Below are 115,343 nucleotides of genomic sequence, written 5' to 3'. Positions count from 1 at the left end.
GGCTGTAAAAACCACATTTCTTCCTTATGAAATAAGCAGTTGATGAGTTCTTGTGAGAGGAGGGTGCTTTTTTGTATGGAAAATAACCTAATCTGCACATAAGTTGAGCAATCTAACTCATTTATTTTCTTGGATAAAAAAAGGGTTGACGCTGAAATTAGAGCTGTATATTATTCGCACCTCCTTAAGACGAGGTACTTAAAAACAGCTAACAAATACTGTTTTGAAAGTGCTAAATTATTAAGGACTGACGATGAGTCGGGCGCCTATAGCTCAACTGGATAGAGCAACGCCCTTCTAAGGCGTAGGTTCCAGGTTCGAGTCCTGGTGGGCGTACCATTGTCAGTATAGAGAATATTATGGTGGGCATAGCTCAGTTGGTAGAGCTCCGGATTGTGATTCCGGCGGTCGTGGGTTCGAGCCCCATTGTCCACCCCATTCTCTAAAAGGTAAGCGGACGTGGTGGAATTGGTAGACACGCCAGATTTAGGTTCTGGTGCCGCAAGGTGTGAGAGTTCGAGTCTCTCCGTCCGCACCATTTGTAAGATGTTCTCTGTGGTGGGCATAGCTCAGTTGGTAGAGCTCCGGATTGTGATTCCGGCGGTCGTGGGTTCGAGCCCCATTGTCCACCCCATTACAGTAAAGAATTATTAAGTAGCGTATATGCGGACGTGGTGGAATTGGTAGACACGCCAGATTTAGGTTCTGGTGCAGCAATGTGTGAGAGTTCGAGTCTCTCCGTCCGCACCATTTACGATACTTTAATAAGCAGTTAGTTTTAGAAAAAATATCACTGTATAATCAGTGAACACAGTGCGCGGACGTGGTGGAATTGGTAGACACGCCAGATTTAGGTTCTGGTGCCGCAAGGTGTGAGAGTTCGAGTCTCTCCGTCCGCACCATTTTTTCTTAACCTCTCAATACTCCTTTCTTCTCTATATACCAGCGCTCTAAACAATAAAATCATCTTCTGTTTTGAGTCTAGTTAAATTGTTTTTTACTTTCTTTAAATTATTTTGCTCTCAAACTTGACTAATTCGCCTAGTTGCCGGAAAATTTCGCGCTTTGATTTCTCTCGGCCTTGCCGAGTACTGTGCAGATTAAGCGACGTTATGAATGATTCGTCGGTCTGTTGAAGATTATTGATACAAGCATTTTTTATTTGTGAGGCATTACATGCAAGTTTCCGTTGAAACGACTTCTGGCCTAGAGCGTCTGATGACGATTTCCGTCCCAGCAGAGCGCATCGATCAGGATGTTACTAAACGCATCCAACAGACAGCACGTACAGTAAAAATCGATGGTTTCCGCCCAGGCAAAGTACCTGTCAAAGTTGTTAAGCAGCGTTATGGTAAAGGTATTCGTGAAGAGGTTTTAGGTCAGGTAGTTCAGGAAAGCTTCTACCAGGCACTTCAACAGGAAGAGATTAACCCAGCTGGCACTCCATCAATTGATTTTACAAAAGATGTTGAAGGTGAAAACCTAGAGTACACAGCTAAATTTGAAGTTTACCCATCTATTGAACTAGCGGATTTCTCTTCAGTTGAAATTGAAAAGAAAAGCGCTGACGTAAAAGATGCTGATCTAGATCAGATGATCGAAACTTTACGCAAGCAGCAAGCTGATTGGGCTGAAGTTGAGCGTGAAGCAGCGATGGATGATCGTCTGCGTATCGACTTTGAAGGTTTCATTGATGGTGAAGCGTTTGATGGTGGTAAAGGCGAAGGCATGGACCTAGTACTAGGTTCTAACACAATGATTCCTGGTTTCGAAGCAGGTTTGGTTGGTGCTAAAGCGGGCGACGAAGTTGAAGTTAAGGTCACTTTCCCTGAGTCTTACCAAGCAGAAAATCTGCAAGGTAAAGATGCAGTCTTTAAAGTTAAAGTTGCAAGCGTATCCGAACAGGTACTTGCTGAACTTAACGAAGAGTTTTTTGCTAAATTTGGTTTAGAAGATAAAACTGAAGAAGCGTTCCGTGCTGAAGTTGGTAAAAACATGGCGCGTGAACTTAAGCAAGCGCTTAAGATGAAGCTGAAAGATCAAGTTTTCAGCAAATTACTAGAGATCAACGCAATCGACGTACCGTCTGCGTTAGTTGATGGCGAAATTGACAATCTGCGTCGTCAGGCTGTTATGCAGTTTGCAGGCCCAGATTCAGATATGGATCCAAATGCTCTGCCTAAAGAGATGTTCACAGATCAAGCGGATCGCCGCGTTAAAATTGGTTTGTTGATGCAGGAAGTCATTAAAGTTAATGAACTTGAAGCTGATGAAGCGCGTGTTCGTGAAACACTTGAAGAGATGGCTGAAACATATCAGGATCCTCAGCAAGTTATTGACTGGTACATGGGTAATGAAGAGATGCTAGGCCAGATTAAAGGGCTAGTTCTTGAAGAGCAGGTTGTTGATAAACTGCTTGCAACAGCTAAAGTGTCTGAAGTATCTGTAAGCTATGAAGATGCTATCAAACCGGAACAGCCTGCTGCTCCAGAAGCTGAAGAGACTGAATAATCTCTATTTAAGCTAGATTGATTTTAAAACGACAGTTCGTTTGTGCGGCTGTCGTTTTTTTATTTACGCTGAACTAATTCCTCTAAGTGCTTTGATTTTTCGGTTTTATTTATTCGTTTGGTTTGTTATCTGTTACCGCATATAGGTAAAAGTAATTAATTTCATTTATATGATCGGTTTCTTAGGCCGAATTAACGTAGTATTATCGAGTGCTTGGTTTTAAAAATGTTTCCGTTTAAGGAGTGATAGATGACGGATTTTGGAAAGGGTGGTGCTGATATCCTAAGCAGTCTTGTTCCTATGGTTGTTGAACAATCTGCGCGTGGTGAACGAGCCTATGATATCTATTCCCGTCTCTTAAAAGAGCGTGTGATCTTTTTGGTCGGTCCTGTAGAAGATCATATGGCAAATCTAGTAGTAGCTCAGTTGCTATTTCTAGAAGCGGAAAACCCAGATAAAGATATCCATCTGTATATTAATTCACCGGGCGGTTCCGTTACTGCAGGCATGTCTATTTACGACACTATGCAGTTCATCAAACCGGATGTAAGTACGATGTGTATGGGGCAGGCAGCAAGTATGGGAGCCTTCCTATTGACCGGTGGTGCTAAAGGCAAGCGTTTTGCTTTGCCAAACTCGCGTGTGATGATTCATCAGCCTTTAGGTGGTTATCAAGGGCAAGCGACAGATATTGAGATTCATACAAAAGAGATTCTGAGTATTCGTAATAAGTTAAATACTTTATTAGCTGAACATTCAGGGCAGGATCTTGAAACCATTGCTCGAGATACTGACCGAGATAACTTTATGGATCCATACGCTGCTAAAGAATATGGTTTGATTGATGACGTGTTAGATCGTCGAAATACGGACTGATAAATAGGTATTAAGATTTTTATTATATTCTAGTCAGTAGCGAGATGCTTTTAAGGTCAAAATTGAAAGTGTCTGCTTCTTGACTATAGTGAATATAAGTCCGAACTAGAATAAACGAGGAAGTCGAATGACCGACGAAATCAAAGGTAAAGACGGTGATGATGACGGCAAGTTATTGTACTGTTCATTTTGTGGTAAAAGCCAAGATGAAGTACGTAAGCTGATTGCTGGGCCTTCTGTTTTTATCTGTGACGAATGTGTAGATTTATGTAATGACATTATTCGTGAAGAAATTCAGGATGCGGAGCCGCAAGAGGAAAGTGATCATCTTCCTACGCCTGCTGAGCTGAGCGCGGCGTTGGATGAGTATGTTATTGGCCAAGATCGCGCTAAAAAAGTATTAGCGGTAGCGGTTTATAATCACTATAAACGCCTGCGTTTCCAAAAGAGCAGCAAATCAGACGTTGAGCTGAGTAAAAGTAATATACTTCTTATTGGTCCTACTGGGAGTGGTAAAACACTGCTGGCTCAAACATTAGCACGTCTTTTGAATGTGCCTTTCACTATGGCTGATGCAACAACCTTGACTGAAGCTGGCTATGTAGGTGAGGATGTTGAGAATATTATCCAAAAACTACTGCAGAAATGTGAATATGATGTTGAGAAAGCTCAGTTAGGCATCGTATATATTGATGAGATTGATAAGATTTCACGTAAATCTGATAACCCATCAATTACACGTGATGTATCAGGTGAAGGTGTTCAGCAAGCCTTATTGAAACTGATTGAAGGGACTGTTGCTTCTGTTCCTCCTCAAGGTGGACGTAAACACCCACAGCAAGAATTTTTGCAGGTTGATACCTCAAATATTCTATTTATCTGTGGTGGTGCATTCGCGGGCCTTGAAAACATTATCCGTGATCGTTCCGAGAAAGGTTCTATTGGCTTTAATGCTATTGTTAAAGGCAAGGATGAAGAGAAAACGGTTTCTGATAGCTTGCTTGAACTTGAAGCTGAAGACTTAGTTAAATACGGTTTGATCCCTGAGTTTGTTGGTCGTCTACCGATGATCGCTACCTTGGCTGAGCTTGATGAGTCAGCGCTGATTCAAATTTTGACTGAGCCGAAAAACAGTCTGACTAAGCAGTATGCTGCCTTGTTTGATATGGAAGGTGCGGAAGTTGATTTCCGTGAATCTGCACTTGATGCGATTGCTAAGAAAGCTTTAGAGCGTAAAACCGGTGCACGAGGCTTGCGATCTATTATGGAAGCAACCTTGCTTGATATTATGTATCAGCTGCCTTCTATGGAAAATGTAAGCAAAGTTGTAATCGATGAGGGTGTTATTGAAGGCGATAACGATCCTATCTTGATTTATGAAAATACAGATCAAGCTAAGGCGATGCCTGACGATTAATTTTGTTTTTATATTTCTTTTAAAAGGATAGCTTTGCTATCCTTTTTTTATGCCTTCTTTTCACAACTTGCTTGGTATCTAATCATTGTGACTAATATCGCTGAGTTCAACCGTCTTGATTTAGAACTTAAGAGAGAGTTCTACACTAGTTTCAAAGAGGCTATGGAGGAGCTGGAGCGCTGCTTTAGTCGTTTAGATACTAAATATGATCAAGAGACCATTAATGAGATGTTTCGTGCTGTTCATTCGGTTAAAGGAAACTCACATATGGTTTTTTTGGATTCTGTTGCAGAGGTTTGTCATAAATTAGAAGATATAGCCGATCAAATTAGGCAGGGTGATTATTTATATACACCGGCACAAGGTGAATTTATGACCTTTGTGTTTGCGCGTCTCGAGCAGTTAATTGCTGAGGCGATCTCGCTAGGTTCTATTCCTGATATTCATGTGGAAATTCTCCTGAAAGGGGGGTCCCATGTTTATGATGCTTCTCTCTCTACACGTGATTCTGTTATTCAGACAACCTTGGAAAGCTTCTCTGGGATTTTAACGAACAGTGAAGACGAAAGTGAGCAGGTACTCAAACGTTTAGCACAGCAAGGGCGCGGCGCTGTGCAGGCGTCGGTTCCTGAGGTTAACCAAAGCTTTGATGGTATAGAGTTTATGGCATCGGTTGCTCAACGGGTGAGTAGTCAATCTATACAACAGCCGGGGGATCAAGAGAAGTTATTAAGTTTGTGCCTTTGGCTGAATGATAGATTGGGCTCAGTGGTTGATGAGGATCAGTTAAGAGCAGCCTTTTATTTTCAAACATTAGGTGCGCGTTTTGTCTCTTCTCCAGTATTTGATATAGCTTTACGGTCTGCCAGTTGGGAAAAGAATAAGGCATTGGAACAGTTGGAATTATCAGCTGGTTTTTTAAAGTTATCGAACCAGTGGGCTGAGGCTGCAGAGATCATTTTACAGAGTTACGAACGTTATGATGGGCTAGGTCCTTTAGGGTTGAAAGAGGATGAAATTAATCAAGGCAGCATGATCATAGCGTTGATACGTTACTATCAGCAGTGTTATTTCAAGCTGAAAAAAGATCACAAAGTAAAAATTGCTGTGTCTAAATCCTTAAGCCGGATTAACAGTGAAGAGAGTTACCGATTCTCACCTGAGATTGTTCTATTATTTAATCAAATGGTGCATAGCGATGTGTTGGGCGTAAGTCTATAGAATCAGCCTCAGATTTGGGGGGGGGGGCTAACAGCAAGACATAAAAAATGCGCATCAGTAAACTGTATGCGCATTTTTTTGCAGTGTGCCGCTTATCGGTTAGGTAAAACCTTAGTTAGCTTTTCATGCATACCTAATAAGCATTTTTCTGTGCTATCCCAATCAATACAGCCATCAGTAACAGATACGCCGTAAACAAGATCGTCTAGGTTTTCGGGAATCGCCTGATTGCCCCAGCCGATATTACTTTCAATCATCAAGCCAACAATAGATTTGTTACCTTCAAGAATCTGGTTTGCAGCGTTTTCAGCGACAAGAGGCTGAAGAGCTGGATCTTTGCTGGAGTTTTCGTGGCTACAGTCGATCATAATATTGTTAGCAAGACCTGCTTTCTCAAGTGCTTGTTCACAAATAGAAACATTGACTGAATCATAGTTAGGTTTGCCACCGCCACCACGCAGTACAACATGACCATACTGATTGCCTTTAGTATGGACAATTGATACTTGGCCTTCAGAGTTAATACCTAAGAAGCGGTGAGGAGCGCTCACTGATTTAAGAGCATTAGTTGCTACGCTTAAGCCACCGTCTGTGCCATTTTTGAAGCCTACCGCACAAGATAGGCCAGACGACATCTCACGGTGTGTCTGAGACTCTGTTGTACGAGCACCAATAGCAGACCAGGCGATAAGGTCTTGTATGTATTGTGGTGAAATAGGATCTAGGGCCTCAGTGGCTAAAGGCAGCCCCATTTCAGAAAGGTCGATAAGCAACTTGCGCGCAATATGTAGACCTTCTTCGATCTCGAAAGAATCGTTTAGGTGAGGGTCATTAATTAGGCCTTTCCACCCTACGGTTGTACGAGGTTTCTCAAAATAAACGCGCATAACCAAATACAGAGAGTCTTTAACCTGTTCTTGAAGAGCAACTAATTTTTTGCCGTATTCAAGTGCCGCTTCGGTGTCATGTATTGAGCAAGGGCCCACTACGATAAATAGGCGAGGATCTTTACGATCAAGTATGTCACGAATTACAGAGCGGCCCGTTAAAACAGCAGAAGCCGCTTTCTCTGAAATAGGCATCTCTGCTTTTAAAACGTCCGGAGAGATTAGGACGGTATTTGATTGGATATTTAAATCGTCAACGCGTATATCAGTCATTATCACTTTTCCTGCTATAGAGAGCCTAATATCCATAATAAAGTGTCGGAATTGTTGGCTATCTAAACTCTTTGTAAATGTGTCGCCTTTTTTACCATAAACACACTACGGTTATAAGTGTGCATAAGGTCAATTATGCATCTAAATGCATAACAATTGACTATTTAGGGGGAAACAGATGAATGTGTCGTTGCGATTAGCCGTGATACACTGCGCTTCTAATTTTTTACGCTATTTATTTATTCTTTAATGTCGTATTTTTAGAACTGAATTAAATAAAAGCGGTCAACATAGCTATAGAATTTTATCGGAATTGTAGGCATTAGATGGTTACCTCAGTATTTCACTTATTCAAACGCAGCATTTTCAGTCCTCTCCTCTTTGTCTTGTTGCTTTTTTGCACTCAGCAAGCGAACGCTGGATTATTTGATAATAACCCTTTTGCAGAGAAGGGGCCTTTAGAGGTTGAAAAAGCGTTTGTCTTTGGACAGATTCAAGAGGGGAATCAGCTTAGTCTTTATTGGGATATACCTAATGACTATTACCTCTATCGTGATCGAATAGAATTAAAAAGCGGTGCAAATACTAAAATACTTAATCGTTTGAACAGTCCCGCAGAGCAAAAAGATGACCCGCTTTTTGGTCAAGTCTGGGTTTATCACAACAGGGCTGAGGTCACTATTGATTTAGCAAGTGCTAATGATCAAATAGTTGATGATAAACTTATAGTCACTTATCAAGGCTGTTGGGAGGGAGGAATCTGTTACCCTCCAGTGACAAAAGAGATCTCCGTTATAAGTGTTGAGCCTGTTTCTGATAAAACAGAAATGGCAACTGTAGGCGATGCAGAAAACATAGAAACGGATAATACAGCCACGGCTACAGCAACGTCGGAAACGACTGTAGTGCTAAGTGAGCAAGATCAATTTGCCCAGATGCTTAATCAGGGAAATCTATTTGTTACTTTAGGTGCCTTTTTTATCGCCGGTTTAGCCTTGTCATTTACCCCTTGTGTGTTTCCTATGATCCCAATTCTATCCAGCATTATTGCCGGTCAGGGGAAGCAAATTACAGCAGCTAAAGGCTTAACACTGTCTATTGTGTATGTATTGGCTGTATCGGTGACATATACTTTGGCGGGTATTTTTGCCGGTTTATTTGGTGAAAACCTTCAAGCCTTATTTCAAAACCCATGGATTATAAGTGTCTTCAGTTTTATTTTTGTTCTGTTGTCTTTATCTATGTTTGGTTTTTATGAATTACAGCTACCTAATGGCATACAGAGTAAGTTGAGCCAAGCAAGTAATAGCCAAGAGGGTGGGACGATTGCAGGTGTCGCTATTATGGGCTTGTTGTCAGCGCTGATTGTTGGTCCTTGTATAGCAGCGCCTTTGGCGGGTGCTTTGATCTATATTGGACAGACGGGTGATCCCGTATTAGGTGGGAGCGCACTGTTTAGTATGAGTCTTGGGATGGGGGTACCTTTGATTCTCGTGGGTACTTCGGCGGGTAAGTTATTGCCCCATGCCGGACTTTGGATGGATAAGGTCAAGGCTGTATTCGGTGTTTTACTCTTATTGCTCGCTATTTGGATGCTGGATCGTATTGTGCCAACCGTTGTGACTATGTGGTTAACGGCTTTGGTTTTAATTGTATCCGCGGTTTATATGGGCGTGTTGTCTCATGCTAAAAAGGAGACCGCTAGGCTGCAACTGGCTAAAGGTTTAGGCATTGTTATTTTGCTTTACGCTATAGCGTTGATGGCTGGCGCATTAGCCGGTGGCAATAGCTTGATCTATCCTCTTAAGGCTTTTGCCGAATCGAATGCACAAACAACTAACAAACTAGCATTTATTAAAGTTTACACCCCTGAGCAGTTAGTTCTTGAGCTAGAGGATGCTAAAAAGAAACAGCAGCCCGTTATGTTAGATTTTTATGCTGATTGGTGTGTCGCTTGTGTTGAATTGGACGTGGTTACTTTTTCAGATCTATCTGTTCAGCAGGCTTTAACATCATTTAAGGTGATTAAGGTTGATGTCACTAAGAATGACCAGCCCGCAAAAGCATTAAACAAAGCCTACAATATTATAGGCCCTCCTGCTTTAGTGTTTTATGATCGATCAGGAGAGATTGTCCAGAATAAGACTTTAATAGGGGTTGTCGAACCTAAGGAGTTTATAGATCATATCAGGGGGATCTAATTTAGTTCTCTCTTTCCTCTATGGACGGCGCTTTTGCTAAAGGGGGAGGGTATAGTTTACTCAAAACAATAATTACAAATGTGTAAAGGAGGTTTATATGTCGAACGAGTCGAAAAGAATACTCCCTACCTTGATTGCAACTGTCGTTCTAGCTCTCTCTCCTAGTCTAGTGAGCGCTGGTGATGCCGCTAATGGTGAAGTGCTTTACCATGAGGTCGAAATCGAGAAAACAATCCATGGTGAGGCTCATACCGATGCTAATTGTGAAACCTGCCATGATTCGTCGCTCTATATGAGTGAGCAACGTAAAGTGACAACATTTGCAAAATTAGAAGCATTTGTTGAAGGCTGCAATACAAACTTAGATGTCGGCTGGTTTCCTGAAGATGTTGCGGACGTCGCGAGCTATCTAAATAAAGAATATTATAAGTTTGAAGAATAATTTCTTTATAGAAAACTTATAGATCTTTTTACCAAGCCGCTTTTAGCGGCTTTGTGTTTTTTATTCCTTCTGTTCTTATCCCCACTTTAAATAACCTTAGTAAAGATCATTGATACCTAGCGCCTTTAAAAACGGCCCACTTTTTGCTGTATCTCATATTACTTATTTTTAATGATTCTCGTACCTGCTTTTTGAAATAAACAAAATGAACAGCCTTAGTGCGCTTTAACGTGTTTCTTTCCGGTTGGGCTATTGTTTTACAAAGCGAGCGTTTGCGAGGGCTGTAGCCGTATGAGGTGTGCCTATTGTTGTGTTTTTACTGATCGTTTAGGTTGTTGACCTAATAATCACTTATGGAAATTTGCGCTTAGTTATTGGGCTAAGGGCTGTCATTTTTTGCCGTAAGCCGCTCGGCGGTTCTATCTGCATTAGGCAATTATTTTCCGCTAAGTCAGTATCAAAAAATTGAATTTTTGCTGATGCAAGAATAGGTTTTTTGCGCCTCAAATAAAGGTATTTAGTCACTATCAATGATTAGTGTCTGAGGTTTTTTACGTCAAATAAAGGAGGAATGAACTATAGACAGGTTTTACTGGTTTTCTATTCAACCTTGTGGAGAGAATAATGATTATTCAGACGAGTACAGTGCACATGAGTGCAGAGCATGAGAAGACAGAATCTATTGAGTTAACAAAAACAATGGATTTCGATGCGCTATCTGCGGGCTTTTTCAGAGAATTTGAAAGCGCTCAATCGTTGCTTGGTGAGGAGAGTGAAGCACAAAATAACTCAATACTTGTATTGACTGAACAAGGTATGCAGTTCAGAACAGCGAGTGATAAGAATGAAGTAGAACAGCGGCATGAACTCATACGCTCTAAGTTATTTGATAGCCTGATAAAAGCGATTAATCCAAAATATGGGGATGCAGATATAAGCAATAATATAGAGCTGCCTGCGACATCGTCTTATAGCGAAGATATGGGGAGTACTGGTACCGCTATTCCTCAGCAGATGCAGCCTGTACGTTTGCAGATGTCCTTTAAGGTTTCAGAAACTATAGAGGAGTACGAATGCTCCAGTTTCTCCAGTTGTGGGAAAGTAACAACGGCTGATGGGAAAGAGATAGAATTTGATTTAAGCCTAGAGATGGAGCGAAGCTACTCTGTTAGCCGAGAATTTGAGGTGACAAAAAGCGTCGAATTTACTGACCCGCTTATTGTTAATTTTGAGGGCAACTATGCGGACTTATCGGACGAAAAGTTTGAGTTTGATTTAGACGCAGATGGGGATATGGAGTTAATCAGTTATCTATCAGGTAGTGGTGGTATGTTAGCCATCGATAATAATGAAGACGGTATTATTAATGATGGTACTGAGTTATTTGGTGCGTTAAGTGGTAATGGCTTTGCTGATTTAGCGCAATATGATGAAGACGGGAACAACTATATAGATGAAGCCGACTCTATTTATGATGATTTAATGCTTTGGACAAAAACTGAGGAGGTTGATTCTTTAGTATCCATTGCCGATCATGGTATTGGTGCGATTTATCTAGGTTCAAGTGAAACGCCGTTTGATATCAAAGGAAAGGATAATCAACAAAATGGGCGAGTGACCTCCAGTGGTTTTTATATTAATGAAACAGGCGAGGTCGGCACCATTCAACAGATCGACATGGCTGTCTAGGTAGATAATATAGATCAATCATAAGGGGGATGAGTCCCTTATGATTGATTAAGGTATAATGCCGTTTTGTTTAGGCTCTGTGATCACTTTTATGCAACTCACTTCGCAGCGTGAAGTAAACCTATTACGCTTCTTGCTCTTGTTAACAGTCGTACTTCTATTAACGGGGCTTTTTTCCCCTATGCTGACGATGAGTCAGTTTTATTTCTTTGAAAGCTCTTTTTCTGTCGTTGGCGGCTTGGTGAGTTTATTTGAAGAGGGGCAGTATTTTATTGCTATCGTTATTTTAATTTTTAGTGTGCTAGCACCTATAGCAAAAGTACTATTTCTTTTTCATATACTTAAGGCGGGCGTAGAGTGTTCGGTTAAGCAGAAACACTATCTTTCATTGATACATGATTATGGACGTTGGGCGATGCTTGATGTTTTTGTCGTGGCTGTTTTGATTATGACGGTCAAGCTCGGAGCTATTGTATCGATTGAAATTCATTGGGGGTTGTACGTATTTGCCAGCGCGGTCATTTTGATTATGTATCTAACCCATAAAGTGGTTAAATTATTTCATGTCGATCTCTGAAGCTTTCTATCTGAATTTAGCGAAAAGAAAGAATACCCTCAAAGTTTATAACCCTTATCGTGATTGTTATAAACTCGAAAATCTAAAACACTATTTTGAAGCGATGTTTGCATTGCCAGGGCCGCGGGTCATGCTAGTGGGAGAAGCACCGGGCTATAAAGGCTGTCGCTTAACTGGGATCCCTTTTTCGAGCGGTAAGCTCTTCAAGGAAGTAGAGCATCCCTTTTTACAAAATTTAAGTTCACAGTTAACTTTAGATCAGGATTGTCTCGTTGCTGAAAATACAGCATCAGTGGTATGGCGCTATCTAATTGATAAGCCGATAGTGCCTCTTTTTTGGAACTCATTCCCATTTCATCCGCATCCTCCACGTATTCAGAAAAAGAATAGGGCACCTTCAGTCGCAGAGATTGAAGAGGGCGCTTTCTACTTGAATGAGCTGGTTGAGGCTTTTCAGCCTGATATAGTGGCTGGATTAGGGAGGGCGGGAACCTCTTGTGCTCAGAGCGTCTTACCGGAAAGGGATATCTGTTATATCCGCCATCCATCTTACGGTGGGAAACGAGATTTTGTGACAGGGATGAATCAGATTTTGAATATATAATCAGATCTAAGTGTTCAGTTTAGGTTTATATTTAACTTATTAAAATATAATGAAGTTTTAGCAGGATGCAGTAAAGGCTAGCAAGCTTTATTCCGGCATTGGATGCCAAATGATTTGGAAATCTGATGTCTCAATATTCACAATGTTATTTCTTAAGGCTGGCCCGTTATTGTTTCATTTGTCTTTGTATTATTCCCACAGTCGCTATGGCTGGGCATCCCAGTTCATTTTCGAAATCAAAAACCATTTTAAAACAGATATATAGCGACCATAAATTAACCTTTTATTGTGGATGTACTTACCATTCTCAGGGGAAAAAACTTGTCCCTGATCATGATAGTTGTGGTTATAGCCCACGTAAAAGTGCCTCAAGGGCTCAACGTATAGAGTGGGAACATATTATGCCCGCATGGGCGTTTGGGCATCAGCTTGAGTGCTGGCAGGATAGTGGCAGAAAAGGCTGTAAACAAAATAAACAGTTTAAGAGGATGGAATCTGATCTACATAACCTTGTACCCGCAATTGGGGAGGTGAATGGAGACCGTTCAAATTTCAGCTTTGCTCCTTTAAAAGGGGAGCCTAGGTTATATGGGCGTTGTGATATGGAAGTGGATTTTAAAGCTCGTAAAGTTGAACCCTCAGATTCCATACGGGGTGATATAGCTAGAACCTATTTCTACATGCGTGATCAATACCAAATAAAACTAAGCAGAAAGCAGGTTCAGCTTTTCACCGCATGGGATAAGCTGGATCCCGTTGATGAATGGGAGCTGGCACGTAATAACTTAATTAAAAAGATCCAAGGTAATGGCAACCCTTATGTTGAAGGTGCCACGCCTTCGCAGACAACCATGTTGGCCTTAGATACAAAGAGTAAAACACTATTTAGTATTGTGAAAAGTTTATTAAATTTAAATTAACAGGAAGGTTATGAAGGGCGGAAGCCTATTCTTTTAACTGAACAGGTCTATTAAGAGGAATGCACTATGAATATTCTCAATCTAATTCTAGCTATATTGTTACCGCCTTTAGGGGCTTTTCTACAAGTCGGTGCGACTAAGCATCTCGTTATTAATATTGTGCTGTGTTTATGTGGTTGGCTTCCTGGTGTTATTCATGGGGTCTGGCTGGTGGCTACCAATCAGAAAGGCTAAGTGTTATCTAGCTGAGTAAGATGGAAAAGGCTTCGTTTATCGCGAAGCCTTATTTTTTTGTGCAGATCTATTCGAAGAGCGTTTTTGATAAGGTTTTTTCTCTGCTCGTTTGTATCGGGTGTTGGATTTACTGGTACTACTCTCAATATTTAGCTGAGTTTCTGCTTCTATAAATTCCCCTGGCTGTAACTGTGCCAAGGTATGCTGGCCAATGGCGTAACGGATTAAGCGTAACGTGGGGAAGCCTACCGCGGCGGTCATTCTTCTAACTTGGCGGTTTTTACCCTCCGTTATTTTTAGCTCTACCCAGCTTGTAGGAATATTTTTTCGTTCCCTAATCGGGGGTACTCGATCCCATAGGTTATTAGGTTCTGAAATCTTTTTCGCGGTGGCGGGACGAGTAATACCATCTTTTAGCTCGACTCCGTTGCTGAGTTGTTTCAGAGCTTCTTCAGTAATATCGCCTTCAACTTGAGCCCAATAGGTTTTTTCTAATTTAAATTTAGGGTTAGCAAGCTGATGTTGTAGTGCACCATTATCGGTAAGAATTAATAGCCCTTCAGAGTCATAATCTAACCGTCCTGCAGCATAAAAACCGGGTTTATCTATATAAGCTGCTAGGGTTTCTTTACCCTCACCATTAGTGAACTGGGTAAGTACTTGAAATGGTTTGTTAAATAATAAGATTTTAGGCATTACATCATTCTATAAATTGGGTCGTTAAGTGTCTTTATACTAAAAGAGCCTTTAGGTAGGGGGTATTCTACAGAACTGGAAAGGTGGGAGGGAGTTTATTCTGAGTTGTATATCTAAAGTTTACAGGCAGAGAAGGGTGTCGTTGTTTACCGCTTGTGGCTGGGGGGTATATTGATTGGAAAGTAAGAAAGACAAAAAAACCAGCACTAGGCTGGTTTTTTTATTCAACAAAAGGTAGAAAATTTTTGCTATCTATTGAGTTTCAAGCGGTTTAATTTGAACGGCATGCGTTCCTTTAGGACCTGGTTGTGTATCAAACTCTACTTTCTGTCCGGCTTTGAGGCTTTTATATCCATCTACTTCAATAGCAGAATAATGGGCAAAGAGATCCTCATTGTGTTCGTCGGATAAAATAAATCCGTACCCCTTCGAATTATTGAACCACTTTACTTTCCCTGTCTGCATAACTAACTCCCGTATCCAATGCTACATTTGGATTGTTAACCTGAACGTACGACTTTATAACTGCTAAAATAACTATCAAGGCTATAATAGTAGCTAAAGAGTGTTTCCTAATGCTTGCAGGTACAACGAGGATATGACCTAATCCTGCTATAGTGAAGTATAGCACCCCCCAGAGAATGTGTGACAGGTGTACGATCACTGTTCAGTAGTTAATTATAGTGGAAAATTAGAAGATATATAAATGTGTATAAAAAATAAACAAAACATGCCACGAATGTCTAATGAAGAACATGGCCCAGATCACGAGCATAGGGATGATTCAGGCCTAGCAACGCAAGAAGCTAAGCCGGAAGTTAAAAAACCATCGATGTATCGAGTCGTGTTAATGAATGATGACTATACGCCGATGGATTTTGTCGTAGCTGTTTTAATAATGTTTTTTAATATGGACCAAGAAAAAGCTACACAAGTGATGTTATCGGTGCATACTCAAGGTAAAGGTGTATGTGGCATCTTTACAAAAGACATAGCAGACACAAAAGCAGCTATAGTTAATCAGTATGCAAGAGACAATAGTCATCCACTACTTTGTGAAGTCGAGAAAGTCTGAAGAGGAACCGTTATGTTAAACCGAGAACTCGAAGACACGCTCAGTGCAGCTTTCCAGGCGGCAAAAGAGAAACGACATGAATTTATTACGGTCGAGCATCTTTTACTAGCGTTGTTGGAAAATTATGAAGCCCATCAAGTACTAGCGGCTTGTGGTGCTAATTTTGATGGTATTCGTAAAAATCTTGCTGATTTTATCGAAGAAACAACTCCATTATTATCAGATACATTACCGGATCTGGATACTCAGCCGACATTAGGCTTTCAGCGAGTACTTCAGCGTGCTGTATTTCATGTGCAGTCTTCGGGTAAAAATGAAGTCACTGGTGCGAATGTTCTGGTTGCTATCTTTAGCGAACAGGAGAGCCAAGCGGTATATATCCTGCAGCAGCATGGGATTGAACGCATTGATACCGTCAATTACATTGCTCACGGTATTTCAAAAATGTCTGAACATGAGCATGATAATTCTGCAACACCGCTCGAAGGCGACTCTACTGACAATAAAGAGGACAGCCCATTAAGAAAGTATTCCGTCAATCTCAATGTAGAGGCGGAAAAAGGCTTAATAGATCCGTTAGTGGGTCGAGACTCTGAAGTTGAGCGTGTAGTCCAAATATTGTCACGCCGTCGTAAAAATAACCCTTTGCTTGTGGGTGAGGCCGGAGTAGGTAAAACGGCAATAGCAGAAGGTTTAGCTAAACTCATTGTTGAAAGTAAAGTCCCTGATGTTATCAAAGAGTCCGTTGTTTATTCTTTAGATTTAGGCGCTTTGCTGGCGGGAACAAAATACCGTGGCGATTTTGAAAAACGCTTAAAAGGTCTTTTAAATGAGATAAAAGAGCTGCCTAAAGCTATTTTATTTATCGATGAGATCCATACGATTATTGGTGCTGGGGCTGCTTCAGGCGGTTCTATGGATGCATCTAACCTTTTGAAACCACTGCTGAGTTCCGGCCAGATACGTTGTATTGGCTCTACAACTTTCCAAGAGTTTCGAGGGATTTTTGAAAAAGACCGTGCACTCGCTCGACGTTTTCAGAAAGTGGATGTGCTTGAACCAAGCATTGATGATACCTACGCTATATTACGTGGCTTAAAGCAGCGTTTTGAAGAACACCATGAGCTTACCTACAGTGATGAGGCTCTTAAGGCCGCCGCAGAGCTTGCTGGACGCTATATCAATGATAAGCATATGCCAGACAAAGCGATTGATGTTATTGATGAGGCGGGTGCTTATCAGCGCCTTCTACCTGAAGAACTTCGTAAGAAAGTTATTGAAGTGGAAGATGTTGAAGCTATTGTCGCCAAAATAGCGCGTATTCCACCTAAAAGCGTTTCAGCTTCAGATAAAAGCCAGTTGGCTAAGCTTGATACCAATCTTAAAATGGTGGTGCTGGGGCAGGATGAAGCGATTGATACACTGTCTTCTGCAATTAAACTATCCCGTGCTGGATTAAAAGAGCCGAATAAACCTGTAGGTTGTTTCCTTTTTGCTGGTCCAACAGGGGTTGGTAAAACAGAAGTGACTCAGCAACTTGCACGAGTTATGGGGATTGAGTTAGTCCGTTTCGATATGTCTGAGTATATGGAGCGCCATACCGTATCACGCTTGATCGGCGCACCTCCTGGGTACGTGGGTTATGATCAAGGCGGGCTGCTTACTGAGGCGGTTACTAAGTCTCCTCATTGCGTACTGTTACTTGATGAAATAGAGAAAGCACATCCAGAAGTGTTTAACTTATTGCTTCAAGTGATGGATAACGGGACATTAACTGATAATAATGGCCGTAAAGCAGATTTCCGTAATGTGATTCTTGTTATGACAACCAATGCAGGAGCTCAAGATATGAGTCGTGCATCTATTGGTTTCACTAAGCAGAATCATGCAACGGATGGTATTGAAGCGATTAAGAAAATGTTTACTCCTGAATTCCGTAACCGTTTGGATGGAATTATTCAGTTTAAACCTCTGGATCCTAGCATTATCAAAGGTGTAGTAGACAAATTCTTCGCTGAGCTTCAAGTGCAATTAGATGATAAACATGTAGTTCTTCATCTAACGGATGCCGCCCGTACATGGTTTGCCGAAAAAGGCTACGATGAGCAGATGGGTGCGCGGCCTATGAAACGCTTGATTCAGGAAAAACTGAAAAAGCCATTGGCTGAAATGATTCTATTTGGCGAATTAGCTGAAGAGGGTGGAGAGGTTGAGATTGGTGTAGACGCTGAAGGTGAAATTAGCGTTGAAGTTACTAGTTGTGTTTAACCACTGATCCTTATGGAAATAAAAATGGCAGCCAATTGGCTGCCATTTTTTTATTCTTACCTAAGCTAACTTAAACACTTAATGCATAAATTAGCTGGGAAGACGCAATGATATTAACGTGCGCGATAGACAATACGGCCTTTACTTAGGTCGTAAGGTGTCAATTCAACTTTAACTTTATCGCCTGTCAGGATGCGGATGTAGTTTTTGCGCATCTTACCTGAGATGTGTGCCGTTACAACGTGACCGTTTTCCAGCTCAACACGGAACATAGTGTTCGGTAGCGTGTCGACCACGGTGCCTTCCATTTCAATGCTATCTTCTTTAGCCATCAATTCTTTACCTTGTTGAGAGAGGCTCCAGATATCTGGACCTAATAATTGCGCGATATTGTGCCTGAAAATCACTTTTATATCAAAGGGAAATCCGCATATATGTGATTTAAACTAGACTTTGGCCGTGTTAATCGGGTTGAACTAATACCCATTGATCCTCTAAAAGGAGCTCAAAGGGTCTAAATGCGATTTTATAGCTCATTTTTCGGCAGTTTTTTACCCAATAGCCTAGATAGAGGTAATTAAGGTTATTTTGTTGGCAAAACTGTAATTGCCATAAAATACAAAAGGTTCCTAAGCTACGTTTAGGTAAGGAGGGGTCAAAAAAAGTGTAGATCGCTGAGAGCCCCTTTTCGAGTGTATCAACAACACTAACGGCAACTAGCGTATCTGTGGCGTCTCTGAACTCAATAAACTGAGTATGTTCCGCACCCTCAACAAGGAAGGAGGTAAACTGCTCTGAACTTGGCGGAAACATATCACCATCTTGATGGCGCTTATTAATATAGCGAGAATATAGGGAGTAATACTCCTCAGTAAAGGAGGGGGCGTGGGTTGTTGCGTATATATCTTTGTTTTTGGCAAGAATACGCTTCTGGCTTTTACTAAAGCTATAGACCGCAAGGGGGATTCTAACGGATATACAAGCCCTGCAATCATCACAGTGGGGGCGATAAACATGTTTACCACTTCGTCTAAAGCCTAGATCTGAAAGTTGGCTGTAGGTTGACTGATCAAGTTCTACTTGTGGATCGACAAACAGGGTTTTAGCTATCTTATTCTCTAAATAGCTACAATCATGCTCAGGGGTCGCGTAAAAATGTAATGTCCTGAGGTTGCTCAAGGTTTACTCCATTTGATCTGCTGGCAGGTCAAACTGCCAATGCGTTTGTCCAATCTCATCAAGATATTGATCAAGGTATAACTGAAATTCACGCCGGTTTATCTCAGTTGCACCTAATGAAAATAGATGATCATTGCTCACTTGGCAATCGACTAAAGCATAGCCCCACTTTTCTAGTTGTCCGACCATAGTTATAAAGGCGATCTTCGATGCATCCTTTACTTTGCTAAACATGGATTCGCCAAAAAAGAGTTTACCTATAGCCAAGCCGTAAAGCCCGCCGACGAGTTCATCATCAATATAAACTTCAACCGAGTGGGCTAAACCCTTTTTGTGGAGGTTACAGTAAGCGTCTTTCATTTCGTTAGTGATCCATGTGCCATCTTCTCCCCGTCGAGGAGCTGAACAGGCATCGATAACCTTAGCGAAATTACGATTAAATACGACCGTATAATCCTTTTTCTTCAAACGCTTACGCATGCTTTTTGATATATGGATTTGGCTAGGAATTAATACGCAACGAGGATCAGGGCTCCACCAAAGGATGGGTTCGCCCGGGCTGTACCAAGGAAAAATACCGGCACGATACGCGCTGACTAGGCGTTCTTGGCTCAAATCCCCGCCTGCGGCTAATAAACCATTAGGTTCATCAAGCGCCTGCTCTATGGGAGGGAAACTATCTGAAGGATTTTGTAGCCATGGGATCATAGTATTCGTTACAAAAGGGCGGAGTTTGCACTCCGCCGTAGTCTACTTACTTGATTAGATCATCAAGATAACGTTCAGCATCTAATGCGGCCATACAACCAAAACCTGCTGAGGTAATCGCTTGGCGATAGATATGGTCACAGACATCGCCGGCTGCAAATACACCTTCGACGCTGGTTTGTGTTGCTTTGCCTTCAAGGCCTGATTGTATTTTTAAGTAGCCGTCTTTCATCTCAAGCTGGCCGTCAAAAATATCAGTATTAGGCTTGTGGCCAATCGCTATAAATACGCCAGCAACATCTAACTCTGTAGCTTCGTCGTTCTCGGTACTTTTAATACGTAGGCCGGTTACACCAGAATCATCACCGAGGACTTCCTCTAAGGTATGATTCCAGATGATGTTGATATTGCCATTTTCGGCCCGTTCAAGAAGTTTATCTTGTAAAATCTTCTCTGAGCGTAAGCTATCGCGGCGGTGAATTAATGTAACTTCATCGGCGATATTGGATAGATAAAGTGCTTCTTCAACCGCAGTATTACCACCGCCAATAACCGCTACTTTTTGGCCTTTATAGAAGAAACCGTCACAGGTTGCGCACGCTGATACACCGCGTCCGGCAAAGGCTTCTTCTGAAGGAAGACCCAAATATTGAGCCGAAGCGCCTGTGCAGATAATCAATGCATCGCAAGTATACTCACCCATATCGCCTTTTAAGCGGAAGGGGCGATTTTGCAGATCAGTTTCATTGATATGATCGAAAAGAATCTCTGTATCAAAACGCTCTGCATGCTGCTGCATACGTTGCATCAATTCAGGTCCCTGAACGCCATCGACATCGCCAGGCCAGTTATCTACATCGGTTGTAGTAGTAAGTTGACCGCCAGCCTGCATACCTGTGATGACAATAGGTTTTAGGTTAGCGCGCGCGGCATATACAGCGGCAGTGTAGCCCGCTGGGCCACTACCGAGAATGATTAGGTTATGGTGTTGTACTTCGCTCATGGTAATAAGAAACAGATCCGTTAGTGAAATAGATTATAAAACAATGGGGGGATTGACTAAAAAATTCAACCCGCACCTTTCATTTTGCTTCGGCCCAGTAAAAACGTTGCTAGAAATAGTAACATGAAATTTTTATTTCATGGCCTCTCATATAAGCTTTAAATTGTTCCTTTTAAATTGGAATCATTCTAGCTATAGATCGATAACTAAAGAATGCTTAATGATATGCCTGTCCTGCGCTAGCGACAATATTTGTTAATGACCTATTTGAAAACCTCTTTATTTGAGTTTGTTTAGTGGTCTACATAGAGTTTGTTCTAAGCCATCGCAGCTCGACACCTTCAAAGTTGTTGTCTACCTTAAAAAAATACCGGCTCTCGGCTTTTATGGCACAAACTTCAGCTTATCAAGCGTTAGTCATGCATTAATTTATGTTATTGTTAGCCCTCGATTTTCTACAGATATTATGGAGCTTTACCCTTGAGCGCGACCGATAACGGACAACGTTTAAGTTTTACTGCATTGTTAGCAAGAATTAGCCGTGAATCCAGTCTGATCATTATTATTGCGATCAGCATATTTTTACTTATTTCTTTATTGGGGTTTGATCCAAGAGATTCTGGTTGGTCCCATTTAGGCTATCAACCCGAAGTAAGAAACTTTACCGGCCCTGCGGGGGCTTGGTTAGCGGATCTATTCTTGTCTGGTTTTGGTTTGAGTGCGTTTATCATTCCTGTATTGATGATCTATCCCTCCATACGGTTTATTCTGCGCAAAGATCAGAGCGTTATGGATACTGTTCCCTTCTTTATCTTGAGGGCAACGGGCGCTATTTTGCTGATCGCTTCATTTAGTGCTTTATGTGCCACTCATCTGTCTAATGAAGGACTCGAATATCCATTCAGCTCGGGTGGTGTTTTGGGAGAAGCCTTATCTGATTGGTCAGTATCTTGGTTGAGTGTTATTGGCAGCTCAGTCGTGCTTTTTACCTTGTTTCTATTTGGCATAACGCTTCTATTAGAGATGGGATGGGGCACTATGCTTGAAACTATAGGTAAAAAGCTGGTCGATCGTGGTCAACAAGTGTTACCTGAAAAAATATCCCAAGGGCTGGATCTAACAAGAACACAGCAATCAGAGGACGAATCAGCCTTTAGTAATAGGTTTCGTCGTGATACATCTGAACAAACAGATCTCCCTCCTATAGTTACAGAAAGAGTTGAGCCAACATACGCCGATCCACATAGCACTACTTTAGGTCGCCGAGAGGAATCTATTGATGAGGCTATAGATGACATTCCTATTGTACGACCAATCAATACACCCGCAGCAAGCGAGGTTACAGATAACCCTGTCAGTGAAACGGTTAACGCGCCATTTACGCCACAAGTTCAGGCAGAACCGCTATCTGCAGAACGGGAGAATAAGCCGGTCGGTACAACGTCTTCAGCGGTTGTTGAGTCGCCAAAACACCAAGTTAAAGTTGTACCTCTATCTGAAACCCATAAACCCATGCAGGATGACGAATTAGGTTTAGAGCATGCAGTCGAACCTAAACGTAAAGCCAAGCGGAAAATACCGCCCCTAGAGCTACTTGATCCTCCAGAATTAAACACGGATACAGGTTATTCATTAGACGAGATAGAGCAGATGTCTCGTCTGCTTGAGAGTAAGTTAAAAGATTTTGGTGTTATTGCCGAGGTAGTGGAAGTTAATCCTGGGCCGGTTATCACGCGCTTTGAGATCCAGCCTGCGCCGGGTGTGAAAGCCAGTAAAATTACCAACCTTGCTAAAGACCTTGCACGATCAATGGCGGTGAGTAGTGTGCGTGTTGTTGAGGTTATTCCTGGGAAATCGGTCGTGGGGATTGAGATTCCCAATGAATCTCGCTTAACCGTTCATCTAAGTGAAGTCTTAAGTTCTAAACCTTATTTATCAGCCTCATCTAAAGTGACCATTGGTCTAGGTAATGATATTGCAGGCAACCCTGTGGTAGCTAACCTTGCCAAAATGCCTCATCTGTTAGTGGCAGGTACTACCGGTTCTGGTAAATCGGTGGGTGTGAACGCCATGATCCTCTCCTTACTTTTTAAGGCGACCCCTGAAGAGGTGAGGTTGATTCTGGTTGACCCTAAAATGTTGGAGCTTTCTATTTATGAAGGCATCCCGCATCTGTTAACACCGGTTATTACGGATATGAAAGATGCTGCATCTGGCCTGCGCTGGTGCGTAGGTGAGATGGAACGCCGTTATCGTGTCATGGCAAAAATGGGCGTACGTAATTTAGCGGGATTCAACGATAAAATTGAAGAAGCTCGAAAACAGGGTAAGCCGCTATTAGATCCTTTATGGAATGCTGAAGAAAATGGCGAACCATTCGGTACACCCGCGCCAGAGCTTGAGACACTTCCCTATATTGTTGTGGTGATTGACGAGTTTGCCGACATGATGATGATTGTTGGTAAAAAGGTGGAGGAGTTGATTGCCCGTATCGCGCAAAAAGCACGTGCGGCAGGTATCCACTTGATTCTGGCAACTCAGCGACCATCGGTCGATGTTATTACTGGTTTGATTAAAGCGAATATTCCAACCCGTATCGCCTTCCAAGTATCGTCCCGTATAGATTCGCGAACGATTCTCGATCAGTCTGGTGCTGAACACCTATTAGGCTGGGGTGATATGCTTTATCTACCCGCTGGTACTAGCTTACCTAACCGTGTGCATGGTGCTTTTGTGAGTGATGATGAAGTTCACCGCGTTGTGGAAGCATGGAAAAAACTGGGTCAGCCGGAGTACATTACAGAGATAACCCAAGGTGATAGCGTTTCAGACGGCGGAGGTTCAGGTTCATTATTCGATGATGAACAAGATCCGCTTTATGATGAAGCGGTCGCATTTGTATTGGAAACCCGTAAAGCCTCTATCTCTAGTGTGCAGCGTCGATTGAAAATTGGCTATAACCGCGCCGCACGTATGGTCGAAGCAATGGAAGCAGCAGGTGTTGTGAGTACAGCGGGTAGCAATGGTCAGCGAGAAGTGCTGGCACCATCACCTAATGGTGAGATGTAAGATCACCATTATTACTTATTAAGGTTGGTTATGGGTTTTAAAGCATTCACAAAAAGTATTTTAGTGACAACAGTATTAAGTACCGGTCTATTATGTTCATCTATTGCGGCAGCGATGTCAGGGCCTGAAAAATTAACTGAGTTACTGGCAGGCTATGAGAGCTTTTCCGCTCAGTTTCAGCAAGTTACTATCTCAGACAATGGCCGCGAAGCACAAAAAACAGAGGGTAGTGTTCTACTGTCTAAGCCTAACCGTTTTCGTTGGGAAACGCTTCAGCCGTTTCCGCAAGAGATTGTCTCAGATGGACAATATATCTGGATCTATGATCCTGATTTAGAACAGGTAACTCAACGCTCCGCAGATACACAGCAAGAAAGTGCCCCAGCCTTGATCCTTAATGGGCAAATTGGGCAGCTACAAAAAACTTATAAGATCCGTATGATGGAAGATACCGGTGCTGAGCAATTATTTGATCTAACGCCTGTTTCTGAGCAATATAGTTTTAGCCGAATTCGCTTAGCCTTTTCTGATAATTTGATTTCAGAAATCATGTTAGAAGATTCCTTAGGTCAGCGCACATCGGTTGTTTTCTCTAAACAGCAGATTAATCCTGAATTTGAAGCTGAAAGCTTCTTCTTTCGTATACCTAAAGACACTGATGTTATCGTAGATATAGAGGAATAGAGTGGATCTTTTTTCCCAAACACCTGCTTATGAACCGCTTGCCGCAAAAATTCGGCCAAAAACCTTAGCTGAATATTATGGCCAGAAACACTTGTTGGGGCAGGGTAAGCCTTTACGAACGGCGTTAGAGCAAGGGTCGGCCCATTCAATGATATTTTGGGGGCCTCCGGGTGTAGGGAAAACAACCTTAGCTAAACTAATTGCCCATCATGTTGATGCTCATTTTATCACCCTCTCAGCCGTGCTATCCGGTGTTAAAGATATACGAGTTGCTGTTGAGCAAGCTAAACAGCATTCAGCGCAAACGGGGCGGAAAACAATCCTGTTTGTGGATGAGGTACACCGTTTTAATAAATCCCAACAAGATGCGTTTCTTCCTTATATAGAAGATGGGACGATCATCTTTGTTGGCGCTACGACAGAAAATCCCTCGTTTGAACTAAATAATGCACTACTATCTCGCGCGCGTGTTTATCTTCTGCGCTCCCTTGAAGAGAGTGACATTCTTGAAGTGATTCAGCGCGGAATAACTGATAAAGAGCACGGTTTGGGTGATCGTAATTTAGTGATCTCTGAAGATATGATCAATCGACTTGCTCAGGCCGCAGATGGTGATGCTCGACGTTCGCTCAATCTACTGGAAATTGCCGCCGATCTTGCGGTAAAACAAGACGACGGCACAGAATTAATTGATGAGCAGGTGTTAGAGGAGGTGCTTCGCTCTTCGGGTCGCCGCTATGATAAACAAGGCGATCTGTTTTACGACATGATCTCCGCTTTCCATAAATCGGTACGCGGCTCCTCCCCCGATGGTGCGCTTTATTGGTATTGTCGTATGTTGGATGGTGGCTGTGACCCGCTGTATATCGCCCGTCGCTTAGTTGCCATTGCCTCAGAAGATATAGGCAATGCAGACCCAAGAGCGATGCAAGTTGCTTTATCGGCCTGGGACGCTTTTGAACGGGTAGGGCCATCAGAAGGCGAGCGAGCCATTGCTCAAGCCGCTGTGTATTGCGCCTCGGCACCGAAAAGTAATGCGATCTACCAAGCCTTTAATCAATGCTTGATGGATGTAAAATCACAACCTAGTTATGAAGTACCGGTTCATCTGCGTAATGCACCCACCAGTTTAATGAAAGATATGGGCTATGGGGCTGAATATCGTTATGCTCATAACGAGCCGGATGCTTATGCGGCGGGTGAAAACTATCTACCGCCAGAAATTGCCGGTCAACAATGGTACTATCCGGAAGCACGTGGTTTAGAAGTGAAAATTGGTGAAAAACTACGTCATCTGAAAAACCTAGATCAACAGAGCCCTCAGCAGCGATACGCTGAGGAGAGTAAGTAGGAGCGTTTCATATGCAGCATCTCTTCGCAATTGCGATAGGTGGGGCGGTGGGTGCCTTAGGGCGTTATTGGGTGAGTGGTCTTCTTAATAATGCCGAGCATCGAATTCCCTATGGGACACTTACCTGTAATGTTGTGGGTTCATTTTTAATGGGTATCTTATTTGTACTCATATTGGAAAAAGCCAAACTTAGTGCCGAGCTTCGACCTCTGTTAATGGTCGGATTTATGGGTGCGTTTACGACTTTTTCTACTTTTTCACTGGAAACAGTCGCAATGCTGCAGGAAGGGCATGTTATCTCTGCGGTGATTTATATATTATTAAGCGTTCTATTGTGTCTGGTTGCTTTATATGGCGGCCTGTCCTTAACTCGCTTGTTTTAATCGTTCTTAAAAGGTGTTTTAGAAGCTCATGCTTGACGCAAAATATGTCCGTGCAAACCCCGAAGAAGTTGCACAGTTATTAAAGAAAAAGGGTTACGAATTCCCAGTCGATCAGTTTGTTGAACTGGAGAACCAGCGTAAGCAATTGCAGGTGGATACAGAAAACCTGCAAAACGAGCGAAATACCCGATCCAAAGGGATTGGTAAAGCCAAAGCCGCGGGCGAAGATATTCAGCCGCTATTAGCTGAAGTAGCCGATCTAGGGCAAAAGCTTGATGCCGCTAAAGCGGAGCTAAACGAGGTTCAAGCGAAGTTAGATGATCTACTGTACGGCGTACCTAATATTCCTTGCGATAAAGTGCCAGAAGGTGCTGATGAAGATGATAACGTCGAGATTCGTCGTTGGGGCACACCGCGAGAGTTTGATTTTGAACCCCAAGATCATGTTGCTTTAGGTGAAAAAAGCGGCGAACTAGATTTTGAAGTTGCCGCTAAACTAACTGGCTCACGCTTTTCGGTTATGACTGGCAAGCTCGCACGTCTACACCGTGCACTGATCCAGTTTATGCTGGATACACAAACTGAAGATCACGGTTATACCGAAGCGTACGTTCCCTATATGGTTAATGCGGACAGCCTTCGCGGCACAGGCCAGCTACCAAAATTTGGTGAAGACCTATTTAAAGTACCCTTCGGCGAGCGTGAATATTACCTTATTCCTACCGCTGAAGTACCTGTGACTAACCTTGTGCGTGATGAGATTGTTGAAGCGGATCAGCTTCCCCTTCGCTTTACCGCACATACACCATGCTTCCGTTCAGAAGCGGGCGCATCAGGTAAAGATACGCGCGGTTTGATCCGTCAGCATCAGTTTGAAAAAGTCGAAATGGTGCAAATTGTAGAGCCGTCTAAATCATGGGAAACCCTTGATCAGATGACCGGTCATGCGGAAGCGATTCTACAAAAGCTTAACCTGCCATACCGTGTTGTAACCCTTTGTGGTGGTGATCTAGGCTTTAGCGCTGCGCAAACCAACGATATTGAAGTCTGGTTGCCAGGGCAAGGTAAATATCGTGAGATCTCATCCATCTCTAATATGACAGACTTCCAATCACGCCGACTACAGGCGCGCTGGAGAAACCCAGAAACAGGTAAACCAGAACTGGTTCATACCTTAAATGGTTCCGGTTTAGCGGTAGGGCGTACACTTTTAGCTGTGATGGAAAACTACCAAACAGCAGACGGCAAGATCGCTATACCAGAGGCCCTACAGTCCTATATGGGCGGTAAAACAGAGATCTAATACTCTATCAGGATAAATAAAAAACACGCCCAAGGGCGTGTTTTTTTGTTTAAGAGCTTTACGCTATAACCTATAGGCGCTTAGCCCGTGCGCGAAAGAGGGCTTATTTAAAGAGGTTTTATTTCAATACGGGTGTATTGAGGGTGCGCGCGTAGGAGGCCGGTATAACGGGGAAAGCGATAGCATGCTCTTATGCTATTTATATATAGAGCATTCCATCCTTTAGAATGTTATGCAAGGATAGTAAGACAACTCTGTAATTTTCTCCATGGATGAGAAATCTTCGAGCAAGGAAAGCTGATGAAATTCAATACGTCACAATACTTTTTAATATCCTTTCTTGGAGATATATGACAACTTCTCGTGTTTAATCGAGATAATCGGTTATGTTTTAGCTATTAGAAATAAGGATTATCGATGAATGGTGATTGGGGACCTGTAATCGTTATTAAGGGCGATCATAAAGGTAAAATTGGGTATTACGATGACAATGACTCTCTGTTTTCCGATGAAGAAAATATTGACCCCGACTTCTGGGATAGTGACTCATGGAGAGACGTAGAGGGTGTCGAGGAAGAAAACTTAAAAGCATTAGATGTAGCTATCGTTTACTTCGGCGACTTTTTCATAGCTAAAGGGTACTACTTGCTGCCACATGATTATATTAGAGCGGTTACAACAGACGATCTAATGAAAAGGCGTGAAGAGCTTCACGATTTGTGTGGTCGGTTTGCAAGAATACGAGATCCAGATTTAGACGTTGAACCTGAAGAGGAGGATTCATTCTTAAGAGAATTACACTACGTGGATTCAACATTAGTTGATCGCATGATTGAGGCAAGGTATTCAAACGTGGAAAACGGGGCAAGCATTTTCATTTCACATTCATCTGAAGATAAGCCATTTGCAAGATGGGTTGCTACTGATCTTAAAGCTTCCGGGCACAAGCCTTGGCTTGATGAGTGGGAGATCAACGTAGGTGAATCAATTCCGGCGAAAATATCTCTGGGTGTCAAAGAAGCTGATTTCGTCATTGTGATTCTGTCAGAAAATTCGATTAACTCAAACTGGGTCGAAAGAGAGTGGCAAAATAAATACTGGGACGAAGTAAGTAGTGGAAATATACATGTTCTTCCAGTTCTATATAGAGATTGTGAAATACCAGAATTATTGAAAACAAAAAAATACGCTGACTTTCGTAATAGTTACAATGATGGTTTGGAAGATGTGTTATCAGCTATCAATCATCTTGTTCCGAGCGTTGAATAATTCTAACAGCGCATGTTGCCGGACTGGTTTTCCGCTCAAAACCAGCCGCAAATGCGAGCGTTACATTCCTTTAGAGCGTGTCTTACATATAATGTAATTCTATACTTATTTTTAGAAGTGATACTGTTTCCTGACAGAAGACCCACTCAATATCAATTAGTTCTCGCGGCCGATGTCATATAACTAGGTAAGACTATGATATTTTTATGGCATATAATTCACTTGAATGATATTGCTTTAAATCCTTGTATTTGTTGCCTTTGAAGAATTTTCATGTCATTTTTAATATTCTACTAATGTCACTTAATGGGAGTTATTTGTGAGTCTTGATATCAATTCCTTTAGTCTTTGGCCAATTTCTTACGATAGTCCAGTTGTTGATCTAGGCTTCGAGCTTGAGGAACTTAGGGCTTACAGGCCTCACGGGACTACACCAGACTGGCTTTTTTTCCAGCTCAAAGACATTCTCCATTCTGCAGAAAGTTTGATGTCCCTTCGGCTTGAGGGCAATACAACAGAGATAGTTGAGTACGCTCAAGCTAGGCAATGTGGTGATTTTGTAAAGGAGCCGATTAAAGAGATTTCCAATTACGAGAAGGCCTTAACGCATACTATGAGACATCTCGAGAACGAGGGTGACATAGACGGAGATCTTATATGTACACTTCACGAAATTGTTGTGGATGGACTGACACCTGTACAAGCTGGAGGTGATGGTGATATGCATCCAGGTCAATATTCATTTATCAAGGAGGAAGGGGTCAGACGTGTAGGGAGTGAAACAACAGGAAAATATCACTATCCGCCTATTTTTCCAGACAATGCAAAATACATGCAACGTTTATTTGAATTTATCGAAACAGATCATGGAAAGAAATATGATGCAATAAAGATAGGACAGGCACATCAACATTTTGCTTGGATTCATCCGTTCAACAATGGAAATGGTAGAGTTGGGCGATTACTTACTCATGCTATGTTGATCAAAGCTAATTTTAGTGTCGCAGGGTTACTTACCCCATCGTCTATCTTTTGTGGAGATAGATCCGAATACAACGCTCGCTTGTCTGCTTGTGATGACCTATCAAATAATATTTCCAAGGAGGAGTGGCTTATATATGTACTGGGTGGAATAGTTAAGGAGTTCAAAAAAGTTACTAATCTTATGGACTTTGACTTTGTTAAAAAGAAGATCCTACTCTCGGCAATCGATGGAGCCTATGAACACGGGAAAATTGAGCAGAATGATCATAAGATTTTGAAATGTGTATATCATTTGGAAAGTTTCAAGACTGGTGACACCGCAGACCTTGAGCTCGCCTCGGCATATAGATCAAGATTACTTGGCGGTATGCTCGAAAAAGGGCTGATTAAGAAAAAAGCAGAAAAAGGTCGTATCTATCAGGTTAATTATCTTCATCCGCAGCTTATGTATGGGGTGCTCAAAGCACTTGAGTATCAAAGGATGTTGCCTCCGCCTGACAAAATGCTTGCTAGAGCAATTAGTAAGGAGCGAACTAAATTCGAATGAAAGTGTTTTTTTGTTTAAGGGCTTAAAATAAGCTTTTAACTTATTGGCGCTTAGCCCTAAGCGAAAGAGGGCTTATTTGGAGAACCTTTCATTTCTCTACAGGTGTTCTGCGTTTAATAGCGAGCGGGTCAGGAATCTCATATTGACTGTATAATGAGGGAAGCGATAGCATGCTCTTATGCTATTTTTATATAGGATATTCCATCCGTTTGGCCTTTATGCAAGGATAGTAGGACAACTCTGTAATTTTCTCCATGGATGAGAAATCTTCGAGCAAGGAAAGCTAATGAAATTCAATACGTCACAATACTTTTTAATACCCTTTCTTGGAGATATATGACAACTTGTCGTGTTTAATCGCGACCATCTGTCATATATTTAGTTATTACACGTCAACATTCAACATAGGAATTAAACGATAATGAAAATAGGTGCTGCGGGTTTGATGAAACTTGCAGAGATGGTTTGTGGTGATAGCCCTTTCGATTGCTTTCCCTACAGAAGCTCTTCATATTTAACAAGATTCTTTACTGGACTTGATCTTGATTATGTCCATGATGGTTCTACCCGCAGAGTTTGGGTTAATGATGTACTTAAAGAGCTGAATGAACGTCAAACTCCTGTGGCTACTATGCCTTCAGTAGAAATGGTCAAAGTTATTGAATACTTGCTTCACCCGGATCATTTCTTATTTGATGAGAAAGTAGATCGCGAAAAATCTATTGAAGCTGTAGCTACATGCTTAAAAATATATGACCTAACAATAGCGACTCAACCTAATGGTTTGGCTAAACTTTGCCCTATGCATGGTGAATTCGTTTCTACAGCATTTACTGAAGTGCCAACTGAAAAAATTATCACATTCAAACCAAGCGTTTTTCAAGTACCCAGTAAACCTCAAAATGAAAAGCTCATATCAGTTATGATGCCGTTCAGCGGTACATTTTCAGGAACATACGATGCAGTGAAACGTGTTGCTGATCACATGAGTCTTGAGTGCCTGAGAGCAGATGATATTTGGGATAACTCTACATTCATACAAGATATCTTTGATCTGATCTTCTGTGCAAAAGTGGTAGTCGTTGACTTCACTGGCAGGAATCCGAATGTTATGTATGAAACTGGCATAGCGCATACTCTTGGCAAAACAGTTATACCAATTACTCAGTCAATAAACGATATTCCATCTGATTTAGGTCATCACAGAGCTCTAAAATACTTGCCAAATGAAGAAGGCTATAGAGATCTGAGCAACGAGCTTTATAAAAGGCTGAAAGTAATTTATCAAAGTTGACGTGTAATAAGCCCATCCAAGCGACCGCCTTCGGCGGCGCATGATGGGGGCGTTAGTATTTCTAAGGTCTTACAGAAAACATATCTTTTGTATAAGTGCAGGCCAATTAATCGTAAAAAAACAGAAAGGAAGAGGTCAGGTCTTGCAGCATGCATGTTGATTGCTGGAATTAAAGGAGTCAGCTAATATTCCTAAAAACCGCACTGGATGCATCGATAATGAAATTAAAAACAGTATCATGTGTACTTGGTCTGCTAGCTCTCAGCAGCGGGTCAGCGGTCGCAGAAGATTATGCCGATCTATGCGGAAGCAATATTGAAGGCGTGAATCTAGCGATGCCGAAGGATGAGGTTCAGTTAACTTTAGCAAGCGGTGGTTACGAAAAAGCCGCTGATAGTGACGATAGTAGGAAGAAAAAACAGAATCGGCCCGAATCCGTACAATCGTTGCTCTTTCAAACTGAAGACCGGCAACCCAATGCAGATTTCATCCGTTCTGTAAGTTGGAAGCGTACTCTTTCTACCGGACGTAATACAATCTATGCTACCTATGTTGCGCCAACCGATCCGGCTCGATTGGAAGCCTATGAAGCGTTCTGGCGTTCTAAGATAACCGATTATTGCATGCATGAGATCGACACATTACGTGCGACATCCTCAGCCCAGAGTGTTTCGAAAGTGTCGAGAATGAACCCGAATCCCATATCACCTATGCATGAGTTTTGCGAGAACGCCTTGCAGGGAGCGTTTCGTACTAACGGTATAGGCCATGCTCAGACACCTCCAGATGCATTGCATATCACCGATGCACAGGGCTGCAGAGTTTTTACAGAAATGTTAACCTTCGGGGTTTTACTTCTGCTTTCATAATAGGTCTTGAGCACACTCAATAGTGGCTTGTGAAGGCAACCTTAAGCGCGAAGATAAGACCAACCAGCGGCTTGTTGATGAGCAAGGTACTGCACAGCGGCGTCCACCAGCTTAACGTCTGCCTGTGAGGTCAGGGATTGTGCTTGTAAGCTATTACGACACATCACCAATCGACTTAAAATATCCTCATCTGTCAAGGTGACCGCCATGGCCATAGCGGGGCCATTGACGACGATTTCCACTTGGGCATCCGCTTCTAATTTAAGCAAATTGCGTGCGTTATTTTGCGCTCGCTTTAATGCATCTACTGTTGGTGCGTGAATCAATAATTGTGTAACAGCCATGAGGGTATCCTTTTAAAAATTAAAGAGCATTAGCGATCTCTTGAGCCATTTTTTGCAAGCTATCTGTGCCACGATCTCTTGGACGGGGCAGGTCAATGGGTTTATCTAACACCACGTTCGCAGGTGAGCCCGACAAGACAATCACTCGGTCCGCTAAATATATTGCTTCTTCAATATCGTGGGTGATAAACATCACGGCTTTACGCGTCTTTTCCCAGATCGCCAGTAACTGATCTTGTAAATGTTGACGAGTGATTGCATCCACCGCGCTAAAAGGCTCATCCATCAACAACAAATGAGGCTTTACTGCTAATGCTCTGGCAATGCCGCCACGTTGTACTTGGCCACCCGATAGCTGGTGTGGCCAACGCTCGGCTAGCTCATCAAGGCGAGCGAGTTTTAATACTTCGTCTACTCGGTTGCGTTTTTCTTCAGCCGTGAGTTTGAGTCCTGTCAGCCCATAAGCCACATTGCTGCGCAATCGACGCCAAGGCATGAGGCGACCATCTTGAAACACCACGCTGCGAGAGCGTCGGGTTTCGTCTTCTTCCACGTTGAGTGAAATAGTGCCATGACTCGCTGAGGTAAGGCCAGCGACACAACGTAACAGGGTTGATTTACCAACGCCTGAACCACCAACGACCGCTATAAACTCGCCGTCTTCTATTTGAAGGTTTAAATTGGCAAACACGGGGTCAGGATTGTTACCGTAGTGATAACTTAGGTCTTCGATCTTTAGGATGGGCGCCATGTTAACACTCGCTTTTCAATGAAACCAAACAGGGTATCGCTCAAGGTGTAAACCAGAGAAATAATCAGCATGTAAACCACAACCACTTCGTAAGCGCCTACGCCCGCGGCTGAATTCATCTCTTGTCCCATGCCGGGGACGCCCAACAATTCAGCGGCGATCAAGGTCATCCAAGCTTGTCCGATACCAGTGCGAATGCCCGAAAAAATACCCGTGGCAGCACCCGGTAAGGTTACTTGAAAGGTTTGACGTAAATGGCCATTTTGACCAAAAGCACGGGCCAGTTCATAAAAACGAGAATCCACATTGCGTACCGCAGAATAGGTTGCAAAGTAGTTTACCCAGAATACACCTATGGCAATCACGAAGGCGGCTCCCGCATGGCTTACTTTAAACCAAGCAATGGCAAAGACCACCCAGGCCAATGGCGGAATGGGACGTAGAATCCGCGCGAGCAAAGCATGTAATGCGTCTAGCAGCGATGAAGACGCCGCTAATGTACCCACTAAGAAACCAAGAAATGTACCAATCGCCAAGCCCCATGCGTAATGAACTAAACTTGAGAGGACTGCTGGCATCAAGCGTTCGGATGTCCACTCATCAGCCAGTGCTTGTGGCAGTTTAAATGGGTCAGGAATGGTGCCAGCTGCCGCCCAGCCTGCCGCTTGTGCGTATTTCCACAGCAGCACAAATGCGGCTAGACCTAATATTCCCAGTAAAACACGCCCCCATCGAGAGCGTGTTAAAGGGTGAGTGTGTGATTCCATGATGTGGAATTACTCCCTAATGAGTTCGTTATAAAAACGAACATCAAATAGTGCGTTTAGGTCCACGCTTGCTTTAAGTGTGCCTTGGCTGGCTTGAAAATCATGCATGGTACGGGTGCCATCAATGATGGCGTTCGGATCTGCTTGGAACTGATCGTGTGAGTTCTTTAATGCATTTAGGATAATTTGTTTCGGTAAACGACCACCACCGACGTATTTACCAACCGCTTTAGCTGCTTGTTCTGGGGCGTTACGCAGTTCATCGGTGGCGGCGATGTGTGCTTTCACTAATGCTTTCACCAATTCAGGGTGCTCATTGATCAATGATTCACGTACGGCTAGTACAGCGCCAGGCTGATGAGGGAACATACCCGAGCCAGAAGCGACGACTTTTGCAGCGGATTTTTTATCACGAATAATGCTGACGACTGGCTCTAAAATAGCTGCGCCATCAACCGCTTCGGTCATCAGTGCTTGTTGTACCTGTGCTGCGCCTTGGTAAATAATATCGATGTTTTGCTTAATCTCATCACGGCTCATACCCAACTGGTTTTGCAACCAATACTGTAAGACGGTTTCGGGTACTGAACCCCTAGGGAAGGTGGAGATAACGGCTTTATGGCCTTTATCCGCTTTAAAGCGAGCAAAGGCTGTTTTTGGATCACCATTATCAAAGTAAGGAGACAGTTCGCCTAATGCGATCATGCTGATTTGTTCAACAATGTTAGAGGCAACCACTTTAATGTCTGCCCCTTTGGCACGAGCAACCATGGCTGGCCCAATACCAAGATAGGCAACATCTAATTGACCGGCTAAAAGCGCTTGCACAATAGCGGGGCCATTTTGAAATTGGAACAACTTAGGATCGCTAACGCCGGCGTTTTCCAAAGTGTCGCCTTCCAAAACAATAAACGCTTGGGAAATCGGAATAATGGGCATATAGCCAATTTCAAGGTTTTTGTCGGCCGCAGTCACTAAACTACTCCAGCCACACAAGAACAAGGTCATCAGGGCCACGAATCGGGACATTAGAGCACTCCAGAGAATTAAAATTTGAGTATGGATTATATATAATTCAAAAGAATATTAAAGTTTATTTAAATATCGTTTTGGAATAAAGAAATAAGCTATTTATGGGAGGGAATAGGTAGGGAGAGGATTAGACGGACATTTTACATAAATGCATAAACGGGGTCAGGTTTTAATTTTTCAACAAGCTAACGCGGTCGCTCTTTGCCGTTCTTTATAGTGCCAAGGGGCTTTGCTCGACGGGTTCCAGCTAAAGGTTGGCCTCCTGCAGGGGATGGCTTGGGGTAGGAGCCCACCCTGTAAGCGAAATAGAATAACCTAGGACAGATCCTATTGGGAAAGGGTTTAAAATACCTGTCTCTATGATGTGCCCTTTATAACTCGACCGATTAAGTGTCTAGCAGACTATAAAACAGACGGTGAAAAATTTTAAAGCCTCTGTTCCTGTGCTATCTTCCCGAATGAATTGTAGTTCGCTGTTGTTGATGCCAGCAGTGATATTTCGGATTAAGTTGAATGAAAAAACAAAAAAGCCAAATCTCAGTACCACAGTACGCCATAGCGTTTGATATAAGCGCATGATGATCAATAAAACGCATAAGCGGTTATTCATACTACTATCTATAATGCTTTTTGTAGCAGATACGTTGTTCGTCACTATTAACTACATTAGTGATAAGCGCATCATGCAGCAGAGCTTGAAGCAGGATGGTCAACAGCTTAAAAGATCATTTGAAGTCGCATTAACCATGACGCTCAATAACATGTCTCAACTTTCGACGTTTATTGCTAGCTCAACGGAGGTGCAGCACTTATTTGCCCAAGGCGTACAAGCGGTTAAGGAAGAGGGAGGAGGTGCGGGAGGTCCTGAATCAGCACGTTTACGAGATCTGTTATACGACAGCGTGTCGCCAGGGTGGACCAAAATGATGGAAAAGTATCAGGTGCGTCAGCTGCATTTTCATCTAGGTCCCGGTTCGACCAGCTTTCTCCGTATTCATAAGCCTCAGAAGTTTGGTGACAATATGGATAACCTTCGCCATATGGTGGTCGATGTTAATCGTGACGGTCATCCTCGACAGGGCTTTGAACTGGGGCGTGTATATTCAGGGCTTCGAGGTATAGTGCCGGTTTTTTCCGATAGTGATTCCACACGTCAAATTGGCGCTTTAGAGGTGGGGACATCGTTTAAAACCTTGATTGATTTGTTGGGTTCTTCCATTGGTGGCGATGTTGCGGTGTTGCTTAACGAGGCCAATGTTGAAAATGCTACTTGGTCTCGTCCAAACGAACCTGAGAGCAGAACGCCTTGCGGCTGCTTTATTGAAGCGACATCATCACCAGCGCTGAGTGCTTTGTTAGCTGAGCGAGCGAGTACTAAGTGGTCTAAGCCGCCTAAAAGCGTGCGTACGATTTTAGTTAATACGGCAAGTGGCCCTGTTGCTTTGACGGAATTTTCACTGTCAGACTATGTTGGGGAGCGAGACGGCAGTGAGACGCCTGTGGGCCGTATTATGATCTGGAAATCGGCCTCTGATGTTATACAGGAGTTAAATCATAATACTTGGATTAACATTATCTATGGGATTATAGGCTTTCTAATAATTGAACTGGCTCTTTTTTTGGGTATTCGATTGGCGTTAGGTCAACTTAAGCAGACCGTGGATGAGCGGACGCAGGAAATACAGGTCTTGAATAGGCAATTAGAGGAAATTGCACATCAAGACATGCTTACAGGTGTTTCTAGTCGTCGCTACTTTATGATGCGGTTCCAGCAAGAGCTTAATCGTAACCAGCGCTCGAAACAGCCCATGACATTATTGATGGTGGATGTAGATCACTTTAAAAGGGTGAATGATACTTGGGGCCATCAGGTTGGTGATCAAGTGTTGTCCGATCTAGGTCACTTGATGATAGAAAACAGTCGCAACTATGATGTGGTTGGTCGCTATGGGGGAGAGGAGTTTTGTCTTTTGTTACCGGGTGTTGATGCAGTAACCGGGTTACAAATGGCTGAAAAACTACGCGAGCGGGTTGAACGTCAAATCATAATACCGGGTAGTGATGGTATACATGTGACTATTAGCATCGGTGTTGCACTTTATGCCGAGGGTCAAAGTGCTGAAGAGTGGATTAACGCGGCTGACCAAGCATTATATAAAGCTAAAGATAGTGGCAGAAATCGATGCCTGCTGGCTGAAACGGCTGACTAGAACCGCGATCAACAATGTAAAAGTAATAATGGGGCTAGGTTGTTTCTTAATATATGCTAGGTGATTAATAATATGATTTAATCGTTAAGCGAGCCTAAACTCTACTTGGTTTCGACCCTGTTTTTTAACGTTGTAAAGGGCATCATCAGCACGTTTTATTAAGCTATTTATGCAATCACCCTCTTGATAACGGGCTACACCGAAACTTGCTGTAATCGTATGGACTGTAGTGAAATCATACTCTGCTATTTTTATACGCAGGTTTTCAGCCATTGATGATCGGTTTTTATGGTCTTTTATTGGAGCAATAATTAAGAACTCTTCGCCGCCCCAGCGGCCTAACGTATCTGAAAGTCTGATCGATTGTTTCATGAGTAATGCTAATTCGTTAAGTACAACATCACCCACATTGTGACCATAAGTGTCATTAACCTGTTTAAAATTATCTATATCCAAGATAATGACTTCAAATGTTCCTTGCATGCGTTTAGCGCGATGGTACTCTTTTTCTAATGTTTTACTGAGCATATGGCGGTTATACAGCCCTGTTAACTGGTCTGTATTAGATATTTCTTCTAGCTCTGATTTCTGTTCAAGGATGTCTTGGTAGTGGCGTAGGATAAACCAGCCCATGAGCCATAATAGGGCAGTGAGAAAAATAGAAATAGCGACTTGTTTATACCAACTTGCTAACCAGTCTGTATTAGCTAATCCGACGATCACGGTGAAGGGTAGATTATCTACTTTGCGTACATTATATAATCTGTCTGTACCATCTAGCGGCGAAGTATGGGAGAAGGATTGATTTTTCAGCTGTGACATCATGAACTGTTCTAAAATAGGGGCGCCAGCTTTTTTACCTAATGCTTGTGGAGACTCAGGTTGTCGTGCAAGTAAAGTGAAATTTCTATCTAATATTGCAACAACACCGCCCCGTCCAATATGCACTTTTTTTACCCATTGGGAAAAAAAGCTGAGATTAAGACCTAAACCTGCAAGTCCTTTGTTATCAGGAAATTTACGGGTTTGAATAACCATCATTTCACCAATGTTACTCATAAACATATTTGAAACATAAGTGTCTAATTTAGGGTTTTTCATCGGCACATTGCACCATTCACGTTGGCTAGCATCAAATCCTACTGTTGACGGGGTGTGAGTCATAATGCATTTATTATCGTTTAGACCGACACCATTTGAGTAAGGCAAGGTTTGACGTTTTTTATCTATAAACTGTGAGATACGAGCATGTTCAATGGGATCGTTTGTGGGGTAAGTTAATGCGGTTGTTGGAACCTTATCGATAATATCTCGTAAGATATAATCTGACGCATTAAAAGCGCCTTTTATCCACTCACTTATTAGAAGGCTTGTTAGGGTAATATTTTCTTTAGCAAGTTTTTTTTCTTGAGAATAGGAATGGTATAGAAAAATACAAAAAAAAGAGGCTGTACTAATAGTAAAAATCAAGTAATAAATAAATAATTTCTTTTTCATTATTTGCCTGTATTTAATTACTACCTAGTCTCAGTGATTTAGCAAGGATAAGTCCTTGTTTTAAATAGGGGGTAAGAGTGAAATGTTCTCTATGCTCGTGTGCTATTTAACGGGCTATTAGGTATTAATTTTAGGCGGCTTATAGTTATAAGTCCATAAAAACCCGCATAGGGTCAATAACCCGGTGGATAGGTTTTTCTTTTTCTGTAAGTGACCTGAGGTTAAATCAGCGGGGGCGATGCGCTTTAAACTCAGCAGCCCGCACAGCAAAAAGCTCCTGTAGGAGCTCAGCCCGTGAGCGAAGGTAAGCTAGCGTAAATGCTTTGCGATATATAGGATAAAAAGAGTTTCACTTTTAGTGAGGAGTTAAATACCTAATTGGGGAATGAAAAATAGCTATGACTGAAATTAAAAGACCGATCAATTCGCACAAAGCTTATCATGCTCATATTTATTTCGATGATGCGTCAAAGGTAATTGCTCAGACGTTATGCGAAGAGTTAGGTGTCAAATTTAATTTAAAAGTGGGCCGTTTCCACGAGAGTCCTATAGGCCCTCATCCATGTGGGAGCTGCCAAATTACGTTTGGCGCAAGGACGTTTGAAACCTTTATAACTTGGCTCGATGAAAATAGGAAAGGCTTAACCGTGCTTGTCCATGGCGTCACCGGCGATGATTTTAAAGATCATACAGAGTTTGCATATTGGTTAGGTCAGCCAGTCGAATTGAGTTTAGGTTTTTTCGAAAACACCTAAAGGCTCTAGCGATCTAAAATCAAAACAGGTTTAGCTACCTAATTGATCGGACAGAACATAGGTTTGCGTAAAAGTTGACAGAACGCAATAGAATTGCAGTAGTGCCCCTCACATCTCATCCAGCCAGTTATAATGAATCCTGATCTATTTCCTAGATTGACTTTCTATATATACGGAGATGAGCCATGAAGAACTTTCCTGAACACTTTAAAGAACTTAGTAGCTGGATGGAAAAGCTTGGTCTGGAGATTCCTGGCGCAATGCAGGGGTTTTCAGCATTACATGAGTCCAGTCTAAAACCCGGTGCATTAGAGACAAAAACAAAAGAGCTGATTGCTTTAGGTATTGCTGTCACTGTTAGATGTGATGGGTGCATATCCTTCCACGTACATGATGCTTTGAAGGCGGGTGCCAGTAAAGAAGAGGTCGCCGAAACAGTATCCGTTGCTATCCTTATGGGCGGTGGACCATCAGTTGTTTATGGGATTGAGGCGATGCAAGCGCTAAGTCAATTCCAAGAGCAAGGCCTATAAATTTAGCCTTTCGCAATAAGTAATCAAAAGGGACGTTGGAAGGTACAGCGCCCCCTTTGAATGCGAAGTCCCATCAAGCATAGATTTTATGCTTAGTAGGAACTCACCCCGTGAGCTAAAAAAGGTAGATGTCAGTTTCTTGCTTGGGACAATAAACGAAACCGTTCTATTTTGAGATCTGTCCTAAGCTCCTCTTAAAACTCCCTCCTTAATATCTCCGAAGTTGAAGCATATCACTTAGAAATTGGGTATTTATTCTATGATGCTGTACCGTTGTTATATGAGAAAAACATCAACGGAGGATAGATAGATGAAGAACACCTTAAACTGCCTGACTGACAATTTAGTATTTCATAACCCTCCTGAGAGCACAAAATATAAAGCAGTAACTTATAAAGGAGGGAATTCATGATTGAAATCAGCTTCCTGTGTTCATTATTTTTATTTTTAATCATTGGGTTGTCCTCCATGCTTAAGAGTAAAAAAACAACTGAAGATTATCTGGTCGCAGGTAAGTCTATACCCGCTTGGCTTGCTGGGCTTTCTGCAGTGGCGACAAACAACAGTGGTTTTATGTTTATCGGCATGATTGGGTTGACCTATGCGACAGGGCTATCTTCTATTTGGTTAATGCTGGGCTGGATCGCCGGTGACTTGATGGCCTCTCTGTTTACGTTGAAGCCTCTGCATGCTGCTTCACGCAAAAATAAAATACACTCTTATGGGGAGTTGTTAGCGCATTGGCATGGGGGTGAAAATCATGGATTACGTCGCTTAGTGGGTTTGCTGACGCTCTTTTTTCTTACGCTTTATGCGGCCGCTCAGTTTAAAGCGGGAAGTAAAGCAACATCAGTGCTGCTGGAGTGGGATCCGACCTGGGGTATCTTAATTAGTGCGGGTATCGTCCTTTTATACAGTGCCGCTGGTGGATTGCGGGCTTCTATTTGGACTGATGCCGCTCAGTCATTTGTAATGTTGATCGGCATGGCAATGTTGATTACTGGAGGCATTGAGTTGGCGGGAGGATGGACATTAGCATTAGATAAGATGGACAGTGTTGATGTCAACTTTCTTGGCTGGTTCCCTGATAAAGACTGGATTGGCATCATGCTCTTTATTGCCGGTTGGGTATTTGGTGGATTCGCGGTGATTGGTCAGCCCCATGTTGTCGTGCGTTTTATAAGTTTAAAGGACGAGTCGCAAATTAACCGTATGCGTTGTTACTATTATGGCTGGTTTACGCTTTTTTATGGGGCAACCATAATGGTGGGTTTGTTGAGCCGTATAGCTTTCCCAGAGAGTGCTAGCTTTGATTCTGAGCTGGCGCTGCCTACTATGGCGCAATTGGTATTGCCTGATATATTAGCCGGTATGGTGCTTGCGGCATTGTTTGCGGCAACGCTGTCTACGGCGGATTCACTGGTTCTATCATGCTCTGCCGCGGTTACCCGTGATTTTGTTCGGCTACCGGGGAAGATGCATTCACTCTGGGCCGCAAAACTCACCACGGCAAGTGTTATCACTGTTGCCGTCATTATTGCGTTAACGGGCGCTGAGTCGGTATTTTCTTTAGTGCTTGATGCTTGGGGCTTGCTCGGTTCAGCTTTTGCGCCTTTGATCGTTTTACAGGCCTTAGGGAAACGTATTCCGCAGCCGGTATCCATTAGCATGGTTATTGCTGGTGTTGGGGTCTTTCTTTTATGGCAGCAAGTGGGTTGGGGTGGGGCTATTTATAGTGTCGCGCCGGGCATCCTAACAGGCTTTTTTGTTTATATCTTATTTAAGCTGGTTGGGTCGGAAAGAAATACTGAATCAGTCGCTAATGAAAACTAAAATAGAAAAGTAAGGATAGTTTTTAAAAGCGGTTAGTTTTAGGCACCACGGTGGAGTTCCCACTGTGGTGTGCCTTTTTTGTAAAGGCTGAAGGGCTTTATATCACGTTATAGGGCTGGGTTAGTGCCTAATTCTTCTTTATTGCTGAATACTACACAATCACGCCCTTGTGCTTTAGCTTGATAGAGGGCTTCGTCAGCGCGTTGGAGCCATGTATCTATAGTTGTCTTTGGCTGCCAAGCGGCAACGCCAAATGACACGGTTATAGCGCTCCCATCTGGTGTTTTGAGTTCTTTTTTTATGGCCTTTTTCAGGTTTTCAATAAAGGACTTATGTTGATCATCATTAATTCCCGAGATTAACAAGACAAACTCTTCTCCGCCAAACCGATAGAGACGATCATATTTGCGTATATGAGATGTGGTGATTTTAACAAAATCCTTTAGTACTTGATCACCCACTGCATGACCATATTTATCGTTTACCATTTTAAAATGATCTAAATCTAAAATGGCTAAAAGCTGTTGAGTGTCGTTGCGCTCAGCGTTGGCTAGAGCCGCTTGCATATCTGTGTTTAGAGCGCGGCGATTAAAGGCATCAGTCAACGGATCAACGGTATTGAGCGTTTCTAGTAAGCGAAATTGCATTGCGCTGTGGCTGGCATAAACAAAGGTGCTTAGTGAAAGCATGATGATTGTGACTGCGTAGGAAACAAGTGATATAACGTCAAACGCGTTAGAGAAGACTGTTAGGGATATGCCTGCCACAACATTAATCAATAAAGCCTCAAGGGGTTTTACTAAAATAAAGGTGCTGGCAAAAACGGGATATACCCAGAGAAAGCTATCTATTCCATTTTCGATAATAACAACAACGACCCCAATATTAATGAAGGCGGCGATTATTGCACTGACAATACGGATTTTTTTGGAGTAGGAGGCATAAACGACGAGTGCGATAAGGCCAAGTATGATCATTATATCCATAATGGCAGCAGTAACATTCCCAGCCATATAACGGATGACTACAAATGGAAAAACGCCCAACACTGCTACGAAGCTAAGTAGCATTAATAAGGAGAGTTGATATTTTTCCTGTAGCTGATTGATCATAATCGTGCTCGAGTAAAATGGATTTCATGCCTAAACGTTAGTACGTACACAAGGTAATGCTTTTTACTTATAGTCAAAATTTACAGTTAACTTGTGTTTCATCTTAAACGGGGTTGTTATTAGTTGGAAGTCGTTGCGGATAACTGACCTATTCAATGGTAAATAACTATACCCGTCTCTGTCATGTTGCTTTCGCCGTAGAGCGTACTCTATAGGTTATTATGGAATATAATGCGTAGTTGCTGTAAAGATGATTATACCTTAAGTATGCTGATCTTATATGGGATCAGATCTGCTTTATATGTAGCGCTTATTGGCTTTGCAACATATTAACCTAAATGGATGTGTGTATTGTTACGAGGGCTAAATATAAAAGAATATATAAATCAAATAGCTGGGTGTCTGATATGATGCCAGTACTAGAGGCATTAAAAATCGTAAGTTGTTCTGATACGTGGGATGAGAAGGGATTCATTATTCTTTCATTGTTGTGCTGGAAGTCTTGGATGGTGCCTAGTTAGTGGAAATTAGTATAAATTGAAATTTAAGAGGGAAGCGGAATGAGTAATGACCTTATGCCAGATTTTAAGGAAATCACACAAGATTCGAAAAATATGGCGTTACTGTCATGGATTGGAACGTTCTTTTTAGGCTTTATTCCAGGGTTGATTCTGTATGTGATCAAAACGGACGATGCTTATGTTCAGGACCAATCGAAAGAATCATTAAATTGGTCGATAACGGTAATGATTGCCTATGTAGCAGCTTTTTTGTTGAGCTTTATCGCTATTGGTGTCGTTCTTTTCCCTATTATCGGTATTTGCCATTTGGTTTTTTGTATTATGGGAGCGGTTTCAACGTCAAAAGGTAATCAGTTTCGTGTGCCTTTCGCGATTCGGTTAATAAAATAACTTAATCACTTTGCTAAAAGCGTGATGATGAAAACGTCGTATTTAGGCTGATATATACGTTTACATTGCTAGAGATAAGGCCAAGTCTGATGGTTCTTTCCGTTACGGCTTAGCCTTTGTTTTTATGCCATATAGCTTGTTTTATCTAATCAAATTGTTTGTAAATGACTTAGCGTTTGAGGTGTAAGCCTTGATGAAATTTTATGTTTTTCTCCCCCTGCTTTTTTTATCCATCTCTTGTTCGGAAATAGGGAAGGCTCCTAAACGGGTGTTTACGTTTAGTGGTTCAACTATTGATCTGTCTACTGAAATAGAAGGTGACTGGGACAAGGTCTGCTTATTAACACCTTATTCTAGTAATCAAGAAGCGGAAAGGCTTATCGGCTTTGAGTTTGATATAGAGTCAAAGAGTAATATTTATGAATTGGATAGCATCACCTTATTTCTAGTTGTCAAAAGGCGACAGGTGATTGATTACTTTGAAGTGCCGCGTAACAGTATAGATTTTTCAGCTAGAGAGGCTGATTGTTATCCGCGAGAAAAGGCGTGGTTTAACATTGTGACCGATAGTGCTGGTGGTTATAAGATATAAACCTATATAACGATCTAACTAGGTTAAGAAGGCTATGAGAAAAGTTTTAATATTCGGCAATTCAGGATCAGGAAAATCGACCCTTGCGAAAGCAATCAGTCGGTCTGAAAGCCTTTCTCATTTAGATCTTGATACATTGGCCTGGAAAGAGGAGATGCCGCCAGAAAGGCGATCCCTAAGCGAATCATCATTAGAGATAAGCGGCTTTATGAATACCTATAATGGCTGGGTAATAGAAGGTTGCTATGCTGATTTACTGGAAGTTGCGTTGCCATTTTCGAACGAAATTATCTTTATGGATCTACCTATAGCTCTCTGCATAGAGAACGCGCGTAATCGTCCTTGGGAACCTCATAAGTATAGTTCTAAGGCGGCACAAGATAAGAATTTAAATATGTTAATTGATTGGATCTCACAATACTCAGATAGGAACGATACTTTTTCTAAGTTGGCCCATGAGCATCTATTTAACAGTTTTTCTGGGGTCAAAAAAAGGGTGGTAGAAAATCAGTCGATTAACGAACTTTATAATTCAAGAAATATAAAGAAATAAGGTTGAGAGGGAGCCATGCTTGTACAAATAGTCGACCCAATCTTCAAGTGTGCAGTAGATGAGGAGGTGTTTATTTCACGCTTACATGGCATGAGCACTTATCAATCTGTTATCAGGCGGAATGATACTTACCATCTTCGTTTAGCGGGACCTTTAGATAAGACTGAAAATGACGAGCTGCAAGAGATCTGTGATATTTGGGGTGCTGATTTTAATTTGGTCGAGGAGGGGGTGTGAAGCGTTATAAACATAGAAATAACCTGCTTAGATCTATTTTGAAAGGAAGCATATGTCATACCCTATAGATAAAAAACTGGTTGTTGCCGTATCCTCCAGTGCGTTATTTGATCTATCTGAATCGAACTCTGTCTTTGTTGAGGAGGGGCCGCAGGCCTATAAAGACTTCCAGAAGAAGAACTTAAATAAAGTACTCGATAAAGGCGTCGCTTTTCCTTTTATTAAACGCTTTTTACAGATTAATAAGCGCTTTCCAGATAAAGAGCCGGTGGAAGTTGTTTTGCTTTCACGAAACTCAGCTGCGACGGGGAAGCGTGTTTTCCGTTCGATACAGCACTACGGGCTTGATATATCTCGTGCTGCTTTTATGGAAGGGAAATCTCCATACGAATATATTCCTGCTTTTAATGCATCTCTATTTTTATCCGCAAATGAAGAAGATATTCAGAATGCTATAGATTCGGGATATCCCGGCGGGGTTGTGTTGCCGAGTAAAAGTATAAATGACGACGATAGTGAGATACTTAGAATAGCCTTCGATTTTGATGGCGTTATTGCTGATGATGAATCTGAAGCCGTATTTAAAGGCGGAGATCTTCCCGGTTTTTATGATTATGAGGTTGAGAAATCAGAGATACCTCATAAGCCGGGCCCTTTAGCCGATCTATTTAAAAAACTATCCTTTTTACAAGAGCTTGAAGATAAAGAGGTTGAACGTGATCGGGATTATCAACGTATCTTGACGACCGCGATTGTGACGGCTCGCAGCGCTCCGGCTCATGAAAGGGTCATCACAACGCTGGAAGACTGGGGGGTTAGTGCAAACGAGATCTTTTTTCTTGGTGGGATGTCAAAAGATCGAATTCTTTCAAGACTGAAACCGCATATGTTCTTCGATGATCAGCGTAGCCATCTGGAATCGGAAGCGGGGGATATCCCAATGGTTCATATTCCGTTTGGTATAGCTAATAAAAACCAGTAAATAGCGGCTCCCTGTCAGCTGATATCCTCTGTTTGTAAACATCGAGTAAGCATGAAAAAGGCCGCATAATGCGGCCTTTTATATTTATTAAGTAAGATTATTTAATAAATAGCATTTCAGCATACTTAGGCAAAGGCCAAGCGTTATCCGCAACGATAGTTTCAAGCAGATCCGCATGGGCTCTAATGCTGTCCATTAGAGTACGAATTTCATTCGCGCAGAATTTCATATGATCTTCTACGGTAGGGAAGTCATGCTTGGTAATGGCAATAGATAGGGCATCTACATCAGCCATCATAGCGTCCGCAGCACTTGCTACTTTTTGCGCAATGCTATTATCAAGTGTCACACCCACATTTGATGCTGTGGCAATGGTTGACGTTAGTTCTGATAGGTAAGTGGCAGCAGCAGGATAGATAGAAGTTGTTGCCATATCGATCACTAACTTAGCTTCTACTTCAATCGATAAAATGTACTGCTCAGAATACACTTCATAGCGGCTTGCTAGCTCAACAGGTGATAGTACCCCTGTGTTTTTAAACAAGGAGATAATTTCTTCTTCTTGGAAAACAGGTAGGGCATCTGCTGTTGTTGGGATGTTTTTCAGGCCACGTTCTTCTACAGCGATTTTGTGCCACTCTTCTGAATAGCCGTCGCCGCCGAATATAACATTACCATGCTCATCCATAAGATCTTTTAGTACAGAAAGTACTGCAGAAGCTTGATCTAAACCTGATTCTAACGCTGTTTCAAGTTTGCCTGCAATCCAATCGAGGGAATCGGCAAGCATTGTATTCATTGCTACCAACGGCCCAGATACAGACTGTGATGAACCAACGGCTCTGAACTCAAAGCGGTTACCTGTGAAGGCAAACGGAGAGGTACGGTTTCGGTCGCCTGGATCACGAGTAAAGGTAAGAATCTGGGATAAGCCTAGATCCATCTCGCCACCGCAAACTGTTGGTTGTAAGTCGCCTGCTTGAATCTCTTTAAATACTTTTTCTAATTGGTCGCCCAAATAAACCGATAAGATTGCCGGTGGTGCTTCATTGGCACCTAAGCGGTGGTCATTGGATGCCGTCGCAATGACTGCGCGTAATAGTGGGCCATATAAATGTACGCCACGGATAACCGCACCACAGAAGATAAGGAAGTTTAAGTTTTCTTCAGGTGTGTGGCCTGGATCAAGCAAGTTACCTTGGGTTGAGTTACCTACAGACCAGTTTACGTGTTTACCAGAACCGTTAATGCCCGCAAAAGGCTTCTCGTGTAGTAAAGCAAGGAAACCGTGTTTTTTAGCGGTATTTTTGATGATAGTCATCAATAACTGCTGATGATCGGCGGCTACGTTAGCTGCTTCAAAATATGGTGCGATCTCAAATTGGCCCGGTGCTACTTCGTTATGATGTGTTTTTGCAGGGATACCTAGTTTAAACAGCTGGTCTTCAAAGTCCTGCATAAAGACTTGTACGCGCTCAGGAATTGCGCCGAAGTAATGGTCGTCAAACTGCTGACCTTTTGCAGGTGATGCTCCAAATAGCGTACGACCGGCAAGTAGTAAATCTGGACGGCTATTAGCAAAATTTTCGTCAACTAAAAAGTACTCTTGTTCAGCGCCACAGCTAGAGTTCAGCGTAGCAACATCTTTTTCACCCATAAGTGAAAGTACTTTTTTAGCTGCTTTATCCATCGCCGCATTTGAGCGTAACAGTGGAATCTTCTTATCTAATGCTTCGCCGGTCCATGACATAAAGACACTAGGTATCATTAATGTCGCGCCGTTTGGCGTATTCATAATGTAAGCAGGGCTGGTTGGATCCCAAGCAGTATAACCACGTGCGGCATTGGTTATACGTAAGCTACCGTTAGGGAAAGAGGAACCATCAGGTTCGCCTTTGATAAGTAAGCTACCTGTAAATTCGGTGATAGCAGCGCCGTCAGCATTGGTAATAATAAAACCGTCATGCTTCTCAGCTGTAGCATTGGTCATGGGGTAAAAAATATGGGAGAAGAATTTGGCACCTTTGGACATAGCCCAATCTTTCATGGCAGCAGCAACAACATCAGCCGTAGCAGGGTCTAAAGGCGATCCTGTTTGCACGGTTTTCTTCATTGCTTTAAAAGCGTTTTTCGATAGCGCTTCTTCCATTTTGGCTAGATTAAATACATCGCTAGCCCAAATTTTACTTAATGGTTTTGGCATCTCCACATCTATAGGTTTGCCGCTAGTGATTGCACTGATTGATGTTAATCTTGATGTGTTACCACTCATTATGTTACCCCGAAAAAGTTATTCAATTCGTTAAACGCAGCAATCAACATATCCATAAACAGCGACTATATTGATTTGATGCTCAATATGCTTTTTATAAAGCAAGTACTAGACCAAGTAAGGGATTGCCTGTTAATTCCTTAATAACATGTTGTTTTTTAAGTAAAAAGTTTAATTTTTCGATAGAAGGGAAAGTGTTTAAAAACACTGTGCGCACTAATTAAGTGCATTAAGTGTTCTTTATTGGTGCATTGTGACCGATATTGTGCATTATGGGTGTTTGTGAAGGAAATTACGCCCCTTTGTAGTGCAGCAAGGGCTGTGGGGCATACTCTATTATGTTTTTTAGTTTCTATCCTGTTGATTATGTTAAAAAATTAAAGCTGGCCGCGATAGTGGCTGCTGTAAAGTGATGATGATAAAAGTCCTATTTGAATAACGACTCTTGTGGACCTAATAGATCCTTAAGCCGCTATTAAATAGGACTCCTGTCCTTTGTGTTTGTTACTGCGAAGGTATGCACCTTTGCCTTTTTTCGCTTTAACAACCTGAGTTTTGAAAACCCGTGAGGTGACTAAAGCCGCTAAATGATTGCTACGAATAGTACCTCTGCCGGTTTCTAGGGAGCTTGTATGCTTGACTCCCTCTTGGGTATTTTGGGTGTTATGTTTTTTCATGTTGAGTCCTAATGATTGTTTAATTAATAAGTTGCGTGGAACAGTCGGATATTACGCCTCTGTTTACGGAATAAATAGAGTGTAGCTCGCTTTTTTAGCTAAGTGATTATGTGATTTTCTTAAGCATTTTAGCGGGCACACCGGCGACCAGTGTTTGTTTAGCTACATTTTTTGTTACAACTGATCCTGCTGCGATGACAGCGCCTTCATCTATAGTCACGCCGGGTAATATTGTTGCTCCCATGCCTATCCAAACATCTTGAGCAATTGTGATTGCTGCTGCTTCAGTTGTACCTTTCTTTCTCTCTGAGGCCAGCAATGGATGAGTTGTAGTGCTAATAACCACATTGGGGCCTATCATCACATTGTTGCCAATAGTAACGGGAGCTGCATCAAGGATAGTACCGTTATGGTTGATATAAACATTCTCTCCAAGCTGGATGTTATAGCCATAATCGCATTGGAAGTTAGGTTCAATCGTAGGCTTGAATCCTTGGCCTAATAATTTACTTAATTTCTGTTGGCGCATGCCTTTTTGATCTGGGTGTAACTGGTTATATTCGAAGCATAGAGCTTTGGCGCGTTTGCGTTCTTTTACAAGTTCAGGATCAAGTGCGTTGAAAGGTAATCCCGAGAGCATTTTTTGTTTTTCACTTATCATCGTATGTGCTCAGCGTTTTAGGTTAAGACTTAGGCTGAAGAGCTTTCTTGCTTGTTCTAGATGCTACATAATGCGCGCTTATTCATTAGGTTACAGCGAGCATTTCTTTGCAGTTACTCAAGATCGATTGTTTAGGCCGTGAGCTTCGTTTAGAAGGATCTATGGCCGGTTGGCAGGCATTGTACTGGGATAATCAGTTGGTGTCTCAGCATGATGCTAACGCGGACCCTTCCTCATCCTCTGTACATAGTTTCCAGTTAAAAGCGGGGGAGCAAGAGCTCAATTGCGTGCTTCAGCTTGAATTAACATGGCAGCCATTTGCATTAAGTTATTCATTGCAGTTGAGTGATGGTTTAAGGGATGAGCTTATCAGCCAAGGTGAGCGGAGTGAAAAGGATATAGAAGCTCAGGTGATAGAGCCTCGTCCAAAGCAGCCTAATAAAGTGAGTTGGTTAGGTATAGGTTCCTTAGGGTTAAAGCTCTTTAAAAGTGCAAAGGTTCTGAAAGTCCTTTTTGCCGCAGGTAGTTTGGCAGCATATACTTGGCTGTTTTCTATTCAGTTTGCGATCGCTTTAATTCTTTGTTTAGTGTTCCATGAATATGGTCATATACGTGCGATGAAGCGCTTTGGTCTAAAAACTAAGGGGATCTATCTTATTCCTTTTGTTGGCGGGTTGGCTTTATCGGATGATCGTATTAATACCCGTTGGCAGGACGTTTATATATCGATTATGGGGCCGTTCTTTGGGCTATTACTCTCCTGTGCATGTTTGCTTGTTTATTGGTTGACCGGCATGGAGCTATTTGCCGGATTAGCTGCTTTTAATGCGTTATTAAACCTTTTTAACTTGTTGCCTGTTTTACCTTTGGATGGTGGGCATATTTTGAAGAGTATCGCTTTTTCAGTGAACTCCGTTATAGGCTTAGTTTGCTGTGCTTTAGGTGCTATTGCTGGGGTGGCACTCAGTTACTATTTTAATATGACATTGTTAGGTTTTTTATTAGCGATTGGCAGTATTGAGATTGTGTTTGAATGGAAGCGTCGACATATAAGCGATCTGCTACCTTTAGATCGTTATGGTCAGATTGTATCGGCTCTTTGGTATTTTAGTACGGTTGGGGGCTTATGCGCGGTTATTTGGGTGTTGGCGCAGAGTGGTAATGAGGCGTTGGCACTACCGATGAAGATCCTTGGTAGTTGAGCAACGGGATAGCGGGACGGTAAATAATTGAACTTTACAGAATTGAGTCTGAACCCTCTTATCGTAAATGCAATCGAGAGTGCTGGTTATAGTGAGGCGACGCCTATTCAAGCGGCGGCGATTCCTGTGATTATGTCGGGTCGTGATCTTTTAGCTGGGGCACGAACGGGCACAGGTAAAACCGCCGCTTTTGCTTTGCCTTTGCTCAATAGAATTCTCAGCGAGCATGAGACTCAAAACCATACTGATGACCTTAAAAAAGTATTAAAAATCCTTGTCTTAGCGCCCACACGTGAACTGGCTCAACAGGTTGATGATAGTTTTAAAAAGTATGCTAAGGGTAGCGGCTTTAGGTCAGCGGTTGCTTATGGTGGGGTCGGTATAGCCACTCAAGTTAATCAAATCAATAAGGGGATTGATCTTCTTGTTGCGACCCCCGGGCGATTACTTGATCTCAATAAAAAGCGGGTGGTTAATTTATCGACTATCGAAGTGTTAGTGATAGATGAAGCCGACAGAATGCTGGATATGGGTTTTAAGGATGAGATTAAAGCGGTAATGAGTAAATTGCCTAAATCTAGACCTGAGGCAACAACCCGACAGACATTGTTATTCAGCGCAACCTTGAGCGATAGCATCTATAAATTTAGTAAAAACTTATTACATAAGCCTGAACTGGTTGAGGTTGATCAGCGTAATAGTCGATCTCTTGATGTGCAGCAGGTTGTTTATAATTGTGATCCTGAGCGTAAGTTGGCTTTAGTTTCTCATCTTATTGCTAAAGAGGGATGGCTGCAGGTCTTGATTTTTAGCCGGACAAAGCAGGGTGCAGACAAGATTGCTGCGGCATTAAGCTTAACGGGTCTTTGTGCTGAGGCTATACATGCGGATCGTTCACAAACATCTCGTGAACAGGCCTTGTCTGATTTTAAAAAGGGCTTAGTTAATGTGCTGGTTGCTACGGATGTGGCGGCACGGGGGCTGGATATTCAGCAGTTGGAGGCGGTGATTAATTTTGAGATGCCGTATAAACCAGAAGATTATATACATCGTATAGGCCGCACAGGACGAGCAGGGCATCAGGGGAAAGCGATTACTTTACTGATTGAGGAGGAAAACTATCTTTTAGAAGAGGTTGAGGTTCTTCTTGATGAGCGCTTACCACAACAGTGGTTAGAGGGGTTCGAGCCAGATTTTACTCGGGTGATTGAGGTAAATCGAAAGAACTCAAAAAGTGCACAAAAGCGTAGGGCAAAAAATCGAGCTTTAGGTAAGCGTTGATCGCTTAAAATAAAAGCCCCTGCAAAATGACAGCTAATCTTTTGTAGGGGCTTTGGTTCCAGCTAAGGGGTTTTAACGCTTATTAGATTGAAACGTTCAGCGCTTTTACTGTTTCGATATTAATGTATTTATCCGTAGGCAACTGATTGTCGCGTTGGAAATCATTAACCGCACTCATAGTCTCGCGTCCTACAACACCATCAATATTACCTGGGTTATAGCCTTTGCTAGCTAAAGCGCGTTGAATATCCATAATCGTTGTACGCGTCATATTGGTTTCACAAAGAATCGAGCGCCATTCCATATAGCCATCTTGATCTATTTTGCTTAATGAAACGGTTTCGTACTCTGCTGGAATTTCTGTACGGTTCTCGCTAGCTGCTGACGCTAGTTTGGTCACTGTTACAGTTTCGTATTTAGCAGGGATTTCAACTTTCTGCGTTGTCGCAGGCGTTGCTACTACAGTACGTTTGATTGTTTTGTACTGGGCTGGTTGCTCAGTTAAACAGATCTTATTCCCTGTGCGTGTTGCTTTAGGGTGTTCATGGTTGTGTACTTCGTGCCATACAAAGGAAACATCACTGACTTTCTTAGTGACAGGAATATCTTTGTATTTAGCCGGTACCGTTGTACGCATCTCTTTTGCTTCAGAAACAAGTTCTTGTACTCGAACGGTTTCATAAACAGCAGGGATCTCAATCGTGCGAGTGGTCGCAGGTGAAGATAGAACGCGTTTAGTTACCGTTTTGAAGGTGTCAGGTACTTCAACTAGACACATGATCTCGCCGGTTGCCGCATCGATTTTTTGGATTGGGCCTGTGCCTTTTTTCCAAATCGTGTGGGCTGGTACATCAACTACTTGTTCTGTCACAGTTGAGTACTGAGCTGGGATCTCTTCAATACGTGTACTTGCTTCTTTCACTAGTACTGTTTTCTCAACCCAACGGAATTCAGCTGGCTGAGTTGTTACCACTTCATATTCTTCTTGAATAAGAACAGGTTCATTTACTTGCTCAAATTTAGCAGGCATGAAGTGCTCGTGGAAACACATACCCGGCTGTGCTGCCGCTAGATCGATTCCATGTTCGCTTGCTGCATCAAGTAGTTTTTGGCTAGCTGGGGCGCTGCCTTTTTGTAGATCGGTCAGCCACTGTGTGCTGGCTTCTTTCACTAGTTTTTGTTCAGTCACTGTTTCGTATTGAGCAGGAACGGCAATCATCTTATAGCTAGCAGGCTGAATAAGTACTTGTTCAGTTACTTTTTCATAGGATGCTGGGATGATGTCGACTTTCTCACTCGCATCTTTAACAAGTAAGGTTTCTGTATAGTTTTGATAGGTTGGCTCTACCCAAACACGGGCATAGCATTCGCCGGGCTTAGCATTAGGTGGAAGAAGTTCTGAACCGTCTGGTGCTTGCTGAGTTTCAGCTTCACGTTTCGCTACGGCTTTTTCTCGTTCAACGAGTTCTTTGTTTCTTTGTTCTAATTCTGTTGCTGAGTAAGGAGATGATTGAACTTGTGGATTGTTTCCACTACATGCTGCTAACAAAATAGCGCTTGAGATGAAGCTGAGTTTGATTATACCTTTACTTGTGATAACCATGGTTCCTCCTGGATAGGGTTTACAAGTGTCGACCTGGGTATTCTAGAGCGTGAAACTTAAGGGAAGCTGTACAGCTCTATCAGCAACTCATGCTATTGAGTATAAAGAGACTATTGTCTTATGCATACAAGCACTTCGTATGCCTCTCTTATTTTAATGAACTGTTCTGGGTCGCCTCCTTTATCGGGATGGTGCTGTGAGGCTAGTTGTTGGTATCTTCGTCGAATGCTGTTTGTATCTGTGCCTTCCTTTAATCCTAAAGTGGCAAGTGCATGTTCTGCTTCATCAATCTTGTAATAACGTTGCCAGAAACTATCCAGAAGAGTATCGACACTTTCTTGATCGCTTTTTAGAAATTCATTCCAGTCAAGATAGTAAGAGCGTATACCTTCGTCAGCGCTTGGAGAGGTTAGCGTTTTATCTACTTTGTTTTGTCTGGGGGTGAGTTCTATTTTTAATGCGGAGATAGATAGGGATAATCCCTCTTCCCAAAAAACAGGCTGCAGTTGATAAAGGACATTCATTACTAAAAAGTGGCGACGGAATAAGGTTAAATCAGAGGAAGGGTCTGTGGGTAGCTTTAAGTCGTTATCATCAAAGGCTAACTGCTGAAAGAGATCATATTCGCTGATCGCTTGCGGAGAATTCCTAAGGATTTTTGCGATAGGTAATAATAAAGGGTTATGTTGCATAGTGTCTGGATAGATTTGAATGTGTCATTCAGCATAAAGTTAATAGGTACTCCTTTCTAGTCTAAGTGTAGGTTATTTATCTCTTTTAAGGTTTATTATGCAGTTGGCAACTATTTACCTGTTTTAGGGCTTAATCTTATTTAGTCTCAAGAGTAGAATCGCGGGTATAAATTTAATACGGAAGATTATATGAATTTGGCTGACAAAGTTCAGGCGTTGTATGCGGAATATGGTGCTCTGAAAGGTGTAACAATTGAGATCTATAAGCAGCTTATTGCGGTTAGTGTGAAGAATAAAGCTGCGTCGGCCACTATTTTTCTTCAAGGAGCGCAGCTTGCTGAATACAAACAAGCGGGTGAGCGTCCTTTGCTTTGGTTAAGCGATCAATGCGACTATCAAGTGGGTAAGCCGCTTCGTGGGGGAATTCCTATTTGTTGGCCTTGGTTTGGCGATTTAGCTAAGAATCCGGATCAAGTAAAAGATCAAATATCACTGGATGTTGTTCCCGCTCATGGCTTAGTTCGTGAGCAGGAGTGGCAATTAGTTGATGTGAACTTAATTGATAGTGAAACCACCCAGATTAAACTGGAATTAGATGTACAGCCATCTGATCTTTGGCCGTTTCCAGCCTTATTAAAGTTAGAGGTGACTGTCGGTCGCTCTCTTTCTATGAACTTTGAAGTAATAAATACAGGGGATAAGGCATTTTCCTTTACCTCGGCACTGCATAGTTATTTTAGTGTTGCCGGTATTGAGGGGGTTGAGGTTTTAGGGCTAGAGGATGTGGAATATATAGATACATTGAAGGATTGGCGGCTTAGTTGCTCTAGTGACCCTTTACGGGTTTCATCTGAAATAGATCGTATCTATAAGAACTTGAGCGGTGTTGTGCTGATTAATGATCCCGGTTTTGCACGCCAAATTGAAGTTACGAGCCGTAATGCGCCAGACCTTGTTGCTTGGAATCCGTGGACTGAGAAAGCTAAAAGGTTAAGCCATTTTGCCGATCAAGCGTTCCATAAGATGCTTTGTTTGGAAAGTGCGCATCTTTTAGATAATTTACAAACCTTAGCGCCCGATCAATCTTTTTCAATGGGGTTGAATTGTCGGGTCTCGATCACTTAAATAGCATTTTTAAGTCGAACGTCAGTACTTGGAGTAACCAGTTAGTCTGCGGTTTTTTAACCGATGTTGACTGGGGTTGTTTCTGGGTACTGGCGTTTTTTTCCGCCTTTAATTGTTCTCTTCGTTCAAAGGCAGCATTCGCTACTTTGGCGTAAGATGCATACTGTGCACTGCTAAGGTGTAAGCTTGAATTACCTGACCGACTAACGGTTCTATGATTTGTTTTAGGTGAACTACACATCGCTTAATCTCCACAATCTGATAGTGACTATGATCAGATAAAGGAAAAAAAGTTCAATAATTGTTCATCTGCGTTGTGTATTTGAGTTGTGTGTTAAGAACCATCCGTGGCCTTAGCGCGTTAAGATGATTGTGCATCAAGCTTTTCAAGTTGTTTAAACTGGGTTATACCGCTAATTTGATCTTCTGCATGGTGGTTGACATAAAGTACGGTGGTGTCGCCACTGGTGCATATTTTTTCAATCAACGCTAAAACAAGCTGGCGGTTGATATCGTCTAAGCCTAAGCAGGGCTCATCTAAAATCAACAGCGTAGGGTGTTTAACCATTGCACGTGCGATCAGCAGTAAGCGCTGATCACCGAACGAAAGCTGATTATAGGGCTCGTTAGCTCGATCTTTCATGCCGAGCAGCGCTAGCCACTGGTCTGCAACCGCTTTTTGCTTGTCTGTACTTTTTGTATAGACCCCAATGCTGTCATGGAAACCGGATAGAATGACGTTACGCAGGCTTATGCTGACACGGTATTCCCACTGTAGGGCGGTGGATACGTAGCCAATATATTGTTTGATCTGCCAAATCGTTTCACCGTGTCCACGCTGCATACCAAATACAAAAATATCATTGGTATAGCACTGAGGGTGATCGCCTGTGATTAAGTTGAGCAAACAGGTTTTGCCACTACCGTTAGGTCCGCTTAATTGCCAATGCTGACCCGCTTCAATGGTCCAATCGAGACCGTCGATAATACTGGCATCGCCGTAAGCGACTTTAATGTTTTTTAGGCGCACAAGTGGATCTTCGGGATTGAGTGCGGGCGGGCGATCAGAGATATCTGTAGCGGGAACGGAGAGCTCTGTTGTTTTTAGATGGAGCAGTTGGTAAAGATCGTCGTAGGCTTGTTTATTATTGATATCAACGCTGTGTTGAAGCTTGCCGTGATCGGTGTAGGCAATATGGGTAATAAAGTCGGGAATTTCGTCAAAACGGTTGAGCACGAGCACCATTGCCATGGAGTCGATCTTGCTTTTTAACAGGTCTTGCAGCAATTGCATGGACGCAGCATCGAGACCATCAAAAGGTTCATCAAGAATAATGAGGTCAGGGTTGTTTGCTAATGCCCGAATCAGCATGATCTTGCGCGTCTCGCCCGTTGATAGCTTTCTAAAGCTACGATCCAACATCGGTTCTAATTTGAACATGGCAACTAGCTGATCAAGTAAGGCGCTATCAAATTCAGGGTAAAGTGCTTTGCCTTCTTCAAGGATCTCTCTGACGGGGGTGCCTTCGGATATTACATCCATGATGTCAGCATCGTCTTTTTTCAACTCACGCTCAATTAGCTCGGCTTGGGCTTCAAAAGATACAATTTCAATATGCTGAGGTAGACCTGAAATGGAACCGCTGATGCGATCGCCCGCGCCGGCCAAAATAGCGGATAGGGCAGATTTACCCGAACCGTTAGCGCCTGTGATAACCCAGTGCTGGTTTGGCTCAAGTGTCCAGTTAATATTGTTTAAGGTGAAGGACTCACCAAAGACTGCCGTATAGTTTTCTATTTTGATGCTATTCATTTCAGTATATGACGGAAGTATTTGGATCAATACTCTACCGCTCCTTCGTCAAAAAAATGCGGAACAACTTATGTTTATGCGAAAAAAAAGCCAAGACCAAAGGCCCTGACTTTTATTTTTCTATAAAGAAAAGTGCATAATTATCAAATAATTATACGATCTTCTTCATGTCAGCCATATGGCCACGTAGAACTGCACCAATGGCTTCTACTGGATGGCTACGTAGGGCAGCATTAACTTCAATCAAGCGTGCGTTATCAACACCTGTGTCTGTTGTATCTAGACCTTTACCGATAACGTCAGTTTTAATGCCTTTCATGAAATCAGCCAATAGTGGTAGACAAGCATGGTTGTATAGGTAGCAGCCGTACTCAGCTGTATCAGAGATTGTAGCGTTCATCTCATAAAGCTTCTTACGCGCAATTGTATTAGCGATAAGCGGTGTTTCATGTAGTGATTCGTAGTAAGCAGATTCAGCAATGATGCCTGCAGCAGTCATTGTTTCGAATGCAAGCTCAACGCCGGCTTTAACCATCGCAACCATAAGGATACCGTTGTCGAAGAATTCCTGTTCAGAAATTTCAACATCGCCTGCAGGAGTCTTCTCGAAAGCAGTCTCAGCAGTTTCTGCGCGCCAGCCTAGAAGGTTTTTATCATCATTCGCCCAGTCTTCCATCATAACGCGTGAGAAAGTACCGTCGATGATGTCATCTTGATGCTTGTTGTAAAGTGGGCGCATGATCTCTTTCAACTCTTCAGCAAGATCGAATGCTTTGATCTTAGCTGGGTTAGAAAGACGATCTAGCATGTTAGTCACGCCACCGTATTTAAGTGCTTCAGTGATCGTTTCCCAACCATACTGAATAAGCTTAGATGCGTAACCAGGATCAATACCTTCTTCAACCATTTTGTCGAAGCAAAGTAGGGAACCTGTCTGAAGCATACCGCAAAGAATAGTCTGTTCACCCATAAGGTCAGACTTAACTTCAGCGATGAAAGAAGACATTAGAACGCCTGCTTTGTGACCACCCGTACCTACAGCGTATGCTTTTGCTAGTGCAAGACCTTCGCCTTTAGGATCGTTGTCTTCGTGAACAGCAATAAGCGTTGGAACACCAAAACCACGAACGTATTCAGCGCGAACTTCAGAACCAGGGCACTTAGGTGCAACCATAATTACTGTTAGGTCTTCACGGATTTTCATGCCTTCTTCCACGATATTGAAACCGTGAGAGTAAGATAGGCAAGCGCCTTTTTTCATAAGCGGCATGATTTCGTTAACAACAGGTGTGTGCTGCTTATCAGGTGTTAGGTTCAATACAACGTCAGCTGTTGGGATAAGTTCTTGGTAAGTACCAACAACGAAACCGTTTTCTGTCGCGTTTTTCCAAGACTGACGTTTTTCAGCAATAGCGGCTTCACGAAGCGTGTAAGAAACATCTAGACCACTGTCACGTAAGTTAAGACCTTGGTTAAGACCCTGCGCACCACAGCCGATCACTACTATTTTTTTGCCTTTAAGCGCTTCAACACCATCGCTGAACTCGTCCATAGACATAAAACGACATTTAGCTAGCTGTGCAAGCTGCTCACGTAAAGGTAGTGTATTGAAATAGTTGTTAGACATTTCCAAATTCCGTATTAATTATGTCAGGCTTAACCTGACAGGTGGTTTATTATGGCGCTACTCTAATAGAATTAAAGTGTCGCGTAAAATGATATATATGGGTTGCTCTGTTGCATTTATTGCAATACAAAACTGCATCAAAACAGGTTGGGCTAAATAATAGCGATATTTTGAGCAGGTGCCAGTAGAACCCGCAGATATTGGGTCGATTGTGTGAAAAATGTTCGTTTTATTAAGTTATGATCAGATAGTAATCAACCTTTTACCTCTATTTCATTTATTTTGCATTTGCGTGAAATAGGGCTTGCTAAAGTCTAATCCGGTCTATATTATTCGCCCCACATTGATGCGGGGTGGAGCAGCTTGGTAGCTCGTCGGGCTCATAACCCGAAGGTCGTTGGTTCAAATCCAGCCCCCGCTACCAAATACAGAGAAAGCCGATTTAGTTAGTTCTAAGTCGGCTTTTTTGCGTCTGAAGCTTGCTTAAATTAATACTAAGACAAGAGATGCTCGTCGGGCTCAGCGCTTGTAACCTTGGGCGAAGGTCGTTGGTTCAAATCCAGCCCCCGCTACCAAATACAGAGAAAGCCGATTTAGTTAGTTCTAGGTCGGCTTTTTTGCGTCTGGAGGTTATGATTTTTAAAGGATGTAGCTTGGTAGCTCGTCGGGCCCAGCGCTTGTCAGCTCTTGTAAGACCAGGCGAAGGTCGTTGGTTCACATCCAGCCCTCGCTACCAAATACAGAGAAAGCCGATTGAGCTATGCTAAATCGGCTTTTTACCGAAGGTCTGAGTTTTTAGCCCGTTAATTTAGGGCGGTTTATGAGTTGAATGCTTGGGCTAATTTACGGTAGCTATCACAGCGTTTTTCAAAACTGTGGGTTACAGCCACAACCATCACCTCGTCTACATCATAGTAGTTCGCTTGCTCTTCTAATTTAGCCCTACATTCACTAGGTGTGCCGGTGATGATGCTATCCCGTGTTTCATGGAAGTAAGCTTGATCAGAAGGTGAGAGTTTTTTCATTAGGTCTAAGCAGACCTCAGGTGGTTTAACCTCTTCACGAATGCCATGGCGAAAAGCTAAGACTTTCCAATAGGTATGGGAGGAAGCTAAAAGCTCAGCTTCCTCTTTTGTCTCTGCTGCAATGGCGGCACTGGCGATAATCGCGGGTCCCGATTGGGGGGCACTTTCTGTGCGTGGTCGATACAGTTTGCGATACCGTTTAATAATGTCCGCGGAACGCTCGTGGGTGCCAATAAAGAGGGCTAATACAAAACCTAATCCCATGGATGCCGCTAAATCGATACTGCCATCGCTTGAACCTAAGGTCCAAAGCGCTGGGGAGCTTCCACCCATAGGTGTCGTTGTGAGGTCTGAAAATGGGTGTTGGTTTGCAAACTGATAATCGTCAATAAAAGCGGTTAAGGCTTCTAGTTGGCGAGGATAATGGTCAGATGCTAATGGGTTGTGTGGATAGGCTAAAGCGATACTTGACGCTTCCGAGCCCCCCGGTGCTCGGCCAATACCTAAATCGATTCGACCAGGATGAAAGGCTTCTAGAGTTTTAAAAACTTCCGCAACTTTGTAAGGGCTGTAGTGGGAGAGCATAACGCCGCCACTACCCACTTTGATTTGTTTGGTGTTGGCGGCAATTTGGCCAATAACAATTTCTGGGGCTGAGCTGGCATAAGCGGGGGTTGAGTGGTGCTCAGCAATCCAATAGCGGTGATAATTTAGTTCATCCGCTAACTTGGCTAATTTTATACTGTCATTTAGTGCATCAGCTTGGTTTTTCCCATCATGAACAGGGGACTGATCGACAATGCTTAATTTGATATTAGCCATTCAGTTCTGTTTCCTTTACTGCAAATTCTGCAATGGTTGTATCTTGCGCTTCAGTGGCACCTGAGATACCGATCGCACCGATCTGAGTGCCATCGACAAAAATGGGATGCCCTCCGCCAAAAGCGATAAGGCCATCGTTAGAATTTTCCATGCCTAAGAGATTTTCCTCTCTAATCAGTTTGCCGAAAACACCGGATGGGATAGGGAAGAGGCTTGAGGTTTTTGCTTTGCCAACCGCTACATCAATTGATCCTAAAAACGCATTATCCATACGGCGAAAAGCATTAAGGTGTCCACCTTGATCGGTAATAGCGATACAAACTTTAACACCAAGTTCCTCTGCTTTTTGTTCTGCTTTTGTGATTAATGTAGTGGCTAATAATTGGTTCATGTTCTTATCCTTTCTCTTCCATTTTCTTCATGCGGTAAGCGAGAGTCGGTCTAGAAATACCTAAAATACGTGCGGCTTCTGATACATTGCCTTGGGCGTTGTCTAAAGCATAATCTAAAAATTTCTGTTCAATATCTTCTAGTGAACCGCAATCATTAAGTGCTTCTTGAATCCATAGTGTGGAGTGTTGTTTTGCATCATTTTCGGATGAATCTATTAAATGTCCATCCTCTGATAATGTTTGGCTTGCTTTAAAACTAAGGGTTGGGAATAAAGCCGTTGCACTTATCTCTTCACCGCTGTCGGTAAGAATAAGTGCCCGCTCAATCAGGTTTTCTAATTCTCGAACATTACCCGGCCAGTCATAATTCATCATTGCCTGCATGGCTAGTCCTGAAAGGCCAGCGGTTCTTTTGCTGTAGTAGGCGTGATACTTTTCAAGAAAGTGTTCAATCAATAAAATAAGATCTTCGCTACGCTCTCTTAATGGCGGTATATGAATCGGGTAAACATTTAAACGGTAGTATAGATCGGCTCTAAAGCGCCCTGTTTTAACCGCTTCCTCTAATGATTCGTTGGTTGCGGCGACTACACGGACATCAACTTTTCGGGTTTGACTATCGCCAACGCGCTCTAGTTCACCTTCTTGTAAAACTCTTAAGAGTGCCGCTTGTGCGCGAGGGGATAGCTCAATCACTTCATCTAAGAAAATAGTCCCTTGATGGGCCCGTTCAAATTTTCCTTCTCTGGAATTGCTTGCCCCTGTGAATGCTCCTTTTTCGACACCAAAGAGTTCTGATTCTATAAGGTCAGGGGGGATGGCTGCGCAGTTTACCGCAACAAATTTTTTATTTTCTCGGTTACTTGCATCATGAATTGCCCGTGCAACCAGCTCTTTACCTACACCGGTTTCACCGAGTAGAAGTACAGTAACATTGGCGTCGGCTGCTCTGTTAGCTAATTTACAGACATGCTGAAAGCCGGGGGATTGTCCGCGGAAGTTACCTAAAGTCGATTTTTTATCAACTTTATGGCGTAAAACGGAGATCTGAGATTGAAGTTCATACAGCTCTTCAATAATAGGCGAACGACTAAAGTATTTACGATAGGTGGCTACATCGTCCCATTCTTCAGCGGGTTTACCTACGAGTAAGCAGGTGTTGTCACCACAGCCGCGGCAAGTGATCTCTTTAAAAAGTATCTCTCGACCAAGTAGAGCTGATGTGAAGGCACTGGCCTGTCCAATAAGGCTCCAGCAAACCGGTTCTTCAAGTTGTCCTAACTCTGTGCAGAACATTTCAGCTTCATAAGAATCATGCATGATGTATTCAGCATAAAAATGTCCACTGGCTTGGTCGACTTCAAGTTGTTGTTCATCAACACGAACAAAGCCTTTAAGGGAGTGAAGGCTAAAACCAGTCCTAATAAGATCTAAAGGTTCTTTGGATTGGCTGAGTCTAAGGGCAAGTTGTGCGTCTTTTTTGCCAATACTATAGCCCAAGCGCATAAAAAAGCCTTTAGCGCGCTCCAGCCCTAGGGTTTCTATCTGCTCTTTACGAAACTCTGCAAGCGCGATCAATTGCATGAGTAGTACTCGTTGTTCGTCCAACCAGATCTGTCCATCTCGTTCATCAAAACGAACTTGTTGGCAAAGCTGTGGATTTACTGGCAATTTTAAATGATCCATACGATCCCCAATTGGCTTTTCGTTTGATTCTATAATATCTCGTATATAAAATTTACTGGTATAATTGAGAACTTAAATCCTATAAATGGGACAATGTGGATGGATTTTCATAATCTTTATCTTTTCGTCAAAGTGGTTGATCGTGGTAGCTATATAGCTGCGGCTAAAGAGCTGAATATGCCGAGCTCTACATTGAGTCGCCGTATACAGCAGCTCGAAGAGCAGCTGGGCTATCAGCTTTTGTATAGGAGCTCACGTAAGCTCTCTATGACAGAAGCCGGCGCATTATTTTACCGACGCTGTCAGCCATTATATGAGGAACTTAGTGATGCAACTCAAGGCTTAGAGGGGGAGCTGACATCTCCCCAAGGAAACTTAAAAATCACTGCACCAGTGAGTTTAGCTAATGAGTTGTTAAATGCATGGTTTTTTGAGTTTATGGAGTGTTACCCCAAGATCAATATCGATCTGTTACTGTCGAACAGTAATATAGCGCTAAAAGAGGAGGGGATTGATATAGCTTTCCGTATTGGAGAGATACATATCGCAGATTGGATATCCCGTTTTTTGTTTACCTCCCGTTTTTCATTATGTGCAAGCCCTCGTCTAATTGAGCGTTTAGGTCATCCGACCTCGATCAACGAGTTAAAAGATTATCCGTTAATTTTGTCGCGTCGCTCTCCTATTTGGAATTTTACCGATAGATATGGAAATACCTCTGAGTTTACCGGCGAGGCTCGGTTGATCTTTGATGAGCTACAAGGTGCCGCTGAGGCAGTTGAAGCGGGTATTGGTGTGGCTTGCTTACCCGATTATATTGTTGGCGAGGCATTAACAACGGGGCGCTTGATTACCCTTCTACCTGAATATGAGCCGGCTGGGCGAGAGGTGAAAATGGTTTATCCCCATCGCCAATATCTGCCAACCAAAGTTAGATTGTTTATTGACTTTATTTTGGCGAAAACGGAAGAGGAGCGAAAGGTTATGGCTGCGACTTAGTCTTCGACCTTTTGACAAAAAAAGCCCTGCAGGCGCAGGGCAAAGGTGTAGATCAATGCTCGTTTACAAGGACGATGAAGTAGTGAATGTTAATCTTAATCTTAGCCTAGCTCTACTTGCCTAATTTTTTAGCGGACTCTCCCGCGATACCGAAATGCTGTTTAGGCATCTCATTAATCATAATACGGACGCTAGGTTTAGGTGCATCTAAGGCTCTAACGCAAGCATCAGTTACTTCGGCTATAAGGCGCTCTTTCTGTTCATCAGAACGTCCTTCCATAATGTTGATCTGTATAATTGGCATATCTTCCCTCAGCTATAAAGCCATGATTTTAATAGACGCGTTACTCTGGGCATAACGACATAGGTCATCAACAACACTTGGGCTACGACGATTGTTAATGTTTTAAACCAAAAAGACATTGGCTCTAAAATGGGAGCAAACGCTAAGTTGATTGCGACAACAAGAACATAAACGACAATGATTAATATCAGCGCCATTTTGTGAGGAGAAGGGTGCTTTTGGATGGGTAGTTCAGGTAGATCAAACCAAAACTCAAGTCCTGTTCCTCGTTTTGTTACCGCTTCCCCTTCAACTAAACTTTCAAGTTTAGCTAACCATTCGCTTCTTGTTTCAGATTGTTCCCAATGCTGACAATTAGCATAATTATCAAAGCGATAGATAATGACGTATTCATGGTTAGTTGCTTGGCTCGGTCGTAAAACATTTGTTCCCAGATGACCGGGGTAACTAGATGCAGCATTGATCACACCTGAAACCCAATTTTCATACTCGGCCTCAGAACCTAACTTTACTTTACGTGAGATGCTGACCGTAATGGGACCTTCATCTCCCGGTTGGCAAACCGTAGGTTTAGTATTTTCTGCTGAATTCATCTAGTTACCCCTTTTAAGTATTAACTATACGAACTTACCACTAACAGTACCTAAGTCTTGATAGCGCACTGTAAAGCTATCGCCTTTATTAACTTGGACGGCCGCGGTAATTGCTCCGATCATAATAAAGGTTCCGGCAGGGATTTCTTCCCCTCGTTCACCTAACATATTAGCCAGCATTGCAACGGAGGATGCTGGGTGTCCTAGTACGGCCGCACCGGCACCTACTTGAACCACTTCACCGTTGATCTCCATTACCACACCAATATTTTTCAGATCTAAGTCTTCAGCTTTAGCCATAGTGCCACCGGCGACAAAACGGCTTGATGAGGAGTTGTCAGCAATAACGCTTTTAAGATCAAATTTAAAATCCTTGTAGCGTGAATCAATGACTTCCACTGCCGGCATAACAAAATCAGTTGCGCGTAGAACATCCGCAATATGTACACCTGGGCCCTTTAGGGGGGCTTTAGTAACAAAGGCTAGCTCAGCTTCTATTTTGGGATGGATCAGTTCATCAATTTTGATTTCACCGCCATCAGGAACAGAGAAATAATCGGCAAGGAAACCATAGCAAGGGTGTTCAACGCCCATTTGAGCCATTTTAGCCCATGAGGTTAACCCCATTTTCATGCCAACAATTTTAGTGCCGCGGGCCTCTTTACGGCGACGCATCTCCCATTGAATATCGAAGGCATCTTCGTATGTCATATCAGGGAAATCATCGGTTATTTTAGTGATTTCGTACGCTTTTAACTCGGCGTTTTCACAATGTTCGGCTAGTTGTTCAATTTGTGTTTTTGTTAGATTGCCCATTAGATTAATCCTTTTTCTTTAGCCATTGTTAGGGCCAAATCTTCAATCATATCTTCTTGGCCACCCACAGTACCGCGACGACCGAGTTCAACTAAAATATCCCGTGCTTGGATACCATATTTGGCTTCTGCACGCTGAGCAAAGAGAAGAAATGAGCTATAAACGCCCGCATAACCTAGGGTTAATGCATCACGGTCAACACGTATAGGTTGATCCATTAGAGGGACGACTAAATCTTCCGCAACATCCATAATCTTATAGAGATCTACACCATGATTAGCGTGCATACGGTCAAGCACAGCGACAAACACTTCGAGTGGTGTATTGCCGGCGCCGGCGCCTAAACCGGCTACAGATCCATCTATGCGGTTTGCACCCGCATCAACTGCCGCTAATGAGTTAGCTATAGCCATCCCCATATTGTGATGACCGTGGAAGCCGAGTTCTGTATTTGGGTTTAATTCAGAGCGTAGTAGACCGATCTTTTCGGATACTTCGTCGGGTAGCATGTAACCTGCGGAATCGGTGCAATAGATACAGTTAGCACCGTAGCTTTCCATCAATTTTGCTTGTTCTAGTATTTTCTCTGCAGACACCATATGCGCCATCATAAGAAAGCCCACTGTATCCATATCCATCTTAGCGGCCATGCCTATATGCTGCTCAGATACATCCGCTTCTGTACAGTGAGTCGCTACACGTATAGTGTTTACACCACAGTCACGGGCCATTTTAAGATGATCGACGGTACCAATGCCTGGCAATAATAATGCAGACACTTTTGCGTTTTTCATTTTTGGTATGACAGCGTTTAGGTACTCTTCGTCGGTATGGGCTGGAAAACCATAGTTCAAAGATGAGCCGCCTAAACCATCACCATGAGTGACTTCTATTAGAGGGATTCCGGCATCATCTAAGCCGGTTGAAATAGCAACCATCTGCTCTAATGAAAGTTGATGACGTTTAGCATGCATTCCATCACGCAGACTCATATCGTGAAGTGTTACGTTTTTACCTGTTAAGTCCATTGTTTTAGCCTCGTTCCGGTAGCGTGATTGTTCCGTTGTATGCCTCTTCTGCAAACATCTCGGCAGTACGAAGTCCCGCTGCTGTCATAATGTCTAAGTTGCCTGCATATTTAGGTAAGAAATCACCTAGCCCTTCAACTTCCATAAAAACGGATACTTTATTACCATCAAAGATAGGGCCGTTTACTAATTTATAACCCGGCACATACTTTTGAACCTCTCTGACCATGTTATGAACAGATGTAGTGATTGCCGCTTGGTCGGGTTTCTCTTTAGTTAGACAGTGCACTGTATCGCGCATCATCAAAGGGGGCTCAGCTGGATTGACTATGATGATTGCTTTACCTTTATCGGCACCCCCTACAGCTTCAACTGCACCGGCAGTAGTGCGGGTAAATTCATCAATATTCTGACGGGTTCCTGGGCCAATAGAGCGAGAGGAAACAGTCGCAACAATTTCACCGTATTCAACCGCTTGCACTTGTGAGACCGCTGCCACCATAGGGATGGTTGCTTGCCCACCACAAGTCACCATATTGACGTTCATCTCTAATTGAGAAGCGTGCTTCTTTAAATTTACCGGCGGGACGCAGAATGGGCCAATAGCTGCAGGCGTTAAATCCACCATAATCACGCCAAGCTCATTTAATTTACGGCTATTTTCTGCGTGTACGTAAGCAGAAGTTGCATCAAAGGCGACGCGAATATCGTCCTTTATCACTTGATCTAACATACCGTCGATGCCTGTACTAGAGATTTTTATTCCCATCTCTTTTGCGCGCTTAAGACCTTCTGATTCAGGATCTATACCTACCATCCATACAGGTTCAACCCACTCAGAACGTTGCATTTTCATCAACAGATCGGTACCTATATTACCTGGACCAATAATGACTGCTTTTAATTTCTTACTCATATTAATATCCTCAAAGTCAGTGTGGTCGAGTTAGGTAAAACGAACAGATGCAGACCCAATACCGCCAATACTGACCGTCATGTAATCGCCTGCTTGAACAGGTTCTAGGGGTACAAGTGAGCCTGAGAGTATGACTTCACCCGCTTTAAGTGAGATACCGAACTCGCCCAAGGTATTCGCCAACCAAGTGACACAATTAACAGGGCTTCCTAGTGCTGCCGCACCGGCTCCGGTGGAGATGATTTTGCCGTTTTTTTCAACGACCATGCCGCAGGTTGATAGATCTACTTCACTTGGTTTTACTGCACGATCACCTAGTACAAAAAGGCCACAAGATGCGTTATCAGCTACGGTGTCTTGGATTTTTATTTTCCAATCCTCAATGCGCGAATCGACGATCTCAAAACAGGGCATAACGTAATCAGTTGCCGCTAATACATCAGCATTAGTGATACCTGGGCCGATAAGATCTTTTTTAAGAACGAAAGCAATTTCACCTTCGGCTTTTGGTTGTATAAGTCGCTCAGATATAGGCATCTCTTCACCTTGGCTAAACGCCATATCATCGGTGAGATAACCAAAATCTGGTTGGTGAACATTCAGCATGTTTTGAACGACTTTAGAGGTAACGCCAATCTTTTTACCGATAATTTTAGCGCCGGCTTGTACGCGTCGATCCACCATACGTAAAGAGATGTGATAAGCATCTTCAATGGTTATATCGTCAAAACGTTCAGTAAAAGGCTTTAATGTTTTGCGTTCGGTGAGCGCCTCATAGAGCTCATCACCACATTTCTCTATCTGTTTTGGATTCATTTTATTTCTCGTATGCAAGTTGATCACCTTCTTTTAAAAAGGTGGCAATTAACTGATTAAACCGCTCTTTGTGTTCAATTTGAGTCCAATGACCACATTCACCAAAAACATGAAGTTGAGATCGACTGATCAAGCGGTTTAATGTGAAGCTATTCTCAAGCGGAATGACTTGATCATCTCGGCCATGAATAATGAGAGTTTCATGCCTGAGTGCACGAATCTGTTGTTCTTCACTCGTCATGGCATCGATCCAACGCTGCCTAGGGGCTGGAAACATTGCAGAATATGATCTCTGTACACCTTCACGTATGCTTGCTTGATAACGAAGCTCTGCGAGCTCATCGGTAACAAGGTTTCGGTCAAAGGCAAAGATATCTAACATTTTTTTCATTGATTCTAGTGAGGGCTGATAACCCCAAACCTGATCCAGTCCTTGGGTTAAAGTGAAGGGAACACCGACACTTCCCATCAAGACTAGGCGACGTATGCGGTTGGGGTATTTAATGGCTATAGCCAGTGCAAGCGCCCCCCCAAATGAGTTGCCTATTAAATCGGTTTGATCAATATCTAAGTAATCTAGTGTATCGATTAGGTGCTGAACCCATAGGTCCATGGAGTAGTGGTTGTGGGTTGAGCCTTGGGTGTAACCAAAGCCCATTAGGTCTGGTGCGATAACACGCCGCTCTTTTGCTAGAACTTGAATGCTAAGGCGCCAATTGGCCCACGCCGTTACCCCTGGACCTGAGCCATGAAGTAGTACAACGGGGAAACCTGTCCCCTGGTCATGTACATTAGTCATAACGCCTTTAATATCGGTGAGTAAACCGATTTCAGGGTTATTGTTTGTATCGGTTGCAATCATGGCTCAGCTCGTGTCTTAGAATTTAATGCAGATGTTTTTAGTTTCGGTGTAGAACTCAAGGCCATGAACACCCCCTTCACGACCAATACCTGATTCTTTTGCACCACCAAATGCGGTGCGAAGATCGCGTAGGAACCAGCTATTAATCCATACCAACCCAACTTCTAGTTGCTCGGCTATACGTGATGCTTTAGCTGAGTTTTCAGTCCATACCGCTGCAGATAAACCGTAGTTGGTATTGTTTGCTAAATGGACAACTTCATCTTCTGAATCAAAAGGGCGAATATGACAGCAGGGCCCAAATACCTCTTCTTTAATGAGGCGAGCGTCATCAGGAAGGTCTGTCCAAATGGTAGGTTCTACCCAAGCTCCAGCATTTAGCGCATCGCCCATCTCTGGGACACCACCACCAGTAACGACGGTTGCACCTTCTTCTTCGGCTAGTTTGTAGTAGGAGAGGACTTTATCTTTGTGCTCTTGACTAACGAGTGGACCAAAATCAACGCTTGGATCTTCAGGGCGGCCCATTTTTAGTTTCTCTACGCCTTCTTTTAAGCGTTGAACAAATTCATCAAAGAGGGGACGTTCTACATAAACACGTTCAGTACCTAGGCAAACTTGGCCGCAGTTTACAAAGGCCGAACGTAGGGTACCTTCAACAGCTTTGTCCAAGTCACAATCCGCGAAAACAATCCCAGGGTTTTTACCGCCACACTCCATAGAAATATTACGTAAACCAACAGAGGCAGCGCGCATGATAATTTCGCCGGTACGGGTTTCGCCGGTGAATGTAATTGCATCTACATCTTTATGTTCGGTTAAAAAGGCACCGGCAGAGTTGGGGCCGAAGCCATGAACCACGTTGTAAACCCCTTCAGGTACACCGCATTCATTCATCACTTCACCGAGCAGGGTGGCGGTCGCTGGCGTTTCTTCAGAGGGTTTGACCACGACAGTATTGCCGCAAGCTAAGGCTGGGCCGACTTTCCATGTCATTAACAATAAAGGGAGATTCCAAGGACTGATGACGGCAATAACACCTTTAGGCGTGCGATGCCCGTAGTTCAGTGCGCCTAAGCCATCCGGTGTATCCATGTGGAAAGCTTCAGTGGGATGATTTGCCACTGTTTCCGAAAAGGCTTTGAAATTCGCCGCGCCACGGGGAATATCAATGTGGGAGGCAATTTTCTGAGGTTTACCTGTATCTAAACATTCAGCTTCGAGGAACTCATCAAAACGTTCGTTAATACGGTCGGCAACTTTGTTAAGTAAGGCGGTACGTTGAGCTTGGGTCATTTTCCCCCAAGGTCCTTTCATCGCAGATTTTGCTGCGCTAACCGCCATGTCAACTTCTTGTAGGCCTGCCTCATGGACAGTACCAATAACACTGTTGTCTACAGGACAGCGGTTCTCGAACGTTTTACCGCTGCTTGAAGTAACAAATTGACCATTTATAAAATTCTTAAATTCTTTCATTCTTTTTCTCAAGCTAAGTAAAAGGATTCAGTGGTTGATACTGATTCAGTAATGACAGCTTCTAATTGAGGCATTAAAAGCTGCTGTCTATGTCTAAGTTAAGACAGTTAAAAAGCGTTCATTCAGAACACGATCATGGTAAAAAATAGCTTTGCCTAATTGCTCTTCCTGCCAGATCACGGTTGGGTGATCTGGATAGTGGTAATCACCACCACAGAAGACTTCAGAGCGGTTGCCACTTGGATCAAAGAAATAGATAGTTTTACCGTGAGTTAGACCGTGACGTGTGGGGCCAATATCAATGGAAACGTCTCGCATAGAGATAAGATCTGCAGCACGTAAAACATCGTCCCAAGTCTCAAGCAGGAAGGAGGCATGATGGAGCTTGCCGGGTTCTGGGCATTCAATAAACGCAATATCATGGGCTTTACAGCTACATGTTAAAAAGTTGGCGATCCCTGCTTCGTCAGCATTGACCACTTGTTCAGCAAGATCGAAACCTAAAATGTCAGTGAAGATCTCTGTAGTGCCTGCGATGTTTGGGCCATACAGCAAACCATGATCAAAGCGTACTGCTTTCATTCCTTTTAAGCCTTCAGGCCAAGCTTCTGGGTTAACAGGGTTAATACCCCATTTTCCGGTTTGCTCTTTATTTGCGAACAGCTCAAATTTATGGCCTGTTGGGGTATCGAAACGTACACGACGACCACAGTCTTTTAGGTCACCGGCCGGAATATCCTCAACCTTACAACCATACTTAATCAGCTCCGCCCGTAGATTATCGACGCTGGCTTCATCGACACATTTAAAGGCAAAAAAATCCATCCCTGGCTCATCGGCTTCACGCAAAACAACTGAAAACTTATCTATTTCAGACCAAGCTTTTAGATAGACACGGCCTTGTTCATCGCGATCCATCTCAATAAGGCCTATTAAGTCTCGGTAGTGGGTAAGTGCTTCTTCCATATCCAATACCCGTAACTGAATGTGCCCTGGGCGCATAACACCTTTTTTCATGAAACTATCCTCAATTATTATTTTTAAACGATTACCTGTTTCGATGTGGGGGTGTGCAATACTTCAATTTTAAGATCGCTTGTCGGAAATATTCGACAGGCCAGTACAACCCCTTTTTGCAAGTCTTCATCTGTAATATGAGCTTTGCTCATCCGCTTAGATGAGAATGAACCGTTGATCACCCTTATTTTGCAGACCCCGCAGCCGCCGCCACGGCAACCCACATCTATACAATGTGAATTGATAGTTTCCATACCGACTAACAGGGCTATTCCTGAGGGGCATAAAAACTCCTGTTCTTGATTAAGTACCTGAATCTTATGTTTAGTTATTATCTGACTCATGTATTCGCCCCTAACCAGATTGGCGCTTTAGATGTAGATCTGTGATCACTACTAAGCAACCGATGTGCCAGAGATATAGAAATACGTTTGTTTTTTGTTTAACTAATTGATAAGTAAAGTTTATTTTTTGATAAGTGCGTTTGCTTTTGAAAAAAAAGCTAAAGAGTTTTTAAGGTAATAATGACCAAATGATTAAATAATCAAATGGGGTGTAATGAGTTGATGAAGTGATTAATTGGGAGGAGGGGGCGAGCTGCAAGGGTGCAGCCCATATTTAGATCTAAGAGAATAATGGCAGAAGGTTAAGCCTTAAAAGGCGTTTTTAATGGGTATCAGAACGGTTAGAGCTAACCTTTTTGAGTTTGTAGGCGAGAGTCGGGCGTGATAGGCCTAATTTTCTGGCGGCTTGGGATACATTATTATCAGATTGTGACATCGCTTGGTTTATCAGTATCTCTTCAAATAGATCCATATTGAAATCGCGATCTAGCAGCTCTTGGGCGTACCTATTGAGATCATGTTCATGCTTTGGGAGTTCATCTTCTTCGCAGATATCCCCTTTTTTGTTAACGATGTTCAAAGGATGAGAAGGTTCAACGAGAGAGGGGAAGAAGTTCTCTAAGCTTATTAACTGATTATTGTCGGTTAAAATTACACCTCGCTCTATCATGTTTTCTAACTCACGGATATTGCCTGGCCAAGCGTAATTTATAAACGCATCCATGGCCTTGTCTGATATTCCTAAAGTTAGCTTGTGGTACATGCTGTGATACTTTTCAAGAAAATGTTCAACAAGAGCGGGGATGTCTTCTGTTCTTTCTCTAAGCGGCGGGATGAGAACAGGAAAAACATTTAAGCGGTAGAAAAGGTCAGCCCTAAATCGACCTTCTTTTACGGCATTTTCTAAATCTTCATTAGTTGCTGCAACAATGCGAACATCTATTTTTATCGTATTCGTGCTACCGACACGCTCTAGCTCGCTTTCTTGTAGTACTCTTAACAGAGATGCTTGGGCGCGCGGAGGGAGTTCGATTACCTCATCTAAAAATATAGTGCCGCCATGGGCTCGTTCAAACTTTCCTGCACGAGATTTAGTTGCACCAGTATAAGCACCTTGCTCGACACCAAAGAGTTCCGCTTCAATAAGGTCTTGAGGGAGCGTTGCACAATTGACGGCAACGAACGGCTTTTCGGCACGATCACTACTGATGTGTAGACCTTTTGCTACAATCTCTTTACCTACACCGGTTTCACCTAATAGCAGTGTTGTTACGCGGCTTTGGGATGCTCGGTTAATTAATCTACATACTTTTTTAAACGCTGGCGATTGGCCAATGGACTGGTAGATCTGTTCGTCATCGCTTTGTAATCCTATGCTTGATTTGAGCAAATCCACTTCGGATTGAAGTGCAATGAGTTGATCTATAATGGGGTCAGGTTTTAAGTAACGCTCAATTTCAGAGGGGTCATCCCATTCTTCAGCGGGCTTCCCTATATTAGTACAATGAGAGTGACCACAGGCGACACATTCTGTTTCTTTAAAAAGGATCTTTTTCTGCATGTAGTAGCTGGTATACCCACTTGCATAACCGAGTAATGTCCAGCAGACGGGGTGATCGCTAGAACCGAAGTCTGATAAGTGAATTTCCGCTTCATAAGACCCATGCCAGTCAAATTCGCCATAGAATTCCCCTTTATCAATATCGATTTTAATATTGATAGGTTTAACCTGAACAATCCCTTCGATTGTGTGCATCTGTGGGCCGACAAGAAAAGCATCTTGGCTGCTGAGATCGGGTCGTATTCTTTTTGCGAGTTCAGCATCACGTTGACCTGCTTCGTAGCCAAAGCGCATAAGCATAGCTTTTGCTCTTTCTACACCTAAAGTTTCAATAAGCTCTCTACGCAGATAGCCCATAACGCCAGAATGAATAAGAATCATTCTTTGCTCGTTTAACCAGATTTTCCCATGCTCTATATCAAATTTTAGCTGGGCAAGTAGATCCTCTGAGGAGGGACGTGGTAATTCTCTACGTTGCAAGTTATCTGGGTTATCGGTGAAGTTTGACAAGCGATGTAACCCCTATGATTTTTTTAGTCGATAAGCCATTTGTGGCCGGGTAATACCTAAAATACGCGCGGCTTGAGTAATATTTCCCTCTGCTTTTTCCATCGCACGCTCAAGTATTTGTTGCTCAAAGTGAGTTAGATCAAAATCATAGTTAAGGAGTTGATCGATTACGGTGTCTTTAGATGGATTGTTATTTTCCAAACAGCTTAATTCCCCTGTTTTGCTAATAATATTCAGAGGGTGAGTTGGCTCTGAAAGAGAGGGGAAAAATGAACTCATATCGATACTACGGTTATTATCGGTAAGAATAATGCCGCGCTCAATCATGTTTTCTAATTCACGGATGTTGCCAGGCCATTTGTAGTGCATCAGCGCTTGCAACGCTTTTTCTGATACGCCTAATGTCTGCTTGTTGTATTTAGCGTGATACTTTTCAAGGAAGTGATCAACTAAAAGGGATATATCTTCGGCCCTTTCTCTTAGTGGAGGGATTAAGACAGGGTATACATTTAGACGATAATATAGATCTTCGCGAAACTTACCTGCTTTGACGGCATCAGTTAGATTCTCGTTTGTGGCTGCAACAATACGCACATCAATTTTACGTAGTTGATTATCACCTACACGTTCTAGTTCTCCTTCTTGGAGTACACGTAATAGGGTGGCTTGTGCTCTAGGGCTTAATTCCGCGACTTCATCAAGAAAGATGGTGCCGTTATTTGCTCTTTCAAACTTACCTTCTCGCGACTCGGTTGCTCCGGTATAAGCGCCTTTCCTAACACCAAAAAGTTCAGCTTCAATAAGGTCGGGTGGTATGCATGCACAGTTGATAGCAATAAAAGGTTCATTAACCCGTTGACTACTTTGATGTAGTGCTCGGGCGACTACCTCCTTGCCTACGCCGGTTTCACCTTGGAGGAGAACTGTGACAGTACTATCTGAGGCGCGTTGAATCAGGTGGCAGACATGTTTAAATGCCTCTGACTGTCCTACTGAGTTGAATAATATTTCATCTGAAGGACAGCGGTGGGCCTCGAAGTTTTCTTTTAATGTGCTGACCTCATAACGTAGGGCAAAAAGCTCATCGGCGATAGGGTCGGGTAGTAGGCAACGTTCTAGCTCCTCTTGATCTTCCCATTCAGTGGCGGGCTTGCCGACAATTTTGCAGTGATCCGCGCCTGTACCTGCACACTGGGTTTCTTTAAAGATAATCTTGTGGCCCATATAGTATGTGGAGAAACCACTGGCGTAACCGAGTAAGGTCCAGCAAATTGGCTCCTCTGATATACCAAACTCATTGATATGCACATCTGCTTCGTAGGAGTCATACCAATTAAATTCGGCGTAGAACTGTTTGTCGGGAAGGTCAAATTCGAGTGCGACAGGTTCGACGCGTACCATACCTTTTATGCCATGAAGCTGAGGGCCGACAAGGAACGCTTCGGATTTAGTGATTTCTGGGCGAACCTTATGTGCTAGTTCAGCATCTTTCATTCCGCTGTTATAGCCAAAACGCATCAAAAAACCTCTGGCGCGTTCTATGCCTAGGGAGGCGACTAATTCTGTGCGTAAAGAGCCCATAACAGCAGAATGAATAAGGAGCATTCTCTGCTCATCTAACCAGATTTTCCCGTTTTCGTGGTCAAACTGTATTTGAGAAATAAGATCTTCAGGCGTAGGAAACTGCAATGCCGGTTGTTCGCTCATTCAAGGACTCGCTATATTTATTTTTTTTATATGCTGCTAGCTATATTTAGGGTGACTTTAAATAATGAATACTAATTCTTGTAGTTTGTCCCCTAATACATTAGACACCTAGATGGCATCGCTAAGTGGTAAAAAATAATAAGAGCTTTTATTTATAAAGCACCTTACTGGGCGGTTGTTAAGCAAGAAGCATGCACAATCTGCAAAGCAGTGTTTACCTCTTTTAGCCCCCAGGGGTTGTTTATATGTCTCATCATTTCATCACTATTTCATACTAGCCTAACCATTTCGTCACCCTTTAGATAGAGGGGATCGTATAAATAATTCGTCGCAAAATAAGTCTTTGTTTGCTTGATTTTGTAACGTTTTAATCCAAAAAAATATTTATATATCAAATGGTTATATTGGTTTTCTTTTTCTTTTTCTGTTTTTTGTTTCCGATTGTGGCACAGCCTTTGCTGATAGCTGTTCGACTATGGCCCAAAAGGTGATTGAAACAAAATGGAAAAAGCAGAGCTAGATGTGAACAGTCAACAGAGCAACGCTTCGTTTGAACAGTTGGTGAAGTATGTTCGTGTTCGCAGCGCTGAAGGTGCTCGATTTGTGGAGTTTGATTTTGCCATCGGTGACCCAAGTCTGTTTGTTGAGTTAGTAATGCCTCAAGGGGCGTTTGAACACTTTTGTTTAAACAATAAGGTCGTTCATATGACAACTGAGCAGATGCAGGCCGTTGATGCCGAAATGGATAAATGGCGCTATGGCGAAGAAACGCTGATGGCCCGTAACCACAATCGCACAACCCAATAACAATAAACTCGTTTTGCTGGGGCACAACCGCATGACTATTGAAATAAAAACAGCAACGCTAGAACCCGTAAGAAATACTTATGCTCATATTGAGCGTCGTTTCGGCGATAAACCAGCTACACGCTATCAGGAAGCAACCTATGACGTGCAGTCTGAAAAGTATTTCCACTACCGACCGCTTTGGCAGCCAGAGAAAGAGCTGAATGATCCAAGCCGTACCGCTATAAAAATGAAGGATTGGTATGACTTTAAAGATCCCCGTCAGTTTTATTACGGTGCTTATGTCCAGCAGCGGGCAAAAATGCAAGAGGTGGCTGAGAACAGCTATGCCTTCTTTGAAAAGCGCAATTTAATGGCCTGTCTTCCTGATGGAATGGAAGCGAAAATCATTAAATACCTCATTCCTCTCCGACATTTAGAGCAGGGAGCCAATCTAAATAATATGTACGCCTGCTCTTATGGTTACGGTACTGCGATTACGCAAGCCTGTTTGTATAACGGCATGGATCGATTGGGTATCGCTCAATACTTATCGCGTATCGGCTTAATTATTGATGGCAATACAGGTGATTCTTTAGCTGAAGCTAAACAGGCTTGGATGAACGACGCTATCTGGCAAGGTATTAGAGCCGCCGTTGAAAAGATGATTATCACAGAGGACTGGTTTGAGGTTTTGGTCGCTCAAGATGTGGTACTTGATTGTTTAATGCATGAGCTTTTCTACGTGCAATTTGATCAATGGTTACAAGATAACGGCGCTCAAGATATAGGCATGTTAACTGAGTTTATGCAGGTTTGGGCTAAAGATAATAATCGCTGGATTGACGCAACGCTAAAAATTGCAGCGGCAGAGTCTACTGAGAATAAGGCACTTTTAGAGACTTGGGTGAGTGATTGGAAGCAGGTCATAAGTGAGGCGCTTTCTCCGCTCGCTGCAGAGATGTTAGGGAGTGATGCTTTGGCATTAGCCGAGTCGGCGCTTGATAAACGTTTAATGAAGGCAGGCCTATTTAAATAGGAAGGGTTCTAAAGATGTCAAAAGTATATATCGCATTACAAGACAACGATGAGTCTCGTTATATCGTCGAGGCCATTGAGGAAGATAACCCTGAAGCAACGGTTATTCATATGCCTGCAATGATCCGTATTGAGATGGATGGCCGGCTTACCGTATTGAGAGAAACTGTAGAAGAAAAGATGGGACGTGACTGGGACATTCAAGAGTTACATCTAAACCTAATTACACTCGGCGGCAACGTTGAAGAAGATGATGACAGCTTAAGTCTTCATTGGAATGAATAAAAATAAGGTTTGAATCATGGCTAAGAAACTAAATATAAAAGATAAATATCGCCTGTTGACCCGTGACCTCGATTGGGAATTCTCCTATGTGGATCGTAAAGATGCGTTCCCGTTTGAAGAGTTTGAAGGCATAAAAATTACTGATTGGTCTAAATGGGAAGATCCATTCCGCTTAACAATGGATTCTTATTGGAAGTATCAAGCAGAAAAAGAGAAAAAGCTTTACGCAATTTTTGATGCATTCTCACAAAACAATGGCCACTTAAATGTGTCTGATCCCCGTTATGTGAATGCGCTTAAATTGTTTTTAACGGGTGTCTCGCCACTTGAATATCAAGCTTACCAAGGCTTTGCCCATGTAGGTCGTCAATTTGGTGGTGTGGGTGCGCGTGTTGCTTGTCAGATGCAAGCGATCGATGAACTACGTCACGTGCAAACGCAGATTCACGCGATGAGTCACTACAATAAGTTCTTTGATGGCTTCCAAGACTATAGCCATATGCATGACCGTGTTTGGTATCTGTCTGTACCTAAGTCATTTTTTAATGATGCACGTGCGGCAGGCCCCTTCGAATTTATGGTCGCGATAGGTTTCTCATTTGAGTACGTATTAACCAATCTGTTGTTTGTGCCTTTCATGTCTGGTGCTGCTCATAATGGTGATATGGCCACAGTGACCTTTGGCTTTTCGGCGCAATCTGATGAAGCACGCCACATGACTTTAGGTCTTGAGGTGATCAAGTTCCTGCTTGAACAACATGAAGACAATGTTCCTATTGTTCAAAAATGGATTGATAAATGGTTCTGGCGTGGTACTCGATTATTGACCATTGTGGCGATGATGATGGATTACATGCTGCCTAATAAGGTGATGTCTTGGAAAGAAGCTTGGGAGGTCTATTTCGAAGAGGCAGGTGGATCTCTCTTTAAGGATCTCGCGCGTTATGGCATCAAAATGCCTAAATATGCAGAGACTATAGAGAAAGAAAAAGAGCATGTATCTCATCAAGCGTGGTGGATCTTCTATACCCACGGTCATGCTGCAGGATTCCATACTTGGATCCCATCCGATGAAGAGTTGGACTGGTTGTCTGAAAAGTATCCCGATACTTTTGATAAGTATTACCGTCCCCGTTGGGAGCTAGCTAAAGAGATGGAAGCTAAGGGAGAGCGTTTCTATACCAAAGCGCTGCCTCAGCTCTGTACTACGTGCCAGATCCCTATGGGCTTTACCGAGATGGATGATCCTACTCAGGTGTGCTATCGCGATTCGGTTTATAAAGGTGATCGTTACCATTTCTGCTCCGACGGCTGTAAAGATATTTTTGATGATGAACCTGAAAAATATGTCCAGTCATGGCTGCCGGTTCATCAAATATTCCAAGGTAATTGCGGCGGTCCGGATGTCGAGAATGTTTTAAGTGATTTCTACCGGATGAATTTAGGTGAAGACAACATGGATATGAAAGGCTCACCTGATGAGAAGCGCTGGAAGCAATGGAAAGGTGTTGCCTGATCAGGCGACAAAATAATTAAACGATCGATAGTCCCTGACAAGAGGGACTATCGTATTGATCGGGAGAATAATAATGCCTATACATGCCATAACACCTGAATACAAAGGCGAAGTATTAGATAAATTAGAAAATTTTAACGGCAATCAAGTAGTTTATGTAGGTTGGGATCATCATTTGATGTTTTGCGCTGCATTTGCCTACCCTTTGCCCCCTGAAATGCCATTTAGAGCCCTGTTAGACGATGTAATGCCTGAAGCATTTAGCCTTCATCCTGAGTTTTCTAAAATTAATTGGGATAAAGCAGAATGGTTATTAGATGGTCAGCCATTTATTCCTCAACTCAATGCATCATTAATAGATCAAGGGATTGGTCATAAATCATTATTACGTTTCCAAACGCCCGAACTAAAAGGCGTTCAGGAAGCGGGTATCTAAAGCCAGTTTATAAGGTGGAATACTATGACTTATGAAGTAGTTGTTGAGCCGACAGGTGATGTGATTGAGGTGGAAGAGGGCCAGACTATATTAGATGCAGCGCTTAGGCAGGGTGTTTGGCTACCTTTTGCCTGCGGTCATGGCACTTGTGCAACCTGTAAGTGCCAAGTAACCGAAGGTGATGTGGATCTTGGTAATGCATCGCCCTTCGCGTTGATGGATATAGAGCGAGAAGAGGGGAAAATCTTAGTCTGTTGTGCAACACCCGAATCGGATTTAGTGATTGAAGCTGATATAGATGTTGATGAAGATTTTGAGGGTTTTCCTGTTAAAGACTTTATCGGCACCGTTTCGGCAATTGAAGATCTATCACCGACGATTAAAGGTATACATTTTACCCTTGATGATGAGATCGAATTTCAAGCAGGGCAATATATAAACCTGAGCATTCCAGGAGTGGAAGGATCTCGTGCATTTTCTATTGCTAACAAACCTTCTGATAATAAAGTGCTTGAGTTGCATGTGCGTTTAGTCGAAGGGGGCGCGGGTACTACGTATCTGCATGAACAGCTGAAGGTGGGTGACACTTTAGAGCTCTCTGGTCCTTATGGTCAGTTCTTTACACGCTTGTCTGATAGTCAGGATGTTATTTTTATTGCTGGTGGATCAGGTTTGTCGAGCCCACAGTCGATGATTTTTGAATTGATCGAGCGTGGCGATAGCCGTGAGATTTATCTCTTCCAAGGCGCACGCAATGTTGCGGAGCTTTATAACAGAGCTATTTTCGAAAACTTAGCAAAAGAGCATAGTAATTTTCATTATATTCCAGCGCTGAATGCGCCAGAGCCTGATGATGATTGGCAAGGCTTTACGGGCTTTGTTCATGATGCCGCAGATGCGCATTTCAATAGCCGTTTTGATGGTCATAAAGCTTACCTTTGTGGTCCACCTCCTATGATCAATGCCGCGATTACAACGTTGATGCAAGGGCGTTTATTTGAACGCGATATCCATATGGAACGTTTTCTAACGGCTGCAGATGAATCTGAAGATCAATCTAGGTCTGCTTTATTTAAGCGCATCTAAACGTCTGTCTTCTCTTTTTTAAACCAGCGCAATGCTGGTTTTTTTATTTCTGAGCTTTGGTTAGGTCTTGGCCATTGATTGATAGCCTGTCATTAATGATTTGATTATCCCTCTTTAGGTTATTTGATTATTTGATGAATGAGGAGGTTTGTGAAGTCGATGACTTTGTGGAATGAAACTCAATAATAATCACTAACCAATTGAATATTAAGTATTTTATTTTTATCTAAATAAGCTGGCACGGTGGTTGCTCTATTCTAATCGTCGAGGTGTATATGCACCTATAAATACAGTTTTTGGTGATGTGAATAAAATGACGTCAATAACTAAAAAAAGATACGTCGATAATCTTAACTTTTATAAATCGTCAGGGCCGGCTTTAGCGAAGCTTGAAACAACAGGGCTAGCGCTGATCATTTCTCTATCGTTAGTGGGCTGCGAAGCCCCACTTAATCTTGAAGGGGTCGAAGCCGAGAAGCAAAAGCAAGTTCGCCGTACAGACCAGCTTCAGGGCATTGCGGCCAATGCTACGACGCTAGTGGTCGTTGGTTCGGATGGTCTTGTTCTAACCAGTCCTTTAGATCAACTATCTTGGACCCGTCATCAACTTGATGATGCACCAGCGCTCGTTGATGTTGCTGTCTGCCCTGATCAAAGCTTTGTTGCGCTAAGTATCGACAAGCGAGCTTGGTTTAGCGCCGATAATGGTCTTAGCTGGCAGTCTAAAAAACTCCCCACCCCGGAAGACCTTCTTGATCTAACTTGCGCACCTGATAACAGTATTTGGGTCGTAGGTAGCTTTTCTACTGTCCTTAATTCTACCGATAAAGGTGAATCATGGCATGAGACGACTTTAAACGAAGATGCCATGTTGACGGGTATTCAGTTTGTCGATCAAAACACGGTCTTTATCAGTGGTGAGTTTGGTTTAGTCAGTCGTAGTGATGATGCGGGCATGAGCTGGAATACACCGGAGATGATTCCCAATGACTTCTATACCCATGCGGCTCATTTTACTTCAGCCTCAGAGGGCTGGGTCGGTGGTTTAAGTGGTCAAATTCTTTATACAGAGGATGCGGGGGTTAGCTGGGAAAAACAACTAACGCCGACTGAATCGCCTATTTATGGTTTTTATTCTATAGGGGAAAAGCTCTTTGCCTTTGGTGATCACTCAACACTGTTGAGTTTTACCGGTCAGGATTGGGCAGAAATAGATACCCATGGTCGTCCGGTGTATTTGCGTGATGTCACACAACTACCGTCAGGAGATTTCCTCTTGGCTGGAGGCTCTGGGTCTCTGTTTTCTTTAGCTATTCAACCTATATCTGGTAAGTAGAGGCCTTTATCATGGATAAGCAGTCCACTAAGGCTCATAAGGCCACCCATTTTTTACATAACTTGGATGAAGCAGTATTTGCTTATCCTAAGTTAATTCTAAGTTGTATTTTACTGGTGACGCTCTTTTTCGCGTACCAGATTCCGAGTGTGAAAATGTACTCGGATTTCGCTGACCTGCTGCCGCAGGAACACACTTACATAGAACTTCACAACGAGATTAAGGAGTCCTTTGGGGGAGCCAATGTTGTGATTGTTGGGGTGGAAGTGGAAGAGGGTGATATCTTCAGTAATGCTGCCCTCGAAAAGATCCATCGTGTAACTCAAGCTGTAGATAGCTTACCTGGTGTTAACCATAACCTTGTTGCCAGTGTAACTCACCGTAACTCCCGTAAAGTGTGGATGACGCCGGAAGGTAACGTCAACTCTGAGTCCTATTATGATCCTCAGGGTGGTGAAATGAATGTGGAAGCCCTATCGGAGCTTCGTTCCGACGTGTTGGCTGATCCTAGAGTGTATGGCCCATTAGTATCGCCAGATATGAAAATGGCGCTGGTTAAAGCGCAGTTAAATGAAGGCCAGTTGGATTACGTTAAGACCTTTAATGAGATCCAAAGCTTACGTGATGTGGAAAACGCTGAGGGCTTTAAGATCCATGTTACTGGCCAGCCTATGCTCGTTGGTTGGGCGTATCAGTACTTAGATCAGATCATAGAGATCTTCCTGTTTACAGCGCTGATTATGTTGTCATTGCTGATCTTTTACTTCCGTAAAGCCTACGGGGTACTGATTCCTTTAGCCGCGGTGATCGTTTCCTCTATTTGGGGGATCGGTATTATTTCGTTGTTTGGGTATAACCTTGATCCATTAGGGTTGGTAATCCCATTCCTTATCTCTGCCCGTGCCATGTCCCATGGTATTCAGATAGTCGAGCGCTACTATCAAGAGCTGAATGATCATTCAGATCATCATGCTGCCGCTCGAAGTACCTTTGAGAATCTATTCCGCCCTGGAAGCTTAGGTGTAGTATCTGATGCCATAGGGCTGCTGTTAATTGCGATAGGGTCTATTCCACTTAATACCAAACTGGCCCATTACGCTTCCCTCTGGGCGTTATGCATTATTATTACCGTATTGCTAGCAGTTCCTCTTTTACTATCAATCCTTCCTAAGCCTAAAAACACTGAAGTTAAACACAATATATTTCGTAATGTTGGCTTTGCTTGTGCTGAAATTATTAGTGATAAACGCTCAGCAAAAAATGCCTTATGGATAGCGGCTTTCTTTCTTGTGGGAGGCTGGTACTTCTCCTCTAAAGTTGTGATTGGTGAGTCTGAGCCGGGTTCGCCGATTCTCTATCAAGATCATGATTACAACCAATCATCTAAAGCGATCAATGATAGTTTTCCTGGTTCAGAGGAGCTCTATATTGTGGCAGAGACCTCAGAGAAGGGCGGTATTAAACGTCCAGAAGTCCTTAAAGCGTTAAGTGAGCTTGAAAACCACATGATGCTTGATCCTGAGGTTGGTGGGGCAAAAGGGATTCCTGATTTAGTAAAACAGGTTAACCGTTTACTGCACAATGATGATCCCCGTTGGACCCAGATCCCTGCAGATCCGCAATATGTAGGTGGACTTATGTTTACCTACATGATGTCGAGCCCCATTCCTGGAGCGTTGAATGAGTTTGTCGATACCGATGAGCGAATCGCCAATCTAGTTTTCTATTATAAAGATCACCAAGGAGAAACGATCCGTCGTGCCATTCACACGGCTAAAGAGTGGATTACCGCTAATGAAGGCAAAGTTGAAGGACTTACGATTCGCCTTGCTGGCGGCACCATTGGCGTGACGGCAGCGATGAATGAAGCGGCCTATGAAACCAACCTATGGGTTTTACCTTTAGTCTTTATTCTGATCTTCCTCATGGTGATGTTTTTCTATCAGTCATTAGCGGCGGGCACCATGATGTTTATGGCTATGCTCTTTGCGACCACCTTGACCTACGCCTATATGGGGGTAACCCAAATGGGTATCAATATTAACACTGTCCCCATTATTGCGGTGGGCGTAGGTGTAGGTATCGATTACTCAATCTACATGATGGATCGCATTCGCTCCGAGATGGTGAAGCTGCAAGATTTAAATGTAGCGGTGAGAGAGGCGATCCGCACCACTGGGCTAGCGATCAGCTTTACGGCCATTACCTTGATGGCGGGTATCGTGATGTGGGTGTTGTTATCTGATCTTCGTTTCCAATCCGATGCTGCGTTACTGCTGATGGTTATGGTGGTGCTAAATGGCGCGGCAGCCATGTTACTGGTACCTAGTTGGATACTGGTCTTTAAACCTAAATTTATCTGCAAGGCTTACCAAGATGATGATGGTGTTCTTCATTCGTGAAGCCACCACATTCGGTCTGCGTTGTTGTGAATACTTGCTGTATGAAAACTTAAAATAAAAAAACCTGAAGGGGTTTAGTGATGACAAAAAAAATAACAACACTTAACAAAGTAGCCATTGGGGTGGCTACCGCGATAGCAATGAGCTATGGCCCAACCGTATCTGCGGGAGAAGCGCAATGGTCCGGTTATGTTGAGAATGCTACCTATTTTCGCGATAAAAAAGGACTGTCCAAATTTAGAAATACTGCACAGGCGGAGTTTTATAAACCTGTCGAGTCAGATGGTTGGAGCAATGTCAGCATCAACGGTGTGCTTCGCGCTACCTATGATGGGGTATACGACTTAAATGATGGAGAGTTTGGCAAGAATGCAGGTGAAAACTACTTAGGTGAAAACTGGCATGATAATAATACGGCCTCTTCATCGGCAGTATTAAACCCAGGTGTTGCTTTTCCTTGCGAAAATGACCCAGCCTTATGTAACAATCTAGATGGTTACATGGATCAAGATGAAAATGACGCTAAGTTCTCAGATTTTAACGATGAACTAGATTTTATTCGTGAGCTTTATATTACTGCGGATAAGCAGCTGGCTAATGGCGATATTTTCAATGTGACCTTTGGTAAGCAACAGGTTGTATGGGGTAAAACCGATCTGTTCCGTGTTTTAGATGTGGTCAACCCGGTGGACTATTCCCGTCATAATATCTACGACGAGCTTGAAGATATTCGTATTCCTCAGTGGATGTTGACGGCTGAATGGCGTATGGGTGCCAACAACATTTTTGATGATCAGAACCTACAGTTTATCTGGAACATTGATAAGTTCCGTCCTCATAACTTAGGTACTTGTGGTCAGTCCTACAAAATGGTTGATGCAGGTTGTTTCTTTGCCTCGTCTATTCAAGGTGGCGGCCCTTACATAATTAACGATGTAGAAGAGTATGACTGGAACCTGAAAAACACCCAGTTTGGTGTGAAATGGGAAGGGGTGTATGGGGATGCAACGTTCTCACTTAATGCTTTGCATTACCGTCAGCAACTACCTTCTATTCATGCGCTAGGTGCGCCAGGCGATAACTTTGGTTTGTTCGATATTCACTTCCCGCGCGTTACATTGCTGGGCGGTGCGATTGATTATTACTCCATGAATATGGATGCCACATGGCGCCTTGAAGTGGCTTATACCGAAGGGGAAGAGCAGCCAAGAGACACAAACGGTTATAAAGAAACCGATATGCTGCGTTATGTAATTGGGTTTGATAAAAACAAGATCATTCCTTCTTTAGGAACACGTAGTGCTTTCCTCATTTCTGCTCAGTTATTTGGTGAGCATATTCTCGATCATGAAGTGGATATGCCTAACGATGAAGATAACTGGATCGCAACGGGTTTATTCAAAGGTTTCTATATGAATAACCGTTTGAGCCCACAGATCATTGTTGCTCATGATTTCGCGGCGAAAGCGACCGCTATTGCGCCAAGCATCTCATTTACACCTGATAACCACTGGATGTTTAACCTTGCCTTGAACGTGAAAACTGGCGGCGATGAAACTTTCCCTTGGAGCGTGACAGGTGGTGACGCGGGTGGTGGTCAAACTGAACCTTTAGCGCGTTTCCTAAATGGACCAATCGGTGTGGCTAATCAGGAAGATGAAATCCAGTTCACTGTGCGTTACAGCTTCTAACAATAGAGAATAATAAAGGTAGATAACGATGTTGAAAAAAACATTAATAACTTTAGCGGTTACGGCAGGGTTAAGCGTAAACGCACAGGCGACACAAATTTCTGAAGAGGTTATTCAGGAAGCGTTTCACCCTTATGCAAACTCATTACCTAAGGCCGATATGGTTAAGCCAGGGATGACTATTAATGCAGGTAATGTTGATTCAGTTAAGGAATACCTTGATCCTGCAATGTATATGTTCATCAAAAATGGTGATTATGAAATGAAAGTGGGGGAAACGACCTCATTTGATCTCCATAAATCTTATGTCGACGCTACACGCAAATACTCAGGAGATGTAAAGTTAGGCTCAAAACCGGGTGAAATATCAGGTTCTGTTGCTGGTCGACCTTTCCCTCAGGAGCCATCATTAGATGACCCCCGAGCAGGTGAGAAGCTAGCTTGGAACTACAAGTTTGGTTACAACTGGGGAGATTCCTCCGCGATTTACCCGTTCTATTGGAAATACCGCGATATGAACAGTGGTAAAGTAGAGCGTACAGTAAAAATGAACTTCCACTTTTTGAATTTCACTCACCGAACGCAACAGGAACCATTCCCTGAAATTACGCCCAACCCATCCAATCTGTTTCGTGGCATCTACGTTCAAGTGTTAGAGCCGTTTGATGTGAAAGACACTCAATTACTGATCCAGCGATTTGATGATGATCTTAAGCGTGATAATGCCTATTTATACTTGGGTTTTCAGCGCCGTGTGCGCCGCTTGTCTTCAGGTCAGACAACCGATGCCTTCCTAGGTTCTGATGTAATGATCGAAGACTTTGAGGGTTATAACGGTCGAATTAGTGATATGAACTGGACTTACAAAGGCACCAAATACATTTTGTCGCCGATGTATAACCATAACGAGATGGTGCTTGATACTGAAACTCACAAAGATGATGACGGTTATCAGGTGATTAAATTTGCTGGTAAAGGGGGATGCTTCCCAGAGATAACTTGGCAGCTGCGTAAGACCTATGTTGTAGAGTCTTCACCTGTTGATCCGAACCATCCAATTAGTAAACGTGAACACTACATGGATGCACAGACCTTCATTATCCCACGTAATATTACCTACGACCGCAAAGGCGATATGTGGAAAAGTTGGACTATTGGGCAAGCCCATCCTGATCATCACTTACCTATAAACAAAGGTACTGGTGTTGCTATTGATGATAGCTTCTCCATGGTTGATATACAGGCTAATCATTGTACGACAGGTCAGTTTAAAGGGATTGTTGATCCTGAGTTGACGCCACCAAGTAAAATGACAGTACAAAACTTACGCGCATCAGGCCGTTAAGTTTTTGAGGTTGTTATGGTCCCCTTCTTCACCTTAACAACCTTTCTATCACAACATACTGCTTGAAGCAGGATGCTTATTTTTTTAAGCCAAGGATGGCTTTTATTTTAAGCTTATTGCAAATACTCCCAACTATAGGACAGTGAATCATCACTTAAATAATTTGAGTGATTGTTAATGACCTATCTCATGATATTCATAACGCTGTCGGTATCTGTTATTCAAATCTGACGTAGAACAATAAAAAATGAATAGATTTAAACAAATGTCCATTAGCTTACGGATTACCTTAGGTTATATGGTGATGATGTGCCTTTTAGCCATGTTAGGTTTTTCCTCTGTCTTTAATATCAGCAAACTTGCATCTGCTTTGCAGTTTGTATCGGGGCCGGCGCTTCAAGCATCAAATGGAGGTAGTGATACAGCCTTCAGTCTGCAAGCTGAAGTGTTAAAAACGCAGCAAATATTACTTAAGCAAATTGATCCTAAAAAAGGGTTTGCAGAGATAAAAGAGTTACATAAAGCGGGCCAAAAGGGTTTTTCTCAAGTTTTAGAGAGTGGTTTAGTTGATCAATCGCTATTGAAGTTATCCGCTCAGCAAATGGATGATTATAAAAGCTTAAATGAGCGTGCGCTGTCCTTATATATCCGTGTTGAAAAAGAGAGGAGTGATCTAACAAAGCTGACTGATATAGTTCTAGAAAACGTAATGGTTTCTCAAGAAGACACCATGATCTTAATTGATGAGCATTATAATAGTCGTCTAGAGGCCGAGCGCTACCGTGATTTAGATTTACTTCTTTCTGAAGTTAAAACCTTAATTCTCTCACGCAACTATGTGTTACAGCAGTTTTTCAATGGAGTGGAGATCGAAAAGCAGCGCAAAGTGATGGCTGAACAATATAGATTATTAGAGCCAACTTATCAGCGTTTGCTAGTGATGTTGAGAAACCTAGCACTAACCGAACATGCAGTGAATATAGAAACATCCCTCGGCAAATTATTACAACAATATGAGCAAGTGGTTAATGACTACTTAGTGTTTAAAAAAGTACAGGATTCCTCATTTAATAAAGCGCAGGCTTTACTCAGCAACTTATCCAAAATAAAGGATCAAGGTGAGGAGAAGATATTAGAGAATACTCATTCTGTGGTGTCTCTTGTTGAGCAAGCCAAGGAGTTTATTTTAGTTGTCGTGGTTATTGGCTTGTTAGTGGGTGTTATTGCAATGTTATTTGGCTACCGGACGGTAGTAAAACCACTAGATGCTATTGCTGATAACTTAGATAAAATTGGTCGTGGCGATGGCAATTTAAACGTAAAACTTAGTGAAAAAGGAGCCAAAGAGCTACGTAAGCTTTCCATCGGTTTTAACGTTTTTGTGAATAAAATTAAACATACGGTTATTGGGGTTAATGATGCAGCTAAAAATCTCTGTAGCCAAACAGATAAACTGGTTGTTATCAGTGATACCACACGAACCGTAATAAACGAGCAAACAACAGATACTGAGCTTGTGGTTGAGGCGATAGACCAACTTGCCATTAGTACCTCTGAAATTGCTGAAAGTGCGGCTCATGCAGCTGATGCAGCAAAAGATGCGGATGCATTTTTAGAGAGCGGTAAGCATGAAGTCTATGCCATGATTCAAGCCATTCGCAGTCAAGTAGAGCAGCTGAATAATACAAATGCTGTAATGGATAAGCTGTCACATGATTCGAAGCGAATTGGTGATGTATTAAGTGTTATCAATGATATTGCTGAACAAACAAATCTATTAGCTTTAAATGCTGCAATAGAGGCTGCACGTGCGGGTGAGAAGGGCCGAGGTTTTGCAGTTGTTGCTGATGAGGTAAGAACCTTAGCGAGTAATACGCAGCAAGCGACAACGACGATTCAAAACGTTATTAAAGAGCTACAAAGTGCCTCTAAAGAAGCTGACTCATCAGTGGTTTATACACTAAAAATCGCAGAGCAAGGGGTTATTCAAGCTGAGAAAGCGGATGATATTTTAAAGAAAATTACAGAGGCTATAGGGACGATTAACAGCGTTAATATACAAGTTGCCGCGGCGACTCAGCAACAGGCTGTTATTACACAATCGATAAAAGAGAATATCTATTCTGTCAGTGGGAAATCAATAAAAACGAGCGAATCATTCGATGAAATTAACGAGAGTATAGAGGTTATCATCGCTGTTGTTGACGGTCTAAATGATGGCATTAAGCAATTTAAGCTCAGCTAAGCGACGCTTAGCTCTAAGTTAAGAGAATAGGGCGCTTTCAAGGAGGCGCCTTTTTTAATTTTCCCTCTAATACCCTTTCAATCAGTAGATATTAGCTACGCGATTAACTAAATAGGTTTTACTCTAAATGTAGATTTTAAGCTTAGGTCGTTTTTTCATACTTAATTAAATCAGAGTAAAACTGAACCAATTCCATGGAAGTTCCGTATAGCTGATTAATTCAAATGGGTATGGGAACGGCTAATGTTTTCAGGTATCTCTCAAAATGTATGGGTCAATTTGATCGGATTTAATCTGATATGGATTTTATCTATTCTTTATAAAAATGAAGCGGTTCTTGTCGTAAGCATCTTTTTATTACTTCACCTATTACTCCATACGGATCCCATAACTGAAGCCTTTATATTGGTCATCGTTACTTTGCTTGGTTATAGCTTGGATAGTGTGATGACATTATTGGGCGTTTATTGGTTTGAAAATAATAGCGCAAATGATCTTAGAATCTTTGCGCCATTATGGTTGGCATTACTCTGGTTATCATTTGCGGCCACGTTGAGACAAAGTCTAAGCTTTTTCTCTAACAAACTTAAACTAAGTGTAATTGCGGGGGGCTTTTCTGGAGGTTTCTCTTATTTTGCTGCGGCTAATTTAGGTGCTGTTAGCTTTCCGCTAGGCAACTTTGTAACTGTCCTAATGGTTGCAGTTATCTGGGCCTTTCTATTTCCACTACTGCTCGTCTTAACCTCTTACATAGAGAGGGCATTATGCACAGAGTATTGATCGTTTTCTCTATCTTCCTGTTTTCTAATGATAGCTATGCCGCGCAACTACCTTCCGCTTGGCGGGTTGTAGGTTCAGCGGAGTTAAAACTGTTGTGGTTCCCTATTTACAGTGCGCAATTGAAAACCCCTAAGGGTGTGTTTTCTGGCACGGATCGCTCTGTGTTGCTGTCTCTTGAGTACCATCAAGATATAGAAAAAGCAGTATTACTGCGTGAGACGGAGAAAAGTATTAAGCAGACAATATCGCCGGCTGACCGTGAAAATTTATTATCAGATCTTGCCATTATGTGGCCGGACATTCAGAAGGGAGGTCGCTTTGCTTTTTTGATTGATAAGGATGGATATGGTCACTTTTTTTATAACGATGGGTATCTAGGTTCACTAGACAAACCTGAAATAAGCCAAGTCATTATTAATATTTGGCTGTCAGATAAAAGTAGATATCCCGATTTAGCTAAACAGCTTAGGGGAGAGTAATTTTGCATCGATATTTTACTAGGATGGCCTTTATGATTTTCATTCCTTTTATTACAAGTTGTGCTGTAAATATTGAACAGTATGAAGAGAGTCAACCGGCATTAGATCTGAGTGAGTTTTTTGATGGCCATTTGGAGGCGTACGGCATTGTGCAGGATTATAAAGGCAAAGTAAGTCGCCGTTTTCGTGCCGATATACTAGGGAAATGGGAAGGTGATAAAGGTGTACTTGATGAGTTGTTTTTCTTTACTGATGGGGAGGAGGAACATCGATGCTGGCAGTTAAGCAAGCAAGGGGATCACTATACAGGAACCGCAGGTGATGTTATTGGTCGTGCGGAAGGTCAGGTGGCAGGCAATGCTTTAAATTGGCAATATACTTTATCTGTACCCGTGAAAGGTAAAACGTGGAAAATTAATCTTAATGATTGGATGTATCTTGTTGATGATAAAAACCTAATCAACCGTGCAAAAATGTATAAATTTGGTTTAGAGGTTGGGCAAGTTACTCTCTATATACGAAAAGTCTCGTCATTACCCCATCGTAATTTAACGAATGGCTGTGAACTTTAATGATAGGGGGTCTGTTATGAATCATTACAAGCCTTTGCCTTGGCAAAATGTTTGGATTACAGGAGCCGGAAGAGGAATTGGACGTGCGCTTGCTATCCTATTAGCGGGTCAAGGGATGAGAGTTTATGCCTCCTCTCGAACTGAAATTGAACTTGAAAAATTAGTCGCTGAGTATCAACACTTACCCGGTGAAATTATTCCTATAAGATTAGATACTCGCTGTGTCGAAGAACTTGAACAGCTGATCAATGAGTGGGATCAAACAGATTGCTTTCCTGAATTAGTTATTCTTAATGCGGGAACTCACGATCCCTTTTCAGCCGCTGAATTTAGCGCTCAGCGGTGCAAACACTTATTCGATATAAACCTGCAAGGCACGATCAATTGCCTAGAGCCTGCTCTCCAGCGAATGCTCAAACGAGGTAAAGGGCAGATTGCAGTGATGGCATCTGTCGCGGGATATAGAGGTCTACCCACAGCGGCTGCCTACGGTGCTAGCAAAGCGGCTTTAATTCATCTGTGTGAATCATTACGGTTAGATCTGAAAAACACGCATATAAAGCTTCAGGTTATAAATCCTGGATTTGTTAAAACCCCGCTGACTGATAAAAATGAATTTACGATGCCGGCTTTGTTGGCTCCAGATGAGGCAGCGACAGGCATACTCAATGGTTTATTAAGCGATCATTTTGAAATTACCTTCCCTAAACGCTTTACCTTTATACTTAAACTCTTACGTATTATTCCTTACCGTTTATATTTCTATTTAGCCGGTAAAATAGTGAAGTAACTTGTTTCTTTCATCGAGTAATGGAAATAAAAATGAGTCCTTGGTTAACGAACTATATTACTGTCCTTGAGTCGCTTAGTTCTGCTGATTTACCTCGGTTGCGAGCATGTATCTCTGAGGACATTAAATTTAAAGACCCCTTTAACGACACGAGTACTCAGAATGAGTTTATTGCGATTATGGATGATATGTATTCACGTCTTGATAACATTCATTTTAAGGTCCACAGCTCAGCAGAATATGAACGTGAAGCTTTTATTGAATGGACCTTCTATGGAGAATCGAAACTGACAGGGACATTTAGTTTTGTTGGTACAAGTAAGTTAATATCAGATCAAAGTGGAAAGGTTACACACCATTTTGACTATTGGGATGGTTCGGCGTTAATGGAGAAAATCCCACTGATAGGCTTCTTTATTCGCCAATTAAGAGGCCGCTTTTCACATAAAAACTAACTTTATAAAAACGCCGAATAGATTAGTTGGTTTTAGTGGGGACTTGCTACATAAATGGATTCATTTTGAATAGATTAAGCTTTTTCTGTATATCACTGACCACCGCCTGTTTAGTGAACAGTGTATCTTTGTATGCAGATTCACTTGCTCCGTTTACGAGTGATGGTTGCAGCGCCTTTCCTGATGGAACCATGCAACACCGCCAGTTGTGGTTAAAATGCTGTACGGCGCATGATTACGCGTATTGGAAAGGGGGAACCTATCAAGAGCGAGTACAAGCAGATAAAGCTCTCAATCATTGTGTTACCGACGTAGGTGAGCCAGAACTCGCATTATTAATGTTAGCGGGTGTGCGGGTTGGAGGCACTCCTTTTTTCCCTACAACATTTCGCTGGGGGTATGGTTGGCCCTATCCTCGAAACTATAGGGCGCTTACTCCCGATGAGTTGGAGCAAGTTCGAAAACTTTCAATGAAAGCGTATATAAACTATCAACTGGAAAAATAGATCTACGCTTTAGTTTTTTTTTATCTATTTTAAGCTATTATTTTACCACTGCTTATAGTTAGCAGTTCAGCATCAAGGATTGTGCTGTCTCTTCATAGAGTGTTTTCTTTCCTTGTGTCTTTTACTTGTTAGTGGTTTAGGCACATTCTCACATATGCATTTATGTTGTGCTTTTTCCTTTGACCTGTATTTACAAATAGAGTGGTAGGCTATTCATAATAACCTTATGTCCCGCCTGACATTTATATATGAAGTTATAGACGTATCACTATCAAAAAAATAATTTAGAGCAGGATAGGGAATATGAAAACGTGCGCATTGGTCATCGGACATAAAAAAAATTCACCTGGAGCCGTTAATGAGCGCCGTAAACTCACTGAATTTACATTTAATGAGGCGCTGGCAAGTGAGATCGAGCGGGCGGTTGTAGGGGTGAATATTCAGCGGGTTTATAGACGCACATACACATCACTACCTGATGACTTAAATGAGCTAGACCCTGATTTTATACTTAGCCTTCACTGCAATGCGTTTAATAAAAGCGCTTCAGGGACAGAAGTGCTCTATTACCATCGTTCAGCCTTAGGTAGACAAATGGCTGAAATTCTACAGCAGCAGTTAGTTTACGCGCTTGATTTGCCCGATCGAGGCGTTAAACCAAAAAACTCTGAAGACAGAGGAGGTTATCTTTTGCAAAAGACTTATGCGCCTTGTTTAATTGCTGAACCTTTCTTTATAGACAATGATCAAGATCTTGAGGTGGCATCGACCCATTATTCCGCTCTGATCGATGCCTATGCGAGAGGGATAGAGGAGATGGCTGAACTTATCAGTTAATATCTATCCATCGGATAAAACTGATCTGCTTCATTCTAATAATTGCTACACCTATTTGTTAAGATAGGTGTAGATAATTTTATTGAAGGGGATTAATTTGTCTAATCAATTATTAGAAACTTTGTGTGATTTAGTAACGGAAGCCCATACGCGTATTCAAAAGAACTTTAGCCACCTTGATCCAATTGTTGGGGTTAGCCAGAGCATGAGAAAGAGCGGGGTTCCAGCTGATGCGATGACTATCGACTGTCTAAGGTCAGGTAAGCGTATTATTATTGTATTACATGATGAAAGCCCAAATTTAGTAAACTACCAGTTTGCCTATAGAGATAAAGATCCCTTCAATGAGTTTGAACAACTGGCATCCAATGAACTATCGGAGCAAATTTTGTACGACTGGATGCACAGTTATTTCTTAGCTAATGATAAGTGAACCTTATAAGGGCGCTAGCCTTTAGCCTATTGCAAACTATCGTGTTGCTGTATTAAACGGGGTAGTTGCATTGCTGTTTACCCAGATTTCTACACGACGGTTTCGTTCTCTTCCCACTTTTGTTGTATTGGAAGCTATTGGTGCCATTTCACCTAGCCCTATAGTATTTTTAATATTGATCCCGCGCGATATAAGTGCAGATTCTACCGCTTTAGCTCGCTGCAAAGAGAGGGATTGGTTACCTAATGGATCGCCAATACTGTCAGAAAAGCCGATAAGCATTGCTTGCTGCCCTGGATTTGTTTCAAAAAACTGGACTACACGTTCTAAATCGCGCACCGCTTTATTATCTAAAACAAAAGTACCACTATTAAAACGAAAGTTAAGTGATAGCCGCTGTGCATTCTTAACCGTTTGAATGTATTTTTGTGGAAGGTTATCGGTCAGCATAGGTTTAATGTTATATACATTTTGTGAAATAAACCCTGCCTGTTTAACGACTTCTTGACCCTCTTTTGATAAGGCAAACTCTATAAATTTATGGGCCTCTGATTGAGTATTAATTGTGCTGGGTTCGTAAATATATAAGCGACGAACAAGAGGGTAGTCTTCTGTAGAAATCGTGAAGGATGTTGGGTAGATAGGTTGGCCGTGTTGATCATCAGATATAGCGAGTGCTTTAGCTCGCAATACATAAGGAAGACCAATAAACCCAATCGCTCCAGGGGTTTTGCTAACGAGATCAGACAGTTCAACGCTTGATTCTATGCGTGTGGCATCCGCACTTAGGGTTGCGCCATGTTTTTTAAGGATCATAGATTTAAACGAATCCCATGTTCCCGAGTTACTATCACGTGCAAAGATCGCTACATCTTGGTTTTTACCACCTAGCTCTTTCCAGTTTTTAATAGTGCCTGAGAAAATTTTGGCCAATTGCTCTGTATTCAAATCACTAATAGGGTTATTGGGATTGATAATTACAGCGAGTCCATCCATGCCAATAATATGCTCAGTGCTTTTAGAGCGAAGGTCACCGTACTTAGCCGTTAATTGTTTGACCTCTTTATCTTTAATGCGCCTTGATGCCATGGCTAAGTCGGTTTTACGATTAGCGAGGGCTTTGAATCCGGTGCTTGAACCATGAGCATAGATAGGTATTGAGCGTTGAGAGCGATCCGATTGGTTATAAACCTCTAAATTCTTTTCAACATCAATATGAGATTCAACGAGTTTAAAGTCAGTAGCCCCTTGGCTTTTATAAAAGGCTTTGATTAATTCTGGAGCTAATACTTCTCCAATGGTATTTGAACCTTGAATGCGAAAGGCTATATTGCTTGCTTGGCTTTTAGTTGCGGGCTGCGATGGTTGAATCTTATTTTTATAGTTTTTAATGATTGAGGAGGGGTCTTGCTGACCTACTATCAGGGGAGCTGCTGCGTCCCTTATAGCTTTAGCGGATTCTATCGTAACTGTTTTTTTGATCGCCGGTGCTTGGGTATTATGGGCAAGAGATTGCACCTCAGTTGTTTTGTCAAACAGCATAAAACTAAGGCTAAATAAGAGAATAATAATAACGCCAGAAATAATGTAGATAGGTTTGTTATTATGATTAAGTACTTCTATGCTAGTTTCTGGTGTGTTGCTAGATGGAGTAACAGGCTCCTCCTGTGGAAGCTCAACTTCTTTGATGAGCTCTAATTCATCAGTGGTTAAAAGATCAGTGTAAATTTGTTGTAGCGGTTTGCTAATTGGAAGCTCTGTAATATCAACATTGAGTAAAATGGAGCGTCGATACTCTTGATCATGGGTGAAACGATGTAGATCTATTTTCTCATGGCCTTGGCGCTCAAGTTCACGTTTGAGTTTCCAAATTAGGTCAAAAACCGTTGTTTTCACAGCACTATTCTCATCGATGGACAGGGTTTTAGGAGGGGGTAAGGCGGCTGATTCTAATAACGGAACATTGCCGGAATATGACAAAAATAATTTAGCGCTAATTGGCTTTTTGCATATGTAAAAACTTTGTCGCTAGATATAAATCGGAAGAGGTTAAAATGAAAAAACGGATTTTACTGTGTAGCTTTATGATGAGCTTATCCCTCTGTTCTATTGCTGATGAGATGTATAGTTGGGTTGATGAAAACGGAGTTAAGCACTTTAGTAATAAGCCACCTCAAGGGGATGAGAGAGAAACTGTCCGAGGTGAGGTCAATTTTGGTAAATTGAACGGGACTCAGCTTAATACTATGCAGCCTTTTACGCGGCCACAGTCGACAGATCCTGCTAAGCCAACGGAAAATAAAGCAGAGAATAAAAGTGTTGATGAAACCAAAACACCTGTTGCGGATGATGTAGATAAGACAACCCAAGGTAAGACAGACAAATCTAGTTTACAGAGCCGAGCTCAGCAGCTAGAAGATTATAATAATGGCGGTAAGGCCGAGCGGATTAAGGAGATTAAAGAGGCTTCTGAGCAAGAGACCTCCACTACACCTAAAACGATCAGTCAAAAGTTACAGGCATATAATGCGTCTAAAGCTGTAAATCAGACAACAAGTGAGTAGGTTTTATACTCCCCATTGCCTTACAGGGCCAACATCTAAATGGATGAACTCACTACGGGTATAGAGGCCAACCCCTCCAGCTTGTTGTGCTAAAGATGCTTGATGTAGGCTTTTTAAAGGAACGCCGGGGATGCGTATATCAATTGCTTGGCCTTTCATATGATAACTTTTCTTAGCGACTTTAGTGCTTTTAGCTCTTAATTTTTCATTACTTTCAGGTGAGCGATACCCTGAAATTACATGAATGGGTTTTCCACCAAAGTTGAGCTGAAGCTCATGTAGTAATTTTAATAAGCGTCGATCTATTTGATGAACTTGGTTGTTACGATGATCGCGTAGTAGAAAATCGAGTGCTTTTAAATTTGTTTCTTGATACTGACCTTCAGCATAGAACGTACTATTGAGTGATTCGCCCGTATGAAGATTAGTGAGAGAGAGTGAATGGGTTTGGTTTTTATTTATGTTTGCGAGGCAGATTGAAGGAGTAGCAGCCATAGCAGATAAGCCCCCTAATACTTGCAAAAATGTACGCCGAGACGAGTTGGTGGCTAAGAAATTAGTTTGTTTAAGCTGCTTGCTCATTTAGTAATACTTTCGCTGGCATAAAATTGGTCACATTATGCACAAAAACCACCCCGCAGTATATTAATTAATCAGTAGATGACCTGGCGAGTGAGCGGTGCTTATTTAATCTTTTTTTGAAAACTCATATATATCATGTTTATAAATATCATCCCTAAAATTGACCTTGCCCTCAGGGTCAATCCAAGCGGTCCAGTAGGTTACATATAGATCTATAGGTTCTGTTAAGCGAAACTCTTTAGTTTCTTTTTGCGAAAAAATAGGATCAAGTTGTGTGCTCTGCCATCCATGAGTCATTCGCATTAATTCATCAGCTAATTTTCTGGGTTGCTCTAAACGTATGCAACCAGAACTAAAAGCGCGTTTATTTTGATTGAACAGGCGTTTAGCTGATGTGTCATGGAGGTAAATAGAGTAGGGACTATTAGTAAGAAACTTCACGCTGCCTAAAGTATTCATGTCACTGGGAGCTTCCCAGAAGCGTTGATAGTTATCGCCGAGGTATAATTTATCGTAATTAATATTTTCATCACGGATAAACTTTTTTGTTTTGCCCCAACCACTAACTACTTTTAGGTTTACCTTTTTAAGATAGGTTGGATCTTCTTTAAGCGCTGGAATAATATCTCGATAAGCAATGCTTTTAGGTACATGCCAAGATGGGTTGATAACAATTCGGTTTATAACGCTATCAAAAATAGGTGTTTTGCGTTTCTTTTTGCCGACAATCGTTTTCATCGTAAGGATAGGCGAATTCTGCTCATAGAGATAAAGCCGGTATTCTGGAATATTTACATGCACAAAGCGATCGCTGGTGGGATTAAATGCCTCGATGCGAGCAATGTTGACTTTGAGCTGCTTTGCCCTTTGGTTAGGGGTTATATTGATTTGTCGGCGAGTTTTCGGTCCTAGAATACCATCAGCTTCATCGCCATGTCGTTGCTGAAAGCGAACTAAGGCTTCTTCGAGTTCGATATCAAATAATGGATCATTCAGTTGTTCGCATTCAACCGGAGGGTGATCACCTAGTTTAATCAGTTTTTCCCTTAATAAAGGAACATGAGGGTGTTGGTCACTAAAGCTGATTGTTCTTCCTGACGGAATAGGTGGCCAGTTGTCTATTTTTATTAAGTCGTTGTAAAAGTCATAAGCTTCTTGGAGCTTCAGCAACATAACTGATCTACTATTGCCAACAAATGAGATGGAGTTTTCAAATGAAGATGCATTAAGTTTGGTCAGCGGATGTTTGTTTAATGGTGCTTTTACGAATTGAGGGTTATCAACCGCTAAACCTGTTAGGGGAAATAGAACTAGACTGATCACAAATAGCCGAAAGCCTAATAAGCGCATATATACCTCATCAATAATTCATCATCCTCTAAGCCGTTTGAGAGAATTGCAGAGTTACGTTTAAGTACAGATCTGAATTGGCTATTGTTCAAGTAGGTTTTGGTGAATACTTTTCATTTACTATAGGTAGAGTGAAAAGAGTGTCATTTTCTGGGGTTGATGATTTATAGGGATCGGGTGCTAATCTTGCCTTTAGCAAGTGACCTTTATGGCATTACTTTTTTTTCTGCTTTAATTTATCCTCGTTTTTATAATATTCATCTTCATAGTATATGCCGCTCACATTGAGTTTTTTTTCTGCCCAACGATTGAATCTGGACCATAGAAAGAAGCCTGGTGTCATCAGGATCATAATACCTAGCATAAGTCCTGATCCTGCATATTTATCGGGCATTTGCTGAGTAATCCAGTCCAAAAAACCAAGCTCTCTGCCGATGTAAAACCATAAAATAAGCCCTACAAATCCGGTTCCTACAGCAAGGTGATGTAAATATTTCTTTGAGTTTTTTTCAGTCATATCATCTGTAACGGTGTATGCGTAAGCTTGGCAAGTAGGGTTCCGGATCAATAATCAGATCACTACGTTGCTGACGTTTTCGCGTTTCGGGTGGGGTTAAACTAGGTACATTATATTCTGGAAAATTTTCTTTATCATCTAATGGAAAGAAAATAGGCAAGGGGGCGTTTCTCGCTTTGCGCAGCAATTGTTCATTATCTTTCCATAAGATATTAGCACGCATCAAAGGTACTTGTGGCTGTAATTGAGCCAAGGATTCTGTTTGGGGTATTTTAGCGAGAGCTTCAAGCTGAAGCTGTATATGTAATTGAGAGGTATCCATCTTAAGGAGCTTTTTTTCAGCGGTTGCAACTGAGACTTTTTTGATACTTCTGCCACTGGTATACCAGCTAAACGCAACCTTTGCAGGAGTGCTGTCTAATACAGGAAAAAGGCGATAACACTGTTTTAAGTGTAAACGTGCTAAGCCTTGGTTTTTGAGCTCAATATTTAGTTGTTCGGAACGCTTCTTTAATACAGATAAAGGATCACCTACCTGATCTCTAAATATTTTCACTGAATTTTGGAAGTTGGTCTTAGTTTGGTTGAGTTGATGAATAACCGGGATAAGCTCAAGGGGAACACCAATTAAACCATATAGGTTATCTGTTTTTCGCCCATCTCCTTTATGTAGGTGCCAAATATTGGTGAGCGTGTCCGCAACATCGAGTAGCGACACTGACGATTGATGGTTAGATAGTATCCAATGCTGAGTTTTATTTTTGTCGTTATACTGAAGCAGTAGCGTGCGAAACTGCTTTAAACATTGATTGAGGTGATCAAAATCCCTGACTAAGGTTTCTGTTTCGCAACGCTTGCTCATTTAATTTTCTTCAGCGGGTGATTCAGGCTCTTGTTGTCTTAATCGGGCTTGGCTCTCAAAAATTTGACGAGCCAAAATCATACGGCAGCTTTCAGGCATTTTGATAAATTCTATCCCCGTCATAAAACTACCATCAGCCATAGCTTCACTGCGGCAACATTGGGCATATATAAGTAGCCCCAAGCAAGATTCAGGGAAGACTAGTTTAACCGATAAGAAACTATCTACATTAAATGGCTCTTTGTGCCTGAACTGAATACCACCTTCTGACAGGTTAACTTCTTGTATAGCTGAATTTCTAATGACCATCTCATTTGAAGCGATCGCTTGGGCAATACGCTCGATTTTATCGTGCATGATTTGTAGGAAAGACGCTACATTACTATCCTTTTCAGATATTTTTCGCAGTAGATGCTGGCTTTGTGTATCTATCTCTTGAAGTTCGCTTAGTAACAAGAAATTTGGAGAAACACCGAATTGAGTAGGGCTTGGGTGATGTTCAATCTCTGATTCATCAATGACCTTCAGTTCCAAGGAAACACGTTGGTCTATTCGGAAATACTGGCGGCGGTCTTGTTCCTGCATTGATGAACCCTCATCGGTCTTAGTTGTTTCTCATCGAGTATAAGTACAAATGATAAGAAAAGCACCACCATAAGAGGTTTTTGTTATGCTGGTTTTATTGTGGGGTTATCACTAGTTTGCTTTTATTAAACAGGTAGTTAGCTATGTTTTGTGTCATTATAAATTAACAGTGTAAACTTTTTACACAGTAGGTTTTCTGTGGTTTAATCGCGCCATGTTTAAACCATTATCCCTATTTATTGGATTGCGCTATACCGCTGCAAAGCGAAGCAATCACTTTATCTCTTTCATCTCATTGGCTTCGATGCTTGGTTTGATGCTCGGAGTTGCTGCGCTGATCGTTGTTCTTTCTGTTATGAACGGTTTTGACCGTGAGCTGAAACAGAGAATTCTCGGTATGGTACCGCATGGCTCAATTAGCGCTTACGGTAAGCCGCTCGAAAACTGGCCAGTGTTGGTTGAACAGCTTTCCCAGCATCCTGATGTTGTTGCCGCAGCGCCCTTTATCCAAGCGCAAGGTATGCTAACTAATAGTGGTGTTGTACGCGGAGCGCTGGTTAATGGTATTGATCCATTAATTGAGCAAAAGGTTTCTATTCTTGGTGATCATATAACTTCGGGTTCTTTAGAGGCGTTGAATCAACAACGGTTTGGGATTGTTTTAGGTGATCTTCTTGCTCGTTATTTGGGGGCCAGAGTAGGGGATAAAGTAACATTAGTCCTTCCAGAAGCGTCTGTTAGTGTCGCGGGTGTTGTTCCTCGTTTAAAGCGCTTTACTGTCGTGGGTATTTTTTCCGTTGGTGCGGAGCTTGATGCAAACCTTGCTTATATTAATCTTGAGGATGCGGCTAAGATTAAACGTCTAGGGGAAGGGGTAGATGGTATTCGTCTTAAATTTGATAACCTTTTTTCTGCTCCTAGTAAGGTCAAAGAGATTGCTGCTGGGCTACCGGGTTATTATAGCTCAAGTGATTGGACACGAACTCATGGCAATTTATTTCAAGCGATTCAGCTTGAAAAACGTATGATCGGGTTGTTACTGTTTTTGATCGTTTTAGTGGCGGCTTTTAACATCGTATCAACACTAGTGATGGTCGTTACCGATAAGAAAGCGGATGTTGCTATATTAAGGACCTTAGGTGCTACTCCGGGACGAATCATGCGGATTTTTATGGTTCAAGGTACAGTTATCGGAATTTTAGGAACTCTATTAGGTACATTGCTTGGTGTTACTTTGGCGCTGACCATCTCAGATCTCATTGCTTGGGTTGAGCAGACATTTAATATTCAGTTTTTAAATGCAGATGTTTATTTTATTAGCTATCTGCCTTCAGATTTACAGTGGCCAGATGTTGGCGTTATTACTGTAACCGCTCTTGTTATTAGTTTCCTCGCAACGATTTATCCTGCATGGCGAGCTGCCAAAACACATCCCGCAGAGGCTTTGCGCTATGAGTAAAGATAATTGCTCTTCAAATATTGTACTTGAAGCTAAAGCTGTATCAAAAATCTATAAAGATGCAGGTAACGAAGTCGCCGTTTTATCTGAGTTGGATTTTTCGCTACATCGAGGTGAGCAGTTAGCGATTATTGGGTCTTCTGGTTCAGGGAAAAGTACGTTATTAAATATATTGGGGGGGCTTGATGAGCCTACTCAAGGAGAAGTGCTTGTAGCGGGAAGGAATCTTCACTCTGGTAATGAATCTGAACGAGCTAAAGTGCGCAATGAAACCTTAGGGTTTGTTTATCAGTTCCATCACCTATTGGCTGAATTTTCTGCCTTGGAAAATGTTGCGATGCCTCTATTGATGCGCAACATGCCGATGAAAGAGGTCGTGGAACAAGCAGAAGCCGTTTTGAACTCCGTAGGCTTATCCCATCGTTTTTCACATAAACCATCACAATTGAGTGGTGGCGAACGCCAACGGGTTGCTATTGCAAGGTCACTTATAGGTAAGCCTGCGGTAGTGCTAATGGATGAACCTACAGGTAACTTAGATAGAAATACTGCAGCGAGTATTCAAACGCTAATTGATAGTTTAAATCAAGATTATGATATAGCTTTTGCTTTGGTAACCCATGATCCTGAACTGGCAAAAAGAACAGGGCGAGTACTTGAATTGGTGGATGGGGCACTGGTAGAAAGATGATCATAGCTTGTTAAATAGCGTGTTTAATACTTTTCTCTTTTTGTTTATTTATTCCTTTTAGTCCGCTTTTTCCAGTTGTGGTTTACATGCCAAGTCCATAAGCCATGGACGGTAAAGAAGCCTATAACACCAAAGAACAGCCCCGATAGCACAGAGCCTAAAAGCAAGGGCCACCAAATGTGTGATATGCCACTTTCCCAAAACTCTATACTCATTTCAAAATGGATTGAGCTACTGGGGTCTCCAATCAAAAAACTACCGACCAAATAGTTAAAGTAGAATATAGGTGGAATAGTGAATGGGTTTGTTAGCCAAACCAAACTAACCGATATAGGCAGGTTGCTACGCACAGTAATGGCGATAACAGCAGCGACAAGCATCTGAAGTGGAATTGGCAGAAATGCGCAGAATAAACCCACAAAGAAAGCTCTAGCCACTGATTTGCGATTCAGGTGCCAAAGGTTAGGTTCATGAAGGTAGTGTCCAAGCCAACTCAAATATTTGTGCTGTTTGAGTTTCGCTTCATCTGGCATGTATTTTCTTATAAGTTTGCGTGGCATTATCTAACTTACTTATTATGGGCTAGCAAACGAGCGTAATGGGCATTATGCCCGCTGCTCTTAACTAAGCCAAGGAAAGTTAAGCATGAGATCAAGGATGATCGCAATTGCTGTCGGTTTTTTATGCGCCGCATGGCAGCCTCAAGTTATACCAATCGCTGGTTGCATTTGTATTGCACTTTTAACACTGGTCTACGCTTTTTATGGTGGATCTTCTTATAAGCCATTTTTCATCTACTGTTGTGCTGCTTTTCTTTATGCATCCTGCTGGGGTCATTGGCAGCTTTCTCATAAATTACCCGATCAATTACTGCGCTCTGACTGGGTTGTTTCGGGCAAGCTAGTAGGCCTTCCTAATGTTGAGGAGGGAGTCATTAGGTTTAACTTAGATGTTAAGTCGATGGAGTTACTCCGCTTATCGGCAAATTCACAAATAAGTATTCAAAAAGCAAATGCCATAACAGATCTTAATGTCCGTTTATTAAAGCTGGCTTGGTATAAGCCTACTAAAGATCTCATACCTGGGCAGTATATTAAACTAATCGTTAGGCTAAAGCCTCCCCATAGTTTAGTTAATCCATCTGGGTTTGATTATGAGCGCTGGTTGTTAACGCATAAAATAGATGCCACGGGTTATGTTCGAGAATTTCTTGGTTCAGAAGGTTATATAGATCAGGGAATCACGAGTTTACGCTACGCTATAAATAAGTTGATAGAGAGCAGGTATGAAGAACCAAGGGATCGGGCTTTAGTTCAAGCTTTAGTCACAGGCTATAAAGATAATCTATCGCAAGATGATTGGGATAAGCTGCGAGAAAGCGGAACGGTACATCTGGCGGTTATAAGTGGATTACATATTGGTTTTATTGCCCTTGTTGGTTGGTGGCTGGGTCGTATACTGTCAGCGTTTACTCCACGTCTTTATTATTTACCTTACCTTTTATCCGTTATTTCAGCTGGTTTATATATGCAAATTGCAGGTGGGGAGGTTCCGACCCAGCGCGCTTTTATTATGGTGCTCGTCTTTATGCTGTCAGGGTTATTGAAATGGTATATCGATATTTGGCAGCGTTGGTGGCTAGCTTTAGTTTGTGTGCTTATATTTTCGCCTTTAGCGGTTCTCGAGATGGGGTTTTGGTTATCTTTCTCTGCTGTGGCACTGCTTATCTGGTTTGGCCAGCAGCCTATACGCTGGTATAGCATTATAAAGATTCAGTTTTTATTGCTGATTGGTATGTTGCCTTTTTACCTGTATTTCTTTTCCGGCGTGTCTTTAGTTGCTCCTTTAGTAAATATCATTGCTATTCCTTTAGTCTCTTTTCTAATTGTTATTATTGCGGCTAATTTGATCTTTTCAGGTTTTTCAATACCACTTCTAAGCGAGTTTGAGTCTGTTTTAGTTGATCTCTTTTGGACACTTGTTGATATGTCTGCAGATCAGGCTTGGGCCTACTTAGCAATCGATAATCCTAGTCTCGAGGCTATTGTCTTTGCGGCAATCGGAGTGATTATTTTGATCATGCCATCGGGCTTAGTACCTAAATACTTAGCTTTTTTTTGTTTTTTACCTTTGCTCAGTCATGAACCTTTTATAGATTCTGTAGATGAAAAGAAAACAGTCGATGATAAGAGCTTCTCAGCTATTGTCTTTGATATTGGCCAAGGGCTTAGTGTTTTAATCGAGGTGGGGGATTATAGAGTTTTATATGATACAGGCGCTGCTTATCCTTCTGGTTTATCCGCATTTGAGCGAGCAGTCTTACCCTATTTTAAGCAAGAGAGAATCAAACAACTTGATTACATGGTCTTGAGTCATAATGACAATGATCATGTAGGTGGTTTCGCTAAGATCAAGCAATGGGTTGATATCAAAACTATTTATTCTTCATTTCATCCCACTCATCAAAAAATAAGAACCTGTAAAGAGGGTGTGAGATGGCGAATTAAGGGAGTGGATTTTGAGTTTTTATCCGGATCTAAAGGTCGTAATGATAATGATCGTTCTTGCGTGTTGCTTATCTCTAACGGGGATTGTTCTTTATTACTACCAGGCGATATTGGTAAGGCTGTAGAATCTAAAATGGTTTTAAAGCATAAGCGGCTTAAAATAGATCAACCATTAACTTGGTTAGTTGCTTCCCATCATGGCAGTCGGACGTCCAGCTCTGATACATTTCTAGCCGCAACCTTACCTAAGCATGTTATTTTTAGCGCGGGTTATGGAAATGCATTTAATCATCCACACCCGGAGGTTGTTAGGCGCGCAAAAAGCTATGCAGCGCATACCTATACAACGGCTATAGATGGGGCTGTATTATTGAAATCCGAAGCGGGGCAAGCCTGTAGTACAACAACAATGCGCAAAGATGAAAAACGCTTCTGGAGATAGATTAATTCAATGTGATAGAGTACGGCGCAGTTAAAGGAGAAATTACTGTGTTTGAAATTTTAAAATCAGGTGGTTGGTTGATGATACCAATCGTAGCATGTTCTATTATTGCCTTAGCTATCTGTTTAGAGCGCCTGTGGACATTGCGTCCCAGTAAAGTTGCCCCAGCAGGACTGTTGGCTGAGGTATGGGCGTTAATCAAACAACGTAATATCACTGCTGAGCGGTTAAGAGATATTAAAAATAGTAGCCCTCTGGGTGTGATTCTTGTCGCTGGGCTGAATAATGCTTCTCATGGTCGTGAGATAATGAAAGAAAGTATTCAAGAGGCAGCAGGGCAGGTTGTCCATGATCTTGAACGTTTTCTTAATCCCTTAGGTACTGTTGCGGCAATTACTCCACTTTTGGGCCTGCTAGGTACAGTTATTGGTATGATTAAGGTGTTTACCGAAATAATGATTCAAGGTACAGGTAATGCCAATGTTCTTGCCGGTGGTATCTCCGAAGCCTTGATCACTACGGCGGCTGGCTTAACGATCGCAATTCCAGCTTTAATATTCCATCGTTACTTTCAGCGAAGAATTGATTCCTTAGTGATTACGATGGAACAGGAAACCGTAAAACTCATAGAAGTCATGCACGGTGAACGTGATATTGATGTTGAGTAAGGGATAATAGTGTGAGATTTCCTAGACAAAAACGGGAAGAGGTTAATGTAAACCTGACTCCACTGATTGATGTGGTTTTTCTGCTACTGATCTTCTTTATGGTTTCAACAACGTTTACAAAAGAAACTCATTTAGAAGTTGATCTTCCGCAGGCATCGGGAGATAAAAGTGTTGTAGAAGAGCAAATCTTAGAGATTTTAATCACGGATGAGGGGAATTACAGTGTTAATGGTAAGCCTCTAGTGAATACTCAAGCAGCAACATTACGACGGGCATTAAAAGAGCTGTCAGGTGAGAAGCGAGATATGCCTCTTGTGATTACAGCTGATGCAAAGACACCACATCAGTCGGTTGTTACTGCTATGGATGTTTCAGGGCAACTTGGTTTTAGTAAGCTAAGTATTACAACTAGAGATCCGGACAGCGAATGAGTTGGCTTGAAACGCGCTGGTATAGTACAGCACCGGCGCCTATTTTTTTAAGACCTTTAGAGGCTTTGTTCAAGTGTCTAGCAGGTCATAAAAAAAAGCGAGATCTGCTCTCTCAATGGGACGCTCCAGTTCCTGTTATTGTTGTCGGCAATATTAGTGTAGGTGGAACAGGGAAAACCCCTTTAACCGTTTACTTAGTCGACCAGTTAAGGGCGCAAGGTTATAAGCCTGGAATTATTAGTCGAGGCTATAAAAGTGAAGCACCTCAATACCCATTTGATGTTTCTCTTGCCGTCTCTTCTGATGAATCAGGCGATGAACCTTATATGCTGCAGCGCCGTTGTCAGTGTCCGGTTGTTATTGATGCTGATAGGCGATCCGCTGCGGAGTATCTTCTCTCTCATTATGACTGTGATCTAATCATTAGCGATGATGGCTTGCAACATTATCGCTTGGCGCGAGATATTGAGATTGCTGTCGTTGATAGTGAGAGGGGGTTAGGCAATGGTCATTGCTTGCCTGCCGGCCCATTGCGTGAAGAGCCTTTACGCTTAAAGAATGTAAACTATGTGGTTAGCAATGGCGGAGAGTGTGCAACTTTACCTAAAGGGATTGTTGCCTATGATATGCAGTTGATGCCTTGCTTTTTTCATCCATGTGGCTGGAATAGCGGGTCGAGTCGTTCTTATCCGTTCAATGAGTTTCCATATAAAAAAATTAATGCGGTGGCGGGTATAGGTCATCCTCAGCGCTTTTTTAATACGTTAAAATCGATAGTGGGTGCAGAGGTTTCAGGCTACCCAAAACCGGATCATTATTCATTTAGCGAGAGTGATTTTAATTTCGCTGATGGTGTAACCGTTATGACGGAAAAGGATGCTGTGAAGGTATCCACACTAAATTTAAAGAATGCATGGTATCTCGAGGTTTCAGCTCAGCTACCAGATAGTTTTATGTCAGTATTAATCGAGCAACTTAAACAGATTGCGAATAAGAAGGGTAATAAACGTAATGGATAAGAAATTGTTAGATATTTTGGTATGCCCTGTCGCGAAAACGCCTTTGGAATACAATGAAGAAACAAAAGAGCTTATTTCAAAAGCGAGTGGTTTGGCATATCCGGTCCGTGATGATATTCCTGTATTGCTTGAAACAGAAGCGCGAGAGTTAACTTTAGAAGAACGTGAAAGTAAGTAAGGTAATTACATGAGTTTTGCTGTCATCATACCTGCGCGCTTTGCGTCAACGCGCTTTCCCGGCAAGCCCCTTGCTGATCTGCAAGGTAAACCAATGGTTCAACATGTTTATGAACGAGCCTGTGAAAGTGAAGCCAGTCGAGTACTCATTGCTACAGATAATCAACAGATCGCTGATGTAGCCTCTGGTTTTGGCGCTGAGGTCTGCATGACATCAGCAGATCACCCTTCAGGAACTGACCGCTTACAACAGGTAGTCTCTGATTTAGGTTTCTACGCTGATGATATTGTTGTGAATGTTCAGGGTGATGAGCCTCTTGTCCCAGCTCGAATTATTAATCAGGTTGCACACAACTTAAAAGCAGAACCTGAGGCAAGTATTGCGACTTTGAGTGAACCTATTACTGATATTGAAAGTTTACTTAACCCTAATGTTGTCAAAGTGGTTTCTGATATAAGAGGAATGGCTCTTTATTTCAGTCGTGCTCCAATCCCTTGGCCACGTAATGAGTTTGCTGGCGACCCCTCAAGGTCGTCTATGCCGCGAGATTTTCCATGGCAGCGCCATATTGGTATTTATGCTTATCGCGTTAAACTGCTGAATGACTTTGTTAAATGGTCACCCGCAGCGGTTGAAGAAACTGAATGCCTCGAGCAGTTAAGAGCTATGTGGAACGGCGCACGCATACATGTCTCTGAAGCGGATGAACAACCGCCGGCAGGGGTTGATACTCCAGAAGATCTAGAGCGTCTTAGACGTTTACTTGAGCAAGGCCTGTAATAGATGAAGAAGGTTCTATTTGTTTGTCTTGGTAATATTTGTCGCTCACCGACAGCGGATGGTGTTTTCAAGCAGTTGGTCAGTACGCAGAGGCTTCATAATAAAATTTATGTAGATTCTGCCGGTACTGCTGCTTATCACATAGGTAATCCGCCGGACTCAAGATCCATCGCGGCAGCAAAACAGCGTGGTTACGATTTGTCATCTCTGCGTGCGCGTCAGGTGATTAGTGCTGATTTTGACGAGTTTGATTATGTGCTGGCGATGGATAATGAAAACCTCTCTAATCTGAAGTCTATATGCCCTGAAGGCGCTAAGGCTTATGTGGGGTTGTTTCTGGATTTTACTGGGCTGCCAGTAGATGAAGTGCCTGATCCTTATTATGGTGGTGAGGGTGGCTTTGAACATGTACTCGACCTTATTGAATCTGCATCGGCTGGTTTGTTACAGCATATTCAAAAGGAGCTATGAGAGTGCAGTGGCAAAAAGATATTGATCTGACCCATAGAAATAGCTTTGGTTTTCCTACCGTCGCGGATCATTTTGCGGAAGTGGATCAAATTGCAGATTTAGAGTTGGCATTAGATGCTGTAGAAAAAAATGGCTGGCCGCTACTTATTCTAGGGGGCGGAAGCAACCTTGTTTTTAGAGAAAAGATTCCTGGCGCAGTTTTGTCTGTTGCAAAGCAAGGTTTAAATATTCTTGCTGATAATGAACATACCGCCATTGTTGAGGTGGGGGCAGGTGAAAATTGGCATGGATTTGTTACCCAATTATTGCAAAAGGGGCTGCATGGCCTTGAAAACTTAGCCCTAATCCCAGGGAGTGTTGGTGCGGCTCCCGTGCAGAATATAGGCGCTTATGGTGTCGAGATCGCTGATTGTTTTCATAGCTTGACGGCGTACGACCGAATTAACAAAGAGCTGGTGCAGTTAAGCAAAGAGGAATGTCAATTTGGCTATAGGGATAGCCTCTTTAAATCAGGCGCTAAAGGCCGTTATATTATTTGGACCGTTCGCTTTGCTTTGAGCACGATTTTTACTCCTAAAATTGGATACAAAGGGATTGCAGATCATTTAGATGCTTTAGGCATTGTTGAGCCTAGTGCCTATCAAGTTTATCAAGCGGTATGTGATATCCGCATGGGCAAACTGCCACTCCCAACTGAATTAGGCAATGCGGGCAGCTTTTTTGAAAATCCGATTGTCACTGAATCGACTTATCAGCGTTTAAAAGCTCAGTTTCCAGATATTGTTGCTTATCCAGATAAAGCCGGTCATTTTAAGTTAGCTGCAGGATGGTTAATTGATCGAGCTGGCTGGAAAGGCTGTCGAGTGGGCGAGGTTGGTGTATACGAAAAACAGGCCTTAGTGTTAGTAAACTATGGGCAAGGCCTTGCTACTGATCTGCTTAAACTAGCTGATGATATTTCCCTTTCAGTTAGAAAACAGTTTGATGTTAAGCTGAAAATAGAGCCTAGAATCTATCCTGAATAAGCTTTAGATATATTGATCTATCTTTTAAAGCGCTGCTCCTTAGAGTAGCGCTTTTTTGTTTGCGGCCGCGAAAATTAATCGTTTTATCATTCTTTCGTATAGTAGTGGTTTCTATATATTGTCGACAATCTGTCTTTCTGCTCCTGTAAAATGGGGCTTTGATAACCATCAGTAGTTCATTATTACTCCTTGCTGCAGTAGCAAATAAACCTTTTGTAGTAGATTAATCTACAATAAAGTCAGATAAAGTGTGCGTATAAATCAAAGCAAGTGTCTACAATAATTATAAGCTTGCTAAAAATAACCGATCGTTAACTTTATAATAAAGGGCCTTAGCACATGTCCTATCAGGCAGAATATTCAAAATCTATAAATACACCCGAAGCGTTCTGGGGTGAAAAAGCTCAGGATCTAGCATGGTATAAGCAACCAGAGAAAATTCTTTCCAAAGATGAGAATGGAATAGATCGCTGGTTTGCCGATGGTGAGCTTAACACCGCATATCTTGCTCTTGATTACCATGTGGAGAATGGTCGTGCCGATAATACGGCGATCATTTATGATTCACCGGTGTCTGGACAGAAGCGTAAAATTTCATTTTTAGAGTTGCGTGATGAAGTCGCTAAGTTTGCTGGCGTACTTAAAGCTCAAGGTGTAGAGAAGGGCGATCGTGTTGTTATTTATATGCCAATGGTGCCTGAAGCTTTAGTTGCGATGCTTGCCGTTGCTCGTTTAGGGGCTATCCACTCTGTCGTCTTTGGTGGCTTTGCGCCCCATGAGTTAGCAGTGCGAATTGATGATGCTGAGCCGAAAGTGATTGTTTCTGCTTCATGTGGCATTGAGATTTCAAAAGTTATTGAATATAAGCCCATGCTGGATGAGGCGATTGAAAAGTCTGCCTACAAGCCTTCTGCCTGTGTGATATTACAGCGCCCAGAAGCTAAAGCCACAATGATTGAAGGTCGAGATATCGATTGGAAAGAAGCAGTAGCAAATGCAGAGCCAGCGGATTGTGTGCCAGTTAAAGGTACCGACCCACTTTATATTTTGTATACATCAGGTACTACAGGTAAGCCTAAAGGTGTTGTACGTGATAATGGTGGCCATGCGGTTGCCATGAAATATTCTATGAAATCAATTTATAACGTTGAAGCGGGTGATGTTTTCTGGGCTGCTTCCGATGTGGGTTGGGTTGTAGGTCACTCTTATATTGTTTACGGCCCTCTCTTGGCTGGTTGTACGACAATTGTTTATGAAGGTAAGCCTGTACGGACACCTGATGCAGGTGCGTTTTGGCGTGTTTGTGAAGAGTATAAAGTTAAAGTGCTCTTTTCTGCGCCAACAGCTTTCCGTGCGATTAAGAAGGAAGACCCTGAAGGTAAGCTAATCGCAAATTACGATCTATCTAATCTCCACACAGTCTTTATGGCTGGCGAGCGTTTAGATCCACCAACTTATCATTGGACTATGGAAGTAACAGGCAAGCCTGTTATTGATCACTGGTGGCAGACCGAAACCGGTTGGGCGATCTGTGGCAATATGACCGGTATTGAAACGCTTCCACCAAAAGCAGGATCTGCGACTGTTCCTATCTCAGGTTTCAATGTTCAGATTCTTGATCCTGATGGGAATGAGCTTCCAGCGGGTGAGCAGGGTGCTATAGCTTTGAAATTACCGCTACCTCCTAGCTGTTTGCCAACGGTGTGGGGTGATTATGAGCGTTTCCGTACAGGCTATTTAACTGACTACCCTGGTTACTACTGCTCTGGCGATGGCGGTTATAAAGATGAAGATGGCTATGTTTTCATTATGGGGCGTACCGATGATGTTATTAACGTCGCTGGTCATCGTTTATCTACAGGTGAAATGGAAGAGATTGTTGCCGATCATCCTGCTGTAGCTGAGTGTGCGGTTATTGGTATCAATGATCCATTAAAAGGGCAGCAGCCCATAGGATTTGTTTTGCTGAAAAATGGCGTTGATATTGACGGTCAGCAACTAGAATCAGAGCTTGTTGCATTAGTGCGTAAAGAGATCGGTGCGGTTGCTTGTTTTAAACGCGCGGTGATTGTTGATCGCTTACCAAAAACTCGCTCAGGAAAAATCTTACGTAAATTGATGCGACAGATAGCAGATGGTCAAGATTACACGGTCCCTTCTACTATCGATGATCCTGTTAGTTTATCGGTCATTGAAGAAGTTATGTCTGAAAATGGCTTGATAACTTCGTAAAGGTTTAACAGTGTATTGCCCTTAGCTCTGTGCAGGCGATCTTCGGATCGCCTTTTTTATTTGTTCTCACTATTAGATATTTTATTGAGTACCCAGTCTAAGCCTCTTGTAGAAAGAACTCTTCGTAGTATCGCGAATAACTTAGTAGGAAAAGTAACGTAATAGCGGGGTTTTGGTCGATTACTCTCTAAGGCGTGTTTTAAAGCAAGGTAAACGGCATTAGGGCCTAAGGTAAAAGCATCTTTTTTCTGTGCAGACTTTTCTTTGGCTAATCGTCTTTGTACTGCCGTATATATATCTTTATGCGCGCTTGTTTCTACATCTATATTATTAGTGAAAGCAATATGGGCATTTTTCCTAAAGCTGCTCTCTATAGGGCCAGGTTCAATGAGGCTGACTTTTATATTGGTATCAGAAAGCTCCTGCCTTAAGGTATCGGTTAATCCCTCTAGTGCAAATTTCGAGGCGTTATACGCACCGCGATACTTCATAGTAATAAGGCCTAGAACCGAACTGTTTTGAATGATTCGCCCATGTCCTTGCTTTCTCATCTGTTTAACTACTTTGCAGGTAAGTTCATGTGTGCCGAATAGGTTAGTTTCGAACTGTTGGCGTAATGTATTGCGTGACAAGTCTTCTACTGCACCTGGCTGACCATAGGCGCCATTATTGAAGAGGGCGTCGAGTTGGTTGGTTTGCTGAAGCACCCAATCTAAGGCGTAGCTAATAGATTCGCTATCTTGGAGGTCTAGTTTTATGCTTTTAAAACCTTCTCTTAATAGGCGATCCACATCAGCCTGCTGGCGAGCAGTGGCAAAGACTTGATAGCCATCAGCTTGCAGCGCTTTTGCGCAATAATAACCTATACCTGATGAACAGCCAGTAATAAGAATAGTGGGCATTATTAATAGACCTTGTTGTTGAATTTAACGGGGCGGTCAATGCCGCTGATTGTTGTTGCAGACTGTAGCATATTGATATAATTCATGTTCAGAGCTATAGTGAATTAATGGAACGGATGACAGGACTCTCATTCAAACGAAATGAGGTGGTTTTTAATTCCAAAGTACCATATATGATATGGGTCAGCCTTCTTATTATGTTTATGGTATACACCTTTTAAATAACAAAAACAGAGGATAAGCATTATGTGGACTAAGCCAGCTTACACAGACCTTCGTATCGGTTTTGAAGTAACTATGTACTTCGCAAATCGTTAATAGAAAATTCTATTTTTGATTCTATAATTACCCCGGCCTTTGTCGGGGTAATTTATCTTGGAAGGACCCTAATCGCGTTCGCGATCTCTTAAATGCTATCCGCCCACTTTCCTGTTACGCTGCATCTTATTAAAAACAGGAATCTGGCAGTCATAAAGAAGAAAAATAATGAAAGTACAAGTATTAGGCTCAGCCGCTGGCGGCGGTTTTCCTCAGTGGAACTGTAACTGTCGTAACTGTGCAGGCGTGCGTGCCGGCACTATCAATGCAAA

Annotated in this window: 111 protein-coding genes, 8 tRNA genes and 1 pseudogene; 76 read left to right on the top strand and 44 right to left on the bottom strand. The window is 42.4% G+C overall.

From position 1 onward, the window contains the following. Positions 1–262: 262 nt before the first annotated feature. The 10 genes from Q4486_RS04410 to Q4486_RS04365 all read left to right on the top strand — a co-directional run bounded on the left by Q4486_RS04410 (position 263) and on the right by Q4486_RS04365 (position 6,025). Positions 263–339: transfer RNA gene (locus tag Q4486_RS04410), tRNA-Arg, on the top strand. Between the two features lie 23 nt (positions 340–362). Further along, positions 363–438 (top strand) — tRNA-His (locus Q4486_RS04405). Between the two features lie 15 nt (positions 439–453). Further along, positions 454–538 (top strand) — tRNA-Leu (locus tag Q4486_RS04400). Positions 539–558: 20 nt separating this feature from the next. Next, positions 559–634: transfer RNA gene (locus Q4486_RS04395), tRNA-His, on the top strand. A 31-nt stretch (positions 635–665) separates the two neighbouring features. Continuing rightward, positions 666–750, top strand: a tRNA-Leu gene (locus Q4486_RS04390). A gap of 67 nt (positions 751–817) precedes the next feature. Continuing rightward, positions 818–902 (top strand) — tRNA-Leu (locus Q4486_RS04385). Between the two features lie 274 nt (positions 903–1,176). Continuing rightward, on the top strand, positions 1,177–2,511 hold the full coding sequence (gene tig / locus Q4486_RS04380) for a trigger factor (RefSeq protein WP_303518481.1): 1,335 nt from the start codon (positions 1,177–1,179) through the stop codon (positions 2,509–2,511). Between the two features lie 249 nt (positions 2,512–2,760). Beyond that, positions 2,761–3,387: an ATP-dependent Clp endopeptidase proteolytic subunit ClpP gene (clpP, locus tag Q4486_RS04375; RefSeq protein WP_303416949.1), complete on the top strand. Its 627-nt coding sequence runs from the start codon at positions 2,761–2,763 to the stop codon at positions 3,385–3,387. Positions 3,388–3,514: 127 nt separating this feature from the next. Continuing rightward, entirely contained in the window at positions 3,515–4,804 is a 1,290-nt protein-coding gene (clpX, locus tag Q4486_RS04370) for an ATP-dependent protease ATP-binding subunit ClpX (protein ID WP_303416948.1), read from the top strand. An 87-nt stretch (positions 4,805–4,891) separates the two neighbouring features. After that, positions 4,892–6,025 (top strand): Hpt domain-containing protein, encoded by a 1,134-nt coding sequence (locus Q4486_RS04365; protein ID WP_303518479.1) that lies wholly within the window; start codon positions 4,892–4,894, stop codon positions 6,023–6,025. A gap of 92 nt (positions 6,026–6,117) precedes the next feature. On the opposite strand, the gene Q4486_RS04360 is transcribed toward Q4486_RS04365, so the two are convergent. Further along, on the bottom strand, positions 6,118–7,185 hold the full coding sequence (locus Q4486_RS04360) for a 3-deoxy-7-phosphoheptulonate synthase (protein WP_303416946.1): 1,068 nt from the start codon (positions 7,183–7,185) through the stop codon (positions 6,118–6,120). A gap of 326 nt (positions 7,186–7,511) precedes the next feature. Here Q4486_RS04360 and dsbD point away from each other — a divergent pair, with 326 nt between their 5' ends. The 7 genes from dsbD (at position 7,512) to Q4486_RS04325 (ending at position 13,852) form a co-directional block, all read left to right on the top strand. Next, positions 7,512–9,386: a protein-disulfide reductase DsbD gene (dsbD, locus tag Q4486_RS04355; RefSeq protein WP_303518478.1), complete on the top strand. Its 1,875-nt coding sequence runs from the start codon at positions 7,512–7,514 to the stop codon at positions 9,384–9,386. Positions 9,387–9,483: 97 nt separating this feature from the next. Further along, positions 9,484–9,828 carry a hypothetical protein gene (locus Q4486_RS04350; RefSeq protein WP_303518477.1) on the top strand — a complete coding sequence of 115 codons (345 nt, stop codon included), beginning with the start codon at positions 9,484–9,486 and terminating at the stop codon, positions 9,826–9,828. 624 nt (positions 9,829–10,452) lie between these two features. Further along, positions 10,453–11,517 (top strand): hypothetical protein, encoded by a 1,065-nt coding sequence (locus Q4486_RS04345; RefSeq protein ID WP_303518475.1) that lies wholly within the window; start codon positions 10,453–10,455, stop codon positions 11,515–11,517. Positions 11,518–11,608: 91 nt separating this feature from the next. Further along, positions 11,609–12,094 (top strand): paraquat-inducible protein A, encoded by a 486-nt coding sequence (locus Q4486_RS04340; RefSeq protein WP_303416939.1) that lies wholly within the window; start codon positions 11,609–11,611, stop codon positions 12,092–12,094. Beyond that, positions 12,081–12,698 carry a uracil-DNA glycosylase family protein gene (locus Q4486_RS04335; RefSeq protein WP_303518473.1) on the top strand — a complete coding sequence of 206 codons (618 nt, stop codon included), beginning with the start codon at positions 12,081–12,083 and terminating at the stop codon, positions 12,696–12,698. The genes Q4486_RS04340 and Q4486_RS04335 overlap by 14 nt, the downstream gene beginning before the upstream one ends. Before the next feature lie 125 nt (positions 12,699–12,823). Then, on the top strand, positions 12,824–13,618 hold the full coding sequence (locus Q4486_RS04330; RefSeq protein WP_368500057.1) for an endonuclease: 795 nt from the start codon (positions 12,824–12,826) through the stop codon (positions 13,616–13,618). A gap of 66 nt (positions 13,619–13,684) precedes the next feature. Beyond that, positions 13,685–13,852, top strand: coding sequence for a YqaE/Pmp3 family membrane protein (locus Q4486_RS04325; RefSeq protein ID WP_303416935.1), 168 nt, complete (start codon positions 13,685–13,687; stop codon positions 13,850–13,852). Positions 13,853–13,888: 36 nt separating this feature from the next. Here the strand turns inward: Q4486_RS04325 and Q4486_RS04320 are convergent, their stop codons facing one another. Together Q4486_RS04320 and cspD are read right to left on the bottom strand one after the other, a co-directional pair. Then, a complete protein-coding gene (locus Q4486_RS04320) occupies positions 13,889–14,548 on the bottom strand; it encodes an rRNA large subunit pseudouridine synthase E (RefSeq protein ID WP_303416933.1) in 660 nt (219 codons plus the stop codon). Positions 14,549–14,800: 252 nt separating this feature from the next. Continuing rightward, positions 14,801–15,013 carry a cold shock domain-containing protein CspD gene (gene cspD, locus Q4486_RS04315; protein WP_067869571.1) on the bottom strand — a complete coding sequence of 71 codons (213 nt, stop codon included), beginning with the start codon at positions 15,011–15,013 and terminating at the stop codon, positions 14,801–14,803. Positions 15,014–15,278: 265 nt separating this feature from the next. On the opposite strand from cspD, the gene clpS reads away from it, so the two are divergent. Both clpS and clpA read left to right on the top strand, forming a co-directional pair. Next, positions 15,279–15,623 (top strand): ATP-dependent Clp protease adapter ClpS, encoded by a 345-nt coding sequence (clpS, locus tag Q4486_RS04310; protein WP_303417231.1) that lies wholly within the window; start codon positions 15,279–15,281, stop codon positions 15,621–15,623. Positions 15,624–15,635: 12 nt separating this feature from the next. After that, entirely contained in the window at positions 15,636–17,891 is a 2,256-nt protein-coding gene (gene clpA / locus Q4486_RS04305) for an ATP-dependent Clp protease ATP-binding subunit ClpA (protein WP_303416930.1), read from the top strand. Between the two features lie 113 nt (positions 17,892–18,004). On the opposite strand, the gene infA is transcribed toward clpA, so the two are convergent. The 4 genes from infA to trxB all read right to left on the bottom strand — a co-directional run bounded on the left by infA (position 18,005) and on the right by trxB (position 20,781). Continuing rightward, positions 18,005–18,223: a translation initiation factor IF-1 gene (gene infA, locus Q4486_RS04300; protein ID WP_027853708.1), complete on the bottom strand. Its 219-nt coding sequence runs from the start codon at positions 18,221–18,223 to the stop codon at positions 18,005–18,007. Positions 18,224–18,353: 130 nt separating this feature from the next. Then, positions 18,354–19,070, bottom strand: a complete 717-nt coding sequence (locus Q4486_RS04295) for an arginyltransferase (RefSeq protein WP_303416928.1) — start codon at positions 19,068–19,070, stop codon at positions 18,354–18,356. Positions 19,071–19,073: 3 nt separating this feature from the next. Continuing rightward, positions 19,074–19,778 (bottom strand): leucyl/phenylalanyl-tRNA--protein transferase, encoded by a 705-nt coding sequence (gene aat, locus Q4486_RS04290; protein WP_303416927.1) that lies wholly within the window; start codon positions 19,776–19,778, stop codon positions 19,074–19,076. A gap of 46 nt (positions 19,779–19,824) precedes the next feature. After that, complete coding sequence (gene trxB, locus Q4486_RS04285; protein ID WP_303518472.1) at positions 19,825–20,781, bottom strand: thioredoxin-disulfide reductase; 957 nt, start codon at positions 20,779–20,781, stop codon at positions 19,825–19,827. A gap of 480 nt (positions 20,782–21,261) precedes the next feature. On the opposite strand from trxB, the gene Q4486_RS04280 reads away from it, so the two are divergent. The 9 genes from Q4486_RS04280 to Q4486_RS04240 all read left to right on the top strand — a co-directional run bounded on the left by Q4486_RS04280 (position 21,262) and on the right by Q4486_RS04240 (position 32,534). Further along, the gene (locus Q4486_RS04280; RefSeq protein ID WP_303518471.1) at positions 21,262–23,850 is read left to right on the top strand and encodes a DNA translocase FtsK; all 2,589 of its coding nucleotides are present in this window, start codon (positions 21,262–21,264) and stop codon (positions 23,848–23,850) included. Between the two features lie 30 nt (positions 23,851–23,880). Continuing rightward, a complete protein-coding gene (lolA, locus tag Q4486_RS04275; RefSeq protein ID WP_303416922.1) occupies positions 23,881–24,534 on the top strand; it encodes an outer membrane lipoprotein chaperone LolA in 654 nt (217 codons plus the stop codon). A gap of 1 nt (position 24,535) precedes the next feature. After that, entirely contained in the window at positions 24,536–25,885 is a 1,350-nt protein-coding gene (locus tag Q4486_RS04270; protein WP_303518470.1) for a replication-associated recombination protein A, read from the top strand. 11 nt (positions 25,886–25,896) lie between these two features. Then, positions 25,897–26,268: a fluoride efflux transporter CrcB gene (gene crcB / locus Q4486_RS04265; protein ID WP_303416918.1), complete on the top strand. Its 372-nt coding sequence runs from the start codon at positions 25,897–25,899 to the stop codon at positions 26,266–26,268. Between the two features lie 28 nt (positions 26,269–26,296). Further along, complete coding sequence (gene serS, locus Q4486_RS04260; RefSeq protein WP_303518469.1) at positions 26,297–27,571, top strand: serine--tRNA ligase; 1,275 nt, start codon at positions 26,297–26,299, stop codon at positions 27,569–27,571. 417 nt (positions 27,572–27,988) lie between these two features. Further along, positions 27,989–28,840, top strand: a complete 852-nt coding sequence (locus Q4486_RS04255; protein ID WP_303518468.1) for a toll/interleukin-1 receptor domain-containing protein — start codon at positions 27,989–27,991, stop codon at positions 28,838–28,840. 319 nt (positions 28,841–29,159) lie between these two features. Beyond that, positions 29,160–30,371: a Fic family protein gene (locus Q4486_RS04250; protein ID WP_303518467.1), complete on the top strand. Its 1,212-nt coding sequence runs from the start codon at positions 29,160–29,162 to the stop codon at positions 30,369–30,371. A 421-nt stretch (positions 30,372–30,792) separates the two neighbouring features. Beyond that, the gene (locus Q4486_RS04245) at positions 30,793–31,665 is read left to right on the top strand and encodes a hypothetical protein (RefSeq protein WP_303518465.1); all 873 of its coding nucleotides are present in this window, start codon (positions 30,793–30,795) and stop codon (positions 31,663–31,665) included. A gap of 218 nt (positions 31,666–31,883) precedes the next feature. Next, a complete protein-coding gene (locus Q4486_RS04240; RefSeq protein ID WP_303518463.1) occupies positions 31,884–32,534 on the top strand; it encodes a hypothetical protein in 651 nt (216 codons plus the stop codon). A 41-nt stretch (positions 32,535–32,575) separates the two neighbouring features. On the opposite strand, the gene Q4486_RS04235 is transcribed toward Q4486_RS04240, so the two are convergent. Genes Q4486_RS04235 through Q4486_RS04220 form a run of 4 tightly spaced genes read right to left on the bottom strand, consistent with a single transcriptional unit; the run spans position 32,576 to position 35,425 of the window. Continuing rightward, the gene (locus Q4486_RS04235) at positions 32,576–32,878 is read right to left on the bottom strand and encodes a hypothetical protein (RefSeq protein ID WP_303518461.1); all 303 of its coding nucleotides are present in this window, start codon (positions 32,876–32,878) and stop codon (positions 32,576–32,578) included. A gap of 19 nt (positions 32,879–32,897) precedes the next feature. Then, the gene (locus Q4486_RS04230) at positions 32,898–33,629 is read right to left on the bottom strand and encodes an ABC transporter ATP-binding protein (RefSeq protein ID WP_303518459.1); all 732 of its coding nucleotides are present in this window, start codon (positions 33,627–33,629) and stop codon (positions 32,898–32,900) included. Then, entirely contained in the window at positions 33,614–34,396 is a 783-nt protein-coding gene (locus Q4486_RS04225) for an ABC transporter permease (RefSeq protein WP_303419748.1), read from the bottom strand. Before Q4486_RS04225 ends, Q4486_RS04230 begins: the two co-directional genes overlap by 16 nt. Positions 34,397–34,405: 9 nt before the next feature. Then, positions 34,406–35,425 carry an ABC transporter substrate-binding protein gene (locus tag Q4486_RS04220; RefSeq protein ID WP_303518457.1) on the bottom strand — a complete coding sequence of 340 codons (1,020 nt, stop codon included), beginning with the start codon at positions 35,423–35,425 and terminating at the stop codon, positions 34,406–34,408. Between the two features lie 578 nt (positions 35,426–36,003). Here Q4486_RS04220 and Q4486_RS04215 point away from each other — a divergent pair. Then, positions 36,004–37,638 carry a diguanylate cyclase gene (locus Q4486_RS04215; RefSeq protein WP_303518455.1) on the top strand — a complete coding sequence of 545 codons (1,635 nt, stop codon included), beginning with the start codon at positions 36,004–36,006 and terminating at the stop codon, positions 37,636–37,638. Between the two features lie 84 nt (positions 37,639–37,722). Here Q4486_RS04215 and Q4486_RS04210 read toward each other — a convergent pair whose 3' ends face one another. Beyond that, positions 37,723–39,135, bottom strand: a complete 1,413-nt coding sequence (locus tag Q4486_RS04210; protein WP_303518453.1) for a GGDEF domain-containing protein — start codon at positions 39,133–39,135, stop codon at positions 37,723–37,725. A 398-nt stretch (positions 39,136–39,533) separates the two neighbouring features. On the opposite strand from Q4486_RS04210, the gene Q4486_RS04205 reads away from it, so the two are divergent. The 3 genes from Q4486_RS04205 (at position 39,534) to Q4486_RS04195 (ending at position 42,256) form a co-directional block, all read left to right on the top strand. Continuing rightward, positions 39,534–39,890, top strand: coding sequence for a DOPA 4,5-dioxygenase family protein (locus Q4486_RS04205; RefSeq protein WP_303419754.1), 357 nt, complete (start codon positions 39,534–39,536; stop codon positions 39,888–39,890). A 185-nt stretch (positions 39,891–40,075) separates the two neighbouring features. Then, on the top strand, positions 40,076–40,423 hold the full coding sequence (locus Q4486_RS04200; RefSeq protein WP_067867271.1) for a carboxymuconolactone decarboxylase family protein: 348 nt from the start codon (positions 40,076–40,078) through the stop codon (positions 40,421–40,423). Between the two features lie 408 nt (positions 40,424–40,831). Then, positions 40,832–42,256, top strand: a complete 1,425-nt coding sequence (locus Q4486_RS04195) for a sodium/proline symporter (RefSeq protein ID WP_303518450.1) — start codon at positions 40,832–40,834, stop codon at positions 42,254–42,256. A 107-nt stretch (positions 42,257–42,363) separates the two neighbouring features. On the opposite strand, the gene Q4486_RS04190 is transcribed toward Q4486_RS04195, so the two are convergent. Continuing rightward, positions 42,364–43,368: a GGDEF domain-containing protein gene (locus Q4486_RS04190; protein ID WP_303518448.1), complete on the bottom strand. Its 1,005-nt coding sequence runs from the start codon at positions 43,366–43,368 to the stop codon at positions 42,364–42,366. A gap of 560 nt (positions 43,369–43,928) precedes the next feature. On the opposite strand from Q4486_RS04190, the gene Q4486_RS04185 reads away from it, so the two are divergent. The 5 genes from Q4486_RS04185 (at position 43,929) to Q4486_RS04165 (ending at position 46,643) form a co-directional block, all read left to right on the top strand. Beyond that, complete coding sequence (locus tag Q4486_RS04185; RefSeq protein ID WP_303518446.1) at positions 43,929–44,279, top strand: DUF4870 domain-containing protein; 351 nt, start codon at positions 43,929–43,931, stop codon at positions 44,277–44,279. 193 nt (positions 44,280–44,472) lie between these two features. Continuing rightward, positions 44,473–44,871, top strand: coding sequence for a hypothetical protein (locus tag Q4486_RS04180; RefSeq protein WP_303419763.1), 399 nt, complete (start codon positions 44,473–44,475; stop codon positions 44,869–44,871). A gap of 34 nt (positions 44,872–44,905) precedes the next feature. Then, positions 44,906–45,424 (top strand): AAA family ATPase, encoded by a 519-nt coding sequence (locus Q4486_RS04175; protein ID WP_303518444.1) that lies wholly within the window; start codon positions 44,906–44,908, stop codon positions 45,422–45,424. A 15-nt stretch (positions 45,425–45,439) separates the two neighbouring features. Beyond that, a complete protein-coding gene (locus Q4486_RS04170) occupies positions 45,440–45,661 on the top strand; it encodes a hypothetical protein (protein WP_303419767.1) in 222 nt (73 codons plus the stop codon). A gap of 52 nt (positions 45,662–45,713) precedes the next feature. Beyond that, positions 45,714–46,643 (top strand): 5'-nucleotidase, encoded by a 930-nt coding sequence (locus tag Q4486_RS04165; protein ID WP_303419769.1) that lies wholly within the window; start codon positions 45,714–45,716, stop codon positions 46,641–46,643. 97 nt (positions 46,644–46,740) lie between these two features. On the opposite strand, the gene Q4486_RS04160 is transcribed toward Q4486_RS04165, so the two are convergent. The 3 genes from Q4486_RS04160 to Q4486_RS04150 all read right to left on the bottom strand — a co-directional run bounded on the left by Q4486_RS04160 (position 46,741) and on the right by Q4486_RS04150 (position 50,253). Then, positions 46,741–48,915, bottom strand: a complete 2,175-nt coding sequence (locus Q4486_RS04160) for a glutamine synthetase III (protein WP_303419771.1) — start codon at positions 48,913–48,915, stop codon at positions 46,741–46,743. Positions 48,916–49,379: 464 nt separating this feature from the next. Further along, positions 49,380–49,592, bottom strand: a complete 213-nt coding sequence (arfA, locus tag Q4486_RS04155; protein WP_303419773.1) for an alternative ribosome rescue factor ArfA — start codon at positions 49,590–49,592, stop codon at positions 49,380–49,382. Positions 49,593–49,698: 106 nt separating this feature from the next. Continuing rightward, a complete protein-coding gene (locus tag Q4486_RS04150) occupies positions 49,699–50,253 on the bottom strand; it encodes a sugar O-acetyltransferase (protein ID WP_303518442.1) in 555 nt (184 codons plus the stop codon). Positions 50,254–50,360: 107 nt separating this feature from the next. Here Q4486_RS04150 and Q4486_RS04145 point away from each other — a divergent pair, with 107 nt between their 5' ends. Both Q4486_RS04145 and Q4486_RS04140 read left to right on the top strand, forming a co-directional pair. Next, entirely contained in the window at positions 50,361–51,455 is a 1,095-nt protein-coding gene (locus Q4486_RS04145; protein ID WP_303518440.1) for a site-2 protease family protein, read from the top strand. A gap of 27 nt (positions 51,456–51,482) precedes the next feature. Beyond that, positions 51,483–52,736: a DEAD/DEAH box helicase gene (locus Q4486_RS04140; protein WP_303518438.1), complete on the top strand. Its 1,254-nt coding sequence runs from the start codon at positions 51,483–51,485 to the stop codon at positions 52,734–52,736. A gap of 82 nt (positions 52,737–52,818) precedes the next feature. On the opposite strand, the gene Q4486_RS04135 is transcribed toward Q4486_RS04140, so the two are convergent. Together Q4486_RS04135 and Q4486_RS04130 are read right to left on the bottom strand one after the other, a co-directional pair. Then, the gene (locus Q4486_RS04135) at positions 52,819–54,339 is read right to left on the bottom strand and encodes a peptidoglycan-binding protein (RefSeq protein ID WP_303419782.1); all 1,521 of its coding nucleotides are present in this window, start codon (positions 54,337–54,339) and stop codon (positions 52,819–52,821) included. Positions 54,340–54,449: 110 nt separating this feature from the next. Further along, entirely contained in the window at positions 54,450–55,031 is a 582-nt protein-coding gene (locus Q4486_RS04130) for a DNA-J related domain-containing protein (protein ID WP_303518436.1), read from the bottom strand. A gap of 189 nt (positions 55,032–55,220) precedes the next feature. Here Q4486_RS04130 and Q4486_RS04125 point away from each other — a divergent pair, with 189 nt between their 5' ends. Continuing rightward, complete coding sequence (locus Q4486_RS04125) at positions 55,221–56,156, top strand: D-hexose-6-phosphate mutarotase (protein WP_303518434.1); 936 nt, start codon at positions 55,221–55,223, stop codon at positions 56,154–56,156. Here the strand turns inward: Q4486_RS04125 and Q4486_RS04120 are convergent. From Q4486_RS04120 to ilvC, 3 genes are all read right to left on the bottom strand, one after another. Then, entirely contained in the window at positions 56,149–56,397 is a 249-nt protein-coding gene (locus tag Q4486_RS04120) for a hypothetical protein (protein ID WP_303419788.1), read from the bottom strand. The two genes, Q4486_RS04125 and Q4486_RS04120, sit on opposite strands and share 8 nt — an antisense overlap. A gap of 120 nt (positions 56,398–56,517) precedes the next feature. Then, positions 56,518–57,969 carry a molybdate ABC transporter ATP-binding protein ModF gene (gene modF, locus Q4486_RS04115; protein ID WP_303518584.1) on the bottom strand — a complete coding sequence of 484 codons (1,452 nt, stop codon included), beginning with the start codon at positions 57,967–57,969 and terminating at the stop codon, positions 56,518–56,520. Positions 57,970–58,120: 151 nt separating this feature from the next. Next, positions 58,121–59,596 (bottom strand): ketol-acid reductoisomerase, encoded by a 1,476-nt coding sequence (ilvC, locus tag Q4486_RS04110; protein ID WP_303419790.1) that lies wholly within the window; start codon positions 59,594–59,596, stop codon positions 58,121–58,123. Between the two features lie 347 nt (positions 59,597–59,943). On the opposite strand from ilvC, the gene Q4486_RS04105 reads away from it, so the two are divergent. After that, positions 59,944–60,020 (top strand) — tRNA-Met (locus Q4486_RS04105). A gap of 226 nt (positions 60,021–60,246) precedes the next feature. Continuing rightward, a tRNA-OTHER gene (locus Q4486_RS04100) sits at positions 60,247–60,332 on the top strand. Between the two features lie 82 nt (positions 60,333–60,414). Here the strand turns inward: Q4486_RS04100 and Q4486_RS04095 are convergent. From Q4486_RS04095 to Q4486_RS04085, 3 genes are read right to left on the bottom strand one after another with little or no spacing between them, the layout of a single operon-like run. Continuing rightward, positions 60,415–61,443, bottom strand: coding sequence for an LLM class flavin-dependent oxidoreductase (locus tag Q4486_RS04095; RefSeq protein WP_303518433.1), 1,029 nt, complete (start codon positions 61,441–61,443; stop codon positions 60,415–60,417). After that, positions 61,436–61,834: a heme-binding protein gene (locus Q4486_RS04090; RefSeq protein WP_303518432.1), complete on the bottom strand. Its 399-nt coding sequence runs from the start codon at positions 61,832–61,834 to the stop codon at positions 61,436–61,438. Before Q4486_RS04090 ends, Q4486_RS04095 begins: the two co-directional genes overlap by 8 nt. Before the next feature lie 4 nt (positions 61,835–61,838). After that, positions 61,839–63,521 (bottom strand): sigma-54-dependent Fis family transcriptional regulator, encoded by a 1,683-nt coding sequence (locus tag Q4486_RS04085; protein WP_303518431.1) that lies wholly within the window; start codon positions 63,519–63,521, stop codon positions 61,839–61,841. A 99-nt stretch (positions 63,522–63,620) separates the two neighbouring features. Here Q4486_RS04085 and Q4486_RS04080 point away from each other — a divergent pair, with 99 nt between their 5' ends. Continuing rightward, on the top strand, positions 63,621–64,520 hold the full coding sequence (locus Q4486_RS04080; protein WP_303419342.1) for a LysR family transcriptional regulator: 900 nt from the start codon (positions 63,621–63,623) through the stop codon (positions 64,518–64,520). 112 nt (positions 64,521–64,632) lie between these two features. Here the strand turns inward: Q4486_RS04080 and Q4486_RS04075 are convergent, their stop codons facing one another. The 12 genes from Q4486_RS04075 to Q4486_RS04020 all read right to left on the bottom strand — a co-directional run bounded on the left by Q4486_RS04075 (position 64,633) and on the right by Q4486_RS04020 (position 76,470). Next, positions 64,633–64,824 carry a 2-hydroxymuconate tautomerase gene (locus tag Q4486_RS04075; RefSeq protein WP_067867315.1) on the bottom strand — a complete coding sequence of 64 codons (192 nt, stop codon included), beginning with the start codon at positions 64,822–64,824 and terminating at the stop codon, positions 64,633–64,635. An 8-nt stretch (positions 64,825–64,832) separates the two neighbouring features. Then, positions 64,833–65,417, bottom strand: a complete 585-nt coding sequence (locus Q4486_RS04070; protein WP_303419345.1) for an antibiotic biosynthesis monooxygenase — start codon at positions 65,415–65,417, stop codon at positions 64,833–64,835. A gap of 24 nt (positions 65,418–65,441) precedes the next feature. Beyond that, positions 65,442–66,233 (bottom strand): 2-oxo-3-hexenedioate decarboxylase, encoded by a 792-nt coding sequence (gene dmpH / locus Q4486_RS04065; RefSeq protein ID WP_303518430.1) that lies wholly within the window; start codon positions 66,231–66,233, stop codon positions 65,442–65,444. Further along, positions 66,233–67,261 (bottom strand): 4-hydroxy-2-oxovalerate aldolase, encoded by a 1,029-nt coding sequence (gene dmpG / locus Q4486_RS04060; protein WP_303419349.1) that lies wholly within the window; start codon positions 67,259–67,261, stop codon positions 66,233–66,235. The genes dmpH and dmpG overlap by 1 nt, the downstream gene beginning before the upstream one ends. Positions 67,262–67,265: 4 nt before the next feature. Then, positions 67,266–68,177: an acetaldehyde dehydrogenase (acetylating) gene (locus Q4486_RS04055; protein ID WP_303518428.1), complete on the bottom strand. Its 912-nt coding sequence runs from the start codon at positions 68,175–68,177 to the stop codon at positions 67,266–67,268. A 30-nt stretch (positions 68,178–68,207) separates the two neighbouring features. After that, positions 68,208–68,993 (bottom strand): 2-oxopent-4-enoate hydratase, encoded by a 786-nt coding sequence (dmpE, locus tag Q4486_RS04050; RefSeq protein ID WP_303419467.1) that lies wholly within the window; start codon positions 68,991–68,993, stop codon positions 68,208–68,210. A gap of 1 nt (position 68,994) precedes the next feature. Next, positions 68,995–69,855 (bottom strand): alpha/beta fold hydrolase, encoded by an 861-nt coding sequence (locus Q4486_RS04045; protein ID WP_303518426.1) that lies wholly within the window; start codon positions 69,853–69,855, stop codon positions 68,995–68,997. A 15-nt stretch (positions 69,856–69,870) separates the two neighbouring features. Beyond that, positions 69,871–71,331 (bottom strand): 2-hydroxymuconic semialdehyde dehydrogenase, encoded by a 1,461-nt coding sequence (locus tag Q4486_RS04040; protein ID WP_303518425.1) that lies wholly within the window; start codon positions 71,329–71,331, stop codon positions 69,871–69,873. Positions 71,332–71,424: 93 nt separating this feature from the next. Further along, positions 71,425–72,348 carry a catechol 2,3-dioxygenase gene (locus Q4486_RS04035; protein ID WP_303518423.1) on the bottom strand — a complete coding sequence of 308 codons (924 nt, stop codon included), beginning with the start codon at positions 72,346–72,348 and terminating at the stop codon, positions 71,425–71,427. 23 nt (positions 72,349–72,371) lie between these two features. Beyond that, positions 72,372–72,692: a 2Fe-2S iron-sulfur cluster-binding protein gene (locus Q4486_RS04030; protein WP_303419363.1), complete on the bottom strand. Its 321-nt coding sequence runs from the start codon at positions 72,690–72,692 to the stop codon at positions 72,372–72,374. Positions 72,693–73,014: 322 nt separating this feature from the next. Continuing rightward, positions 73,015–74,763: a sigma-54-dependent Fis family transcriptional regulator gene (locus Q4486_RS04025; RefSeq protein ID WP_303419366.1), complete on the bottom strand. Its 1,749-nt coding sequence runs from the start codon at positions 74,761–74,763 to the stop codon at positions 73,015–73,017. 12 nt (positions 74,764–74,775) lie between these two features. Beyond that, positions 74,776–76,470 carry a sigma-54-dependent Fis family transcriptional regulator gene (locus tag Q4486_RS04020; RefSeq protein ID WP_303518422.1) on the bottom strand — a complete coding sequence of 565 codons (1,695 nt, stop codon included), beginning with the start codon at positions 76,468–76,470 and terminating at the stop codon, positions 74,776–74,778. 501 nt (positions 76,471–76,971) lie between these two features. On the opposite strand from Q4486_RS04020, the gene Q4486_RS04015 reads away from it, so the two are divergent. The 19 genes from Q4486_RS04015 to Q4486_RS03925 all read left to right on the top strand — a co-directional run bounded on the left by Q4486_RS04015 (position 76,972) and on the right by Q4486_RS03925 (position 95,488). Continuing rightward, positions 76,972–77,277 (top strand): phenol hydroxylase subunit, encoded by a 306-nt coding sequence (locus Q4486_RS04015; protein WP_303518421.1) that lies wholly within the window; start codon positions 76,972–76,974, stop codon positions 77,275–77,277. A 31-nt stretch (positions 77,278–77,308) separates the two neighbouring features. Further along, the gene (locus Q4486_RS04010; protein WP_303518420.1) at positions 77,309–78,295 is read left to right on the top strand and encodes an aromatic/alkene monooxygenase hydroxylase subunit beta; all 987 of its coding nucleotides are present in this window, start codon (positions 77,309–77,311) and stop codon (positions 78,293–78,295) included. Positions 78,296–78,309: 14 nt separating this feature from the next. Beyond that, complete coding sequence (locus Q4486_RS04005; RefSeq protein WP_067987055.1) at positions 78,310–78,579, top strand: MmoB/DmpM family protein; 270 nt, start codon at positions 78,310–78,312, stop codon at positions 78,577–78,579. A gap of 16 nt (positions 78,580–78,595) precedes the next feature. Next, entirely contained in the window at positions 78,596–80,095 is a 1,500-nt protein-coding gene (locus Q4486_RS04000; protein WP_303419385.1) for an aromatic/alkene/methane monooxygenase hydroxylase/oxygenase subunit alpha, read from the top strand. Between the two features lie 73 nt (positions 80,096–80,168). After that, entirely contained in the window at positions 80,169–80,531 is a 363-nt protein-coding gene (locus Q4486_RS03995) for a phenol hydroxylase subunit P4 (RefSeq protein ID WP_067987059.1), read from the top strand. Positions 80,532–80,555: 24 nt separating this feature from the next. After that, positions 80,556–81,617 (top strand): NADH:ubiquinone reductase (Na(+)-transporting) subunit F, encoded by a 1,062-nt coding sequence (locus tag Q4486_RS03990; RefSeq protein WP_303419388.1) that lies wholly within the window; start codon positions 80,556–80,558, stop codon positions 81,615–81,617. Positions 81,618–81,930: 313 nt separating this feature from the next. After that, positions 81,931–82,953, top strand: a complete 1,023-nt coding sequence (locus Q4486_RS03985) for a YCF48-related protein (protein WP_303518419.1) — start codon at positions 81,931–81,933, stop codon at positions 82,951–82,953. A gap of 11 nt (positions 82,954–82,964) precedes the next feature. Continuing rightward, entirely contained in the window at positions 82,965–85,355 is a 2,391-nt protein-coding gene (locus tag Q4486_RS03980) for an RND family transporter (protein ID WP_303518417.1), read from the top strand. An 80-nt stretch (positions 85,356–85,435) separates the two neighbouring features. Then, the gene (locus tag Q4486_RS03975) at positions 85,436–87,046 is read left to right on the top strand and encodes a DUF1302 family protein (RefSeq protein WP_303419396.1); all 1,611 of its coding nucleotides are present in this window, start codon (positions 85,436–85,438) and stop codon (positions 87,044–87,046) included. A gap of 28 nt (positions 87,047–87,074) precedes the next feature. After that, positions 87,075–88,391 (top strand): DUF1329 domain-containing protein, encoded by a 1,317-nt coding sequence (locus Q4486_RS03970; RefSeq protein ID WP_303518416.1) that lies wholly within the window; start codon positions 87,075–87,077, stop codon positions 88,389–88,391. Positions 88,392–88,638: 247 nt separating this feature from the next. Then, a complete protein-coding gene (locus Q4486_RS03965) occupies positions 88,639–90,636 on the top strand; it encodes a methyl-accepting chemotaxis protein (protein WP_303518414.1) in 1,998 nt (665 codons plus the stop codon). Between the two features lie 243 nt (positions 90,637–90,879). Beyond that, positions 90,880–91,416 carry a DUF2878 domain-containing protein gene (locus Q4486_RS03960; protein WP_303518413.1) on the top strand — a complete coding sequence of 179 codons (537 nt, stop codon included), beginning with the start codon at positions 90,880–90,882 and terminating at the stop codon, positions 91,414–91,416. Next, positions 91,401–91,895 (top strand): hypothetical protein, encoded by a 495-nt coding sequence (locus tag Q4486_RS03955; RefSeq protein WP_303518411.1) that lies wholly within the window; start codon positions 91,401–91,403, stop codon positions 91,893–91,895. Before Q4486_RS03960 ends, Q4486_RS03955 begins: the two co-directional genes overlap by 16 nt. Before the next feature lie 32 nt (positions 91,896–91,927). Further along, on the top strand, positions 91,928–92,467 hold the full coding sequence (locus Q4486_RS03950; RefSeq protein WP_303419409.1) for a DUF3833 domain-containing protein: 540 nt from the start codon (positions 91,928–91,930) through the stop codon (positions 92,465–92,467). A gap of 16 nt (positions 92,468–92,483) precedes the next feature. Next, the gene (locus Q4486_RS03945; RefSeq protein ID WP_303518409.1) at positions 92,484–93,257 is read left to right on the top strand and encodes an SDR family oxidoreductase; all 774 of its coding nucleotides are present in this window, start codon (positions 92,484–92,486) and stop codon (positions 93,255–93,257) included. A gap of 32 nt (positions 93,258–93,289) precedes the next feature. Beyond that, positions 93,290–93,712: a nuclear transport factor 2 family protein gene (locus Q4486_RS03940; RefSeq protein ID WP_303518408.1), complete on the top strand. Its 423-nt coding sequence runs from the start codon at positions 93,290–93,292 to the stop codon at positions 93,710–93,712. A gap of 65 nt (positions 93,713–93,777) precedes the next feature. Further along, positions 93,778–94,218: an FAD-binding oxidoreductase gene (locus Q4486_RS03935; protein ID WP_303518407.1), complete on the top strand. Its 441-nt coding sequence runs from the start codon at positions 93,778–93,780 to the stop codon at positions 94,216–94,218. A gap of 303 nt (positions 94,219–94,521) precedes the next feature. After that, a complete protein-coding gene (locus tag Q4486_RS03930; RefSeq protein ID WP_303419417.1) occupies positions 94,522–95,055 on the top strand; it encodes an N-acetylmuramoyl-L-alanine amidase in 534 nt (177 codons plus the stop codon). Positions 95,056–95,152: 97 nt separating this feature from the next. Next, positions 95,153–95,488: a hypothetical protein gene (locus Q4486_RS03925; protein ID WP_303419418.1), complete on the top strand. Its 336-nt coding sequence runs from the start codon at positions 95,153–95,155 to the stop codon at positions 95,486–95,488. 36 nt (positions 95,489–95,524) lie between these two features. On the opposite strand, the gene Q4486_RS03920 is transcribed toward Q4486_RS03925, so the two are convergent. Further along, the gene (locus Q4486_RS03920) at positions 95,525–97,384 is read right to left on the bottom strand and encodes a phosphate ABC transporter substrate-binding/OmpA family protein (RefSeq protein WP_303518404.1); all 1,860 of its coding nucleotides are present in this window, start codon (positions 97,382–97,384) and stop codon (positions 95,525–95,527) included. Positions 97,385–97,542: 158 nt separating this feature from the next. On the opposite strand from Q4486_RS03920, the gene Q4486_RS03915 reads away from it, so the two are divergent. Further along, a complete protein-coding gene (locus tag Q4486_RS03915; RefSeq protein WP_303419420.1) occupies positions 97,543–98,052 on the top strand; it encodes a DUF4124 domain-containing protein in 510 nt (169 codons plus the stop codon). 3 nt (positions 98,053–98,055) lie between these two features. Here the strand turns inward: Q4486_RS03915 and Q4486_RS03910 are convergent, their stop codons facing one another. From Q4486_RS03910 to Q4486_RS03890, 5 genes are all read right to left on the bottom strand, one after another. Further along, complete coding sequence (locus Q4486_RS03910; RefSeq protein ID WP_303419421.1) at positions 98,056–98,634, bottom strand: DUF882 domain-containing protein; 579 nt, start codon at positions 98,632–98,634, stop codon at positions 98,056–98,058. Positions 98,635–98,739: 105 nt separating this feature from the next. After that, positions 98,740–99,984: a murein L,D-transpeptidase gene (locus Q4486_RS03905; RefSeq protein ID WP_303419422.1), complete on the bottom strand. Its 1,245-nt coding sequence runs from the start codon at positions 99,982–99,984 to the stop codon at positions 98,740–98,742. A gap of 214 nt (positions 99,985–100,198) precedes the next feature. Further along, positions 100,199–100,501: a hypothetical protein gene (locus Q4486_RS03900; protein ID WP_067867410.1), complete on the bottom strand. Its 303-nt coding sequence runs from the start codon at positions 100,499–100,501 to the stop codon at positions 100,199–100,201. A gap of 1 nt (position 100,502) precedes the next feature. After that, a complete protein-coding gene (locus tag Q4486_RS03895) occupies positions 100,503–101,363 on the bottom strand; it encodes a DNA replication terminus site-binding protein (RefSeq protein ID WP_303518401.1) in 861 nt (286 codons plus the stop codon). Continuing rightward, positions 101,364–101,948 carry a PilZ domain-containing protein gene (locus tag Q4486_RS03890; RefSeq protein WP_303518398.1) on the bottom strand — a complete coding sequence of 195 codons (585 nt, stop codon included), beginning with the start codon at positions 101,946–101,948 and terminating at the stop codon, positions 101,364–101,366. It abuts the gene before it with no gap. A 214-nt stretch (positions 101,949–102,162) separates the two neighbouring features. Between Q4486_RS03890 and Q4486_RS03885 the strand changes: the two genes are divergently transcribed. After that, on the top strand, positions 102,163–103,407 hold the full coding sequence (locus Q4486_RS03885) for a lipoprotein-releasing ABC transporter permease subunit (protein ID WP_303419434.1): 1,245 nt from the start codon (positions 102,163–102,165) through the stop codon (positions 103,405–103,407). Then, on the top strand, positions 103,400–104,098 hold the full coding sequence (locus Q4486_RS03880; RefSeq protein ID WP_303419437.1) for an ABC transporter ATP-binding protein: 699 nt from the start codon (positions 103,400–103,402) through the stop codon (positions 104,096–104,098). The genes Q4486_RS03885 and Q4486_RS03880 overlap by 8 nt, the downstream gene beginning before the upstream one ends. A gap of 44 nt (positions 104,099–104,142) precedes the next feature. Here Q4486_RS03880 and Q4486_RS03875 read toward each other — a convergent pair whose 3' ends face one another. Then, complete coding sequence (locus Q4486_RS03875; protein ID WP_303518397.1) at positions 104,143–104,658, bottom strand: DUF2062 domain-containing protein; 516 nt, start codon at positions 104,656–104,658, stop codon at positions 104,143–104,145. An 85-nt stretch (positions 104,659–104,743) separates the two neighbouring features. On the opposite strand from Q4486_RS03875, the gene Q4486_RS03870 reads away from it, so the two are divergent. The 9 genes from Q4486_RS03870 to Q4486_RS03830 all read left to right on the top strand — a co-directional run bounded on the left by Q4486_RS03870 (position 104,744) and on the right by Q4486_RS03830 (position 113,851). Beyond that, positions 104,744–107,047 (top strand): DNA internalization-related competence protein ComEC/Rec2, encoded by a 2,304-nt coding sequence (locus Q4486_RS03870; RefSeq protein WP_303518394.1) that lies wholly within the window; start codon positions 104,744–104,746, stop codon positions 107,045–107,047. Between the two features lie 47 nt (positions 107,048–107,094). After that, positions 107,095–107,715, top strand: a complete 621-nt coding sequence (locus Q4486_RS03865; RefSeq protein ID WP_067867431.1) for a MotA/TolQ/ExbB proton channel family protein — start codon at positions 107,095–107,097, stop codon at positions 107,713–107,715. A gap of 11 nt (positions 107,716–107,726) precedes the next feature. Further along, positions 107,727–108,146: a biopolymer transporter ExbD gene (locus tag Q4486_RS03860; protein ID WP_303419446.1), complete on the top strand. Its 420-nt coding sequence runs from the start codon at positions 107,727–107,729 to the stop codon at positions 108,144–108,146. Beyond that, positions 108,143–109,165: a tetraacyldisaccharide 4'-kinase gene (gene lpxK / locus Q4486_RS03855; protein WP_303419449.1), complete on the top strand. Its 1,023-nt coding sequence runs from the start codon at positions 108,143–108,145 to the stop codon at positions 109,163–109,165. The genes Q4486_RS03860 and lpxK overlap by 4 nt, the downstream gene beginning before the upstream one ends. Next, positions 109,158–109,343 (top strand): Trm112 family protein, encoded by a 186-nt coding sequence (locus Q4486_RS03850; RefSeq protein WP_067867440.1) that lies wholly within the window; start codon positions 109,158–109,160, stop codon positions 109,341–109,343. Before lpxK ends, Q4486_RS03850 begins: the two co-directional genes overlap by 8 nt. 9 nt (positions 109,344–109,352) lie before the next feature. Continuing rightward, a complete protein-coding gene (kdsB, locus tag Q4486_RS03845) occupies positions 109,353–110,123 on the top strand; it encodes a 3-deoxy-manno-octulosonate cytidylyltransferase (RefSeq protein WP_303518391.1) in 771 nt (256 codons plus the stop codon). 3 nt (positions 110,124–110,126) lie between these two features. Next, complete coding sequence (locus Q4486_RS03840; protein WP_303518390.1) at positions 110,127–110,594, top strand: low molecular weight protein-tyrosine-phosphatase; 468 nt, start codon at positions 110,127–110,129, stop codon at positions 110,592–110,594. Between the two features lie 2 nt (positions 110,595–110,596). Next, positions 110,597–111,619 (top strand): UDP-N-acetylmuramate dehydrogenase, encoded by a 1,023-nt coding sequence (gene murB, locus Q4486_RS03835; RefSeq protein ID WP_303518387.1) that lies wholly within the window; start codon positions 110,597–110,599, stop codon positions 111,617–111,619. 339 nt (positions 111,620–111,958) lie between these two features. Continuing rightward, on the top strand, positions 111,959–113,851 hold the full coding sequence (locus Q4486_RS03830; protein WP_303419461.1) for a propionyl-CoA synthetase: 1,893 nt from the start codon (positions 111,959–111,961) through the stop codon (positions 113,849–113,851). Positions 113,852–113,907: 56 nt separating this feature from the next. On the opposite strand, the gene Q4486_RS03825 is transcribed toward Q4486_RS03830, so the two are convergent. After that, entirely contained in the window at positions 113,908–114,753 is an 846-nt protein-coding gene (locus Q4486_RS03825) for an SDR family oxidoreductase (RefSeq protein WP_303518385.1), read from the bottom strand. Positions 114,754–114,999: 246 nt separating this feature from the next. Between Q4486_RS03825 and pqqA the strand changes: the two genes are divergently transcribed. Together pqqA and Q4486_RS03815 are read left to right on the top strand one after the other, a co-directional pair. Further along, complete coding sequence (gene pqqA, locus Q4486_RS03820; RefSeq protein WP_003243383.1) at positions 115,000–115,071, top strand: pyrroloquinoline quinone precursor peptide PqqA; 72 nt, start codon at positions 115,000–115,002, stop codon at positions 115,069–115,071. A 168-nt stretch (positions 115,072–115,239) separates the two neighbouring features. After that, positions 115,240–115,343, top strand: a pseudogene (locus Q4486_RS03815) (pyrroloquinoline quinone biosynthesis protein B); the annotation flags it as partial.

Source organism: Neptuniibacter sp. 2_MG-2023, assembly GCF_030547495.1.
In the GTDB taxonomy this organism is placed as follows: domain Bacteria; phylum Pseudomonadota; class Gammaproteobacteria; order Pseudomonadales; family Balneatricaceae; genus Neptuniibacter.
The sequence above is the reverse complement of the archived record's forward strand: the minus strand, read 5'-3'. Positions and strand labels throughout refer to the sequence as shown.

Excerpts from the sequence above, each read along its gene's own strand:
- dmpH (WP_303518430.1), bottom strand. The coding sequence starts at position 66,233 with ATGGGCAATCTAACAAAAACACAAATTGAACAACTAGCCGAACATTGT.
- clpP (WP_303416949.1), top strand. The coding sequence starts at position 2,761 with ATGACGGATTTTGGAAAGGGTGGTGCTGATATCCTAAGCAGTCTTGTT.
- Q4486_RS04190 (WP_303518448.1), bottom strand. The coding sequence starts at position 43,368 with ATGATCAATCAGCTACAGGAAAAATATCAACTCTCCTTATTAATGCTA.
- Q4486_RS04340 (WP_303416939.1), top strand. The coding sequence starts at position 11,609 with ATGCAACTCACTTCGCAGCGTGAAGTAAACCTATTACGCTTCTTGCTC.
- Q4486_RS04070 (WP_303419345.1), bottom strand. The coding sequence starts at position 65,417 with ATGAATTCAGCAGAAAATACTAAACCTACGGTTTGCCAACCGGGAGAT.
- Q4486_RS03895 (WP_303518401.1), bottom strand. The coding sequence starts at position 101,363 with ATGAGCAAGCGTTGCGAAACAGAAACCTTAGTCAGGGATTTTGATCAC.
- Q4486_RS04335 (WP_303518473.1), top strand. The coding sequence starts at position 12,081 with ATGTCGATCTCTGAAGCTTTCTATCTGAATTTAGCGAAAAGAAAGAAT.
- kdsB (WP_303518391.1), top strand. The coding sequence starts at position 109,353 with ATGAGTTTTGCTGTCATCATACCTGCGCGCTTTGCGTCAACGCGCTTT.
- Q4486_RS04180 (WP_303419763.1), top strand. The coding sequence starts at position 44,473 with ATGAAATTTTATGTTTTTCTCCCCCTGCTTTTTTTATCCATCTCTTGT.
- Q4486_RS04035 (WP_303518423.1), bottom strand. The coding sequence starts at position 72,348 with ATGAAAAAAGGTGTTATGCGCCCAGGGCACATTCAGTTACGGGTATTG.
- Q4486_RS04020 (WP_303518422.1), bottom strand. The coding sequence starts at position 76,470 with ATGAGCGAACAACCGGCATTGCAGTTTCCTACGCCTGAAGATCTTATT.
- aat (WP_303416927.1), bottom strand. The coding sequence starts at position 19,778 with ATGATCCCATGGCTACAAAATCCTTCAGATAGTTTCCCTCCCATAGAG.
- Q4486_RS04005 (WP_067987055.1), top strand. The coding sequence starts at position 78,310 with ATGTCAAAAGTATATATCGCATTACAAGACAACGATGAGTCTCGTTAT.
- Q4486_RS04030 (WP_303419363.1), bottom strand. The coding sequence starts at position 72,692 with ATGAGTCAGATAATAACTAAACATAAGATTCAGGTACTTAATCAAGAA.
- ilvC (WP_303419790.1), bottom strand. The coding sequence starts at position 59,596 with ATGTCTAACAACTATTTCAATACACTACCTTTACGTGAGCAGCTTGCA.
- lpxK (WP_303419449.1), top strand. The coding sequence starts at position 108,143 with ATGAGTTGGCTTGAAACGCGCTGGTATAGTACAGCACCGGCGCCTATT.
- Q4486_RS04330 (WP_368500057.1), top strand. The coding sequence starts at position 12,824 with ATGTCTCAATATTCACAATGTTATTTCTTAAGGCTGGCCCGTTATTGT.
- Q4486_RS04040 (WP_303518425.1), bottom strand. The coding sequence starts at position 71,331 with ATGAAAGAATTTAAGAATTTTATAAATGGTCAATTTGTTACTTCAAGC.
- Q4486_RS04160 (WP_303419771.1), bottom strand. The coding sequence starts at position 48,915 with ATGAGTGGTAACACATCAAGATTAACATCAATCAGTGCAATCACTAGC.
- Q4486_RS03890 (WP_303518398.1), bottom strand. The coding sequence starts at position 101,948 with ATGCAGGAACAAGACCGCCGCCAGTATTTCCGAATAGACCAACGTGTT.
- modF (WP_303518584.1), bottom strand. The coding sequence starts at position 57,969 with ATGAATAGCATCAAAATAGAAAACTATACGGCAGTCTTTGGTGAGTCC.
- Q4486_RS04195 (WP_303518450.1), top strand. The coding sequence starts at position 40,832 with ATGATTGAAATCAGCTTCCTGTGTTCATTATTTTTATTTTTAATCATT.
- Q4486_RS04360 (WP_303416946.1), bottom strand. The coding sequence starts at position 7,185 with ATGACTGATATACGCGTTGACGATTTAAATATCCAATCAAATACCGTC.
- Q4486_RS04175 (WP_303518444.1), top strand. The coding sequence starts at position 44,906 with ATGAGAAAAGTTTTAATATTCGGCAATTCAGGATCAGGAAAATCGACC.
- dmpG (WP_303419349.1), bottom strand. The coding sequence starts at position 67,261 with ATGGACTTAACAGGTAAAAACGTAACACTTCACGATATGAGTCTGCGT.
- Q4486_RS04245 (WP_303518465.1), top strand. The coding sequence starts at position 30,793 with ATGAAAATAGGTGCTGCGGGTTTGATGAAACTTGCAGAGATGGTTTGT.
- Q4486_RS03970 (WP_303518416.1), top strand. The coding sequence starts at position 87,075 with ATGTTGAAAAAAACATTAATAACTTTAGCGGTTACGGCAGGGTTAAGC.
- Q4486_RS03840 (WP_303518390.1), top strand. The coding sequence starts at position 110,127 with ATGAAGAAGGTTCTATTTGTTTGTCTTGGTAATATTTGTCGCTCACCG.
- clpS (WP_303417231.1), top strand. The coding sequence starts at position 15,279 with ATGCCACGAATGTCTAATGAAGAACATGGCCCAGATCACGAGCATAGG.
- Q4486_RS03905 (WP_303419422.1), bottom strand. The coding sequence starts at position 99,984 with ATGCGCTTATTAGGCTTTCGGCTATTTGTGATCAGTCTAGTTCTATTT.
- Q4486_RS04055 (WP_303518428.1), bottom strand. The coding sequence starts at position 68,177 with ATGAGTAAGAAATTAAAAGCAGTCATTATTGGTCCAGGTAATATAGGT.
- Q4486_RS04075 (WP_067867315.1), bottom strand. The coding sequence starts at position 64,824 with ATGCCAATTATACAGATCAACATTATGGAAGGACGTTCTGATGAACAG.
- clpA (WP_303416930.1), top strand. The coding sequence starts at position 15,636 with ATGTTAAACCGAGAACTCGAAGACACGCTCAGTGCAGCTTTCCAGGCG.
- Q4486_RS03915 (WP_303419420.1), top strand. The coding sequence starts at position 97,543 with ATGAAAAAACGGATTTTACTGTGTAGCTTTATGATGAGCTTATCCCTC.
- Q4486_RS03825 (WP_303518385.1), bottom strand. The coding sequence starts at position 114,753 with ATGCCCACTATTCTTATTACTGGCTGTTCATCAGGTATAGGTTATTAT.
- Q4486_RS03885 (WP_303419434.1), top strand. The coding sequence starts at position 102,163 with ATGTTTAAACCATTATCCCTATTTATTGGATTGCGCTATACCGCTGCA.
- Q4486_RS03955 (WP_303518411.1), top strand. The coding sequence starts at position 91,401 with ATGCACAGAGTATTGATCGTTTTCTCTATCTTCCTGTTTTCTAATGAT.
- lolA (WP_303416922.1), top strand. The coding sequence starts at position 23,881 with ATGGGTTTTAAAGCATTCACAAAAAGTATTTTAGTGACAACAGTATTA.
- Q4486_RS04080 (WP_303419342.1), top strand. The coding sequence starts at position 63,621 with ATGGATTTTCATAATCTTTATCTTTTCGTCAAAGTGGTTGATCGTGGT.
- Q4486_RS04255 (WP_303518468.1), top strand. The coding sequence starts at position 27,989 with ATGAATGGTGATTGGGGACCTGTAATCGTTATTAAGGGCGATCATAAA.
- Q4486_RS04010 (WP_303518420.1), top strand. The coding sequence starts at position 77,309 with ATGACTATTGAAATAAAAACAGCAACGCTAGAACCCGTAAGAAATACT.
- dsbD (WP_303518478.1), top strand. The coding sequence starts at position 7,512 with ATGGTTACCTCAGTATTTCACTTATTCAAACGCAGCATTTTCAGTCCT.
- Q4486_RS04215 (WP_303518455.1), top strand. The coding sequence starts at position 36,004 with ATGATGATCAATAAAACGCATAAGCGGTTATTCATACTACTATCTATA.
- Q4486_RS04205 (WP_303419754.1), top strand. The coding sequence starts at position 39,534 with ATGACTGAAATTAAAAGACCGATCAATTCGCACAAAGCTTATCATGCT.
- Q4486_RS03930 (WP_303419417.1), top strand. The coding sequence starts at position 94,522 with ATGAAAACGTGCGCATTGGTCATCGGACATAAAAAAAATTCACCTGGA.
- clpX (WP_303416948.1), top strand. The coding sequence starts at position 3,515 with ATGACCGACGAAATCAAAGGTAAAGACGGTGATGATGACGGCAAGTTA.
- crcB (WP_303416918.1), top strand. The coding sequence starts at position 25,897 with ATGCAGCATCTCTTCGCAATTGCGATAGGTGGGGCGGTGGGTGCCTTA.
- arfA (WP_303419773.1), bottom strand. The coding sequence starts at position 49,592 with ATGAAAAAACATAACACCCAAAATACCCAAGAGGGAGTCAAGCATACA.
- Q4486_RS04230 (WP_303518459.1), bottom strand. The coding sequence starts at position 33,629 with ATGGCGCCCATCCTAAAGATCGAAGACCTAAGTTATCACTACGGTAAC.
- Q4486_RS04135 (WP_303419782.1), bottom strand. The coding sequence starts at position 54,339 with ATGGTTATCACAAGTAAAGGTATAATCAAACTCAGCTTCATCTCAAGC.
- Q4486_RS03945 (WP_303518409.1), top strand. The coding sequence starts at position 92,484 with ATGAATCATTACAAGCCTTTGCCTTGGCAAAATGTTTGGATTACAGGA.
- trxB (WP_303518472.1), bottom strand. The coding sequence starts at position 20,781 with ATGAGCGAAGTACAACACCATAACCTAATCATTCTCGGTAGTGGCCCA.
- Q4486_RS03965 (WP_303518414.1), top strand. The coding sequence starts at position 88,639 with ATGAATAGATTTAAACAAATGTCCATTAGCTTACGGATTACCTTAGGT.
- Q4486_RS03940 (WP_303518408.1), top strand. The coding sequence starts at position 93,290 with ATGAGTCCTTGGTTAACGAACTATATTACTGTCCTTGAGTCGCTTAGT.
- Q4486_RS04220 (WP_303518457.1), bottom strand. The coding sequence starts at position 35,425 with ATGTCCCGATTCGTGGCCCTGATGACCTTGTTCTTGTGTGGCTGGAGT.
- Q4486_RS04345 (WP_303518475.1), top strand. The coding sequence starts at position 10,453 with ATGATTATTCAGACGAGTACAGTGCACATGAGTGCAGAGCATGAGAAG.
- Q4486_RS04095 (WP_303518433.1), bottom strand. The coding sequence starts at position 61,443 with ATGGCTAATATCAAATTAAGCATTGTCGATCAGTCCCCTGTTCATGAT.
- Q4486_RS04015 (WP_303518421.1), top strand. The coding sequence starts at position 76,972 with ATGGAAAAAGCAGAGCTAGATGTGAACAGTCAACAGAGCAACGCTTCG.
- Q4486_RS04170 (WP_303419767.1), top strand. The coding sequence starts at position 45,440 with ATGCTTGTACAAATAGTCGACCCAATCTTCAAGTGTGCAGTAGATGAG.
- Q4486_RS03995 (WP_067987059.1), top strand. The coding sequence starts at position 80,169 with ATGCCTATACATGCCATAACACCTGAATACAAAGGCGAAGTATTAGAT.
- Q4486_RS04085 (WP_303518431.1), bottom strand. The coding sequence starts at position 63,521 with ATGGATCATTTAAAATTGCCAGTAAATCCACAGCTTTGCCAACAAGTT.
- Q4486_RS04120 (WP_303419788.1), bottom strand. The coding sequence starts at position 56,397 with ATGTGTAGTTCACCTAAAACAAATCATAGAACCGTTAGTCGGTCAGGT.
- Q4486_RS03985 (WP_303518419.1), top strand. The coding sequence starts at position 81,931 with ATGACGTCAATAACTAAAAAAAGATACGTCGATAATCTTAACTTTTAT.
- Q4486_RS03990 (WP_303419388.1), top strand. The coding sequence starts at position 80,556 with ATGACTTATGAAGTAGTTGTTGAGCCGACAGGTGATGTGATTGAGGTG.
- Q4486_RS03850 (WP_067867440.1), top strand. The coding sequence starts at position 109,158 with ATGGATAAGAAATTGTTAGATATTTTGGTATGCCCTGTCGCGAAAACG.
- Q4486_RS04225 (WP_303419748.1), bottom strand. The coding sequence starts at position 34,396 with ATGGAATCACACACTCACCCTTTAACACGCTCTCGATGGGGGCGTGTT.
- Q4486_RS04185 (WP_303518446.1), top strand. The coding sequence starts at position 43,929 with ATGAGTAATGACCTTATGCCAGATTTTAAGGAAATCACACAAGATTCG.
- Q4486_RS03870 (WP_303518394.1), top strand. The coding sequence starts at position 104,744 with ATGAGATCAAGGATGATCGCAATTGCTGTCGGTTTTTTATGCGCCGCA.
- Q4486_RS03875 (WP_303518397.1), bottom strand. The coding sequence starts at position 104,658 with ATGCCACGCAAACTTATAAGAAAATACATGCCAGATGAAGCGAAACTC.
- Q4486_RS03900 (WP_067867410.1), bottom strand. The coding sequence starts at position 100,501 with ATGACTGAAAAAAACTCAAAGAAATATTTACATCACCTTGCTGTAGGA.
- dmpE (WP_303419467.1), bottom strand. The coding sequence starts at position 68,993 with ATGAATCCAAAACAGATAGAGAAATGTGGTGATGAGCTCTATGAGGCG.
- Q4486_RS04165 (WP_303419769.1), top strand. The coding sequence starts at position 45,714 with ATGTCATACCCTATAGATAAAAAACTGGTTGTTGCCGTATCCTCCAGT.
- Q4486_RS03980 (WP_303518417.1), top strand. The coding sequence starts at position 82,965 with ATGGATAAGCAGTCCACTAAGGCTCATAAGGCCACCCATTTTTTACAT.
- Q4486_RS03960 (WP_303518413.1), top strand. The coding sequence starts at position 90,880 with ATGTTTTCAGGTATCTCTCAAAATGTATGGGTCAATTTGATCGGATTT.
- Q4486_RS03910 (WP_303419421.1), bottom strand. The coding sequence starts at position 98,634 with ATGAGCAAGCAGCTTAAACAAACTAATTTCTTAGCCACCAACTCGTCT.
- Q4486_RS03880 (WP_303419437.1), top strand. The coding sequence starts at position 103,400 with ATGAGTAAAGATAATTGCTCTTCAAATATTGTACTTGAAGCTAAAGCT.
- Q4486_RS04200 (WP_067867271.1), top strand. The coding sequence starts at position 40,076 with ATGAAGAACTTTCCTGAACACTTTAAAGAACTTAGTAGCTGGATGGAA.
- Q4486_RS03950 (WP_303419409.1), top strand. The coding sequence starts at position 91,928 with ATGATTTTCATTCCTTTTATTACAAGTTGTGCTGTAAATATTGAACAG.
- Q4486_RS04000 (WP_303419385.1), top strand. The coding sequence starts at position 78,596 with ATGGCTAAGAAACTAAATATAAAAGATAAATATCGCCTGTTGACCCGT.
- Q4486_RS04235 (WP_303518461.1), bottom strand. The coding sequence starts at position 32,878 with ATGGCTGTTACACAATTATTGATTCACGCACCAACAGTAGATGCATTA.
- Q4486_RS04320 (WP_303416933.1), bottom strand. The coding sequence starts at position 14,548 with ATGCCTAAAATCTTATTATTTAACAAACCATTTCAAGTACTTACCCAG.
- Q4486_RS04130 (WP_303518436.1), bottom strand. The coding sequence starts at position 55,031 with ATGCAACATAACCCTTTATTATTACCTATCGCAAAAATCCTTAGGAAT.
- cspD (WP_067869571.1), bottom strand. The coding sequence starts at position 15,013 with ATGCAGACAGGGAAAGTAAAGTGGTTCAATAATTCGAAGGGGTACGGA.
- Q4486_RS03830 (WP_303419461.1), top strand. The coding sequence starts at position 111,959 with ATGTCCTATCAGGCAGAATATTCAAAATCTATAAATACACCCGAAGCG.
- tig (WP_303518481.1), top strand. The coding sequence starts at position 1,177 with ATGCAAGTTTCCGTTGAAACGACTTCTGGCCTAGAGCGTCTGATGACG.
- serS (WP_303518469.1), top strand. The coding sequence starts at position 26,297 with ATGCTTGACGCAAAATATGTCCGTGCAAACCCCGAAGAAGTTGCACAG.
- infA (WP_027853708.1), bottom strand. The coding sequence starts at position 18,223 with ATGGCTAAAGAAGATAGCATTGAAATGGAAGGCACCGTGGTCGACACG.
- Q4486_RS04090 (WP_303518432.1), bottom strand. The coding sequence starts at position 61,834 with ATGAACCAATTATTAGCCACTACATTAATCACAAAAGCAGAACAAAAA.
- Q4486_RS04045 (WP_303518426.1), bottom strand. The coding sequence starts at position 69,855 with ATGATTGCAACCGATACAAACAATAACCCTGAAATCGGTTTACTCACC.
- Q4486_RS04125 (WP_303518434.1), top strand. The coding sequence starts at position 55,221 with ATGAATTTGGCTGACAAAGTTCAGGCGTTGTATGCGGAATATGGTGCT.
- Q4486_RS04240 (WP_303518463.1), top strand. The coding sequence starts at position 31,884 with ATGAAATTAAAAACAGTATCATGTGTACTTGGTCTGCTAGCTCTCAGC.
- Q4486_RS04325 (WP_303416935.1), top strand. The coding sequence starts at position 13,685 with ATGAATATTCTCAATCTAATTCTAGCTATATTGTTACCGCCTTTAGGG.
- Q4486_RS04210 (WP_303518453.1), bottom strand. The coding sequence starts at position 39,135 with ATGAAAAAGAAATTATTTATTTATTACTTGATTTTTACTATTAGTACA.
- Q4486_RS04350 (WP_303518477.1), top strand. The coding sequence starts at position 9,484 with ATGTCGAACGAGTCGAAAAGAATACTCCCTACCTTGATTGCAACTGTC.
- Q4486_RS03975 (WP_303419396.1), top strand. The coding sequence starts at position 85,436 with ATGACAAAAAAAATAACAACACTTAACAAAGTAGCCATTGGGGTGGCT.
- Q4486_RS04150 (WP_303518442.1), bottom strand. The coding sequence starts at position 50,253 with ATGATAAGTGAAAAACAAAAAATGCTCTCGGGATTACCTTTCAACGCA.